Origin of the sequence: Kitasatospora sp. NPDC049258 (assembly GCF_040678895.1) — a bacterium.
Lineage (GTDB): Bacteria > Actinomycetota > Actinomycetes > Streptomycetales > Streptomycetaceae > Kitasatospora.
The window spans coordinates 1-112,249 of record NZ_JBFAQT010000014.1 but is presented as its reverse complement, the minus strand read 5'-3'; the positions used below and the strand labels follow the sequence as shown (position 1 = coordinate 112,249).

The following is a 112,249-nucleotide window of genomic DNA, read 5'->3' as shown; positions in this document are numbered from 1 at the left end:
CGGCCAGGAAGTCCGCCTCCTCACCGCTGTGCGGGCGGGCCCGGAAGTCCACGTCGTTGGTGCCCAGCACCACCCGGGCGAACTTGGCGTAGCCGTAGGCGTCCTCGACCGTCACCCGGCCGCCGGTGAGCACCCCGGCACGGGCGCCGCGCAGTCCCTCGGCGGCGGCGGCGAGCGCCTCGGACCAGGAGGCGGGGACGAGTTCACCGCTCGGGTCGCGGACCAGCGGGGTGGCCAGCCGGTCGCGCTGCTGCGCGTAGCGGAAGGCGAACCGGCCCTTGTCGCAGTTCCACTCCTCGTTGATCTCCGGCTCGTTGCCCGCCAGCCGGCGCAGCACCTTGCCGCGCCGGTGGTCGGTGCGCTGGCCGCAGCCGGCCGAGCAGTGCTCGCACACGCTGGGCGAGGAGACCAGGTCGAACGGCCGGGAGCGGAACCGGTAGGCGGCCGAGGTGAGCGCGCCGACCGGGCAGATCTGGATGGTGTTGCCGGAGAAGTACGACCGGAACTCGTCGCCCTCACCGGTGCCGACCTGCTGCAGCGCGCCGCGCTCGACCAGGTCGATGAACGGGTCGCCGGCGATCTCCTGGGAGAACCGGGTGCAGCGGGCGCACAGCACGCAGCGCTCGCGGTCCAGCAGCACCTGGGTGGAGATCGGCACCGGCTTCTCGTAGGTCCGCTTCATCCCCTCGAAGCGGGAGTCCGCGCCGCCGGTGGACATCGCCTGGTTCTGCAGCGGGCACTCGCCGCCCTTGTCGCAGACCGGGCAGTCCAGCGGGTGGTTGATCAGCAGCAGCTCCATCACGCCGCGCTGCGCCTTCTCGGCGACCGGCGAGCTGACCTGGGTGCGGACCACCATGCCCTCGGCCACCGGGATGGTGCACGAGGCGACCGGCTTGCGCTGGCCCTCGACCTCCACGATGCACTGCCGGCAGGCCCCGGCCGGGGCGAGCAGCGGGTGGTCGCAGAAGCGCGGGATCTGGGTGCCGATCTGTTCGGCGGCGCGGATCACCAGGGTGCCCTTGGGCACCTGGACCTCGACGCCGTCGATGGTGAGCGTGACCAGCTCCACCTGGGTGGAGGGCTCAGTGATCGTCACGCGTGCACCTCCCTCTCGGTGGCGGAATCGTGGGCGGGCGACCGGTCGGCCCACACCGTGGCGGCGGCCGGGTCGAAGGGGCAGCGGCGCTCGGCGATGTGCTGCTCGTACTCGGCGCGGAAGTGCTGGAGCGAGGAGACGATCGGGCTGGCGGCGCCGTCGCCGAGCGCGCAGAAGGACTTGCCGTTGATGTTGTCGGCGATGTCCAGCAGCTTCTCCAGGTCACCGTCGACGCCCTGGCCGGCCTCGATCCGCTTCAGCAGTTGGACCAGCCAGTAGGTGCCCTCCCGGCAGGGGGTGCACTTGCCGCAGGACTCGTGGGCGTAGAACTCCGTCCACCGGGTGACCGCCCGCACCACGCAGGTGGTCTCGTCGAAGACCTGCAGCGCCTTGGTGCCGAGCATCGAGCCGGCCGCGCCGACCCCCTCGTAGTCGAGCGGGACGTCGAGGTGCTGGTCGGTGAACATCGGGGTGGAGGAGCCGCCCGGGGTCCAGAACTTCAGCCGGTGGCCGGCCCGGACGCCGCCGCTGATGTCCAGCAGCTGGCGCAGCGTCACACCGAGCGGCGCCTCGTACTGGCCCGGGTTGGTGACGTGGCCGGACAGCGAGTACAGCGTGAAGCCCGGGGACTTCTCGGTGCCCAGCGACTTGAACCAGTCCTTGCCGCGGGCCAGGATCGGCGGCACCGAGGCGATCGACTCGACGTTGTTGACCACGGTCGGGCAGGCGTACAGACCGGCGATGGCCGGGAACGGGGGCCGCAGCCGCGGTTGGCCGCGGCGGCCCTCCAGCGAGTCCAGCAGCGCGGTCTCCTCGCCGCAGATGTACGCCCCGGCGCCCGCGTGCACGGTGATGTCGAGGTCGACCCCGGAGCCGAGGATGTCCTTGCCGAGGAAGCCGGCCTGGTAGGCCTCGGCGACCGCGGCGTGCAGCCGGCGCAGCACCGGGACCACCTCGCCGCGCAGGTAGATGAAGGCGTGGTCGCAGCGGATCGCGTAGGACGCGATGATCATGCCCTCGATCAGGCTGTGCGGGTTGGCGAAGAGCAGCGGGATGTCCTTGCAGGTGCCCGGCTCGGACTCGTCCGCGTTGACCACCAGGTAGTGCGGCTTGCCGTCGTTCTGCGGGATGAACTGCCACTTCATGCCGGTCGGGAAGCCGGCCCCGCCGCGGCCGCGCAGGCCGGAGTCCTTGACCAGCGCGATCACGTCGTCCGGCGGCATGGCGAGGGCGGCCCGCAGCCCCTCGTACCCCTCGTGCCGGCGGTAGGTTTCCAAGGTCCAGGGGCGGACGTCGTCCCAGGAGGCGGAGAGGACCGGTGAGAGGAGCTTCTCGGCCGGCTCGGCGGAGGTCATCACGCTTCCGTCCCTTCGTGCCGGGGGGCGACCACCTTGGTGCCCGGGGTGCCGGGCAGGGCCTCGCCCTTGGCCAGCCGGAGCCCGGCCAGCGAGGGCGCGCCACCGGCGCCGGAGTCGTCGACCGCGCCGGCGCGCTCGTCGGGGAAACCGGCCAGGATCCGGGAGGTCTCCCGGAAGGAGCAGAGCCGGGCGCCCCGGGTGGGCATCGGCTGCTGGCCGGCCCGCAGGTCGTCGACCAGCTGCCGGGCGCTCTCGGGCGTCTGGTTGTCGAAGAACTCCCAGTTGACCATCACCACGGGGGCGTAGTCGCAGGCCGCGTTGCACTCGATGTGCTCGATCGAGATCTCGCCGTCGGCGGTGGTCTCGTTGTTGCCGACGCCCAGGTGCTCCTGGAGCTCGGCGAAGATCTGGTCGCCGCCGAGCACCGCGCAGAGCGTGTTGGTGCAGACCCCGACGTGGTACTTCCCGGCGGGGCGCCGCCGGTACATCGTGTAGAAGGTCGCGACCGCGGTCACCTCGGCGGTGGTCAGGTCGAGCTGCTCGGCGCAGAAGCGGATGCCGGTCGGGCTGACGAAGCCCTCCTCGGCCTGCACCAGGTGCAGCAGCGGGAGCAGCGCGGAGCGGGCGACCGGGTAGCGGTCGATCAGCTCGCGGGCGTCCGAGGCGAGGCGCTCGCGCACCTCGGCCGGGTACGGCACGGCCGGCATCGCCGGCAGACCGAGTTCTACGTTGGTCACCGGTCCACGCCTCCCATCACCGGGTCGATCCCGGCCACCGCGACGATCACGTCGGCGACCTGGCCGCCCTCGCACATCGCCGCCATCGTCTGCAGGTTGGTGAACGACGGGTCGCGGAAGTGGACCCGGTAGGGCCGGGTGCCACCGTCGCTCACCACGTGCACCCCGAGCTCCCCCTTGGGCGACTCGACCGCCGTGTACGCCTGGCCGACCGGGACCCGGAAGCCCTCGGTGACCAGCTTGAAGTGGTGGATCAGGGCCTCCATCGAGGTGCCCATGATGGTGCGGATGTGGTCGAGCGAGTTGCCCATGCCGTCCGGGCCGACGGCCAGTTGGGCCGGCCAGGCGATCTTCTTGTCGGCCACCATCACCGGGCCGGGCTTCAGCCGGTCCAGGCACTGCTCGGCGATCCGCAGCGACTGCCGCATCTCCTCCAGGCGGATCAGGAACCGCCCGTAGGAGTCCGCGGTATCGGCGACCGCCACCTCGAAGTCGTAGTTCTCGTAGCCGCAGTACGGGTCGGACTTGCGCAGGTCGTGCGGCAGGCCGGTGGCCCGCAGGATCGGGCCGGTGGCGCCGAGCGCCAGACAGCCGGCCAGGTCCAGGTGGCCGACGTCGACCAGCCGGGCCTTGAACACCGGGTTGTCGGTGGCCAGTTTGTCGTACTCGTGCATCCGCGAGCGGAGCAGTTTGATGCCCTCGCGGACCTGGTCGACGGCGCCGGGCGGGAGGTCCTGGGCCAGGCCGCCGGGGCGGACGTAGGCGTGGTTCATCCGCAGGCCGGTGACCAGTTCGAAGATGTCGAGGATGACCTCGCGGTCCCGGAAGCCGTAGATCATCAGGGTGGTGGAGCCGATCTCCATGCCGCCGGTGGCCAGCGCCACCAGGTGCGAGGAGATCCGGTTGAGCTCCATCATCAGCACCCGGATCACGGTCGCCCGGTCCGGGACCTGGTCGGTGATCCCGAGCAGCTTCTCCACCGCGAGGCAGTACGCGGTCTCGTTGAACAGCGGGGTCAGGTAATCCATCCGGGTGACGAAGGTGGTGCCCTGGACCCAGTTGCGGAACTCCATGTTCTTCTCGATGCCGGTGTGCAGGTAGCCGATGCCGCAGCGGGCCTCGGTCACCGTCTCACCGTCGATCTCCAGGATCAGCCGCAGCACGCCGTGGGTGGACGGGTGCTGGGGGCCCATGTTGACGATGATCCGCTCGTCGTCGGCACGGCCGACGGCCTCGACCACCTCGCCCCAGTCGCCGCCGGTGACGGTGAACACCCGCCCCTCGGTGGTCTCGCGCGCACCTGCTTCATAGTGAGTGGTCATCAGCTGTACGACCTCCGCTGGTCGGGCGCCGGGATCTGGGCGCCCTTGTACTCGACGGGGATGCCGCCGAGCGGGTAGTCCTTGCGCTGCGGGTGGCCCAGCCAGTCGTCCGGCATCATGATCCGGGTCAGCGCGGGGTGGCCCTCGAAGACCAGGCCGAAGAAGTCGTAGGTCTCCCGCTCGTGCCAGTCGTTGGTCGGGTAGACGCTGACCACGGACGGGATCCGCGGGTCGGCGTCGGGCGCGGTGACCTCCAGCCGCAGCAGCCGGCCGTGGGTGATCGAGCGCAGGTGGTACACCGCGTGCAGCTCGCGGCCCTGGTCGCTCGGGTAGTGCACGCCGCTCACCCCGAGGCACAGCTCGTAGCGCAGCGCCGGGTCGTCGCGCAGGGTGCGGACGGCGCGCAGCAGGTGCTCGCGGCTGATGTGGAAGGTGAGTTCACCCCGGTCCACCACGGTCTTCTCGATCACCTCGGCCGGGTCGAGCCCCTGCTCCTCCAGGGCCCCCTCCAGCTCGTCGGCCACCTCGTCGAAGCCGTGCCCGTACGGGCGCACGCTCGCCGGGGGCAGCGCGATCGGGGCGGAAAGGCCGCCGAAGCCGGAGGTGTCGCCGGTGCCGTGGGCACCGAACATGCCCTGCCGGCGGCCGACCACCTCGACCGGCAGCTCGGTGCGCTGCGGCTCCTTGCGGGAGGCCGGGACGGTGCTGTCGTCGCTCATCGCAGCAGCCCGCCCATCTCGCTGGTCGGGGTGGCGTGCAGGGCGACCTGCTCCGCCTCCTCCTGCGCCCGGACCTTGTTGACCCCGAGCTTCTCGTGCTGGATCTTGTCGTGCAGCTTGATGATCGCGTCCAGCAGCATCTCCGGGCGGGGCGGGCAGCCCGGGAGGTAGATGTCGACCGGCACGATGTGGTCGACGCCCTGCACGATGGCGTAGTTGTTGAACATGCCGCCGGAGGAGGCGCAGACGCCCATCGAGATGACCCACTTGGGGTTCGGCATCTGGTCGTACACCTGGCGCAGCACCGGGGCCATCTTCTGGCTCACCCGGCCCGCCACGATCATCAGATCGGCCTGCCGCGGCGAGCCGCGGAACACCTCCATGCCGAACCGGGCCAGGTCGTAGCGGCCCGCGCCGGTGGTCATCATCTCGATCGCGCAGCAGGCGAGCCCGAAGGTGGCGGGGAAGACAGACGCCTTCCGCACCCACCCGGCGGCGGCCTCGACGCTGGTGAGCAGAAAGCCGCTCGGCAGCTTCTCCTCGATTCCCATCAGTTCCCTCTCAATGCGATCCAAGTCCGGTGGCGATGACGCCCGTTCACCTTGCGCGCCGGTTCACAAGGCCGGCCCGGTCAGTCCCACTCCAGACCGCCGCGGCGCCACACGTAGGCGTACGCGACGAAGACGGTGGCGATGAAGAGCAACATCTCGACCAGCCCGAAGATCCCCAGGGCGTCGAAGCTGACCGCCCACGGGTAGAGGAAGACGATCTCGATGTCGAAGACGATGAAGAGCATCGCCGTCAGGTAGTACTTGATCGGGAACCGACCGCCGCCCACGGGCTGCGGGGTCGGCTCGATGCCGCACTCGTACGCCTCCAACTTGGCCCGGTTGTACCGCTTGGGGCCGGTCAGTGAGGCCATCGTGACGGAGCCGACCGCGAACGCCGCCGCGATGGCACCGAGTACGAGGATCGGCGCGTAGGCATTCATAAGCCCCCGCTCCCTCCGTCCAGTCGTCCTTGACTGCAGATCGGAACCGCAGGATCACCGCAGGTGAGCCCGTGATCCACTTCCTGAGATCCAACTCATGTGAGGCAGTTCACAAAGCCTGGATCGAGCGCATCCTATGCCCGTCCGCTTGTGATCTGCGACACGCAGTCCCAGACGATCTTTGTGATCTACGCCACCTCGCAAAGGATCACGTAGGCGATCAAGTCGCAATCAATCAACACAGTGGAGGCAAATGGGCACAATCAGTCGCATTCAACAGTGAAGCGACAGGTCAGCGGCTCGCGCCTATATCAATCACGCGACGCCCGAAGCAAATTTCGGCCACCTCAGGTTGACGTGTTATAGGCCCTCACCCGCGAGAGTGGCCGGCCCGGTGCAGCCGCTTGACCCTTTGTTCACAAGCGCACGAACGCGGCGGTCCGCCGGATGCCGCCGCGGGACGCCACGACCACACTGGAAGCAGCACCCGTTCGCTCGCTTCCGCGCGCAGAGGAGCCGGCCATGTCGTTACCGCGCTACGGCGTCGCCATCGGCACGTTCCGGGAGTTCACCCGCGATCCGACCCACGACTTCGGCGAGTGGTACCACGGCCACCTGGTCCTGGACACTCCGCAGGGGCCCTACCAGGCGGCGCTGGACGTCGACTCCCCGAGCGGGGTCGGCGTCGCCTACCGGGTGGTCGACCGGCTGGAGGCCGCCGGCACCGCCGCCGTCCGGGCCCTGCCCGACGGCTTCCACCTGCTCGCCCGGCGCCCCGACTCGGGCGCGCTCGACTACCAGCGCAGCCCGATGCTCCGGGATCCGGCCTGGCTGCCGACCCTGCACACGCTGGTCGAGCGGCTGGTCGAGGCGCTGCTGCACCCGGCGGTCGGCGCCCCGGTGTACGGCCCCAACCTCGCCGACCGGCTGGCCGCACTGCTCGCCCGGCTCCGGGCGCCGCTCTCGCCGTGGGTGGCCAGCGACGGCGACAACGCCCTGGACGTGCTGGAGTCCAGGCTGCGCCGGGCGCACCGGATCTACGTGTTCGGCCAGGGCTTCACCGACGGCCCCGGCGTGCACGACGTCCACCTCAACCAGGGCGACCCGCCCGGCAGTCAGTGGTACGACACCGACGGCATCTGGCAGGACGGGGCGGTGCTCTGCGAGCGCCCTTCGGGCGAACTGACGGCCTGGCAGATCGAGTTCAACACCCAGCGGCTGCCGACCGACTCCGAGGGACACCCGATCTGACGGCCGGCTCCGCTGCCGGCTGCGACTCGGGAGTGGCGCAGGAGTAGCCACGGGCACAGTGGGCATGGATGACACGTTCGCGAGTGACACGTCCATGCCACCAGGCCCGTTCCCTCCGGAGGTTCCGCACGTGAAGCGCAAGCACTGGGCCCTGCTCCTGGCCGCCGCCACCGTCCCGCTCACCCTGGCGACCACCGCCGGATCCGCCGCCGCGGCCCCCGCGCTCCAGGTCGGCTGCACCTACACACCGGCCGTACCCGCCGACAACTTCAAGGGCATCCCGGTCTTCGACGCGGTCAAGGCCGCCAAGCCCTACAAGGCCACGCTGAAGACCCGGCAGGGCGACATCACCTTCAAGGCGCTGACCGACCAGGCTCCGTGCACCACCTTCTCGTTCCGCTTCCTCGCCGAGCACGACTTCTTCGACAAGAGCCACTGCCACCGGCTCACCACCCAGCGGATCTTCGTCCTCCAGTGCGGCGACCCGACCGGCACCGGCAGCGGCGGCCCGGGCTACTCGTTCCCGGACGAGAACCTGACCGGGGCGACCTACCCGGCCGGCACCGTGGCGATGGCCAACGCCGGCCCAAACACCAACGGCAGCCAGTTCTTCTTCGTCTGGAAGGACACCAAGCTCTCCCCCGCCTACACCCCGTTCGGCCAGGTCACCGGCGGCCTCGACGTGCTGCAGAAGATCGCCGCGGCGGGCGAGGACGACCAGAACGGGCCCGGCGACGGCTACCCGGCTCTGAAGACCGACATCCGCAACGTCAAGATCGCCAAGGGCTGACGCCGGCCCCGCTCCCGTACGGTGGGGGCCCACCCCCTCGCCGTACGGGAGCCGCGCACATGGACCGGACCACCTGGCAGACCGTCGACGCGCTGGTCGCCTGGCTGGACCGGGAGAGCCGGCTGCCGGCGGGTGACGAGAAGCTGCTGCGGATCCTCAAGCTCTCCGAGGAGGTCGGCGAGGTCGGCCGGGCCGTCATCGGCGCCACCGGCCAGAACCCGCGCAAGGGGGTCACGCACAGCTGGCAGGACGTCCAGCACGAGATCTGCGACGTGGTCCTCGCCGCCCTGGTCGCCCTGCGCACCCTCACCCCGGATGCCTGGGAGGTCTTCGAACAGCGGATGGCGTACGTCGAGCGGCGCTCCCTCGGCATCACCCCGACCGAGCGGCTCGACCTCATCCCGCTGCGGGAGGAGCACGCCGAGGAGATGGCCGCCGTGCTCGCCGACCCGGCCCTGTACACCTTCACCGGCGGCGCCCCCGACACCCCCGCGGAACTGCGCGCCCGCTACCGCCGGCTGGCCGCCGGCTCCCCCGAGCCCGGCACCAGCTGGCACAACTGGGTGGTCCGGCTGCGCACGGAGGGCTGCCTGACCGGGTACGTGCAGGCCACCGTCACCGGCCGCACCGCCGAGCTCGCCTGGGTGGTCGGCACCCCCTGGCAGGGCCGGGGCATCGCCACCGAGGCGGCCCGCGCCGCCGCCGTCGAGCTGACGGCCGGCCAGGTCGACACCCTGGTCGCCCACATCCACCCCGACCACCACGCCTCGGCCGCCGTCGCCACCGCCCTCGGCCTCACCCCCACCGACCGGTGGTACGACGGCGAACGCCGCTGGCAGTCCTGACCGGGCGCACCGCCGGCCCGCCCTACTGCTCGCCGAGCGCCATCCACTTCTCCGGCTTGGCCAGCGGCTCGAAGCCGACCTTGGCGTAGACCTCGTGGGCGTCGGCGGTGGCCAGCAGGACGCGCCGCAGGCCGTACTCGTCGAGGTGACCGCGCACGGCGGCGGCCAGCGCGGTGCCCAGACCGCGGCCGCGCGCCGCGGGAGCGATGTAGACGTCGCAGAGCCAGCCGAAGGTGGCCCGGTCGGTGACCAGCCGGGCGTAGCCGACCTGCGCACCCGAGGCACCGTCGTAGACACCGAAGTTGAGGGAGTGCGCGATCGCCCGGTCCTGCTTCTCCCGGGGGCGGCCGAGCGCCCAGTAGGCGTCCTCGGAGAGCCAGCGGTGGATCAGTGCGGCGTCGAGCCGGGCCGGGTCGGTGGAGATCTCGTAGCCGTCCGGCAGTTCGGTGTCCATGCCCGGATCCAAGCATTCCGACCCCGGAACGGGCCAGCGAAATCCTGCGGCCGCCCTGCCCGGGCCCGGGCGGATCCGGGCGGGGGCGGGGCGGCCGTCAGGCGTCAGGCGTCAGGCGTCAGGCGTTCGGGGTCAGGCGTTCGGGGTCAGGCGTTCGGAGCGACCTTGGTGAGGCCGTTGATCAGCCGGTCCATCGCGTCGCCGCCCTGGGGGTCGGTCAGGTTGGCGAGGAGCTTCAGGGTGAACTTCATCAGCAGCGGATGGGTGAGGCCGCGCTCGGTGGCAATCTTCATCACCTTGGGGCTGCCCAGCAGCTTCACGAAGGCGCGGCCGAGCGTGTAGTAGCCGCCGTAGGTCTCCTTGAGGACCTTCGGGTAGCTGTGCAGCACCCGCTCGCGCCCGGTGTCGGTGATCCGGGCCGCGGCCTGGACGATGACGCCCGCCGCGATCTGGCCGGATTCCATCGCATAGGCGATGCCCTCGCCGTTGAACGGGTTGACCATGCCGCCGGCGTCGCCGACCAGCAGCAGGCCCCGGGTGTAGTGCGGCTGCCGGTTGAAGGCCATCGGCAGGGCCGCGCCGCGGATCTTCTCGGTCATGTTCTCCGGGGTGTAGCCCCACTCCTCGGGCATCCCGGAGCACCAGGTGGTGAGCACCTCGGGCCAGTTGAGGTTGCCGAAGGCCGGCGAGGAGTTGAGGATGCCGAGGCCCACGTTGGAGGTGCCGTCGCCCATCCCGAAGATCCACCCGTAGCCGGGCAGCAGTTCGTCCTTCTTCCGCGGATCCCGCAGCTCCAGCCAGGACTCCAGGTAGTCGTCGTCGTGCCGGGGCGAGGTGAAGTACGTCCGGTAGGCGACGCCCATCGGACGGTCCTCCTTGCGGTGCAGCCCCATCGCGACCGAGAGCCGGGTGGAGTTGCCGTCGGCGGCGACCACCAGCGGGGCCTTGAAGACCACCGCCCGCTTCTCCTCGCCGACCTTGGCGGTGACGCCGGTGATCCGGCCGGTCCGCTCGTCCAGCACCGGGCCGGTGACGTTGCACCGCTCGTACAGCCGGGCGCCGGCCTTCTGGGCCTGACGGGCCAGCAGCTCGTCGAAGTCGGCCCGCTTGCGGACCAGGCCGTAGTCGGGGAAGGCGGCCAGCTCGGGCCAGTCCAGCTCCAGCCGGACGCCGCCGCCGATGATCCGCAGGCCCTTGTTGTGCAGCCAGCCGTTGTCGGTGGAGACGTCGATGCCCATGTCGACCAGCTGCTTGGTGGCCCGCGGGGTGAGGCCGTCACCGCAGACCTTCTCGCGCGGGAACTCGGTCTTCTCCAGCAGCAGCACGTCCAACCCGGCCTGGGCCAGGTAGTACGCGGTGGTGGAGCCCGCCGGGCCGGCGCCGACCACGATGACGTCCGCGGTGCTCTCCACGGGGCTGTCCGGCTTCGTCAGATCGGCTGCGGTGTCGGTGGTCACGGCTGGCACTCTCCTGCGAACGGCGGTGTGGGGGCTCGGTCCGGCTGGGCTGCGGACGCCCGCAGCAGTCTAGTTGTCAGACCTTGAAGCCCCGGTGCAGGGCGACGATGCCACCGGTGAGGTTGCGCCACGCGACCTTGGACCAGCCGGCCTGCTGGAGCTTGGTGGCCAGGGCGGGCTGGTCGGGCCAGGAGCGGATCGACTCGGCGAGGTAGACGTAGGCGTCCGGGTTGCTGCTGACCGCGGTGGCGACCGGCGGCAGCGCCCGCATCAGGTACTCGGTGTAGACCGTGCGCAGCGGCGTCCAGGTCGGCGTGGAGAACTCGCAGATCACCAGCTTGCCGCCGGGCTTGGTGACCCGGTACAGCTCGCTCAGCGCCGCGTCGGTGTCCTGCACGTTGCGCAGCGCGAAGGAGATGGTGACGGCGTCGAAGACCCCGTCGGCGAAGGGCAGCCTGGTGGCGTCGCCGGCCGTCAGCGCCAGCTCGGGGTGGCGGCGCTTGCCCTCGGTGAGCATGCCGAGCGAGAAGTCGCAGGGGACCACCTCGGCGCCGGACTCGGCGAAGGGCAGCGAGGAGGTGCCGGTACCGGCACCCAGGTCGAGGATCCGCTGCCCGGGGCCGGCACCGATCGCCTCGGCCACGGCGCGGCGCCACAGGCGGGTCTGGCCGAGGGAGAGGACGTCGTTGGTCCGGTCGTACTTGGCCGCGACGTCGTCGAACATCGCGGCGACTTCGTGCGGCTGCTTGTCCAGGGAGGCTCGGGTCACACCACCCATTGTTCACCTTGGCACCGGCGGGGCGGCAGACGGGGTGTCCCCGGGTGCGGCGCGCGGTGGCCCGGGCAGGCGCTCCGCACACCCACGCACGCCCCGGCGCGGCGGCGCGCGGTCGGCGCGGCCGACGGCGGACATCGGCGCGCGGCGTCAGCGCGCGGCGCGGCGGCCGCCCTTGCGCCGCCGGCGGGAGCGCTTGCCGTGCGTGATGGCGGGCATCCCGTTGCCGAGCGCCTCGGTGGCCAGCGCGACCGTGGTGCGCACCCGCGAGCCGCCCTGCCGCACCGGGTTGGCCCGCCGGTGGCGCCAGATCCGGAACACGCAGCCGGCGCACAGCAGCAGCGCGATCGGCACGCTGGTCTGCGCCAGCCCGACGCCGACCGGCTGCGGGTAGCGCTCGCCGCAGACCCGGACCGCGCCCGGGTCGTCGGCGGCGTGCTCCAGGCAGATGGTCCCGCCGAGCCGGGCGTCCTCGGGCAGCCAGAGGTCGGCGGCGAGCAGCTGGCGGCCGCCGGCCTGGTAGCGGACCTGGCTGTAGGTGCCGCTGCCGCCGGGCAGCTGGGTGATGGTGCCGTCGACCCGGACGGGGTTGGCGGCGATCCGGTCGGCCTGGTCGGCCTGGCGCCAGCCGAGCACGCAGAGTCCGAGCGCGAGCACCGCGCTGAGGACGGCGACGAGGTACCAGCCCCGGCCGAGCCGTGGCCGAGCCGAGGGCCCGAAGGACCCGTTCGGTCGGGGGGCGGTCGCGGATTGCATGGTTCCCTGTCCTGGCTGCCGTCACCTGAGTGGCTGACCGGGATCGTAGCCGCTGGCGGGCCCTCAGGTCACGGTGGTGCCTGATCATTCGATATGAGGATCGCCACGCTCGGTATGGTTTCCGGCCACACCCTGGCGGGAAACTCACGGCTCGTCACCGGCGGCGGTACAGCAGCCGTCCGCCCAGCACGGTCGCCAGGCAGCAGCCCGCCCCGCGCTCCGCCAGCGCCGCCACGGAGGGCGCGTCGAAGACCGCGAAGTCCGCTGCCGCACCGACCGTCAGTGCACGGTGCGCCAGTTCGCCCGGGCTGCCCGCCGCCAGCGGGTCGAGGCCGCCCGGCCCGCCGTCCCCGGGCAGCGCGGTCAGCCCGGAGCGGGCCACCGCGGTCCGGACCGCCGGCAGCTCGAACGGGCCGGCCACCGCCGTGGTCCCGAAGGCCAGCATCCGCTGCAGGCCACGCCGGGCGCTGCCGCTGCGGCGGTCCGGGTCGACCTCGATCAGCAGCGGCGCCTCGCCCAGCTCCTCGCGCGGGTCCGGGTGGTAGGCGCGCTCGAGCAGCCACCGGCCGGCCGGGTTGCGCAGACCGGGCAGCAGCAGGCCGCCCCACTCCCGGACCCGGGCCCCCGGGTGGGCCAGCTGCTCGTACGGCCCGAGCGCCGCCACCAGGGCGCCGTCCACCAGCACCGCCCCGTCGGGGATCGACGGGGCGGTGGGATCGGCCGGGTCGGGCACCAGCAGGGCGGCCCGATGGAGGGTCAGCATCAGCTCGCGGAGAGGATCTTCAGCTCGGGGTGCGCGGTGCCGCCGTCGAGCGCGGTGGAGGCGATGTGCGAGGCCACCCGGGGGTCGACCGGGTCGTTGGCCGGGTCGTCCAGCACCCGCAGGTGCTCGTAGGTGGTCGCCCGCTGGGCCGGCACCCGGTCGGCCGCCCGGATCAGGTGGATCAGCTCGGTCAGGTTCGACCGGTGCTTGGCGCCGGCCATCGAGACCACGTTCTCCTCCAGCATCACCGAGCCCAGGTCGTCGGCGCCGTAGTGCAGCGACAGCTGGCCGGCCTCCTTGCCGGTGGTCAGCCAGGAGCCCTGGATGTGGGCCACGTTGTCGAGGAACAGCCGGGCGATGGCGATCATCCGCAGGTACTCGAAGACGGTCGCCTGGGTGGAGCCCTTGAGGTGGTTGTTCTGCGGCTGGTAGGTGTACGGGATGAAGGCGCGGAAGCCGCCGGTGCGGTCCTGCACGTCGCGGATCATCCGCAGGTGCTCGATCCGCTCGGCGTTGGTCTCGCCGGTGCCCATCAGCATGGTCGAGGTCGACTCGACCCCCAGCCCGTGCGCCGTCTCCATGATCTCCAGCCAGCGCTCGCCGGACTCCTTGAGCGGGGCGATCGCCTTCCGCGGCCGCGCCGGCAGCAGCTCGGCGCCGGCACCGGCGAAGGAGTCGAGACCGGCCCGGTTGATCCGGGTGATCGCCTCCTCGATGGAGACCTTGGAGATCCGGGCCATGTGCTCGACCTCGGAGGCGCCCAGCGAGTGGATCACCAGCTGCGGGAAGTCGGCCTTGATCGCGGCGAAGGCCCGCTCGTAGTACTCGACGCCGTAGTCCGGGTGGTGGCCGCCCTGGAACATGATCTGGGTGCCGCCGAGCTCGACCGTCTCGGCGCAGCGGCGCAGGATCTCGTCGAGGTCGCGGGACCAGCCCTTGTCGCTCTTCGGCGCCACGTAGAAGGCGCAGAACTTGCAGGCCGTCACGCAGACGTTGGTGTAGTTGATGTTGCGCTCGATGATGTACGTCGCGATGTGCTCGACGCCCGCGTAGCGGCGGCGGCGCACCGCGTCGGCGGCCGAGCCGAGCGCGTGCAGCGGAGCGGAGCGGTAGAGCTCGAGCGCCTGGGCCGGGGTGATCCGGCCGCCGCCCGCCGCGTGGTCCAGAACGGCCTGCAGGTCGGTCGCGGGAAGGGTCTGCTCGGACACCTGGCGGGCCTTCTTTCTGTCCATCCATCGGGTCGCCTCCGCCGGTGCGGGGGCCCCGGCCGACATGACCGAACCAGCCTACGCCAGGCCCCTGCGGCCCCGGCCGAGCCCTCGCCCGAGCCCTCGCCCGGGCCGCCGCCCGACCCTGCTCCGGGCCGCCCCGGCCACCCTCAGCCCTGCGTGACCAGGTCGCCGAACGGGTCGGAACCCAGCGGCGCCTCGCTCACCTGAAGGTGCAGGGTGCGCGGGTCCTTGAGGGTGTAGGTCTGCTTCTCCGGCGTGCCGGTGCACCCCGCGCCGTCCCCGGGCACCGGGCGCTCCTGCACCACGATCCGGTCGGCCGCGACCGACAGCAGGGTCAGCTCACCGTGGCAGACGGTGCTGCTCAGCCGGGAGGCGTTGCTGGTGCGGCCGACCTTCTCACCGACCCGGCCGGCAGTCAGCCGGACCTCGAAGTCACTGGCGAGCGGGACGATCTGGGTGGTGATCGCGCCCTTCCAGGTGCCGACGTAGCCGGCCGGCAGCGCGCCGCCGGTACTCGCGGCCGCGGAGGCCGGGGAAGCGGGCGGCGAGGCGGCCGGGGTCGAGCCGGCGGGGGTCGAGGCGGCCGAGGCCGCGCCGCCGTCCTGGCTCGGGTGGTCGCCGTCCGCGGGCAGGCCCTGGATCCACAGGGCTGCGCCGACCGCCGCCACCACCAGCCCGGCGGCGGCCGCCCAGCCCCACCGCCGCCGGCCCGCGCGCCCGGTGGCCGTGCCACTCGCGGGCGGACGCCCGGGCGCCCCGGGGGCGTCCAGCTCGGTGGGGTGGCGGTCCTCGGGAGCCGCGGCGAGTGCGGCGGCGGCGGAAGCGGAGGCGGGCGCCGCCTGCCGGGCGGCCTCGCCCTCCAGGTCGAGCAGTTCGACCGCGCTGCGGCCCACCGCCGCCGAGAGCGCCGGCGGCAGCCAGCCGCCCTCGCCCGGCTCGGGCGCCCCGGCGGCCAGCAGCTCCCGCAACGCTTCGGGGGTCGGCCGGTCTTCGGGCCGCTTGGCCAGGCAGCGCCCGACCACCTCGCGCAGCCCGCCCGCCAGCCCGTCCAGGTCGGGCTCCTCGTGCAGCACCCGGTAGAGCAGGACGGCCGCGCTGACCCCCTCGCCGAACGGCGCTGCCCCGGTGGCCGCGTAGGCCAGCACCGCACCGAGCGAGAAGACGTCCGAGGCCGCGCCGCCGCGGCCGCCCGCCGCCTGCTCCGGCGACATGAAACCGGGCGAGCCGACCACGAAGCCGGACCCGGTGAGCTCGGCGGCGCCGTCCAGGGCCCGGGAGATGCCGAAGTCGATCAGGCGCGGCCCGTCCAGGGCGAGCAGCACGTTGGAGGGCTTGACGTCCCGGTGCACCAGGCCGAGTGCGTGCACATGGGCGAGCGCGCCGGCCAGGTCCGCGCCGAGGGCGTGCACGGCGGGCCCGGGCAGCGGCCCGAAGCGGCGGACGGCGACGCCCAGCGCCGGCCCGGCCACGTAGCCGGTGGCGACCCAGGGCCGCGGCCCCTCGGTGTCGGCGTCCAGCACCGGCGCCGTCCGGTCACCGCCCACCAGCCGGGCGGCCGCCACCTCCTGACGGAAGCGGGCCCGGAACTCGGGGTCGTCGGCGAGCTCGCCGCGCACCACCTTGACCGCGACGGTCCGGCCGCCCGCGGTGCGGCCGAGGTAGACCCGGCCCATGCCGCCGGCCCCGAGCCGGCGCAGCAGCCGGTACTCGCCGATCTGTCGCGGATCGCCCGCCGCCAGCGGCTCCATGGCCCGTCCCCTCGTGTCGGTCCGCGCGGGTGTCCGGCGGCCCGTCAGGCCGCTGCCGCAGCAGCCCAGACCCTACCGCCGGCGGCGGCCCGGGCCGGGGTCAACCGACCGGCGCCGGCTCCAGCAGGCCGATCGCCACGTCCGGCGCGAAGCCGCTGTCGGCGGCCACCCGGCGGGCGAACTCGGCGATCCCGGCCAACTGGCGCCGGCCCAGCGAGAAGTCGAGGGCCTCGCTGAAGTACCGCTCCAGCAGCGGGGCCTCGAAGGACTCCCAGCGGGCGGCCTGCGCGGCCACCTGGGCGGCCTCGGTCAGCGAGAGGTCACGGGACTCCAGGAAGGCCCGGTGGACGGCGGCCACCGTCTCCGGGTGCCGGTCGGCGTAGTCGCGGCGGGCGGCCCAGACGGCGAAGACGAACGGCAGCCCGGTCCACTCCTTCCACATCGCGCCGAGGTCGTGCACGGCCAGCCCCTGGGTGGGCGCCTGCTGAAGCGAGGCCCGCAGGGCCGGGTCGCCGATCAGCACGGCCGCGTCGGCCCGGGCCAGCATCGCGTCCAGATCGGGCGGGCAGCCGAAGTACTCGGGGCGGACCCCTTCGCGCTCCTCCAGCAGCAGCCGGGCCAGGCGCACCGAGGTCCGGCTGGTGGAGCCGAGGGCGACCGGCCGGCCGTCCAGCTCGGCCAGCGGCACCTTGCTGACGATGACGCAGGACATCACCGGGCCGTCGCTGCCGACCGCGATGTCCGGCAGCACCACCAGCCGGTCGGCGTTGCGCAGGTACTCCACACAGGTGATCGGGCCGATGTCGAGCGAGCCGCTCACCAGCTGGTCGCTGAGCTTCTCGGGGGTGTCCTTGGTCAGGTCGAGATCGAGCAGGTTTCCGGTCCGGGCCAGGCCCCAGTAGAGGGGGAGGCAGTTGAGGAACTGAATGTGTCCGACCCGCGGCCTTACCGCCGCCGGGCCGCCTGCGTCCGTACCGGTCACCGCGCACTCCCTCTGCTGTTCGTACTCTGCTGGCAGGGTATGCCCGCCTTACGGAAGGCCTCGCACCCGGTGGCCGACACACCGCGTACGGCTTTCGGAGACCCCTGGTCGGGGCAGCCCTCGCGTGCTACGGTTCCACACAGTTGCAGTTTGATTCCCCTTGCAGTACTTGGAGCCTGCGGAGCATGTAACCGCAGGCTTTTTGTAATTTTTCACCAGCATCAATTGAGCACTGATTGAGCACTGTGCGAAAAACTCCGGACCCACTCCGGAGGCGGGGCGATCAGCGCAGCGGACCGGGTGCCACAAGGTGTGGTGCCCGCTACGTCGCTCGCAAGGAGAACGGTATGGCGACCGGAACCGTCAAGTGGTTCAACGCCGAGAAGGGCTTCGGCTTCATCGCCCAGGAGGGCGGCGGCCCCGACGTCTTCGTCCACTACTCCGCCATCAATGCGAGCGGCTTCCGCTCGCTGGAGGAGAACCAGGCGGTCAGCTTCGACGTCACCCAGGGCCCGAAGGGCCCGCAGGCGGAGAACGTCACCCCTGTCTGATCCATCCTCTGATGATCTGATCGCTCTGGACCCCGTGTGGGTCTGTCGGCAGCCCTGATCGGCCGCCAGCAAGAGCATGACGAGCAGTACCAAGGGGGCCCGCCCCGGTCCGGTTCTTCCGGACTCGGCGGGCCCCCTGCCTTTGTCCGGGGGGCGGATTCCGGCCATCGTGGTGGTACGACGCCCGCTGACGGTCCGTACCGCGGCGGCGGGTCGACGGGCGGCCCGGCCGGATTGCGCGGACCATGGCGCCATGGGCAGTGGTGCGGGGACTTCGGGGAAGGCGGCGGCCGGGCGGGTCGTCCTGCTGGCGCTCGCGGCCGGGCAGTTCCTGATGGCGCTGGACAGCTCGGTCATGAACGTCTCGATCGCGACCGTCGCCGACGACGTGGGCACCACCGTGACCGGGATCCAGGGCGCCATCACGGCGTACACCCTGGTGATGGCGATGTTCATGATCCCGGGCGGCAAGGTCGGCGCGATCATCGGCCGCAAGCGCGCCTTCATGATCGGCTCGGTGATCTACGGCTGCGGCTCGGCGACCACGGCGCTCGCCCCGAACCTCCCGGTGCTGCTGGCCGGCTGGTCGTTCCTGGAGGGCATCGGCGCGGCGCTGATCCTGCCGGCGATCGTGGCGCTGGTGGCCGGCAACTTCCCCCCGGAGCGCCGTCCCGCGGCCTACGGACTGGTCGCCGCGGCCGGGGCCGTGGCGATCGCGCTGGGGCCGCTCATCGGCGGGGTGGCGACCACCTACTTCTCCTGGCGCTGGGTGTTCGCCGGCGAGGTGGTGGTGGTGCTCGGCATCCTCGTGCTGGCCCGCCGGATCGTCGACGCGCCGGCCGCCGAGCGGCCGCGGATCGACCTGGTCGGCGCCCTGCTCTCCGCACTGGGGCTCGGGGTCTTCGTGCTCGGCGTGCTCCGCTCGGGCGAGTGGGGCTGGTTCCGGCCGAAGCCCGACGCCCCCGCCTGGCTGGGGATCTCCCTGGTCGTCTGGCTGATGCTGGCGGGCCTGCTGCTGCTGTGGCTGTTCCTGCGCTGGGAGGCCCGGCTGGTGGCGCGGCACGCGGAGCCGCTGGTGGATCCGGCGCTGCTGGCGAACCGGCAGCTCACCGGCGGCCTGACGATGTTCTTCTTCCAGTACCTGGTGCAGATGGGCGTGTTCTTCGTCGTCCCGCTGTACCTGTCGGTCGCGCTCGGCCTGTCCGCGCTGGCGACCGGCGCGCGCATCCTGCCGCTCTCGCTGACCCTGCTGGCCGCGGCGGTGCTGATCCCGCGTCTGCTGCCGGACGCCTCTCCGCGCCGGGTGGTCCGGCTCGGGGTGCTGGCGCTGCTGGCCGGCGCGGTGCTGCTGCTGGCCCTGCTCGACGCGGACGCGGGCGCGGAGGTGGTCACCGTGCCGCTGCTGCTGATCGGGTTGGGCATGGGCGCGCTGGCCTCCCAGCTCGGCGCGGTCACCGTGTCCGCGGTGCCGGACGAGCAGAGCGCGGAGGTCGGCGGGGTGCAGAACGCCGTCACCAACCTCGGCGCCTCGATCGGCACCGCCCTCGCCGGCTCGATCATGATCGCCGCGCTGACCAGCTCCTTCCTGACCGGCATCGCGCAGAACCCGGCCGTCCCGCCCGAGGTGACCGACCGGGCGACCGTGCAACTGGAGGGCGGCGTGCCCTTCCTGTCGGACGCCCAGCTCACGGCCGCCCTCGACGAGGCCGGGGTCGGCCCGGAGGTGGCCGGGGCCGCACTGGACGCCAACGCCGCCGCCCGGCTGGACGGCCTGCGCGCCGCGCTCGCCGTGCTCGCCCTCGCCTCGGTGCTCGCCCTGTTCTTCACCCGGCGGATCCCGAGCACCCCGCCGCGCTCCCCGGCGCCCTGACGGGAGCCCCGGAACCGGGTCGAGCCCTCCCCCGCCGGGCGGGGAAGGGCTCGACGCACGTCCGAGGGGTCAGGCCGCGACGGCGACCTCGGCCGGGGCGACGGGCTTGTCCAGCAGATCACCCGTCGGGTTGTTGTACGCGGTCAGGTCGAGGGTCTTCTCGCGGGCCGCGACCAGGATCGGCACGACCGACTGGCCGGCCACGTTGGTGGCGGTCCTGATCATGTCGAGGATCGGGTCGATCGCCAGCAGCAGACCGACGCCCTCCAGCGGCAGGCCCAGGGTGGAGAGGGTGAGGGTGAGCATCACGATCGCGCCGGTGAGGCCGGCCGTGGCCGCCGAGCCGACCACCGAGACGAAGGCGATCAGCAGGTAGTCGCCGACCCCGAGGTCGATGCCGTACACCTGGGCGACGAAGATCGCGGCCAGCGAGGGGTAGATCGCGGCGCAGCCGTCCATCTTGGTGGTGGCGCCGAACGGGACGGCGAAGGACACGTACTCGGTCGGCACCCCGAGGCGCTCGGTGACCCGGCGGGTGACCGGCAGGGTGCCCACCGAGGAGCGGGAGACGAAGGCCAGCTGGATCGCGGGCCAGGCGCCCTTGAAGAAGTTCAGCGGGTTGAGGCCGCCGACGAAGCGCAGCAGCAGCGAGTAGACCACGAAGAGCACCAGCGCGCAGCCGACGTAGACGTCGATGGTCAGCGTCGCGAACGGCTTGAGCAGGTCCCAGCCGTACTTGGCGACGGACTTGCCGATCAGGCCGAGGGTGCCGAGCGGCGCCAGCCGGATGACCCACCACAGGGCGGTCTGCACGAGGTCGAGGACCGACTCGCTGAGCTTGAGGACGGGGGCGGCCTTCTCGCCGGTCTTCAGGATCGCGATGCCGACCACGACGGCCAGGAAGACGATCTGAAGGACGTTCACCTTGAGGAAGGCGTCGGCGATGTTGGTCGGGATGATGCCGGTCAGGAAGTCCACCCAGGTGCCGGCGTCCTCGACGCCCTTGACGCCCTCGGTGGACAGGCCGGCGCCCTTGCCCGGGTCGGTGAGCAGGCCGAGGGTGAGGCCGATGGCGACCGCGATCAGCGAGGTGATCAGGAACCAGAGCAGGGTGCGGACGGCCAGCCGGGCGGCGTTGGTGACGTTGCGCAGGTTGGCGACGCTCACCACGATCGCGGTGAAGACCAGCGGCGGCACGGCCAGCTTGAGCAGCTGGACGAAGGTCTTGCCGATCGTCTCCAGGGTGGTGGTCAGCCAGGAGATGTCCTGCGAGCGGGCGAGCCAGCCGAGCAGGCCGCCGAGGACGAGGCCACCGACGATCTGGACCCAGAACGGGGTGGCGCGGACCTTCGTCAGGAACGAGGGTGCGGTGGGTGTGGACATGGGCGTGCGGCTCCGGGGAGACGGGAGGTCAGACGGGGGATGGGGCACTGCTCCGGCGGCACGGCGGGAGGGGCGGACGGGGGTCCGGGGCCTCAGGAAGGGCGTGCCGCCTCGGTACAGCAGCGGGAGCGGCAGCGGCCGGAGCCGTCCACGGCACCGGGCAGGCACGCACAGCGGGCGGCGAGCGGAGCGCTCGTCCCGGGCTGGGGTGCGGTGCCTGCGGTGGTCATGGCCGGTAGATTAGCAATAAATCTTTGAGATCTTCAAAGTACTAGTTTGAACTGCGTTGACGAACCACCGGGCGGGCCACCGCACCCGCCGGATTGACCCTGGGCAGTTATACGTATAACTTGACTGGTGCCCCCTTGCCCCCGCCTGCCCAGGAGACCGAACGCCATGGGCTATCTCGCCCTGCTCCGCGCCCCGCACGTCACCCGACTGCTGCTGGGCACCCTGCTGGGCCGACTGCCCGCAGGCATGACCGCGCTGGTCATCGCCCTGGCCCTGCGCGAGGCCGGCGCCCCGTACAGCAGGATCGGGCTGGCCACCGCCGCGTACGCGATCGCCGCCGCCGTCGGCGGGCCGGTGCTCGGGCGGATCGTGGACCGCACCGGGCAGCCCCGGGTGCTGATCGCCTCCGCCGTGGTCGCCGGGTTCGGCTACGCGCTGCTCGCCCTCGCCCCCGGCTCGCCGCTCGCCGCGCCGGTCGGGGCCGCGATCGCCGGGCTGGCGATGCCGCCGCTCGAACCCTGCCTGCGCTCGCTGTGGCCGGCCGTGGTCGAGGAGGAGCAGCTGGACACCGCCTACGCCTTCGACTCCGCCTCCCAGCAGGTGCTGTACGTGGCCGGACCGCTCGCCGTGGCCGCACTGGCCGCCGCCTTCGGCCCGTCCACCGCGCTGTGGACGGCGGCCGCGCTCGGGCTGCTCGGCGCGCTGGTGGTCGCCACCACCGCCCCGGCGCGCGCCTGGCAGGCACCGCCGAGGGCCGCCTCCGCCGGGCTGCTCGGCCCGCTGCGCTCCCCCGGCCTGGTGCTGCTGCTGCTCGGACTGGCCGGGGCCGGCTGGACGGTGGGCGCGCAGAACGTGCTGTTCATCGCGTACGCCGAGGACCACCCCGGCGGCCTGCCCGGTGGCGCCGGCAGCCTGCTGGCGCTCGCCGCGCTCGGCGGTCTGGTGGGCGCGCTGGTCTACGGCGCGCTGCCGTGGCGGATCAGCACCGCCACCCGGACCTGGACGATCGCGCTGGCGATGGCCGCCAGCTACCTGCCGCTGCTGCTGCTCCCCGGTCCGGCCGCGATGGCCGGCCTGGCCCTGCTCTCCGGGATCGCCCTGGCCCCGCTGCTGGCCGCCGCCTTCGTCCTGGTGGCCGAGCTGGCGCCGGCCGGCACGGTGACCGAGGCCTTCGCCTGGCTGGTCACCCTGTTCGCCACCGGCAACGCGGCCGGCTACGCGGTCTCCGGGCTGCTGGCCACCGACTCGCTGCCCTCGGTGGCGCTCTGCGCGACGGCCGGGATCGGCCTGGGCGGCGTGCTGCTGTTCGGCTGCCGCGGCCGCCTGCGGGCCGTCCCCGCACCGGCCGCCGCCGCGCCGGAGCACGTGCGCGCCGCCTGATCCCCCGGCCCTCGGCCGGCCCCGGCCCGGTGCCCGACCGGGCGCCCGGTCAGCCGGCCGGAGCGGTCGAGCTGCGCAGCACCAGCGAGGTGGCCAGCGGCGCTACGGCGGTGGCCCCCTCGCCGCGCAGCAGGGCGGCGAGCGCGGTGACCCCGGCCCGGCCGAGCTCCTCGCCGGGCAGGTCGACGGTGGTGAGCGGCGGGGCCAGCAGCTCGGCCACCGGGATGTTGTCGAGGCCGACCACCGACACGTCGGCCGGGATCCGCAGCCCGAGCTCGGCGGCGGCCTGGTAGAGCCCGGACGCCACCACGTCGTCGTCACAGACCACGGCGCGCGGCCGGTCCGGGCCGCCGAGCAGCCGGTGCGCGGCCTCGAAGGCGGCCTGCCGGCCCTCGTTCAGGCTGACCCCCGCCTCCACCACCGCGAGCCCCGCGGTGGCCTGCTCGAAGGCGGCCTGCCGGACCCGGAAGGTGTACGCGCTGTGGGTCGAGCGCAGATGGCCGATCCGCCGGTGTCCGAGCGCCACCAGGTGCTCGACCGCGCCGCGCATCCCGCCGGCGACGTCGAGTTCGACGGTCGGGCGGCCGCGGTTGACCGCCGGGTCGGCGTCCAGGAAGACCGCGGGGGTGTCGGGGGGCAGCTCGCCGAGCTGGCTGTCGTCCGGGGAGCAGACCAGCAGGCCGTCGAAGCGGCTGGTGGCGGCGGCGTCCGCGAGGGTGGCGCTGCCCCAGCCACTGCTGACCACCACGGCCAGGCCGTGCCGGCCGGCCTCCTCGTGGACCCCGGTCAGCACCCGGCCGAAGAAGGGGCCGAGCAGGTTGGGCACCGCGAGCAGGATCATCCCGCTGCGGCCCAGCCGGAGCTGCCGGCCGGCCGCCTGCGGACGGTAGCCGAGACTGCGGGCGGCCTCCCGGATCCGCTCCCGGGTCGCCTCGGAGACCCGGTGGCCGGCGTCCGAGCCGGAGAACACCAGCGACACGGTGGCCTGCGAGACACCGGCCAGGCGCGCCACGTCACGGCCGGTGGGCCGTTTCGGCGGGGTCGGGGCGGCGGCCGGGCCGGCCTCGGACGGTGGCACCAGGGTCAGTTCCGGACAGCGGCGCGGGCGGCCTCGTCGGCCTCGTCCTCCTGCGCGTTCTGAGCGGCGGTACGGGCCCGGATGGTGTCGACCTTCGCGCTGATCTGCGCGGACATCTCGTCCCGCTGCTTGCTCAGCAGCACGTAGCTGATCGGCGCGGAGACCAGGCCGGCGAGCAGCACCAGGAACACCACACCGGTGCTGCCGGTCACCGGGATGACGCCGAAGTGGCCCAGCAGCAGCGCGATCAGCAGGCAGCCGAGGAAGATGCTGACCCGCAGGGAGGTGTAGCGGAGCGTGGCGTGCGTCTTGCTGCTCACGGGTGGAGGTCCTAACTGCCAGGGGTAAGGCGGGCAACGCGGGCGCCCACGGGCGCGCCCTCCAGTGAAGCATGCCGAACGGCGGAGCCGGCCGACAGCCTGGACCCCACCCGCCCGAGCGGCCTCAGCGCAGCGCCAGCCACATCGTCACGTCGTCCCGGTCGTCCCCCTCGGCGACCCGTATCGCGCCCGGCACCCGGCCGACCTCGCGGTAGCCGCACCGGGCGTAGAAGTCCTCCAGCCCCAGCCCGCCGCGCAGGGTCAGCTTCAAGCCGGACAGGCCCCAGCCGCGGGCGACCCGCTCCGCCTCGGCGAGCAGCGCGGCGCCGTAGCCGCGGCCCTGGAGGTCGGGGTGCACCATGACCCGCTTGAGCAGCCGCCAGTGATCCATCAGTTCGAACCGCATGGACTCGAAGAACAGCAGCCCGGCCAGCCGCCCGCTCTGCGCCTCGTACGCGACCAGCAGCCGGTCCGGCTGCCCCGGGCCGAGGCCGGCGAACTGCCGCTCGGCCACCGGGCGGACCCGCTGCGGGCTCACCGGCGGGACGAAGCCGACGGCGCCGCCCGCGTTGCTGGCCTGCGCCCACAGCGTGACGACGGCGGACCGCAGTTCGGGGGTGAGGTCCGGATCGAGGCGGAAGCGGAGGGTCATGATCCGCAGGCTACCCGGCGGCTGCGGCGGCCGGGACGGCCGGCCCGCGGCGGGCCAGGGCCAGGCAGAGCAGGACGGCCAGCCCGCACAGCCCGCCCGCGACGTACCAGGCCAGGTCGTAGTCGCCGAAGCGGTCGCGGGCCAGGCCCGCCAGCGAGGCGACCACCGCGGCACCGACCTGGTGCGCGGCCAGCACCCAGCCGAAGACCACCGGGGCATCGGCGCCGAAGTGCCGGCGGCAGAGCGCGATGGTGGGCGGGACGGTGGCCACCCAGTCCAGCCCGTAGAAGATCACGAAGGCCAGGATCGGCGGGTGCAGCGAGTCGGCGAACAGCTGCGGCAGGAAGAGCAGCGAGACGCCGCGCAGCGCGTAGTAGGTGACCAGCAGGGCCCGGGAGTCGAAGCGGTCGGTGAACCAGCCGCTGGCCACGGTGCCTGCCACGTCGAAGACACCGACCAGGGCGAGCAGGCCGGCCGCGGTGGTGACGGGCATGCCGTGGTCGTGCGCGGCCGGGATGAAGTGGGTGCCGACCAGGCCGTTGGTGGTGGCGCCGCAGATCGCGAACGAGCCGGCCAGCAGCCAGAACGCCCGTGTCCTGGCCGCCTCCTTCAGCACCCGCAGCGAGCGGGCCAGCGCACTGCCGGTGACCGCGGGCGGGGCGGGCTGCTCCTGCGCGCCGAGCGGCAGCAGACCGAGGTCGGCGGGCCGCTCGCGCATCAGCAGCAGCACCGGGACGGCGACCGCGGTGGCCGCCAGCGAGACCACCACCACGGCGGTGCGCCAGCCGTGTTCGGTGACCAGGGCGGCCAGCACCGGCATGAAGACCAGGTTGCCGGCCGCGCCGGCGGCCGTGAGCACGCCGGTGACCAGGCCCTGGTGGGCCTGGAACCAGCGGCCGGTGATGGTGGTGGCGAAGGCCCCCGCCATCGAGCCGCTGCCGAGGCCGACCAGCACGCCCCAGCAGAGCACCAGTTGCCAGGGCTCGGTCATCAGCACCGTCAGCCCGGAGCCGGTGGCGATCAGCAGCAGCGCGCAGACCGTCACCAGCCGGACCCCGAAGCGGTCCATCAGCGCGGCCGCGAACGGCGCGGTCAGCCCGTACAGCGTGAGGTTGACCGAGACCGCGCTGGAGACGGTGGCGTGCGACCAGCCGAACTCGCTGTTGAGCGCGTCCATCATCAGGCCGGGGGTGGAGCGGAAGCCGGCCGAGCCGACCAGCACGACCAGCGCGACGCCGGCCACCACCCAGGCGTAGTGCAGGCGGGGAGGGCTCGCGGGGGCCGGGGCGGCGTCGGTCTGCGGTGGGGTGCTCAGATCGGTCACGCACCGAGTGTCCGGGCTCGGGGCCGGGGCGAACGAGGGGCCTGACTGCCAGGTTTCGTCAGGATCGGGCCACCGGGGCCGCGGCCGCCCGGCGCAGACCCCGGATCGGCGGGGTGAGCAGCAGGGCGGCGACCACCAGCAGGGCGACCGCGCCGCCGGCAGCGAGCACCGCGCGCGTGCCGAAGGCATCGGCGGCCGGGCCCGCCAGGGCGGCGCCGAGCGGGAACATGCAGACCGAGCCGGCCACCTCGTAGGCGTGGATCCGGTTGAGCACCTCGCCGGGCACCTGGGTCTGCACGCTGGTCGCCCACATCACGCCCCAGAAGGTCACCCCGGCGCCGGAGAGCAGTTGGGCGGGCACCAGCAGCGGCACCGGGAGGGCCAGCGCGAGCGCGAACTGGTAGGCGGGGAAGGCGATCAGGGCGAGCGCACCGCCGGCCAGCGGACGGGCGGGCTTGACCCGGATCGCCAGCACCCCGCCGAGGACGGTGCCCGCGCCGAAGGCGCAGTTCAGCAACCCGTAGACGGTGGAGCCGTACTGCGGCACCACCACGCCGGCCGCCAGCGGCAGCATCGGGCCCCAGGAGAGCACGGTGAAGAACATCCAGATCACGATCACGCCCCACATCCAGCCGCGGGACCTGAACTCGTGCCAGCCGACCACCAGGTTGCGCAGCAGGCTGTCGCCGGCCGGCGGGGCGGGCACCCGGCCGAGCCGCAGCGAGAGCAGGCACAGCGCGCTGACCCCGTAGGTGGCGGCGGCGATCACCATCACCCAGCCGGTGGCGGCGGCGCCGGCGAGCACGCCGGCGAGCGCCGGGCCGAGCAGGGTGGTGACGGCCTCGGAGATCCGCAGGACGCCGTTGGCGCCCTGGACGTCGCGGGCGACCAGCGGGACGGTGGAGGCGGCCCCGGGCTGGAACATCGCGGCGGCGGTGCCGGCCACCGCGAGCAGGGCGTAGAGCTGCCAGAGCTGGTCGACGCCGCGGAAGAAGACCAGCGCGAGCAGGGCCCGGGCGACCAGGTTGAGCAGGTCGGCGGCGATCATCAGCCGGCGGGCGGTGAACCGGTCCGCCAGCACCCCGCCGACCAGCACCAGACCGGCGAACGGGGCCATCAGGAAGGCCATCGCGTAGCCGACCGTGCCGAGCGGGTACCCGGCGGCGAGCAGGCCGGCCGAGACGGCGACCGGGAGCATGGCGTCGCCGAGCAGGCCGGCGCTGCGGGCGGTGAAGTAGAGCCGGAAGCCGGCGGACCAGATGGCGGGGCCCGGTGCGGCGGGGGCGGCCGTGCGGGGGTGGGCGTCCTGCAGTTCGGGAGCGGTCACAGGAGAAGTTTTGGTGTAGACCACTGCGAATATCCAGTGGTTTCCGGATCACTTCGCCATCACGATGCGGGCGGCGGCGAGCGGGGTGGCGAGCGGGCCGGCCGCGCACTCGCGCCGGCCCGGACGGCGGCCGCCGTGCGCGCCCCGAGCACGGCGCGGCGGACCGCCATCCGACCTGGCGCCCGAGCCCTGAAGCCGCGCGCCGGCGCTCCGCACTCGTCGAGGTGGCAGGACCCGGGCGGCAGGCAGCGACTGTCCCCCTGTGCCCGCACCGGCCGGATGTCGCCTCGACGTCCCCTCGCAACGGAGAGCTGCACCCAAGAGTGATCAGTCGGATACGTCACGTCAATGGGTTGTCCGAAATTCGGAATGGTTGCGGCGCACTTGTCCCGGGGTGGCGCACGGCGGCGGTCTGCGGCGCGCCGGATGCGCCCCAGGAGCGGGACGGGGCGTCAGGGGTGCCCGCGGCGGGTGCGGCGGCGGTGGCGGACGGGACGTCAGAGGGCGAACACGGCGCTCGGCTCGACCGCGTGGTCCGGCGGACAGCTCTGCGCCTGCGGGTCGATCTCGCACCAGACCCGCTTGCCGGAGCCGTCCGGGTACCAGCCCCACCGGACGCAGAGCAGCTCGACCAGTTCCAGCCCCCGCCCGTTGGTGGCCTCCCCGCCGGCGTGCCGGGGCGCGGGGGCGACCAGGCTGGCGTCCGCCACCTCGACCCGGACCGGCACGCAGGTGGCCGGGTCGGCGGGCCCGCCCCCGGCCGGACGGGCCCCGGGCACCGGCATGGACAGCCGCAGCACGGCCGGACAGCCGGTGTGCACCACCGCGTTGGTGACCAGCTCCGACACCACCAGCACCAGCGTCTCGGCGACCGGCGCGTCCGGGTCCAGGCCGTGGCCCTTCAGCCGGGCCCGCACCCACCGCCGGGCCCGGCCGACCTCGGACGGGTCCGCCTGGACCGCCAGCTGAACCTGAAGTACCTGCACCGCTTCACCACCCGCACTCGGTATTCGGCCCGGTAGTCGGCCGCTCTCCCTGCTGCCCGGACCGGACGGGCCGGGGCCCTGGCCACACCGGTACGGCCGGCCGCGCACCGTGGGATCGCCTGCCGGGCTGCCCATGGCTTCGGCACGAATACGCCTCAGGATGATTCCGCAGCTCGGCCGCAGCAAGCGCTTCAGGCATATTCCAGCGATCGGGGGACAGCTCGGTGCATACTGTCCCGCTCACCCTGGCGAGCGTCGCACCGGTGAACGCCCGCCCGGGTCATGCCCTCCTGCGCCCTTCGGCGCGAGCGATACGAAGGTACCGCCGCGCCGTGGGTACCTCCCGGTAGCCACGAGCGAACCACCCTTCCTCCATATGTCCGGGCCGTCTCGAACACCCCCCCTGCGGGCCGGGATCCGCCCGGCGGCCGCGCCGCAGCGGCCTCCCCCCTCTTCCGGGGAATGCGACCCCGGCCCGCACCGGAAGGGCTACCGTTGAGTAGGGCCGCCCGGGGACACGGAGGGGGCAGGGCCATGTCCGATCGCGCCCCGAGCCGCGGCGAGCAGGTGCGGCAGCGGCTGCTGGACGGCGAGGAGAGCGCCCTCGGCGAGCTCTACGACCGGTACGCCCCGCTGGTGCACGGCCTGGCCTGGCGGATCACCGACGATCAGGACGCGGCCGAGCAGCTCACCCGCGAGGTCTTCGGCACCCTCTGGCAGCACCCCCACGCGCTCGGCGCGGCCGCCGGCCCGCTGCGCCCCCGGCTGGCCGAGCTCACCCGGCGGCTGGCCGCCGGCCCGCTCGACCCGCGGGACCTGCTGCGCCCGCAGCACCCGCTCGGCCCGCAGGACCCGACGGACCGGGAGGAGTCGGCAGGCCGGGAGGACTCGCTGGGCCCGGACGAGGGCCTGCGCCGGCAGGTGCTGGAGTGCTGCCTGGCCAGGCGGGCCGCCGAGCGCCCGCTGCCGCCGTGGGCCGCGCCGTTCGCGGCCGAGGCCGCCAAACTCGACGCGCTGCTGCGCGACCTCGGCCCCGGCGAGTGGCAGGAGGTCGCCGAACTGCCCTGGCACGGTGGCACCCAGCGCTGGCGGCCGGCCCAGGTGCTCTGCCACCTGGCGGCCGTCGACGGCTACCTGGCCCCCGCGCTCGGCCTGCCGGACCCGGTGCCGGGCGCCGGGCAGGGGGCCGGCCCGCGGGTGCCCGAGCAGCACCGGCCCGACGACGTGCTCGGCCGCACCCGCAGCCTGATCGAGGACCGTCGGCACAGCGCCCCCACCGAGGTGCGGGAGTTGTGGCGCCGGCAGGGCCTCGACCTGCTCCGGGCGGCCGGGTCGGGCGCCGACGGCGGCGCCCCGGTGGACTACGGCTTCGCCCTGCTGCCGCTCGCGGACGCCTTCCTGGACCGGGCGTTCGAGTGCTGGATCCACGGCGACGACCTCGCCCGGGCGGTCCACTACCCGTACGCCCCGCCGGCGCCGCAGCACCTGCGGCTGCTGGTCGACCTGGCCGCCCGGATGCTGCCGCACCTGCTGGCCGCGCTGCCCGGGAGCTCCCCCGGCACCGGCCGGCTGCTCCGGCTGGTGATCGACGGACCGGCGTCCGGCGAGTGGCGGATCCCGCTCGACGGGGCGGACGACGGCAGGCCGCCGACCGCCGAGATGGTGCTGGACGGCCTGGAGTTCTGCTACCTGGCGGCCGCCCACCGCGACCCGGACCAGCTGCCGGTGGGGCGCCAGGGTGACCGCGCGGCGATCCGCGAGGTGCTGCACGCCGTGCCGCTGCTCTCCCGGCCCTGAGCCGCCGGCCCCCGGCGGGCTACAGCCCGCTCTCCAGCGCCAGCAGGTCGGCCACCGACTGCCGACGGCGGATCAGCCTGGTCCGCTCCCCGTCCACCAGCACCTCCGGTATCAGCGGGCGGGAGTTGTAGAGCGAGGACATGCTCGCCCCGTACGCCCCGGTGTCGTGGAACACCACCAGGTCGCCGATCTCCGCACGCGGCAGCGGCACCGGCTCCACGTCGCCGCCGGCCGCCTGGGTGAAGACGTCGCCCGACTCGCACAGCGGCCCGGCCAGCACGGTGTCCCGCAGCTCGGTGCGGCGGAGCTCGCCACCCGGCGCCAGCACCGAGGCGCGGTGGCTGCTGCCGTACATGGCGGGCCGCATCAGGTCGTTGAAGCCCGCGTCGACCAGCACGAACTGGTTGCTGCCGACCGGCTTGTGGGCCCGCACCTCGGCCGCCAGCAGCCCGGCGCCGGCCACCAGGAACCGGCCCGGCTCGATCTCCAGGCGCACCGGGTGGCCGAGTTCGGCGGCGATCTCGGCCCGGGCCGAGTCCCACAGTCGGAAGTAGCGGTCGGTGTCGACCTCGGGCTGCCCGGCCGCGTACGGCACCGACAGCCCGCCGCCGGCCGAGATCGCCCGGATGTCCCGGCCGGCCATCCTGACCTGCTTGACCATGGTCTCGCAGACCGCCTCCAGGTGGCCGTAGTCCACCCCGGAGCCGATGTGCATGTGGAAGCCGACCAGATCCAGCCGGTGACGCTCGGCCAGGTCGAGGGCTTCGGCCAGGTGCTCGTGCCAGATGCCGTGCTTGCTCTGCTCGCCGCCGGTGTTGGTCTTGCGGCTGTGGCCGTGGCCGAAGCCCGGGTTGATCCGCAGCCACACCGGGTGGCCCGGGGCGGCGCGCCCGAGCTGCTCCAGCATCTGCGGGGAGCCGGCGTTGACCGGGATGCCCAGCTCGACCACCCGGCGCAGGGTGGGGCGGTCCAGCAGGTCGGCGGTGAAGACGATCGGGTCGTCCGCCCCACCGGGCCGGTAGCCGGCGGCCAGGGCGCGCTCGACCTCGCCGGCCGACACCGAGTCCACCAGCACGCCCTGCTCGCGCATCAGCCGCAGGATGTGGATGTTGGAACAGGCCTTCTGGGCGAAGCGGATCACGTCGAACCGCCGCAGCCGGGCGATCTGGTCGCGGATCAGGCCGGCCTCGTAGAGCCAGACCGGGGTGCCGAACTCCTCGGCGATCCGGGCGATCCGGGGGCCGTCGACGGCCCCGGGGAATTCCTCGGCACCGGTGGCGGTCGTCATGGGCATTCCTTCGCGCGGGTCGTCAGCGGGACCGGGCGCACCGCCACCGGAATCGGGGACGCGGAATCACCGAATTCCGATCACGGTACGGGTCGGGGGCCACCCGGCGGTCTCCCCCGTTCGGCGGCGCCACGTTACCTCTGCGGACGGGCCCCGAAGAAACCGGAGTTGACGCCCGGAGCCGCGCCGGAAAGGGGATTCTGCGGCCTTTCCGGCATTCCGGCGGAGTACTTCCGGAACACCGCGCGACAGCACGCACGAACCGGCCGGAGCGCGCCCGGGAAAAAGAAATCCTGCGGCCGCCCGGGCGTTCTCGGGCCGGGAGTTCTCGGGCCGGGAGTTCTCAGGCCGGGCGCTCTCAGGCCGGGAGTTCTCAGGCCGGGCGCTCTCAGGCGAAGACCACCGTGCGGGTGCCGTTCAGCAGCACGCGGTGCTCGCTGTGCCACTTGACCGCCCGGGCCAGCGCCTGGCACTCGACGTCCCGGCCGAGTGCGACCAGCTGGTCCGGGGTCACGTCGTGGGTGACCCGGGCCACCTCCTGCTCGATGATCGGGCCCTCGTCCAGGTCGGCGGTGACGTAGTGCGCGGTGGCACCGATCAGCTTCACGCCCCGGGTGTGCGCCTGGTGGTACGGCTTGGCGCCCTTGAAGCTCGGCAGGAAGGAGTGGTGGATGTTGATCACCCGGCCGGAGAGCTCCTTGCACAGCCGGTCGGAGAGCACCTGCATGTACCGGGCCAGCACCACCAGGTCGACCTTCTCGTCGGCCACCAGGTCCAGCAGCTGCTGCTCGGCCTCGGGCTTGTTGTCCCGGGTGACCGGCAGGTGGTGGAACGGGATGCCGTAGGACTCGGTCAGCTCGCGGAAGTCGGTGTGGTTGGAGACCACGCCGGCGATCTCCACCGGCAGCGCGCCGATCCGGGTGCGGAACAGCAGGTCGTTCAGGCAGTGGCCGAACTTGGAGACCATCAGCAGCACCCGCATCCGCTCGCTGCTCGGGTGGATCTGCCAGTCCATCCGGAACGAGGCGCCGATCGCCGCGAAGCTGGCCCGCAGCTTGTCCGCGTTGACCGGCTGCTCGGCCGCGAAGTGCACCCGCATGAAGAACAGCCCGCTGTCGCCGTCACCGAACTGCTGGCTGTCGATGATGTTGCAGCCGGTCATGAAGAGGTAGCTGGACACCGCGTGGACGATCCCCTGCTTGTCCGGGCAGGACAGGGTGAGGACGTACTGGACGGGGGCGGACTGCTCTTCCACGGTTGCGGTTCCCCTGGTTCTCGGTTCTGGAGCTGGACGCGGACGGCCGACGGACGGACAAGCCTGTCACAGATCGGCCGCCCGCCGCCGACACCGACCGCACCGCGAGACCTGGCACCACCCGCCACCCGCCACCCGCGCCGCCGCGCCGGCCCGGGCGCTACGCGCTCCGGGTGAGGATCCGCAGCACCTCCAGGGAGCGCGGCGGGGCGTCCGGGTCCTCGCCGTCGGCGATCGCCAGGTGGGCGTGCGCCGCGCGGGCCGCGCCGACCGCCTCCGGCCAGCCGGGGTGGCCGAGGTACGCGGCGGCGGGCGCGTCCGCGCCGACCTCGTGCAGGATCCGCAGCACCCGCAGCACGGCGGCATCCACCAGGGCCGCCTCGGTGGTGTCACGCACCACGGTGCCGAGGTACTTCTCGGCCGGCCAGCGGTCCAGCCAGCTGTCCTCGACCAGCCGGTAGACGGCGTCGGTGACGTCGCCGTACCCGGCGCGGCCGGCCAGCCAGGTCTCCTGCTGGAAGGCGGGGTCGGACAGCATGTGCAGCGCCGACCGCAACCGGGCTCGCCAACGCCACCAGGGCAGGTCGTTCAAGGGCATGCCGCCCATCGTGCTCGACCGGTGCCCCGTTCGAGAAGGGGGTCGGGCGGACCGATACCGAGAATCCATGCTGTCGGACATAAGAATCGATCGTACGTTCCCACCTCGCACCTGATCTACACGCGTCACCTCTCGCTGTTCCACCGGCGTTGACCTGGTGTTCTTTTCCCCGCCCTCTCCGCTTGCCCGTCCGGGTCAAGGCTGGTCCGCGCCGGACCGGCGCGCGGCGCACGGAAGGCAGCAACCCGGGAGGGCACACCGACATGACACGGACCGGATCAGTCGACCGCACCGCACCGACCGACCGACCGGAGTCCGCACCGGCGACCGCACCGGGGACCGGCACCCGCCACCCCCGCCGCACCGCCGGCGCCCTGGCCGCGGCCGCCGCGCTGCTGCCCGCCCTGCTGGCCACCTCGGCCTGCGGCGGGCCGGCCGACGCCGCCGCGGCGGGCCGCACCGAGCTGACCGTGATGACCTGGGCCCCGTCCGGCACCGGCGCCACCGACCGGCCCGGCATGACCGCGCTGGCCGAGGCGATCGGCCGCGAGCTCAACAGCACCGGCGGCCTCGGCGGCCACAAGCTGCGGGTGCTCACCTGCAACGAGCAGAACACCGCCGACGGGGTCGCCGCCTGCGCCCAGCAGGCGATCGACGCCCACGTGGTCGCGGTGATCGGCTCGTACAGCCAGTACGGCAGCGACTTCATGCCGGCGCTGGAGCGCGCGGGCATCCCGTACCTCGGCGGCTACGGGCTCTCCTCGCCCGAGTTCAGCAGCCCGCTGTCCTACCCGGTGGCCGGCGGCAGCCCCGCCCTGATCGCGGGCAGCGGCCGGCAGCTGGTCGACGCCGGCTGCAAGAGCGTGGCCCTGATCCGCCCCGACACCCGCGCCGGCGACACCCTGGTGAACTACCTCAGCGGCGCGCTCAAGCCCGCCGGGGTCAAGCTGACCGACGTCCCGGCGCCGGAGAAGTCCAACAACTACACCGACTACGCCCGCCGGGCGATCGGCGACGACCGGGCCGGCAACTGCGTGATCAGCGCGCTCGGCTCCGAGCCGACCTCCAACCTGCTCGACCCGTACCGGCGGCTCGCCCCCAAGCACACCCAGCTGGCCTCGGTGATCGGCAGCTTCCAGCAGTCGGTGGTGGACGCCACCGGCGGCGACGCCGGTCCGCTGCGCGGCGCCTACGCGACCGGCTGGTACCCGGCCGAGTCCTCGCCGGTCTGGGACGCGCTGCGCAAGACCGCTCGCGGCTTCGGCACCGGCCAGGCCATGATCGACCCCTCCGACCCCGGGGTGCAGACCACCTGGGTCGCCTACGAGGTGTTCCGGCAGGCCGCCGGGCGGGCCGACAAGAGCAAGCCGCTGACCGCCCGGGCACTGACCAACGTGCTCGACAGCGGCGAACCGATCGAGACCGGCGGCGCCACCCCGCCGCTCAGCTGGGGCCTGACCAACATGCTGCCGAGCGCCGACTCACCGCGGCTGGTGAACACCTCGGTGACCTTCCAGCAGGTCCAGGGCGGCCGGCTGGTCGAGCAGCGCCAGGGCTTCGTGGACGTGCGCTGGGTGCTGGCGGGCGGCAAGCCCCCGGCCTGACCGGCCACCGGGGCGCGGACCCCCCGGGGGGAGGCCCGGGCGTAGCCCGCGGGAGCGACGGCGCCGTACCTTCCGGGTTCGCGCAGTTCCCCGCGCCCCTGGGGAGCGACCGCACCCCAGGGGCCCGGGGGGACGCTAGAGGTCGCTCTTGGCCTTGGTCGGCAGGCCGGTCTGGGCCGCGATCGCGTTCCAGAGGTCCGCGGCCGAGGTCTTGGCGGTGGTCGCCGTGCCGCTGGCCGCGTTGCCGTTCTTGGCGTGCGGGTTGTCGGACTGCTTGGCCGGGTCGCAGGCGGCGATCGAGTCACCCGCCCAGGCCGCGTACTCCTTGTCCGCGGTGGCCGACGCCTGCCAGGCGCTCTTCAGCTGGTCGACCAGCTGGGGGCCGGTCGGCAGCTTGTCGACCTTGAGCGCGGCCAGCTCGGTGACCAGCTGGTCGCGCTGGGCCGCGGCCGCGGTCAGGCCGGCCTGGGACTCCGGCAGCTTGTCGCACTTCTGCACCGAGGCCACCGCGCCGATCACGGCCTGGCGGCTGGCGCTGGCCTTGCCGAGCAGGTCCGACATGGCCTTCGCCTGGGCCTGCAGCTCCGGGCTGACCGCACCGGACCCGCCGGCGACGGGGGCGCTGCTGGCCGGCTTGGCGACCGGCGGCTGGCTGCCCTTGTCGTCCTTGCCGCCGCTCATCAGCACCACGACCAGGATGCCCGCCGCCACGCAGCCGGCCACCACCCCGCCGATGATCAGCTTCTGCGAGGGCCGGCCCCCGGCCGCGGAGCCGTGGCCCGGCTCGCCGGCCGGGTACCCCGGCCCCTGCTGCGGAACGCCGAACTGCTGCCCGCCGAAGGTCTGGGCGCCCTGCTCCACCCCGCCGAAGGTCTGCTGCCCGCCGTAGGAGGGCTGGGCGGCGCCGTACGGGGCCTGGGCCTGGCCGCCGTACGAGGGCTGGCCGCCGTACCCGGGCTGCGGCGGGGCGGCGGGGAAGGGCTGCGCCGCCCCGTAGCCCTGCTGCCCGCCCATCGACTGCTGGCCGCCCATCGGCTGCTGCGGCAGGCCGCCGCCGATGCCGGGCTCGCTGCGCGGGTAGGGCGGCAGGTGCTGCGTCTCGGGCGCCGGCTCCGGCTGGACGCCGTGCGGGGCCCCCTGGGGCGCGGGCTGCGGCGGGGCGCCCCAGTATTCGGGGCCACCGCCGGGAGCCTGCTGCTGGGGCGCCTGGGGCTGCTGCTGGGGCATCCCCGGCTGGGGCTGGCCGCCCTGCTGGTCACCCGGTGTTCCGGCCGGTTCGGGCCGGAACAGGTCGTCCATGTTGAAATCGTTCGAGTTGGAGTACGAGCGGCGTTGGCTCAACGCGGTTCCTCACCTGTGCACGGCCCCGGTCTCGCCCGGGCCTCTCGGTTCCTCCGCGCGCTCGCTGACGGCGGACCACAACTGCTGAGCCACGCTACCGGTTCACCCTGAGCGGTGACTACGCGGGCAGGCGCCTGCCCGCCTGCCCGCCGTCGGTCTCAGGCCGCCTCGCCCTCCGTCCGCGCGTGGAACTCGCGCACCGCCCGGTGCGCGCGGTACGGCTCCAGCCGGCTGCGGAAGTCGTCCAGGTACTCCACCCCCCGGTTGGAGCGCAGCCCGCTCAGCAGCCGGACCGCCTCCGCGCCGGTCTGGCAGGCGCGTTCCAGATCGCGCTGCTGGAGCTGGGCGGTGGCCAGCAGCACCAGGTCCACCGCCCGGCGGCGCACCCGGTGGGCGGGGTGCAGTTCGAGCGCGGTGCGGGCGTACTGCTCGGCCTTCTCGCCCTGCTGGAGGTCGCGGTGACAGTGCGCCAACTCGTCCGCCAGGTAGGCCTCGTCGAAGTGCGCGATCCAGTCCGGGTCGTCCTCCGGCCGGCGGCGCTCCATCGCGGCGAGCGCCTTGGCGGCCACCGCCTCGCAGGCGGCGGTGTCGCCCAGCAGCGCGTGGCCGCGCGCCTCGGCGGCGTAGAACATCGCCATCGCGGTGGGGGTGGCCACCGAGCGGGCGCCCTCCTGGGCGGCGCGGGCGAGTTGGGCGATCTCACGCGGGTTGCCGAGGGTGGCGGCGAGGTGGCTCATCGAGGCGGCCAGCACGTAGCCGCCGTAGCCCCGGTCGTCGGCGGCCTGGGCGAGCCGCAGCGCCTGGATGTAGTACCGCTGGGCCAGGCCCGGCTGGGCGGTGTCCACCGCCATGTAGCCGGCCAGCTCGGTCAGCCGGGCGACGGCGCCGAAGAGCTGACGGCCGGTCTCCTCCCGGTAGGCGCCGCCGAGGAAGCCGGAGACCACGCTGTTCAGGTAGTGCACCACCACCGGGCGGACGTGCCCGCTGCCGAACCGGTGGTCCAGGTCGACCAGCATCTGGGTGGTGGCCCGGATCGCGGCCACGTCGGCCAGCCCGACCCGGGTGCCGCCGGTGCGGGCGACCACCGGGTCCGGCGGGGTGATCAGCCAGTCCCGGCTCGGCTCGACCAGCGCCGAGGCGGCGACGGCGGCCCCGGCCAGGAAGTCCCGCCGGCCGACGTCGCTGCGCCACAGCTCGCAGACCTGCTCCAGGGCGGCCGGCAGGTTGGCGGCGAACTGCAGGCCCACCGCCGAGCTGAGGTTCTTGCCGTCGGCCATGCCGATCTCCTCGACCGTGACACCACGGCCGAGTTTGCGCCCCAGTGCCTCGGCGATCACGGCCGGCGCCTGGCCGCGCGGCTGCTGGCCGCGCAGCCAGCGGGCGACCGAGGTCTTGTCGTAGCGCAGGTCCAGCCCGTGCTCGGCGCCGCACAGGTTCACCCGGCGGGCGAGGCCCGCGTTGGAGCAGCCCGCCTCCTGGATGAGCTGCTGCAGCCGCTCGTTGGGCTCTCGTGCGACGAGTGGTCTCGCGGCCATTGGGCTTCGCCTCCCCTACGCCACCCCGGCCACGGCCGGAGGGCGTACGACTCTGGTGCTCGCTTGCCGATGCGCCGACCGGCAGGCGGCATGGGCCGCCACCGGGGTACGGCGACACCAGCGCAATACCCACGGTGACGGGTCCACTCCCCTTGCGCCCTGCTGAATGCCCCAGTGCGCCCCTCCTGCGCCCGTTACGAGGGCCGGTCGAGGCGGCCGGAAATCACCCGTCTCACCGGTACGGGTGACATCTCCCGTTCGGCGCTGACCACCCTCCGCCCGCCCGTAACCCCGCCCACCGACGGTAGTTGAGCAGCACGTGGAAGACACCCCAGGAGCCCCCGAGCAGGGTCTGCCCCCGCTCCTCATCGAAGCCGTCAGTTACGCGGAGGACCGCCACTGGGAGGTCGTCCCGGGAGCGTGGCTGATCGACGGCGACGGGCCGGCCCGCTGCTCGTGCGGCGAACGGTGCGAGCTGCCCGGCGCGCACCCGGTCGGCGAGGACTGGCACCGCCGGGCCAGCGCCGGCCCCGGGGTGGTGCGCCGCTGGTGGACCGAGCACCCGCAGGCCTCGATCCTGCTGCCGACCGGCCGTTCCTTCGACGTGCTGGACGTGCCGGAGGTGGCGGGCTGCCTGGCGCTGGCCCGGATGGAGCGGATGGGGCTGCAGCTCGGCCCGGTGGTGGCCGTGCCGGCCTCGGCCGGGCAGCTCGGGCGGCGGCTGCACTTCCTGGTGCTGCCCGGGGTGCAGGCCAAGCTGGCGGAGATGCTGCGCACGCTCGGCTGGGGTTCGGGCCGGCTCGATCTGGCCGCCCGCGGCGAGGGGGACTGGATCGTGGCCCCGCCGTCCCGGATCGGCCCGTACAGCTTCGCCCAGTGGGCCCGGCCGCCGTCCGCGCTCAACCGCTGGCTGCCGGACGCCGCCGAGCTGATCAACCCGCTGGCCTACGCCTGCGGCCGGGAGGCCCCGGCCGCCCGGCCGGCCCACCAGCCCGCGGCGGTGCGCTGACCGGCCGCCGCCCCTGCACGGCCGCCCTGCGCCTATCGGGTGAGGGCGTGCTCCGCGCGACACCCCGCGCGCATCTGACGGGCCTTGCCTCCCACCGGAGGCGGGGCCCGTCAGACGCATGTCGGGGATAAGAGACCGATGTACCCGGTGATCGACCGCACAAGCCGCTCGGACGAGTGACAGCGCTCAAGGATTGCGGCGATCTGCCGAGTGGGAGGAATTGCAGCGAGAGGGGAGCGGGCGAGCCGGAGAGGAGAACACCGCGAGGGGGTGCTGGACCAGGGGTGCAGGGCCGGGCAGGCAGGGCCACGGGCGGGGTGCGAGGCAGGAGGGACGCAGCGCCGGGAGGACGCGGGGCCGGAGGGGTGCGAGGCCGGAGGGGTGCAGGGCCGGGGGTTGCAGGACCCGGGGGGTGGTGCCGAGGGGCGTTCGGACGGGGAAGCCGGATGCGGCACCGGGGGTCGGGGAGGTCGTGGTGCCCACCGCGCTCGGGGTGGTGGGGCGCCGCGGGATCAGGGAGGGACGGGGCGGGGAGCCCCAGGCCCGGCGCACGGGGATGCGCCGGGCCTGCGGGCTGCCCGGCGCATCGATCGGGCCGCGGCTGCGGCCGCCCGTACGCTCCTCGGTGGCGGCCCGGCTCAGATCTCGGCCACGAACACGTGCCCGGCGATCTCCTTGGGCAGCTCCACCGCGTTGTCGCCGTTGCCGACCAGCACCCCGCCGATCCCGGCCGTCACCTGGACCGTCGCCCCCGGGCGCACCCCGGCCCGGCGCAGCGTGAGCATCAGCTCGCCGTCGGTCTGGATCGGCTCGCCGATCCGGCGCACCACCACGGGGGTGCCCTGCTCGCCGACCCTCAGCGCCTCCAGGGTGGTCAGCGCGGCGTCGAAGCCCTCGCCCTCGGCCTTGGTGTCGCCCAGCTCGTCCAGGCCCGGGATCGGGTTGCCGTACGGGGACTGGGTCGGGTGGCCGAGCATCGCGAGCACCTTGCGCTCGACCGTCTCGCTCATCACGTGCTCCCAGCGACAGGCCTCCTCGTGCACCTGCTCCCACTCCAGGCCGATCACGTCGACCAGCAGACACTCGGCGATCCGGTGCTTGCGCATGACCCGGACGGCCAGTCTGCGGCCCTCGTCGGTCAGCTCCAGATGGCGGTCGCCCGCGACCTGGAGCAGGCCGTCACGCTCCATCCGGCCCACGGTCTGGCTCACCGTGGGGCCGCTCTGCTCCAGCCGCTCGGCGATCCGGGCGCGCATCGGGGTGATGCCCTCTTCCTCCAGCTCCAGAATGGTGCGGAGGTACATCTCAGTGGTGTCGATCAGACCAGACATCGCCCCTGGCTCCCAATCCTCGGTGTCCTCACCGCCAATTCTGACGTACCGAAGTGACAACCGATGTCGCCGGGCTGCTATGCCCCCCGCTTTTGGTGGCTGTTGACAGCGGACCACCCCAGGCAGCACGGTGCTCGCCAGATCTTTCTCCATACGCGGTCTGGACCACCGGGCCGCCCCCGCCCCTTGCTGGAGTTGCGATGACCGACCTGGTCGGGCAGTACTTCGACGCCGCCGTGGCCCACCTCGCGCGGGTGCGCACCGAGGAGGCGGAGCAGATCGAGGCCGCCGCGGAGTTGCTGGCCGGGGCGGTGGCGGACGGGCGCCGAATCTTCACCTTCGGCGCCGGCCACTCCTCGCTGGCCGCCCAGGACGTGGTCTACCGGGCCGGCGGCCTGGTGGTGATCAATCTGCTGAACGTGCCGGGGATGACCGGCGTCAACGTGATGCCCGCGCCGCTGGGCAGCGCGCTGGAGCGGGTCTCCGGGCTGGCCACCACCACCCTGGACCTGACCCCGGCGAGCAGCGGGGACCTGCTCTTCCTGATCTCGCTCTCCGGCCGCCAGGTGATGCCGGTCGAGCTGGCCCGGCACGCCCGGGGCCTGGGCATGCGGGTGGTCGGGGTCACCTCGCTGGCCTATCCGGCCGAGGTCTCCTCCAACCACCCGTCGGGCACCTTCCTCAAGGACAACTGCGACGTGGTGCTGGACAGCAAGATCGCGGTCGGCGACGGCGAGCTCTCGCACCCGGCGGCGGGGGTGCCGTTCGGCTCGGTCTCCACCATCGTCACCAGCGCGTTGATGCAGGCGGTGGTCGCCTCGGCGGTGGGCCGGCTGGCCGAGCGCGGGATCACCCCGCCGCTGTTCCGCTCGGGCAACGTGGACGGCGGGACGGAGTGGAACGCCAAGGTCATGGCCGACAACGCCGACCGCATCCTGTACGCCTACTGACCTCAACATCCTTCGTGGTCAACACCGTTGGTCGCAAGGGCGGGCCGGGCGAGGCGTATCAGGGCCCGGCCCCGGGAAGGATCCAGTCGTTCGGGTGCAGGGGCGACGGGGCGGCCGGGGGGCAGCATGGTGGCGGGGGCAGCGCGATCGATCGGCTGGGTGCGCGAGGACGAGCTGCTGCCCGAGCTGTTCTGGGCCTCGGATTCCGCCTCGCTCCAGGGGCAGCGCCGCTCGGTCGCGCTGTCGCGCTGGGAGCTGGTGCTGCTGGTGGTGGCCGCCGCCACGGGCTCGGCCGACGGCCGGCTGTGGGCCTGGACGGCCGCCTTCGCCTACCTGCTGACCCTGGCGATGGCCACGGTGGCCGCCCGGCAGAATCCGCAGCGGCTCTGGTACGACGGCCGGGCGATCGCCGAGTCGGTCAAGACGCTCTGCTGGAAGTACGCGGTGCAGGCGGACGCCTACCAGCCGCCGCCCAAGAAGCTGCCGGACGCCGAGCGGCTGTACGACGTCCAGCTCAAGGGCATCCTCGGCGAGTTCGAGACCGACCAGGTGATCCCCGAGATGTCCCGGATGGAGGCCGATCTGCTCTCCTGGCGGGAGCCGGCCCACCACCCGCAGATCACCGAGATGATGACCAGGCTGCGTGACCAGCCGCTGGAGGTGCGCCGCGAGGTGTACCTGCGGGAGCGGGTGCACGCCCAGCGGGAGTGGTACCGCGGCAAGGCGCAGCGCTGCCGCAACGCCGCCCGCCGGGCCGGGCGGCTGGCGATCGTGCTGCCGCTGCTGGGGCTGGCCCTGGCGGTGCTGCGGGCGCTGGGGTGGTTCACCTACGACGCGCTGGGCACCGTCTCCGCGGTCGCGGCCTCGGTGTCGGCCTGGGCGCAGCTGCGGCAGTACCGGCCGCAGGCGGCGGCGTACGGGCTGGCGGCGGACGAGCTGGCCAAGGTGGAGGCCCAGCTCACCCAGTTGAAGCTGGACTCCGAGCAGGCCGAGGACTACTGGGCGCGCCTGGCCCGGGACGCCGAGGACGCCATCTCGCGGGAGCACACCACCTGGCAGGCGCGGCGCGAGGTGCGCGGTCTGGACGTCCCCGGCTGATCGGCCCGGGACGTGACCTGTTCGGCGAGCGATCTGGAGGGCAACCGGTGGTGGCACGGACGGTCGAGGCACCGGGCGGGCGTGCGCTGGCGGTGGAGGTCTCCGGCGACCAGCAGGGCAGCCCGGTCTTCCTGCTGCACGGCACCCCGGGCAGCCGGGTGGGGCCGGCGCCGCGCAGCAGCGTGCTGTCCCGGATGGGGGTGCGGCTGATCTCGTTCGACCGGCCCGGGTACGGCGACTCCGACCGGCTGCCGGGGCGCCGGGTGGCCGAGGCGGCGGCGGACGTGCTGGCGATCGCCGACGGGCTGGGGCTGGCGGAGTTCGCGGTGGCGGGGCGCTCCGGCGGCGGGCCGCACGCACTGGCCTGCGCGGCGCTGCTGCCGGAGCGGGTGTCCCGGGTGGCGGCGCTGGTCAGCCTGGCGCCGCGGAACGCCGAGGGGCTGGACTGGTACGGCGGGATGACCCCGTCGAACGTCCGGGAGTACCACCACGCCGAGCGCGGGCTGCTGCGGATCGAGGACGCCTTCCAGCTCCGGTCCCGGGTGATCAAGCGCGATCCGGTCCGGCTGATCAAGGACCTGGTGCCCGAGCTCCCGCCCACGGACCGGACGGTGGTGACCGACCCGGGGATCCGCCGGATGCTGCTGAGCACCTACCGGCAGGCCTTCCGGTACGGCGCCTTCGGCTGGATCGACGATGTGCTGGCCTTCACCACGGACTGGGGCTTCCGGGTGGAGGACATCCGGGTGCCGGTGCGGCTGTGGCACGGCGCGGACGACCAGTTCTCGCCGGTGGACCACTCGCGCTGGCTGGCCGACAACATCCCGGGCGCCGAGCTCTACCTGGAGCCCGGGGCGGCGCACTTCGGGGCGTTCGAGGAGATCACCTCGACGCTCAAGTGGCTGGCCGGCTGAGCGTGCCGGCCGGGCGACCGGCCCTCAGCCCACCGGGGTGAGCGGGGCGGCGCCCGCCAGCACCGCGAGCACGTTGTCGACGGCGAGGCCGCCCATGGCCTGCCTGGTCCGCACGGTGGCGCTGCCGAGGTGCGGGACCAGCACGGCGCGTTCCTGGGCGAGCAGCGCGGGGTGGACGGCCGGCTCGTGCTCGAAGTTGTCCACGGCGGCGGCGAACAGGTGACCGGACTCCAGTGCGGCGGCCAGCGCCGCCTCGTCCACCACGCCGGCGGTCATGCTCACCACCACGGCGCCCTCGGGCAGCAGGGCGAGCCGCTCGGCGTTCACCAGGTGCCGGGTGGCGGCGGTGAGCGGGCAGGTGACCACCAGCACCGGGGAGCGGGCGAACAGCTCGTCCAGCGGCAGCCAGTGCGCCCCGGCGGCGGTGTCGGCCGGCAGCTGGGTGCGGTTGTGGTAGCCGACCGGCATCGCGAAGCCGGCCGCGCGGCGGGCCACCGCCTGCCCGATCCGGCCCATGCCGAGGATGCCGAGCGGGGTGCCGGACAGCTCCAGCCCGAGCATGAAGGTCGGGGCCCAGGCCCAGGGGCGCCCCGAGCGCAGCAGCCGTTCGCCCTCGCCGAGCCGGCGGCCGGCGGCCAGCAGCAGCGCCCAGGCCAGGTCGGCGGTGGCGTCGGTGAGCACCCCGGGGGTGTTGCTGACCAGGACGCCGCGGTCGGCGCAGGCGGCCAGGTCGATGTTGTGGGTGCCGACGGCGTGGTTGGCGACGATCCGCAGGCCGGGGCCGGCGGCGGCCAGGAACTCGGCGTCCACCCGGTCGTCCAGGGTGGTGATCACGGCCGCCCGCCCGGGCAGCGCGGCCAGCAGCTCGGTCCGGGGCATCGGCTGCTCGCTGTCGTGCACGGTGGCGGCGGCCGGGGTGAGCCGGTCGAGCACGCCGTCCGCGAGGCGGCGGGTGACGAGGACGGGTGGCGGCGGGGTCTCGGTCACAGGGCGCAGGCTACACCGCGGTCCGCCCCGGCCAGGGCTCGGCCGGGGTGGACCGGGCCCTGGCCGGGGCGGGCCCGGTCACAGCGGCTGCGGCTCCAGATCGCGGTTGATCCGGTGCCAGTTGTGTGCGGACACCACGCTGGGGTGGCCCTCGTCGAAGAGCTCCAGCAGCACCACCAGGGACTGCTTGCGCAGCGCCTCGGCCTCCCGCGCCCGGCCCGCCGAGCGCAGCGTGACCGCCAGGTTGAGCTGGCAGACCACGGCGTCCGGGTGGGTCTGCCCGTAGCGGTTGTCCAGGCCGGCGAGCGCCACCCGGCCGCGCTCCTCGGCGCGCGCCAGCTGCCCGCTGTCGGCGTAGGCGTTGGCCAGGTTGATCATCGCGTTGAGGGTGTACGGGTGGTCCGGGTCGAGCACCCGGGAGAGGCCTTCGACGGCCTGCTCGCCGTGCCGGATCGCACCGGCCACGTCGCCGCTGCCGCGCAGGTAGATGGCGAGGTTGTTCTCGCAGGCCAGGGTGAACGGGTGGTCGTCGCCGAGCAGCCTGCGGTGCCCCTCGTAGGCGGCGGCGGCGATGTCGCGGGCGGTCTCCTTGTCGCCCGCGGCACTGTGGTCAGCGGCCAGGTTGAGCTGGCAGGCCAGCGTCTCGGGGTTGTCGGTGCCGTACCGGTCGACGTAGCGCTGGTAGGTCTGCTCGGTGAGCTCGCGGGCCGGCCCCAGCTCGCCGGCCCGGCGCAGTGAGACCGCCAGTGACTTGGCGTTGCGCAGGGTCTCCGGCAGGTCCGGTCCGAGGATGCCGGACAGCGCCTCGGTGACCTCGCGCAGCAGCTCGACGGAGCCCTTGTAGTCGCCCATCTCGCGCAGGTCGCGGGCCAGGTTGGCCTTGCTGCTGAGGGTGTACGGGTGGGCCTGGCCGAGCACCGCGGAGCGGCGCTCGAAGGTGTCCTGGTCGAGGTCGCGGGCGGCCACGCTGTTGCCGACCAGCCGGTGGTCGATGGCCAGGTTGTTGGCGACCGACAGGGTGCGCGCGTCGTCCTCGCCGAACAGCTCCACGAACTGGTTGTAGGTCTCCAGGTCCATGCTCAGGGCTTCCTGGAAGCGGTTGAGGTACCGCAGGTCGGCGCCCATCGAGTTGGCCGTCATCAGGGTGAACGCATTGTGCTCGCCGAGCAGTTCGCGCTGGCCGGCCAGGGTGGCCTGGTCCAGCTCCAGCGATTCGTTATACGAGCCCTGCGAGCGCAGCACGTTGGCCAGGTTGAACCGCAGGCTGAGGATCTGCCGGAGCAGGAAGCGCCGCTCGGCCGCGTCGGGCTCGCTCTCGTAGCGCTGCGCCCAGGCCGCGTCCAGCTGCCGGGCCAGCTGCAGGGCCTGGTCGAGGTCGACGGTCTTCCACAGGTAGCGGACCCGGTCGATCAGGAGCTCGCGGACCTCGCGCTCGTCGCAGTCCTGGGCCCGGGAGGGGCCCAGGTGCGGCCAGATCTTCTCCAGGGTGGGCCAGTTGTCCGGGTTGTCGGTGTCGCCGAGCGGCGGGCGGGCGCTGGCCAGGATGCGGTGCACCTCGTGCATCGCGCTGTTCTGGTCGGCCTGGCTCATCCCGCTGCGGACCACCGCCTGGACCAGCCGGTGCACCTGGAAGCTGGACGCGTCGGTCTTGGCCAGGGCGTACCGGCTGACCGAGCGGATCACCTTGCCCAGCATGAAGCTGTCGGTGAGCTCGGAGTCGTACGGCTCCAGGGCGCGGCGCATCTGCTCGCTGTAGAAGAAGTGCTTGAGCGAGATCGGCTCGGGGGCGAAGAACGCGGACAGCTCCAGCAGCCGGACGGCGGCCGGGGACTGCTCGCGCAGCCGGGCGATCGAGACGTTCCAGGTGAGGCCGACCGGGGTCGGGTAGTCGACCGGGGTCTCACCGGCGGCCAGCACCTTGGTGGCCTCGGCCTGGAGCTGGGAGACGTAGGTGTCGACCGGGGTGCGGGTGGTCTCCAGCCAGGCGGCGGCGACCTCGACGGCGAGCGGCAGGTCGCCGAGCGCCTCGGCCACCCGGTCGGCCTCCTGCCTGGTCAGGCCGCGGACCCGGCGGGTGATGTGGTCCACGCTCTCGGCCCGGGTGAAGACGTCCACGCCCAGCACGCCGGCCTGCCCGGACCAGCCCTGGTTGCGGGAGGTGACCAGGATGTGGCCCGGGCCGTCGGGGAAGTACGGGCGGATCCGCGCGGGCTCGTCCGCGTTGTCGAAGACCAGCAGCCAGCGGGAGGTCGGGGAGCCCCGGCGGAGTGCGTCGCGGGCGGCCTCGGCGGCCTCGGTGACGCTGTCGCTGGTACGCAGGCCGAGCCGGCCGGCCAGCTCGGCGAAGGACTGCGCGGCGGACTCGGTCTGCTCGGCGTTGATCCACCAGACCAGGTCGTAGTGCGACATGTAGCGGTGGGCGTACTCCAGCGCGACCTGGGTCTTGCCGATGCCGCCGAGGCCGTACAGCGTCTGCGGGGTGGGCAGCACCGCGGTCGGCCCGCCGACCAGCTGTTCGCGCAGGTCGTCCAGCACCTTGGTGCGGCCGGTGAAGGAGTGGTTGCGCTGCGGCACCGACCAGTGCGCGGGCTTGGCCCCCGGGAAGCGCGGGGTGTCGGAGCCGCGCTCGGCGAGGTCGGCCTCGCCCCGGCCGAGCGCGCGCAGCAGGGCCTGGACGGCCTCGGCCTCGTCACGGCCGACCAGGTCGACCGGGTTGCGGTTGTTGTACGGCGCGGTGATCCGGACGTCGCCGACCCGGACCGGGATCATCTGCCGTCGGGCGCCGGCCGGGTCGGCGTTGACGGTGCGGCCCCACAGCGCCTGGGCCTGCGGCGAGGAGAGGTAGGCCGAGGACAGCACGGCGACCGTCCGGTAGGCCGAGTCGATGCCGCGCTCGGTGGAGGTGCGCGGGTTGGTGCCCACGCCGAGGTCCATCGAGACCACCCGGAAGCCGGCCTGGGTGAGCACCGCGGAGATCCAGTCCGCCCAGGCCCGGTCCTGCGGCACGTAGCTGAGGTAGAGGTCGGCGGGCGCGGTCGGGCGGCGGCGGACGAAGGCGGCGAGGTTGCGCAGCCGCAGGTCCTCGTCCATCGGCGGCAGGCCGGTGACCTGCCCGGCGGTGAGCTCGGCGGTCAGCCGCTCGCAGGCGGCCAGGATCGAGGCCGGCTGCTGCGGCAGGTCGCCGAACGGGGCAAGGATCTCCTCGTAGGCGTAGAAGGGCCGGTACGGGATCTCCACCGAGGCCCAGTAGCGCAGCAGTTCGGCCTCGGAGAGGCCGGCGGGCAGGCCGCCGAACTTGATCCGGGCGAGCGCCCGGCCGGCGTCCGCCTTCTCCTTCTCGCCCTCGTCGATCCGCATCGGCACCGGGAGGATCCGGATCCCGCGCGACTCGTAGAGGCTGTCGATGGTGTGCGCGACCCGGGAGGCGCCGTCGATGGACTGGTCGCTGAGGGTGAAGCAGACCACCAGGTCGTCGGGCATCTCGACGGTGCAGATGTCGGCGGTGTCGGTCAGGCCGGTCCGGCTGTCGATCAGGACGTAGTCGTAGCGCCGCTTCATGTCCCGGCGCAGCGCCTCGATGAAGGCGGAGCCGTTGTGGGCCTCGTAGAGCAGGTCCCAGTCGATCCGGTTGCCGGTGCCGGAGTAGTCCCGGTTGAGCTGGCCGGCCGGGACGAAGTCCAGCCCGCCGTCGCCGGGGAAGTGCGGCCAGGCCAGCGAGACGGCGTGCGGGTGGATCCGGGCGAAGTCCTCGTGCCAGTTGGGGTCACGGTCCAGCGGGCGGCGGGCCTCCTCCAGGTAGTCCGCGAAGAGGTCCATGATGCCGGTGGTGCCGGCCACCGCGTCCGGATCGAGGAACGGCCGGAAGAACTGGTCCAGGCCCGGGGCCTCCAGGTCCCAGTCCACGGTCAGCACCCGGGCGCCGTTGGAGGCCAGGATCCAGGCGGTGTTGGCCAGCGCCATGGTGCGCCCGGTGCCGCCCTTGTACGAGTAGAAGGTGACGATCCGGCCCTCCCGGTCGTCCACTGTCCTGGCGTCGAAATCGCGCTCGGTCCGGTGGCCGGCGGCCCGCGGGCTCTCGCCCGGCCTCCCGGCCGGCCGGTGCCCCCAGGTCGGTGTCTCGGTCATGACTCTCCTCCCCCACGGGCAGCCCGCCCGAGGCCGCCGTCATCGTCGCTGCCGTAACCGTCGGTGGGCGGCCCGGCCGGCGGCTCGGCGCCGCGTAAGCCCTGCCGCAGACTCGGCTTGCGCGGGCCCGTCCCGACGGGTCTCGCCTCGCCGCGCTGCTCGAATCCGTTGGTGGCCTGCATCACGGCCCGTTCCAGCTCGCCGCGGAACTCCTCCAGCGTGCCGGGGGTGCCGGCGGGCTGGCTGCGCAGGGTGGGCCGGTGGGCACCACGGCTGAGCCTGAGGACCTCCTCGCTCAGACCGTTGAGCATCTCCTCGTCTCTTCGGCACTCCGGATCCTCCGGGTTCCACGGCTCCAGGACGCTCACCCAGGGGAGGTTCTTACGGTCCAACTGTCGGATCTTACCGCTTCGTTGACGATCGGTCAGGGCCCAACGGTCGACCAGCAGCACGCTCGGTCCGGTGGGCTCCTCGGCCAGCATCCGGTCCGCGTCCTCCTCGAACTCGGCCACCGTCGGCTCGAAGCCCATCCGCCGGGCCACCTCGGCCGCGTCCTCGGCCAACGGGCGGGCGGAGTGGGGCTGGTAGGGCTGCCAGTCGAGCCGGCGCGCGCCGTAGCAGTCCGACCCGCGCCCGGCCGGCAGCTCCCGGCGGCGCAGCGAGTACACCGAGATCCGCACCCGGTCGGTGGGCAGCGGGGGCTCGAAGGCGCTCGGCTGGGACTCGAAGTCCGCCTGCTGGCCGAGCGGGATCACGGTCTGCTTGGCCACGTAGACGATCCGCTCGGCCAGCCGGTAGACCGCGTTCTGGTACTGGGCCCGGTAGGAGGCGATCTTCATCAGCGCGTACAGGCCCTCGGCCGCGTAGTCGCCGCCGAAGCTCTCGTGGCTGAACTGGAGTTCGCTGGCGACCCGGGGCAGCGGGTAGTGGTTCATCGCCACCCAGAGCACCGGGACGATCCCGGTGTGCCGCTCCCCGCTCTGCCGGCGCTGGTAGACCGGCCGCTGGCTGAACAGGTGCCATTCCTTGCCGCAGGCCTGGCTGGCGAAGTAGCGGGGCGAGTAGAGCGGCACGAACACCCGGCAGTTGGCGAGCTCGGCGGAGAGCCGTTCGGCCCACTTCTGCCCCTGGTGCATGGAGCGGTCCATGAAGCCCACCGGGTGCCCGGAGGGCGCGTCGGTGAGCTGGAAGATGGCCTCGCAGAGGTCGTTGTAGAGCTGCGCCACCCAGATGTTGGGGTCGCCCGAACCTCTGTTCCCCGCGCGTGGAATGTGCGCGTAACTGAGGAAGAAATAGGGCCGCTGATCCCGGCCTCCGTCCCCCTGGCTGTTCAAGACGCGCCTCCCCCGAGACATCCGGCCTGCTGAGTCCCCCGGCCGCGCACCCGCGACCACGCCACCGTACCGGCCGGCAGCCCTCGCCCACCCCCGCTCCCACAATCCCCCGGGCTGCTTCGCCACCCCACAAAGGGACTTCAGTGTAGAAAGGTCAGGTTCCCGAATGGAATAGGGCCGCACCCCGGCATCGCGCGTGCGCGGTCAACTCCAGCGGTTCCGCAGCCATTTGTTGACGTGGTCGACCGCTTCCGGGATGGGCAGCAGAAAGCTCTCCGCGGCGCCGAAGCGGCCCTGCCGCAGGCTCGGCAGTTCGTCGGCCAGCACCTCGCCGAGCGTCTCGAAATGCCGGACCTCCAGCCGCAGCGCCTCGAAGTGCACCCACTGCCGCCGCTGCCGCTCGTCGCGCACCACGCAGCCGTAGCGCTGCGGGACCTGCTCCGGCTGCCAGTACTCGGCCAGGTGGAACGGCGTGCAGCACCACAGCGGTACGCCGACCAGCAGCGCCCGGGCGCCGTCCTGGTACAGCCGGTGGGTCGGCGACTCCTCGCCCAGGTGGCAGGTCAGCCGGTGGCCGGCCATCAGCCGCTCCGCCTTGGGGCCGAGCGCGGTGAACGAGGTCTGCGGGTGCGCGCTGCGCACCGATCCGGGGGTGGTGCGGACCTCCTCGGCGATCCGCCCCATGCTCGGCGAGGCGGGGGTGGCCGCCCGGTCGAAGGCGGGCATGGTGGCCCGGAACGCCCGCAGCCGGGCCGGGTCCAGGCCGGCGGTGCGGGCGGCGTCCAGCGGGGAGGTGTCCGAGTTCTCCGGCGTCGCGGTGTACACCACCAGGGTGCCGTACGGGCCGAGCACCTCGCGGATCGCCGCCACGATCGCGGCCGAGCCGCCGCGCACCGCGCCGATCGCCCGGGTGGAGGACTGCACCAGCAGGGTCTCGCCCGGCCGGACGCCCAGCCGGCGCAGGTCGGCGGCCAGCGCCTCTACGGAGTACAACGGGCCTCCCGGCAGCCGTCCGGTTGGGTCGGGGTGGATCCGCGCTCGCCGGGCGGCTCAGGAGCCGGCCGGGGCCGGGCGCCCGCTGCGGGCCAGCCAGGCCGCCCGGTTCTCCGCCGCCGCGGCCCGCGCCCGCCGCTCCGCGGCCGGCCCCACCGGCAGCTCCAGCCAGGGCTCGGCGCTCGCCCGCATCCCGGCGGCGAACCGCTCCCCGAGCGGGGTCAGCGACCCCGAGTCGACCAGCGCCGCCACCGAGTCCACCGTGTGCCGGCGCCAGGTGGCCAGCTGCACCCGGGCCGCCTCGGCCGCCTCGCTGCGCAGCCCGTCGTACGCCCGGACCCGGCCGACCCAGAACTCGGTCACCGCCAGGTGGGCGTAGGTGCCCTGGAGCAGACCCTCCAGCGGGCGCGGGTCCGGGCGCCAGGGCGCGTGGAAGAGCCGGTCCTCGGCCGGGTCGTAGAGGTCGTGGAAGTCCAGCACGGCGCCCAGCTTGACGTGCTGGAACTCGTGCGCGATCAGCAGGGCGAGGACCGGCGCGGTGGTCGGCCGGGCGATCCCGACCGCGCCGAAGGCCTGCCGACCGGCCGCGCTGACGTCACCCTCGGCCGCGCCCGCCGCGAGCGGGGTGATGGTGCCGAGGGCGGCCTGGATGCCCGGCGCGTAACCGGGCAGGTCGCGCCGGATCAGCTCCCAGGCCTCCTGCAGGGCGCCACCCCAGCCGAGCAGCTCCGGCTCGGCCAGCCGGCCGGTGACCGGCCACTGGTGGCTGTCGCGCTGCGGGTCGGTGTCCTCCAGCGCGACCGTCCAGCCGCCGGCCAGGCCGATCCGGCGGACCGGCTGCCAGGGCCCGCCGTCCGGGGTGTCCCAGCCGATCCGGACCGCGGGGCCGTCCGCCCGTACGGTGAAGCCCTCGGCGTCGCCGACCAGCCGGGCCGTGCCCGCACCCGCCACCCGGACCAGGCCGAGGCCCGGCAGGTGCACCGCACCCCGGCGCACCGGCAGCGCCAGCTCGAAGTCCAGGCCGGCCCGCAGCCCGGCCGCCGCCGCGATCTCCGCGAGCGTGCCGAGGTCGGCGCCGGGGGGCTCCGCGCCGCCCTGCAGGCAGCGGGCGGCCCAGGCCCGGACGTACGGGTGGGCGAGCGCGGCGTCCAGTGCCCGGGGCGCCTTGGTGTCCAGCTCGGTCAGCAGCCGCCAGGCCTCGGCCCCGGCCGGGCGGCCGGCCGCCACTGCCGCCACCAGCCGCCGGGTCAGGCCGAGTTGGGCGGCGGCCAGCGCCCGCACCGTCTCGCCGCTGCCGTGGCCGAGCGCCAACTCGTCGAGCTGGGCCTCGGTCAGGACCGGCTCCACCGGGCCGGACTGCTCCGGGATGCCGGTGGCCGCGGGGGCCTGGTCGCGAATAGTGGTGATCAGCTTCATCAGATCCCCGCAGAAGACAGAAGGATTGGCGAAGCCGCTGCCGTCACTCCGGTAGCGGTGCGCGTACAGACCGCCGCCGCAGGAGCGGACGACGGGGCAGGCCCGGCACTCGGTGCTCAGTCCGGCCAGGCCGGACTGCCGTTCCATCATGCCCGGGTGGCGGGCGACTTCGTCCAGCGAGTGCGCGAAGATGTCGAACCCGGTCGCCGGGGCTCCGTCGTAGGCGGTCTTCAGGCTGTCCGCCTGCTCCAGCTCGCCGTCGGTCTCGATCACCACCAGATCCGCCGGATCGAGCCCCAGCGACTCGGTCAGGCTGGACCTTCCGCGCAGCGTGCGGTGGATCGACTCGAAGATCCGCACCGGCACCGGGCGGCCGGCCGCCGTCCACCGGTCGTAGACGGCCATCAGCCAATCCGCGTAGGGCGTTCGGCCCATACCGGGGGGGCGTTTCGGCGGAGCATCCCAGGTCGCGTGCGGCAGCAGGAAGTCGATCCGGGGCGGTTCGAGCGCGACCAGCGCGTCCAGCACGGCGGCCGGGTCGTTCTCCACGTCGATGGTGCAGAGCAGTCCGGCGTACAGGTGGCGGAACTCGCCCTCGCGCAGCAGGGCCACCGCGGCCAGCACCTTGGCGTGGCTGCTGCGGCCGTCGGCGAACCGCCGGTGCCGGTCGTTGGAGACCTTGTCGCCGTCGAGCGAGATGCCGACCTTGATGCCGGCCCGGTCGAAGACCTGGCAGAACTCCCGGCTCAGCAGCACCCCGTTGGTGTGGATCCGCAGGTCCAGGTCGCAGCCCTCGGGCAGGGCCCCGCGCAGCAGTTCGGCGGCCCGGCGCAGGCGCGCCGGGCCGGCGAGCAGGGGTTCCCCGCCGTGCAGCACGACATGGACGGCCGGCAGCCGGTGCGTACGGGCGTGCTCCCCGATCCGCTCGGCGGCCTTGGCCAGCACCTCGTCACTCGCGTGCCTGGGGCGCCCGCGCCAGCTGGTGTCCGCGTGTTCGTAGACATAGCAGTGGTCGCAGGCGAGGTCACAGCGACTGTGCACCTTCAGCACGAACTGTCTGAAGGGGACCGGAGTGAGGGTCATCGAGGTGGGGGGCCGTCGTCAGGACGTGCACAAGGATCCGGGGAACCGATTCTTCCCTCTCAGATGGAGGACTGGAACGCGGCGACGCCGACCTGGCCCGGGGTGCCGCCCGGCAGTGCCCGGGCCAGCTGGGCCGCGAGCTCCTCGGCCCCGAGCGCGGCGAGATCGGCGAGCGAGAGCCTGGCCGCGTCGAAATGATCGTCCGTCAGACTGTCGGCAGGATTGGCGGCAAGTGTGATGGTCATGGCGATGCCCCTCTTTTAGGCTTGCGCGTTGGGACCAATTGGGTGACTTGCACTCAGATGCCGACGACGGAGCCGTCGACGGTGGCTGGGGCCACTGCGACACGAGTCCAAGAAGGCCATGCTAGGACACCGCCGACCCCCCGAGCGCGCGCAGCCTTCAACGCACACCACAGATCCTGGCCCCCACTTTTGTAGACCACCCTTTCGGCGGACGCCCACCCGGCGGGTGAACGGCCGGCCGGCGCGCCGGGCCCCCCACCGGTCGGCCTCTCCGGGCTTGAGGCACAAGGAAGTTGAGACTTCGTCAGATCGTCCGTGGGCGCACCTCGGGCAGGCCGGGTCCAGCGGTCACCCCAGTTAGCCCGGACGAGTGAACCGAGGCCGTCCGGCGGCCCTCAGGGGCAGAGCCGCTCGACCCGCCAGCCCTCGCCCTCGGCGACGTAGCGGAGCCGGTCGTGCAGCCGGTTCGCGCGGCCCTGCCAGAACTCCACGGTCTGCGGGATCACCCGGTAGCCACCCCAGAACGGCGGCACCGGCACGCCCTCGCCCTCCGGGTAGCGGGCCTCCAGATCGGCGTAGCGCTGCTCCAGCACCCGGCGGTCCGCCACCGGGCTGGACTGCTCGCTGGCCCAGGCACCGAGCTGGGAGCCGTGCGGGCGGGTCCGGAAGTAGGCGGCGGTCTCGTCCCGGCCGACCTTCTCCACCCGGCCGCCGATGATCACCTGGCGGGCCAGCGAGATCCACGGGAAGAGCACCGAGGCCTGCGGGTTGGCGGCCAGGTCGGTGCCCTTGCGGGAGCCGTAGTTGGTGTAGAACACGAAACCGCGGCGGTCGAAGCCCTTCAGCAGCACGGTGCGCGAGCCGGGCCGCCCGTCGGCGTCCGCGGTGGACAGCACCATCGCGTTGGGCTCCTCCACCCCGGCCTCCACCGCCTCGTGGAACCAGTCGGTGAACTGGACCATCGGATCGGCGGCGATCTTGTCCTCGGACAGGCCGTCGTGCTGGTACTGCTTGCGCATGGCAGCCAGGTCCGGACCGGACCGGTCGTCGGTGCGGGTGGTCAGGGCTGTCGGGTGGCGTTCCGCGGTAGGCACGCCAACATCATCCCGTACGACAAGCGTCGGGCACCGCTACGTCTGTGCAAACCGGGGTGGGAGATAAGGTGTCTCGCCACCGCTCCACCGCCCACCGCACGGGAGAATCGTCCGGAAACATCCAGACTCACCCCGGAATGTCCGCCGATGACGCCGGACGCGCGCCACGGGCCGGAGCGGCCCGTGGGGGAAACATCACCGTGGTGGTGTATGGCGCAATGCACTGGGTGCCTGAGAGTCTGACACCGAGTGCCAACCACCATCGGTCACCCGGCGCGCCGCACCACCATGGCGACGCGTCGTATCGGATCACTGAAGGAGCCGTCTGATGTCCGATTTCGTACCCGGGCTCGAAGGGGTAGTCGCCTTCGAGAGCGAGATCGCCGAACCCGACCGTGAAGGCGGCGCACTGCGCTACCGCGGTGTGGACATCGAGGACCTCGTGGGTCACGTCTCCTTCGGGCACGTGTGGGGCCTGCTGGTCGACGGGAAGTTCGCCCCCGGTCTGCCCGCCGCCGAGCCGTTCCCGATCCCGGTCCACTCCGGCGACATCCGGGTCGACGTGCAGTCCGCCCTCGCGATGCTCGCCCCGGTCTGGGGTCTCAAGCCGCTGCTCGACATCTCCGCCGAGCAGGCCCGCGACGACCTCGCCCGGGCTGCCGTGATGGCGCTGTCCTACGTGGCCCAGTCGGCCCGCGGGCAGGGCCGGCCGATGGTCCCGCAGAGCGAGATCGACAAGGCCGAGACCATCGTCGAGCGGTTCATGATCCGCTGGCGGGGCGAGCCCGACCCCAAGCACGTCAAGGCCGTCGACGCCTACTGGACCTCGGCCGCCGAGCACGGCATGAACGCCTCCACCTTCACCGCCCGCGTCATCGCCTCCACCGGCGCCGACGTGGCGGCCGCGCTGTCCGGCGCGGTCGGCGCGATGTCCGGCCCGCTGCACGGCGGCGCCCCGTCCCGGGTGCTCGGCATGATCGAGGAGATCGAGCGCACCGGGGACGCGGCCGGCTACGTCCGCAAGGCGCTCGACAAGGGCGAGCGCCTGATGGGCTTCGGCCACCGCGTCTACCGCGCCGAGGACCCGCGCGCCCGCGTGCTGCGCCGCACCGCCAAGGAGCTCGGCGCCCCGCGCTTCGAGATCGCCGAGGCGCTGGAGAAGGCCGCGCTGGAGGAGCTGCACAACCGCCGCCCGGACCGCGTGCTCGCCACCAACGTGGAGTTCTGGGCCGCGATCATGCTGGACTTCGCCGAGGTCCCGGCGCACATGTTCACCTCGATGTTCACCTGCGCCCGGACGGCCGGCTGGTCCGCCCACATCCTGGAGCAGAAGCGCACCGGCCGGCTGGTCCGCCCGGCCGCCCGTTACATCGGCCCGGCCTCCCGCAGCCCGCAGGAGATCGAGGGCTGGGACGCCCTGTCGAGCTGATTTCTCGTCACTCGATCGAGCGGGCCTGGAATCGCCCTCCAGGCCCGCTCGAACTGCCAGGACGACATCTCAGCGGGCGGACGACGGGCACAATCGCGGCCCCGGGAGCAGTAGGCTGCCGCTGTGGCTCAGATCCAGATCCCCGCTGACATCAAGCCCGCCGACGGCCGTTTCGGCTGTGGCCCCTCCAAGGTGCGTCCCGAAGCGCTGAGCGCGCTCGCGGCCACCGGCACCTCGCTGCTGGGCACCTCGCACCGGCAGGCCCCGGTCAAGAACGTGGTCAAGCGCGTCCGTGAGGGCGTCGCCGACCTGTTCGCACTGCCCGAGGGTTACCAGGTGGTACTGGGCAACGGCGGCTCCACCGCGTTCTGGGACATCGCGGCCTTCGGGCTGGTCCGTGCGAAGTCCCAGCACCTCAACTTCGGCGAGTTCTCCTCCAAGTTCGCCTCCTCGGTGCAGGCCGCCCCCTGGCTGGGCGACCCCTCGGTGATCAAGTCCGAGCCGGGCACCCACCCGCTGCCGGTCGCCGAGGCCGGGGTGGACGTCTACGCGCTCACCCACAACGAGACCTCCACCGGCGTGGCGATGCCGATCCGCCGCCCGGCCGGCGGTGACGAGGGCTCCCTGGTGCTGGTCGACGCCACCTCCGGCGCCGGCGGCCTCCCGGTGGACCTCGCCGAGACCGACGTCTACTACTTCGCGCCGCAGAAGTCCTTCGCCTCCGAGGGCGGGCTGTGGCTGGCGACCTTCTCCCCGGCCGCGCTGGAGCGTGCCGCCGAGATCGCCGCCTCTGGCCGGTACATCCCGCCGTTCTTCGACCTGCCGACGGCGATCGACAACTCCTCGAAGGACCAGACCTACAACACTCCGTCGATCTCCACGCTCTTCCTGCTCGCCGAGCAGCTGGACTGGCTGAACGGCAACGGCGGTCTGGACTGGGCGGTGGCCCGCACCGCGGAGTCCTCCTCGATCCTCTACACCTGGGCCGAGAAGTCCTCCTTCGCGCAGCCGTTCGTGGCCAAGGCCGAGGAGCGCTCGCAGGTGGTCGGCACCATCGACTTCGACGACTCGATCGACGCGGCCGCGATCGCCAAGGCGCTGCGCGCCAACGGCATCGTGGACACCGAGCCGTACCGCAAGCTCGGCCGCAACCAGCTGCGGATCGCGATGTTCCCGGCCGTCGACCCGGCGGACGTCCAGGCGCTCACCGCCTGCATCGACCACGTGGTCGGCCGGCTCTGACCGGCTGAGCACGCGACAGGAGGGCCACCGGGCGGTGGCCCTCCTGTCGCTTTTGCGTCCGCTCGGGATCACGTACCGGGATCACGTACCGGGATCACGTACCGGGATCACGTACCGCGATCACTTCCCGACCAACGAGCTGATCACCACCACAGCCAGCAGCAGCACCAGGGCGCCGGTCACGATCCGCATACGAGTCTTGGGGTCCACGGTCATCGAGGTTACCCGGTGGCCCGCCCCGCCTCCGCCCGGCCCCGCTCCGGCCCGTACAGCCCGGTCAGCTCGGCCGCCAGCTCCTCCCGGCGCACCGTCCGCAGCTGGCCCTCCCCCCGGTACTGCTGGGCCCGGAACACCGTGGGCGCCACCCCCACCCGCCGGGTGAAGATCCGGGTGAAGTAGGCCGGATCCTCGTAGCCGACCCGCCGGGCGACCGCCGCCACCGGCAGCTCGCTCGCCGCCAGCAGCTCCTTGGCCTCGTTCAGCCGGACGACCAGCAGGTACTCCTTCGGGCCGACCGCGCCCACCGAGCGCACCGCCCGCCGCAGCTCCGCCACCGTCATGCCGGCCCGCCGGGCGTGGTCGGCCACCGTGAGCGGCAGGCAGGCGTCCCGGCGCAGCACCTCCAGCACCGGCGCCCCCTCCGGGTCCAGGTCGGCCCGGTGCCGGCGCAGCTCCACCAGCAGCTCGTGCACCCCCGCCGCGGCGTCCACCCCGACCAGCGGCCCGCCCCGGCGGCAGGCCCCGGCGATCCGGGCCACCACCCGCTGGGCCGACTCGGAGCCGGTCAGCGGCACCACCGTGGCCTCCGGCAGCAGCCCCAGCTCCGCGTAGGCGGCGGTGGCCGAGCCGGTGAAGTCCACGAAGTACTCGGCCCAGCCGTGCTCGTCCGGCGCGTAGTGGTGCTCGACGCCGGGCCGCAGCCAGAGCACCGCCGGCCCCAGCACCGCGCGCCGGGTGCCGTCCGGCTCCGCGTACCAGCCCCGGCCGCTGGTGACCAGCACCGCCACCCAGTGGTCCAGGCTGCGGGGCCCGACCGTGGGCAGCCGGCCGCGCTGCATGCCGACGCCCAGGCAGGCCAGCCCCGTCCGCAGCTGGGCCGGCCCCGGGGTGAGGTACTGCCACCAGCGCTCCACAGCCGTCCTCTCCCGCGCCCGCCACCGACCCCCCCGACCTCGAACAATCCAACACGCCGCCGGGCTTTGTCCATGGCTGCGGCCGGGAGGGTGCCCCAGGCTGGAGCCATGCTCACCTACGACTCCACCGGCTTCTCGCTCGACGGGCGCCCGCTGCGGATCCTCTCCGGGGCCGTGCACTACTTCCGGACCCGGCCCGAGCAGTGGCCGCAGCGGCTGGCCGCGCTGCGCGCGATGGGCCTCAACACCGTCGAGACCTACGTTCCGTGGAATCTGCACGAGCCGGCCGAGGGCCGGTTCGAGCGGCTGTCCGAACTCGGCGACTTCCTGGACGAGGCGGCCCGCCAGGGCCTGTGGGCGATCGTCCGCCCCGGCCCGTACATCTGCGCGGAGTGGGACAACGGCGGCCTGCCGGCCTGGCTGACCGCCCGGGTCGGCCGCCGGGCCCGCACCAGCGACCCGGAGTACCTGGCCGCCGTCGACGCCTTCTTCGACGCGCTGCTGCCCGGCCTGGTGGCCCGCCAGCTCGACCGGGGCGGCAACCTGCTGCTGGTCCAGGTGGAGAACGAGTACGGCTCCTTCGGCAGCGACCGGGCCTACCTGCGCCACCTCGCCGACGGGCTGCGCCGGCGCGGGGTGAGCGTGCCGCTGTTCACCTCGGACGGGCCGCTGGGCCACATGCTCGCGGCCGGCACCCTGCCGGGGGTGCTGGCCACCGTCAACTTCGGCTCCGACCCGGAGGCCGGCTTCGAGCTGCTGCGCCGCCACCGGCCCGGGGACCCGCTGTTCTGCATGGAGTTCTGGAACGGCTGGTTCGACCACTGGGACAAGCCGCACCACACCCGGGACGCCGCGGACGCCGCCGACACGCTGCGCCGGATCCTGGCCGCCGGCGGCTCGGTCAACCTCTACATGGCGCACGGCGGCACCAACTTCGGCACCACCGCGGGCGCCAACCACGAGGACGCGCCGTACAACTCCACCGAGTGGACCCGCTCGCCGTACCAGCCGGTCACCACCTCCTACGACTACCACGCGCCGCTGGACGAGCGCGGCGCGCGGACCGAGAAGTACGAGCTGTTCCGCGCGGTGCTGGCCGAGTTCGCGGCCGAGCACCCGGAGCAGGCCCGTTTCCTGGACGACCGGACACCCGCCTTCCCCGAGCTGCCGCCGGTGCTGGCGGCGGGCACGGTGCGGCTGACCGAGTTCGCCGCACCGGTCTTCGGCCCCGCGGTCGACGCCCCGGTGCCGCCCACCCTGGAGGAGCTCGGGCTGGAGCAGGGCCTGGTCCGCTACACCGTCCGGGTCCCGGACGGCAGCCCCGACCTCCCGCTCGCCGTCGAGGGCCTGCGGGACCGCGCGAGCCTGCGGCTGGACGGCAAGCGGGTGGCGGAGCTGTACCGCGGCGCCCCGCAGCCTCCGCTCTCGGCGCCCGGCGGCACCGTGGTCGAGCTGCTGGTGGAGTCGCTGGGCCGGGTCAACTACGGACCCCAGGTGGGCGAGACCAAGGGCATCACCGGCCTGCGGCACGAACGGCAGTACCTGCACGGCTGCCGGGCCGAGCCGCTGGCCCTGGAGCCGCTGCCCGGGCTGGAGTTCACCCCGGGCGAGCCCGCCTCGGAGGTCCTCGCCCGGGGCACGCTGACCCTGGCGGCCACCGGCGACGCCTTCCTCGCCGTCCCCGGCGGGCAGCACGGCTACCTGTGGGTGAACGGCTTCCTGCTCGGCCGCTACGACGCCGGCGGCCCGCAGCTGACGCTGTTCTGCCCGCAGCCGCTGCTGCGCGAGGGCGCCAACGAGCTGGTGGTGCTGGAGCTCGGCGACACCGCGCCGGCCGCCGTGGAGCTGCGCGAAGCGCCCGAGCTGGGCTGACGCCGCCGCGGTCCGGGTCCGGCTCCCTGCCGGGGGCGGGCCCGGGCCGCGCTCGGCGGGCCTATCCCGCGCCGGCCTCCCAGCGAGCCAGCGGCCAGGCCGACAGGCTCCGGTAGCGGGACGGTCCGAAGCCGGTCTCGCTGAGCATCAGGTGCAGCTCACCGGCCTCCCACTCGGCGCCCCGGAACTCCTCCAGCGCCGCGGCCATCGCGTGCAGGTCACCCACCGCCGAGCGGCGCTCGGCCCGCCGCTGCCCGTGCGAGGAGCCGGCCCGGGCCAGTGTCAGGTGCGGGTGGAAGCCGTGCTGGTCCGACTCGATCCCGAGCTCGGGCAGCACCGCGCGGACGCCCTCGGCCAGCCGCCGCAGCGCCCACACCTCCCCCGCCACCCCGGCCCAGAGCACCCGGTCGCCGAAGGTGCCGCCGCCGGCCAGCCGTAGCCGGTGCGCGCCGTGCTCCTCGGCGACCCGCGCCAGCAGGGGCTCCAGCCGGGGCACCTCGGCGGCCGGCACCTCGCCCAGGAAGGCGAGCGTGAGGTGCCAGCCGGCCACCTCGCTCCAGCGCAGCCGGTCGGCGCCCGGCAGGTCGTGCAACGGCGCGGCCGCGTCGACCAGTTCCTGGAGCGCCGCCGTCGGCGGGTTCACCGCCACGAAGAGTCTCATGGCGCCATCCTGCCGTCCGGGAGCGGCGGGCTCCCGCCAATTACCCGGCGCGCAGCGGGCCGCAGCAACTAGAACTGTCCTATGAACATCAGAACCGGAGGACCGGCCGACGCCCCCGCCACCCTCGCGCTGCTCGACGCCGCCGTCGCCTGGCTGGTCTCCCTCGGCCGCACGGGCCAGTGGGGAGACCGGCCCTGGACCAGCAATCCGAAGGCGGTCGAGCGCACCGAGCGGTACGCCCGCGACTACCTGCTGCGGGTGGCCGAGGACGCGGACGGCCGCCCCGTCGGGGTCTGCGTGCTGGCCGAGGAGAAGCCGGAGTACGCCACCGCGGTCGACGAACCCGAGCTGTACGTCAGGCTGTTGGTCACCGACCGCGAGCGCAAGGGCTCAGGGGTCGGCGCCGCGCTGATCGCCGACGCGGTCGAGGAGACCAGGCGCCGCGGCTTCGGGCTGCTGCGGGTGGACTGCTACGCCGGGGACGACCGGCGGCTGGTGGGCCAGTACGAGCGGCTCGGCTTCACCCCGACGGACGCCTTCGAGGTCGACCAGCCCAGCGGCCCCTGGCCCGGCCGGATCCTGGAGATCAGGGTCTGACCCGCCACCGGGCCGGCCGGGCCGCCGCCGACCGCATCGACGGCGGCCCGGCCGGACCTCAACTGGCGGTGGCCAGCTGCTCCTTGGAGACCGAGCGCGGCACGAAGGCGACCACCCGGCTGCCGCGGTGCAGGTCGACCCGCACCTTCAGGTCCGCGGCCCGGGCCAGCACCAGGCCGACCACGCCGGCGGCCAGCGCGGACACCGCGCCGCAGGCCAGCAGGCCGAGCCGGGGCCCGTACTCGGCGGTGACCCAGCCGACCAGCGGAGCGCCGATCGGCGTACCACCGGTGAACACCAGCACCAGCAACCCCATCACCCGTCCCCGCATCGCGGGGTCGGTGGCCAGCTGGAGCGCCGAGTTCACCGAGGTGTTGAAGGTCAGCCCGAACACCCCGACCAAGGTCAGCAGGATCGCGAAGGTCCAGTACCCGGGGGCGAAGGCGGCTAGCACCTCCAGCGCCCCGAAGGCCAGCGCCGCGCCCACCAGCCGGCGCAGCCTCGGCACCCCGCGCCGGGCCGCGAGCAGGGCGCCGACCAGCGAACCGACCGCCATCGCGGTGTTCAGCAGGCCGTACTCGCCCGGGCCGACCTTGAAGGTGCCGTAGGCGAAACCGGACAGCAGGGTCGGGAAGTTGAACCCGAAGGTCCCGATGAACCCGGCCAGCACCATCGGCCAGAGCAGCTCGGGCCGCTCGCGCACGTAGCGCAGGCCCTCGCGCAACTGGCCGCGCTCGCGGGCGATCGGCGCGGTGGGCCGCAGCTCACCCGTGCGCATCGCCAGCAGCCCACCGATCACCGCCACGAAGGACAGCGCGTTGACCGCGAAGGCCCAGCCGCTGCCGACCGCGGCGATCAGCAGACCGGCGACCGCCGGGCCGACCAGCCGCGCGCACTGGAAGTTGGCGGCGTTCAGGCTCACCGCGTTGGCCAGGTCCTTCGGGCCGACCATCTCGCTCACGAAGGCCTGCCGGGTGGGGTTGTCCACCACCGTCACCAGGCCCAGCAGCAGGGCGAACAGGTAGACCCAGTACTCGGTGACGGCGCCGGTCACGGTCAGCACCGCGAGCGCGGCGGCCAGCAGGCCCATCACGCCCTGGGTCAGCACCAGCAGGCGCCGCTTGGGCAGCCGGTCGGCGAGCACGCCGCCCCACAGGCCGAGCAGCAGCATCGGGAGGAACTGCATCGCCGTCGTCACACCGACCGCGAACGGGCTGCCGGTCAGGCTCAGCACCAGCCAGTCCTGGGCGATCCGCTGCATCCAGGTCCCCGAGTTGGAGACGATCTGGCCGGCGAAGAAGTAGCGGTAGTTACGGATCCGCAGGGAGGAGAACATCCCTCCGGGGCGGGTGAAGCGGGCCCCGGTGGGGCCGGCGGCGGAACTGCGGGTGGAGCTGTCCCCGACGGGGGCGGACGCGGCGGTGGAGGCCGCCGCGGTGCGTTCGCAGGGGTCGTCGTCGCCGGTGCCCGGCAGGCCCACGGGGGCGGGTGCCTGGCTCTCGGCGGTGGCGGCGGTGGCCGCCGTGAGGTCGGTGCTGGAGTGGTCGGTACGGATGGCGGCGCTGGCTGCGGCCGGCGGTGTCACGTGGTGCTCCCCTCGGTGCGCGGCGGCGGGCAGGGTTGCCGCCGCGCGACTGGTTTCTCCGATCGGTCCTGCGGTGATGCGGTACTCCTTCGTGTTGCCGTGCCTGATGTCGTCGAGGCGCCGTGCCTCAGCCGGTCGAGGCCCGCGGCCTCACAGGTGCGCCAGCTTGTAGAGCACGGGCGCCGCCGCACGCAGCTGCGCCCACTCCTCCTCGGTCAGCCCCGCGGCGAGCTCCGCCAGCCAGGCGTTGCGCCGCCGGCGGCTCTCGGCGAGGATCGCCTCGGCCTCCTCGGTGCTGCTGACGACCACCTGCCGGCGGTCCTCCGGGTGCGGCTCGCGCCGCACCAACCCCTTCTCCTCCAGCATCGCGATGATCCTGGTCATCGACGGCGGCTGGACGTGCTCACGCCTGGCCAGCTCGCCGGGGGTGGCACTGCCGCACCGGCCGAGGGTGCCGAGCACCCCGATCTCGGTGGGACTCAACGACTCCTCGACCCGCTGGTTGCGCAACCGGCGGGCAAGGCGCATCGCGGACGAACGCAGCTGGCTGATCGCCGCCAGGTCGTCCTCGGACATCTCGGGCATGTCCTTAGGCTACGTCATTACTCTGCCTAAATAAAATCCATATTCACGAGCCCCGGACACCCCACCGGCCACCAGCACTCCCACCGCGTGTCCCCACCCGTCCGGTGCGCTCGTACGGCATGCTGGTCGCGCACCACTTCGAACACCTGATCGATTCAACAGGGAGAGCACCGCCATGCCCGGATTCGCCGACCTCGCCATGGTCAACATCGACTGCGCCGACCCGGTCGCACTCGCCGAGTTCTACAGCGCCCTGCTCGGCTGGGAGATCGCCCACAGCCAGGCCGAGTACGCGATGCTGGCCGCCCCCGTCGAGGGCGCCGCCCCGATCGGCTTCGGCCAGGCCGACGGGTACCGGCCCGCGCCGTGGCCGAACCCGAACGGCAGCAAGCAGTTCCACCTGGACTTCCACGTGGACGACGTGGAGGTGGCCGTCGCCCGGGCCCAGGAGCTCGGCGCCACCAGGCCCGAGCACCAGCCCGGCGGCGAGGCCTGGACGGTCATGCTGGACCCGGCGGGGCATCCCTTCTGCCTCTGCCCGCGCTGATCCCCGGCAGGCCGGGCCCGGAGTGCCCCGCTACCCGCGCAGGTGCTCCGGCGTCGCGGTCGGCCGCACCCGGTGCACGAACGCCCGGCGCAGCCCGTGATACGGCTCGCCGGGCTCGAAGTTCCGCCGCATCCGGGCCAGTTCGTCCGCCCGGTAGGCCGCCAGCGGGCGGTCCTGCTCGGCCCGGGCGCGCTGCCGCTTCTTGACCAGCAGCCGCTCGGCCAGCGCCGGCGAGGCGGCGAGCGCCGCCGCCTCCTTCTCCACCCAGGCCCGGAAGGCGGCCGCGCCGCCACCGCTCAGCCGGTCCGCCAGCCCCAGCCGGACCGCCTCGCGCGCCCCGACCGGCAGCGCGGCCGCGGTCAACCGCCGGGCCTGCTCCTCACCCACCCGGCGCGGCAGGGTGTACGTCCAGTACTCGGAGCCGCACAGCCCCATCAACCGGTAGTGCGGGTTGAGCACCGCCGAGGCCCTGCACCACACCTCGTCCGCCGCCAGGGCCAGCATCAGCCCGCCGGCCGCCGCGTTGCCCGCCAGCGCCGAGACGGTCAGCTTCTCGGTGGTCAGCACGGCGGCCACCAGGTCGTCCATCGCGTTGATGTTCCGCCAGGACTCCTCGCCCGGGTCCTGGGCCGCCTCGATCACGTTCAGGTGGATGCCGTTGGAGAAGAAGTCCCGGGCCGGGCCGAGCACCAGCACCGCGGTCGGCCGCGCGCACGCCTCCCGGTACGCGGCCAGCAGCCGCTCGCACTGCCCGGTGCTCATCGCCCCCGAGGGGAAGGCGAACTCCAGGTAGCCGACGTCGCCCTTCTCCCGGTAGCGCAGCTCGGACCAGGTGTCCCGGCGGGCCGCCGTACCCGGGTCCACCGGCACCTCGGGCACCCCGGCGAGCAGCCCGGCCAGCACCTGCGCCGCCGGCAGCTTGTACGTCGCCGGGCCGCCCGGCTCCCGGCGCGGGCGCAGCTGCGGGATCCACACCGCGCCGTCCGCCGTGGCCCGGCAGATCGCGCCGTCCCTGGTCGCCAGCAGCGTGCCCGCCGCCCCGCGCAGCCGGTCCTCCCGGTGGCCGCCGTGCAGGTAGTACTCGCGGCCGAACAGGCTGTCCAGCACGCCGGGTTGGGAGTCGGCCGCGCGCAGCTTGCGGAGCACCGCGGCGGTGGTGTCCACCGCCCAGTCGATCCGCCGGAACTCCTGGGCGTGGTACGCGCGCAGCGGCCCGCCGGCGCCGTCCTCGGGACGGTAGGCGCCGCCCGCGAAGCGCTCGACCGCCAGCGCCACCGCCTCGGCCGCCGCGTCCGCGACCTCGGTGCGGTACAACTCGCTCTTCCCGCAGGTCCGGACGGCGAACGGCACGCAGGCCCAGACCGGCCCGGCGTCCATCTCGGCGACGGCCTGGAGCACCGTCACGCCCCACTCGGCCGCGCCGTCGGCGATCGCCCAGTCCAGCGCGGACGGCCCGCGGTCACCCTTCGGGCCGGGGTGCACGATCAGCACCGGGTGGCGGCGCCAGACGTCCTCGGGCACCGCGCAGGTCAGCATCGGCGCCACGATCAGATCGGGCCCGAAGCGCTCCGCCGCCGCCCGCAGCGCGCCCTCGCCGAGCGCCAGCTCGACGGCCACGGTGTGCCCGAGCTCCCGCAGGTCGACGTGGATGCGCTGGGTGAGGCTGTTGAACGCGCTGGCCAGCAACAGGATGCGCACGGTGCCCTCCAACGGCACACCGGGCAGGCCGGCGCAGCCGACGCCGGAGCGGAACGGACCGTACCGACGGTACCCGGCAGATGACAGAACGTCAGCGAGTCCGGCCGGGATCGACCGGATTCGGAACCTAGCGCATCACTGTGCGATCAGGTGGAAGGCCAGCCGCCCGAACCGCACCTGGTCGCCCGGCCGGACCAGCACCGCGCCGACCACCCGCAGGCCGTTCACGAACGTCCCGTTGCTGGAGCCCAGGTCCTGCAGCACCCAGCCCTCCGGCTCCACCCGCAGCTCGGCGTGCAGCCGCGACACCGAGGCGTCGCCGAGCCGCAGGTCCGAACCGGTCTGCCGGCCGATCACCAGCCGGGTGGATCCGGGCCCGGGCAGCCGCAGCCCCGGCAGCTGCTCGGTCTCCCAGGTCCGCCGCACCCGGACCTTGAACGCCGACACCTTGGCCACCCCGCGCAGCACCGCCCGGGCGAGCGGGCCGTGCGTCTGGAGGTCGGCCACCACGGTGGCCAGCTCGGCCCGGCTCTTGGCGGTGAGCACGAGTTCCATCCGCCGGATGAAGGTGTCGTGGGACAGCTGCCCGCTGCCCACCCCCTCCCGCAGCACATCCAGCGCCCGGTCGCGCTCGGCCTGGGACGGCCGGGCCACCTGGGTGCGGAACTCAAGAGAGGTCATGCCCCGATTCTCGGCGCCCCGACCAAGCCCTGTCCAGAATCCGTACCCGCGGCTACCCCTGGTACGGCTCCCGCCCGAGCCGGTCCGGCGTGAGCACCCCGAGCAGGTACCCGTCGTCGTCGACCACCGGCCAGGCCTGCAGCGACCTCGCGTCCATCGCCACGGCCGCCACCTCCAGCCCCAACTCCGGCCAGGCGTAGGGCCCGGCGTCGTGGACGACGTCCCGGACCGGGACGGCCTCCGCCGCGCGGGTGACCGCGAGGAAGGGCGCCAGCTGAGCCCTGGTCACCACCCCCGAGCAGCGCCCGTCGTGGTCGCGCAGCACCAGGTACGGGACGTGCGCCCCGCGCATGATCTCGTCGGCCCGGTCGACGGCGGTGTCGTCGGCGATCTGGTAGTCGGGCACGGTCATCGCGTCGCCGACGATGGCAGCACGGCTGCCGAGCGCCGGCGGAGTCAGCACAGTGGTCACGGCGGCACCGAACCTGCCCCCGGGCCGGCTGGGCGCCTGCCCGGCATCGTCACTCACCCAGAACGAACCGGAGGTGGGCGACCGGATTGCGAAGTGCCCTGGATACCGCCAACCGTACTCCGCCGCCCCACGCCGGGCCGGGCCCGCGCGGAGTACCTTGGACTTACCAAGGACGCACCCCCTACCGGCAACCGCGCCGGTGTCACCCTGGTCGGACAGTCGGCCCTCGCACGGGCCGGGACGGGCGGCACCCAGTGTTGCCGAAGCAGCCCCCCACGCCCCGCATGCTCCTCCCCCGCCTCGCCCTGGAGACCACGCTCTCCCGGGACGGCATGTTCGACGGCGCCTGGTGGCCCCGCACCCACCGCATCGAGGACGAACTGCCGGACCTGATCACGGCCCTGTCCGCCCACTTCGGCCCCATCCTCCGGGTCGGCCTGGACACCTCGACCTGGGACACCGTCCCCCGCTCGATCCAGGTCCACGGCCTGGAGGTGCGGATCGCCCCCTTCTCCGCCAGCGGCGACACCATGACCCTCACCCGCGGCCTGCAGGACCAGTTCGTCCTCCTGGTCATCCCCCCGGACACCGCCCCCCACCTCGCCGCCGCCGCCATGACCCACGCCGCCGGCACCGGCAACCACGCCACGGCCGCCGACCTCCTCACCCCGCACCACCCGGCCTGACCGGCCACGGCACGCCCGTCCCACGCCGAGCGCACCGAACAGCGGTGCGCTGAGCGAGCCTTGCCCGCCGGGTCGGCCACGACTCACCGATGATGCACCTACGGCGCAGTCAGGCCGACGGCATGTTCGACCGCTTCGCCGACCGTGTGGAAGAGTCCTGCTCCCGAGGGCGAAACATCCGGGAGGAGGCGCGGCATGGGCAGGCGTGACTACGAGGACGACCCGAACGCCCCGAAGGCCAACAGTCTGGTGCCCGCGGCCTCGGTGGTCGTCGTGGACGAGGTCGGCCGGATCCTGCTCCAACGGCGCACGGACAACGGCCTGTGGGCCCTGCCCGGCGGGAAGATGGAGCTCGGCGAATCACTCGCCGGCTGCGGCATCCGGGAGACCTTCGAGGAGACCGGCATCCACGTGGAGATCACCGGCATCGTGGGCACCTACACCAACCCGGGCCACGTCTTCGCCTACGACGACGGCGAGGTCCGCCAGGAGTTCTCCGTCTGCCTGCTCGCCCGCCCCACCGGCGGCACCCTCCAGGTGTCCGACGAATCGCACGAGGTCGCCTGGTTCCGGCCCGCAGCGGTCGACGACCTCCCCATGGTGCCCAGTATCCGCAAGCGGATCGACGACTGGCGCTCGGGATCAGGCCCGGCCGTCCGGTAGTCCGCCCCGCAAACCAACCGAGAGGTGCGGCAGTTGCGCTGGAACAGCCACGGCCGACGGCTCGTCTACGGTAGCGACTACGTGAACGTCTGGCTCGACGACGTCGACATCCCCGGCATTGGTCGGGTCGACCACCACGTCCTGACCATGCCCCGAGCCTCCACCACCGCGGTGGTCACCGACGACAACGACCGCATGCTTCTGCTCTGGCGGCACCGGTTCATCACCGACTCCTGGGGCTGGGAGGTCCCGGCCGGCTGGACCGACCCCGGAGAGGAGCCTGCGGACGCGATCCGGCGCGAGGTAGAGGAGGAGACCGGCTGGCGGCCGGGCAAGGTCGAGCCACTGACCGGCTACAACGCGCTGAGCGGCCTGTCGACCATGCGGTTCAGCAGCTTCCACGCCACCGAGTGCCGGTACCTCGGCCCGCCCACCGACCGCAGCGAGGCAAGCCGCGTCGAGTGGATCTCCACCGAGGACGTGATCGAGCTCGCCGCCGCCGGGGAGATCACCGACGGCCCTTCGCTCACCGCCATCTCGTACTACCTGGGGATCCACCGCCGAGCGCGGAAGTGACGCTCCAAAAGCCGGCTGACCAGCAAAACCGGCCGGAGAACTGGCCTTCCAGGTGCCACCACATGCACAACCGCAGCCACCGGGCCCGAAGCCTCCCGCTCACCGCCTCGCCCCCGACTTCCCGGCCGTGATCGTGAGGACGTGCTCCACCAACTCGGCCGCGCCGGCGTCCCTGTGCACCACGCGGAAGGTCAGCTCGAACCGGCCTGCTCGCTGCAGCCGGTGGGTGATGAGCTCAAGCGCCCCGCGACCGACCAGACGCCCTTCGAGGTAGTAACGGTGCTCAGCAGACAGGGGCAGTGGACGCAGGGCTCCCACCAGCGCCTGCACCGCCCCCGGCACGCCCCCGAAGGGCTTGGGCCGCATCACACCCACGATCCCCGCCGTCACCAGGAACTCACCGAGCACGGGAACGGCCGGCAGAGGTTCGCCCGGCCGCGCAGCAGCCGCGGAAGCGCCCGTCACACCGACACCTCACCCTGCCGCCGCGGGTGCCGCCGATGAACAGCCACCACCACACCGCCGACCACGATCAGCCGCCCCACACCCCGCCGCACCCCAGCACCGCAGTGGTGACACCGATCCAACGCCGCCCCAACCCGGGCAGGCCGCTTCACCCAACGCATGACTCCCCTTCCACCGGACCGACCACGGCCCACACGAACTTCCCGACACCACCCGGCCGCGGACTGCACCCCCACACCACCGCCAACGCATCGACCAGAAGGAGCCCGCGCCCCGATTCGGAGTCGATCCCCGCGCCGAGCGGTAGCTCCGCCGGTCGATCGCTCGCGTCATGCACTTCGATGCGCAACCGCCCCGCCGAAATCGCCAGCACCACCGCGATCAATCGACCGGGCGTGCGCGCGTGCGTCACCGCGTTGGCAACCAGCTCGGACACGATCAACTCAGCCGCCTCGAAAAGCTCCTGAGACGTATCGGCCTCGGACAGCAGGTCACGGAGCAAGGCCCTGGCCCGGCCGGCCGACCTCACGGTGGACGGCAACCAGCAGCTCCGCGTGGCGGAGACAACCTGCCGATCAGGCGCCACCGCGCCGCCGGGGATATCCGTCAGCTCGATCATTGCTGCACCGCCCTCCGAGGCCAGCCCACGGAGCACCCGGAGATCCGGGCACCTGATGTCAGAATTGCGGTGCAGAAGTCACGCCACACACCCAGCGTGATTACCCAACGTGGGTAAACTCACAGGCAATCAACTTGCGCTCAGGCCAAGGAAGATCACGCAGACAGTGGGGGCCGCACATGGTTGAGGCGAGATCCTCGCAGCGGCTACCCCGTGCGCTGCTCGCCGATCCCGAGATGATCGAAGCCTGCCGAATCCGGGACTTCTCAGCTGTCTTCCGCCTGCTCAAGCGCGCCGGGATCTACCCCTCACTCATCGCTCGCTCCTGCGACCTCACCCCGAGCCGAGTGGGCGAGGTGGTCGCCGGCAGGCGGAGGATCGAGAAGATCGACCTGGTGGAGCGGATCGCCGACGGGCTCCACATCCCGGGACGCCTGCTCGGCCTGGCCGATCGCCACTGGGAGGAGCCGTACCGGGCAAGCTCGCCCGTCCCTGCGCGCAGGAGTTCCGCTCCGGAGGAAGAGACCACCGCGCCGGAGAAGCCACTGATCGAGCCTGAGTTCTTCGCCGCCCAGCTGCGAACCATCATGCCCAGCCACTACCGAGCGGCCAACCTGTTCGGTCCGAAGCACGCGCTCGATCCGGTCGAGCGGCACCTCCGCTCGATCGACAGGCTGCAACTCCATGCCGGCGGCGCGGTCAGAGACGATCTGCTGACCCTGGGAGCACGCATGGCGGAGTTCCTGGGCTGGCTCTACCAAGACCTGGGCGACTTCTCCCAGGCCTCGCAGTGGTCCGACCAAGCGATGGAGTGGTCCCAGGAGACCGGCGACGACCTCATGGCCGCCTACGTGCTCTTCCGCAAGAGCAACCAGGCAACCGCCCGACGACGCCCTCAGCAGGCCGTCAGCCTCGCCAGGGCGGCGCAGCGCGCGCCCGGGGTGACACCGCGGATCCGTGCGCTGGCCGCCCAGCAGGAAGCCCAAGGGCACGCCCTCATGGGCAACACCAGCTTCGCCCAGGCAAAGTTCGGCGAGGCCGCCGAGCTGGCCGCAGCCCCCGACGAGCCGGCGGAGGACGCCGCACTGGACACCGCGTACTGCACGCCGACATACGTGGAGATGCAGCGGGCGAACTGCTGGATCGAGCTCGGCGATCCGGAACGCGCTGCCCGCGTCTTCGAGGCGGAGTTGGCAGCCCTTCCGCAGGTCTACCGGACCGACCAGGGCGTCTACCTCTCGCGGCTCGCACGGGCCTACGCGACCGCGGGCGAGCCGGAGCAGAGCGCCCAGGCCGCAGACCGCGCGTTGTCCATCGCGCTGGAGACCGAATCCGTGCGAGCGCTCGGTGAGTTGGCAACAGCCGGGAAGGCACTGATGACCTGGCACGACGTTCCGGTGGTAGCCGAGTTCTCCGCCCGGCTGGCCCTCGCCCGCAGGGTGATCGCCCCTCGCCCGAGCCTGAGTTGATGGGAGAAGCTGAGATCATGGACACCGCACTGATCACACAGGCCACTTCCGCCGACGAGCTCCGCCGAGGTTCCCGGATCGCTGTCCTGCCAGTCGGCAGCTTCGAACAGCACGGCGCGCACCTGCCGCTCACCACGGACACCGTGATCGCCAGCCTGATCGCTCAGCGCATCGCCACCGACCACGACTTGTTCCTGCTCCCGCCGATCACCGTGTCCTGCTCCCACGAGCACGCGGCCATGCCGGGCACCGTGAGCATCAGCGCTGCCACCCTCTACGCGATGGTCAACGACATCTGGAAGTCGCTCCAGGCATCCGGTGTCCCCGGCCTGATCATCGTCAACGGCCACGGCGGCAACTACGTGCTCTCCAACGTGGTCCAGGAGGCCAACACCACCGGGCCCAACCTCGCACTCTTCCCGGTCCGGGACGACTGGCACCGGGCCCGCGACGAGGCCGGCTTGGAGAGCACCGGAGCCGAGGACATGCACGGTGGCGAGCTGGAGGTCTCGCTCCTGCTCCATGGCGCCCCACACCTCGTACTGGACGGGATCGAGGGGGACGACCACTCGGCCCCCACCCGCCCGCACCTGCTCACCCTGGGCATGGCCGGCTACACCGAGAACGGCATCATCGGCAGCCCGTCCCTGGGCACCGCCGTCAAGGGCAAGGCCATCCTCGACAGCCTCACCCGGTCAGCAGCAGCCCACCTCGACGTGCTCGGCCCGCGCTGATCGAACCACACCCGGTCAACGCATCGAGCCCGCCCCCGGTGGTCGGGAGCGGGCTCGTGCCGAGCGGCTGGGGGGGCCGAGCGGTCAGTCCAGGCCCAGGGCCGGGAGCATGTAGTAGAAGGCGAACACCGCCGCGACGACGTACATCGCGACCGGGACGCTGCGCCAGCGGCCGGCGGCCACCCGCAGGATGCAGAAGGTGATGAAGCCGATGCCGATGCCGTTGGTGATGGAGTACGAGAACGGCATCATCACCATGGTCAGGAAGGCCGGTACGGCGATGGTGTAGTCGGTCCAGTCGATCTCCGTGATGGAGTTCGCCAGGATCAGGAAGCCGACCGTGACCAGTGCCGGGGTGGCCGCCTGGGCCGGGACCATGGTGGCGAGCGGGGTGAGGAAGAGCGCCACCAGGAAGAGCGCGCCGGTGACGATCGAGGCGAAGCCGGTGCGGGCGCCCTCGCCGACGCCGGCCGTGGACTCGACGAAGCAGGTGTTGGCGGAGGAGGAGGTGGCCCCGCCGGCCGCGGTCGCGATGCCGTCCACCATCAGGATCCGGTTGATGCCGGGCAGGTCGCCCTTCGCGTCCAGCAGGTGGGCCTCGTCGGCGACGCCGAGGATGGTCCCCATCGCGTCGAAGAAGCACGACATCAGCACCGTGAAGACGAACAGCACCCCGGTCAGCGCCCCCACCTGGGAGAAGCCGCCGAACAGGTCGACCTGGCCGACCAGCCCGAAGTCGGGGGCGGCCACCGGGTTGCCGGGCCAGGCCGGGACGGTCAGGCCCCAGGCCGTGCCGGGGAGGTCCGCGAGCTGCTGGATGAGCACCGCGATCCCGGTCATCACGACGATGCTGATCAGGATCGCGCCGGGCACCTTGCGGATCAGCAGGACCAGGGTGAGCAGCAGGCCGAGCACGAAGACCAGGACCGGCCAGCCCAGCAGGTGGCCGTTGGTGCCGAGCTGGAGCGGGACGGTGGTGTGGGCGGCGTCCGGGATGCGGCTGACGAAGCCGGCGTCGACGAGGCCGACCAGGCAGATGAACAGGCCGATGCCGATCGCGATCGCCTTGCGCAGGCCGAGCGGTACCGCGTTCATCACCCGTTCGCGCAGGCCGGTGGCGACCAGGATCATGATCGCGAAACCGGCCAGCACCACCATGCCCATGGCGTCCGGCCAGGTCATCCGGGGCGCCAGCTGGAGCGCCACGATGGTGTTGACGCCGAGCCCGGCGGCCAGCCCGATCGGGACGTTGCCGATGACGCCCATCAGCAGGGTGGTGAGCCCGGCGGTGAGGGCGGTGGCGGTGACCAGCTGGGCGCTGTCGAGGTGGGTCCCGTTCATGTCCACGGCGTTGGCCAGGATGATCGGGTTCAGCACCAGGATGTAGGCCATGGTGAAGAAGGTGGCGATGCCACCGCGGATCTCGCGCGACAGGGTGGAGTCGCGCTCGGAGATCCGGAAGAACCGGTCGAGGGCGCCGGTCGCGGGGTGCGGTGCCTTCGGGGTGGGCATGGCGTCCGACGCGTCGGTCGAGTTGGCCAGCGGAGACATTCGGGTGTCCTCGTCGGGTGGGGGCGGAGGAGGAGAAGGGCACCCGAGCGACGCTGGCCGGGTCCGCCGGCGGCGTGGCGCTCGGGCTCCGGGGGGAGAGCCGACATGCCGGAGCCGATCCGGAATCCCAAGTATGAGTTCCTGGGTCGTGCACGCGCCATCTTCGCGCGTAGAAGCAACCCCTTACGGTCACTCCCGATCACCCCGGCACCCCCACCACTGCCGAGCCCCCCCGCCTCCCCCGTACGCTAGGGCGCATGCCGAAGACCCCGCCGCACCCCTCTCCGCCGCCCCTGGAGGCCAACGACGTCGCGATCGTCGGCGGTGGCACGGTGCTGTGGTTCCTCGCCTTCGTGGCGCTGGTGCCGTTCCAGAGCTCGCTGTCCGAGCACGGCCACGGCACCTGGCCGTGGATCTGCCTGTCCGGCGGCCTGCTCGGGCTGATCGGGCTCTGGTACTGCGTCTCCCGCCGGTCCGCGATCCGGCGCGGCCGGGAGGCGGCCGAGCAGGCCGCCACCGACGGCGGGGCGACCGACGGCGGGGCGGCGAACGGCGGGGCGACGACCTCGACGAACGACGCGGAGCCCGAGAACAACCACGGCTGAGGCCTCGGGCCCACCCGGTTGGCCCGAATCGGTGCACAGTGGGGCGCACCGGACAAATCACCCCCATAGAGTCGTGCCATGACGCACCCCGCGGAAGAGCCCTCCGAGGTCGGGAGCGCACACCCCCACGCCTCGTCGGCGGCGATGGCCGCACCCGGCGCCCACGCCACCGGCCCGCGCCCGGCCCGCGCCGTCGGGCTGAGCTCGGCGGAGGTGGCCGAGCGGGTCGCCCGCGGCCAGGTGAACGACGTGCCGGTGCGTTCCAGCCGGTCCGCCCGGGAGATCGTCCGGGCCAACGTCTTCACCCGGTTCAACGCGATCATCGGCGTCATGTTCGGCATCATCCTGGTCGTCGGGCCGATCCAGGACGGGCTCTTCGGGCTGGTCATCGTGGCCAACACGGCGATCGGGATCGTCCAGGAGCTGCGCGCCAAGAAGACCCTGGACAGTCTGGCGCTGATCGGCGAGGCCAAGCCGCAGGTACGCCGCGACGGCTCCGCGCAGACGGTGCCCACCGGGCAGATCGTGCTGGACGACACCGTGCTGCTGGGGATCGGCGACAAGGTGGTGGTCGACGGCCTGGTGACCGAGGCGGACGGGCTGGAGATCGACGAGTCGCTGCTCACCGGCGAGCCGGATCCGGTGCTCAAGCACCCCGGCGCCGAGGTGATGTCCGGCAGTTTCGTGGTGGCCGGCGCCGGCGCCTTCACCGCCACCAGGGTCGGCCGCCAGGCGTACGCGGCGCAGCTGGCCGAGGAGGCGAGCCGGTTCACCCTGGTCCGCTCGGAGCTGCGCACCGGCATCGACCAGATCCTGCGCTTCATCACCTACCTGCTGATCCCGACCGCGATCGGTCTGATCATCAGCCAGCTGGCGGTCGAGGGCAGCGACTGGCGGGAGGCGGTGCGCCGGATGGTGGCGGGGATCGTGCCGATGGTGCCGGAGGGGCTGGTGCTGCTGACCTCGGTGGCGTTCGCGATCGGGGTGATCCGGCTCGGCCGCAAGCAGTGCCTGGTGCAGGAGCTGCCGGCGATCGAGGGGCTGGCCCGGGTGGACACGGTGTGCCTGGACAAGACCGGCACGCTGACCGAGGGCGGGATGGACCTGATCGAGCTGCGGCCGCTGCGCCGGGGCGGCGCCGGGCCGGCCAGCGCGGACCGCACTCGTCCGGACCGCGCCCACCCGGACCGCGCCCACCCGGACGGGACCCACCCGGACCCCCCGGATCCGGACGGCAGCCACCCGGACCGGGCCGCGCTGGAGCAGGCGCTGGCGGCGATGGGCGGCGCCGACTCCCGGCCCAATCCGAGCATGCAGGCGGTGATCGACGCCTTCGGCGCACCCGAGGACGGCCGCTGGCGGGTGCTGGAGGCGATGCCGTTCTCCTCCGCCCGCAAGTGGAGCGGGGTGCAGTTGCTGGAGCCGCAGGGCAGCGAGGCGGGCTGGCTGCTGGGCGCGCCGGACGTGCTGCTGCCGGCGGGCGACCCGGCGCTGGCCGAGGTGGACGAGCTGGGGGCCAAGGGCCTGCGGGTGCTGCTGCTGGGCCGCACCCCGGTGGCGCTGGACTCCCCGGAGGCGACCGCCCGGCTGGAGCCGCTGGCGCTGCTGGTGCTGCAGCAGCGGTTGCGCGCGGACGCCGCGGACACCCTGCGCTACTTCGAGGGCCAGCAGGTCCGGGCGAAGGTGATCTCGGGCGACAGCGCGATCTCGGTCGGCGCGGTGGCCTCGCACCTGGGGCTGCCCGGGGGTGAGCAGCCGGTGGACGCCCGGACGCTGCCCGAGGGCGGCGAGGAGCTGGCCGAGGTGGCCGACCGGACCTCGGTGTTCGGGCGGGTCACGCCGCAGCAGAAGCGGGAGCTGGTGGCCGCGCTCCAGGCCCGCGGGCACACCGTGGCGATGACGGGGGACGGCGTCAACGACGTGCTGGCGCTGAAGGACGCCGACATCGGGGTGGCGATGGGCACCGGCAGCGACGCGACCCGGGCGGTGGCGCAGATCGTGCTGCTGGACGACCGCTTCGCCACGCTGCCCTCGGTGGTGGCCGAGGGCCGCCGGGTGATCGGCAACATCGAGCGGGTGGCCAATCTCTTCCTGGTGAAGACGGTCTACTCGGTGCTGCTGGCGCTGCTGGTGGTCATCACCCAGGTGCCGTACCCGTTCCTGCCGCGGCACTCGACCGTGCTGTCCACGCTGACCATCGGGGTGCCGGCCTTCTTCCTGGCGCTGGCGCCGAACAGCGAGCGGGCCAGGACCGGCTTCGTGCGCCGGGTGCTGCGGCTGGCGGTGCCGGGCGGGGTGATCGCGGGGACGGCGACCTTCACCTCGTACATGCTGGCCCGGGCCGACGACGTGACCGACCTGGAGGCCGACACCAGCGTGGCGACGCTGACGCTGTTCCTGGTCGCGATGTGGGTGCTGGCGATCGTGGCCCGGCCGTACACCTGGTGGCGGCTGCTGCTGATCGCGACGATGGGCGGGGCGTTCGCGCTGGTGCTGGTGGTGCCGTGGCTCTCGGACTTCTTCCAGCTGTCGCTGGCCGGGACACGTGATCCCTGGGTGGGAGTGGGTATCGCACTGGTGGCGGGTCTGGCGCTGGAGGTGGTCTGGCGGGTGATCGTCCGCCGCGGGGACGCGTGACGGGGGGCCGTGATGGCGCGCAGGGGTGGGGAGTTGGAGGCGTTCATCGCCTACGCGGCCGGCGGGGCGATGGCCCTGCTGGGCCGGCTGGCGGTCCGCGCCCTGGTCCGGCTGACCGGGTACGGCGCACCGCGCGGCGGGGTGCTGCTGGCGCTGGCGGCCGCCGGGGCCGGATGCGCGGTACTGGTGTACCGCGCGCTCCGGGCCCCGGAGGCGGCTCGGCAGGCTCAGGAGCTGGCCGTGCTGCGTGACCTCAAGGACCGTCAGGACTCGAAGTCGCGGGCGGCCAGCAGCTCGTAGGCCCGGTCGGGCTCGGCGAGCGCGGCCAGGATCTCGAACCGGCGGTGCCACTGGCCGACCGACCAGGCGAGCCCGGCCGCGAGGCCCTCGGGGGTGGCGGCGTGCAGCAGGCCGGCCACCGGGGTCACCTCGAACTCGTCGTCCTCGTCGGCCGTTTCGGCCTCCTCGGGGTCGTACGGCAGCTCGGGGGCGGGCGCCGCGGTGTCCCAGCGCCAGTGCACGGCGGCCTCCTCGCCGTCCGGGCCGACCACCAGCAGCTCCTCGTGCTCCTCGTACGCGGCGGGGCAGCCGGGCAGCAGCTCGCGGACGACGGCGGGCACCCGGTGCAGGGCGCCCTCGGAGAGCACCCGGCCGCCGGCCACCTCGCTGGCGAGCGAGACGTGCAGGCGCTCGGCCAGGTCGACCGCGAACGCGGGCGCGACCGGCAGCACGGGGTGGCCGTGCAGCAGCTCGACCAGGTCGGGGGCGTCGGCGACGACCGCCTGCGCCGCGTCCACGATCACCGTGCGCTCGCCGCGGCGGCCGGTGGCCTCGTCCAGCGCGGTGAGCGAGCGGACCACGTCGAGGGCCTCCACCCGCTCGGCCGGCAGCTGGGCCAGGGCGGTGTAGATGCCGTGCAGCTGGCGGTGGGTCACCTCGCTGTCGGGGTCGGTGAGCCGGTCCAGCAGCTCCTCGGGGCCGTGCGGCTCGGCGAGCAGCGCCGCCAGCGTGGTGCGCACCCCGAGGGCGTGCAGGAACTGCTCGTCCAGGGTGGTGCGGGCCTCGTCGTAGAGGCCGCGCAGCAGCGGGTCGGCGCCGGCGGCGCGCAGGCCGGCCGGCTCGCGGCCGTCCAGCACCGGGTGGTCGCGCAGCCACCAGGCGGTGTACGGGGGGAGGTCGGTGTAGCTGCCGTCGGGCAGCAGGGTGCGCACCGGGGCGACCACGGCGTCGCGGTACGGCGGGCGGGCGAGCAGCGCGAGTGCCTCGGGCCAGGCCGCGTCGTCGACCAGGTCGAGGTCGCGGACGGCGAGCAGTTCGGCGGCGACCGGCGGGACGCCGAGGTCCGCGTCGTCGGCGTGCAGGGCCTCCAGCACGTCCTCGCACCAGTCGGCCAGGCCGTCGGGGGCCTCGTCCAGCAGGCCGGTGGGGCGGCCGCCGGCCGCGCGGTCCGCCGGAGCGGTCGGGTCCAGCCGCTCCAGGTCGTCCGGGTCGAGCACCACGTCCTCGGCGCGGACCAGCGCGAAGGTGGCCAGTACCCCGCTGGCGGAGAGGACCTCGGGGCCCCAGCGCTCCAGCAGGTCCTCGTCCACGTAGCCGGCGTCGTCCTCGCGGGCGAGGGCGGCCAGCGGGCTGTCCGGCAGGATCAGCTCGCCGGCCCGGGCCAGCTCGCCCTCGTCGTCGGGCAGCGCCAGGCGGGCCAGCCAGGGGTGCGCCCCGGCGGTCGCGCCGGCCGCCTTGACCAGGGCGAGCACCGCGTCGGCCAGGTCCACGGCGGCGTCGAAGTCGTCCTCGCCGACCTCCAGCGAGCGGGCCACCGCGGCCCGCACCTCGGGCGTGTCGAGCACCCCCGCCGGGGTGGCGGTGGCGGCGCCGAGCTTGGCCAGCAGCGGGTGGGCGGCCTCCGGGTGGGCCAGGCGCAGGTCGAGCAGTTCGAGCGCCTCGGCGAGCGCCTCGGGGTAGCCCTCGTAGCCCGCCCACTCGGCGGCGTCGGAGGGCAGCAGCACCCGGCGCGGGCCGGTGACGGTACGGCCGTCGGCCAGCGGCACCGGGAGCGCGCCGAGCGACTCCGGGTCGGCGCCGCCGAGCGCGGCGTAGAGGTTGCGCCACCAGGCCGGCTCGCGGTCCAGGCCGCCGAGCTGGTCGACCACCTCGGCCAGCGGCACCCGGCGCACCGCGAGTGCGCGCAGCTCGCTGCGGCGCTCCAGGCCGGCCGGCAGCAGGCCGGGGAAGATCGGGGCGAGCGCCTCGACGACCAGCTGGTCGGCGCCCTCCAGCAGGGTGGCGTCGCGCGGGCGCAGCGCCGGGGTGCCCTCCTCGACCGTGCCGGGGTGCGGCAGGAAGGGGGTGGCGGGCAGCCGGTCCAGGATGGCCGAGCGCAGCGCGTTGTCCAGGGCGCCGGAGCCGAGCGGGGCCGGCACCAGGCCGAGCGAGCCGAGGTCGGCGCCGCGGCTGCGGAGCAGGTCGGTGTAGGCCTCGGCGGCCTGCTCGGTGAGGAAGTCGGTGAGCGGGCCGGGTGCGACGTGCCGGCGGGTGGAGTCCAGCGGGTATCCGGCGATCAGCAGCGCGGGCACGCCGAGCGGCTCGTCGCTGGGGGTCGGGGCGTGCACCACGGGGGTGGTGCGGGGCGGCTGCGGGGTGCCGTCGGCGGTGACCGGGACGGCCCAGGTCACCGACCAGTACGGGCGGGCGCGCTCCTCGGTGGTGCGGTCGGCGAGCAGCTCGGGGGCCACCGCGCCGGAGCGGCTGACGGTCTGCCAGCTGGCCTGCCGGTCGCCGTCGCCGATGGTGACCTGGGTCAGCCCGTCGGGCTGCCGGAGCTCGGCGGAGCGGGTCAGGGTGCGCACGCCGTCCGGGGTCTCCACGGTGACCTCGGCGAGGCCGGGCAGGGTGAGCAGCAGGGCGTCGTCGATCTCGGCGAGCAGCCGCCGGGTGAGGTCCTCGGCCGCCGAGTCGCGCAGGGGCAGCACCACGACGGTGTCGTAGCCCTCGGGGGCGGCGCCCTCGGCGGGCAGCGGCAGCCGCAGCAGCGGGACGTGGCCCTCCCGGCGGCGCAGTTCCTCGCCCAGTTCGGGGCGGTCCGCCACCAGCGCGTGCGCCTCGGCGAGCGACCAGCGGACGCCGCCGTGGGCGCCGAGCACGGCCGGCTCGTCGCTGACGGCGAGCACCGCGGAGAAGCCCACGCCGAACCGGCCGACGGCGCCGTCGCCGTCGGCGCGCTTGGCGGAGGCGCGCAGGGTGGAGAGCGATTCGACGGCGGTGGCGTCCAGCGGGGCGCCGGTATTGGCGGCGGCGAGCACGCCGTCGCGCAGGGTGAGCCGGAACCGGCCGGGGCCGGCGCCGGCCCGGGCGGCGGCGTCGGCGGCGTTCTGGGCGAGTTCGACCACCAGCCGGTCCCGGTAGCCGCCGAGGGCCAGCTCCTCCTCCGCGTTGGCGTCCTCGCGGAACCGTGCGGGGGCGGCCGTCCAGGCGTCCAGCACCCGCCGCCGCAGGCCGGCCGTGTCGAAGACGTCCGCGGCCTCTCCGTCCGTGCCACTGCCGATGATCCGAGGCTCCACCGCGACCTGCCGCCTTCCGCCGAGCTGTCGTGCGTACGGGGGCATTCTTCCCTGCCGGACCGTCATCGCCGACCACGGGTGCGGCGCGGCCCCGGTCGGGGCGCGCCGAGGGAGGGCACGGGCGGTCGGGGCCGGGCGTCGGCGGTCGGCGGCGGTCGGGGCGGGAACCACCCGCCCGCACCGGGGGTTGGCTCCGGTGTGGGGCCCGCCGAGGGCGCGGGCGCCGGGAGGAGGGGCCGTGACGGATCCGGTGGGGCACGGCGAGGAGCCGCTCTGGCACCTGCTGATCGAGCGCGAGCTCGCCGAGGGCTGGGAGCTGGCCGAGGCCCGCCCGGCGGGCCGCACCCGCGAGGAGGCGCTGGCGGCGGTCGAGGAGGTCACCCGGACCTGGGGCAGGTGGCGGGGCGAGCGCTCGGTGTACCGGATGGCCGGCGACAGTTGGCTGGTCGCGGTCGGGCGCTACCACTTCCAGGTGCGCCTGGGCGAGCTGGTGTACCGGCAGGCCCGCCGCGGCCTGTTCGGCGGCTGACCCCGCCGGGCGGCGGGGCCTGCCGACGGGCCGTCAGGAGTGGCCGAGCTCCTCGGCCGGGGCGTCCGGCTCGACCGAGCCGCCGGTGCGGTCGGGGCGCAGCTGGAGCGGCTCGACCACGGTCTCGTCCAGGATCAGCTCGGACGGGACGGGCGGGGCGGGCAGCACGGCGGCCTCGGAGTGCGCGCCGCAGCCGTAGCCGAGCGAGACGACCTGGCCGTCGGCCGGGCCGAACTCGTTGCCGCAGACGCCGAACGCCTGGCCGAGCGAGCCGCCGATCGGCACCAGGAAGCCGCAGGTGGTGCAGGAGGCCGGGGCCGCCTGGGCCATCGGCGTCTGCGGTCCGAACGTGGACTCCCAGCGGTCGGCGGCCAGGTGCAGGCCGAGCCGGGACAGCACCCGGGGACGGCCGAGGCCGAGCTCCTCGGCGATGGCACCGATCCGGGCGCGGGCCGGGGCGGGCTGGACGTCGTCGCTGACCACGACCTCCTCCGCGGCGGCCAGCGCCAGGGCGGAGTTGGGGGCCGGCTCGTCCTCGCCCGTCCAGCCGGGCTCCAGGCGCAGGTCGTCGGCGCCGGTCGGCAGCAGGTCACCGGGGCCGAGGTCACCGGGCCGCAGCCGCTCGCTCCACGGCACCCACTGGGGGGCGAGCACCGCGTCCTGTCCGGGCAGCAGCACGACCTCGTCGAGGGTGACGTTCTTCGCCCGCGGCGCCCGCGCCACGGTGACCGCCCAGTGCCAGCCGCGGTAGGCGGCGTCCAGGCACTCGAAGGTGTGGGTGACGACACGGTCGCCGTCCGCCTCCACCCCGAGGTGGGCGCCGACGCTCTCGGGGCCGACCGCCTCCTCGGCTGCCTGGCGGGCGATTTCGACGGCCTCGGCACAGAGCCGGTCCGGGGTACGGCTTCGCATCGCAGCGCTCACGGCGTCGATTCTCTCCCAGTCCTGTCGTTCCTGCGGTCGATATCCGGCCCACCGCCCGCCGGAGCGGGTCCGCAGTGCTGCCGACGGGCGTAGGCCCGCCGGGTACGGTTCCATTCTGCTCGAACCGGGGAGACCTCCGGGACGGGCCGCGCCGCCCTGGCCCCTCCCCTGTACGTCCCGGCACACGCCGTAGTGCAGGCTACCCGCCAGTCGGCCGGGGAGCACAGCCCGGGGCCCACGCCGGGTGCTCGCGACACCGCCGCGACCGCGACTCGCCATCCGTACGCAAGCCCCAATCAGTCGTAGGCCGCGCCATTCTCGGGCAGGATGACGGTGTGACGGACGAGACCCCGTCGCCGCACGGACCGCACTCCCCGCAGGGCGAGGACCACGCGGAGGCGGACGCTGTGCCGCGGCAGCCGACGGTCCCCCCGGACGGCGCTGGGCAGCCGCCGGAGGACGGTTGGGCGCAGCCCGCGAAGTCCCGCAACGTCCTGACCCGCGGCGCGTCCGCCGCGGGGGCCCGGACCGGCAAGGTGGTGCACGGCACCGGCCGGCGGATCCGCCGCGCGACGGCGGCCGAGGGCGCCGGCGAGTCCGGTCTGGCGAAGCTGATCGAGTTGCACGCGCTGAACTCCTTCGGCGACATGCTGATCACCATCGCGCTGGCCTCCACCATCTTCTTCTCGGTGCCGACCGGTGAGGCCCGCGGCCGGGTCGCGCTCTACCTGCTGATCACGATGGCGCCGTTCGCGCTGCTCGCCCCCGTGATCGGCCCGCTGCTGGACCGGCTGCCGCACGGCCGCCGCTCGGCGATGGCGATGTCGATGCTGGCCCGGGCGGTGCTGGCGTGGACGATGGCCGGCACGATCAGCACCGGCGGGCTGGCGCTCTATCCGGAGGCGCTCGGGGTGCTGGTCGCCTCCAAGGCGTACGGCGTGGTGCGCAGCGTGGTGGTGCCGCGGCTGCTGCCGCCGCAGCTGTCGCTGGTGAAGGCCAACTCCCGGGTCACCCTGGCGGGTCTGCTGGCCACCATGGTGGCGGCCGGGGTGGGCGGGGTGCTGCACCTGATCGGCGCGGGGTGGCCGCTGCGCGGGGCGTTCCTGGTCTTCGTGATCGGCACCCTGATGGCGTTCCACCTGCCGCACAAGGTGGACTCGGCCAAGGGCGAGCAGCGGGCGGTGCTGCACTCCGAGGAGCACGGGGTGTCGCCCGCCAAGGGGGTGCTGCGGGCGGTCGGGCCGTCGGTGATCCTGGCCCTGCGCGGAGTGGCCTCGCTGCGCTGCCTGGTGGGCTTCCTGGTGATGTTCCTGGCCTTCCTGATCCGCAACGACCCGATCGGCGGGCTGCCCGAGACGGCGGCCCTGGGCGTGCTCGCGGCCTCGGCGGGCGTGGGCAACGCGCTCGGCTCGGTGTTCGGCTCCTGGCTGCGGACCAGGGGCTCGGAGGTGATCGTGACGACGGTGCTGCTGCTGGCCACCCTGGCCGCCACCGCGGCGGCGCTCTGGTACGGGCTGCTGACGGTGGCGCTGGTCGCGGCGACCGCCGGGATGTCGGCCTCGCTGGGCAAGCTGGCGCTGGACGCGCTGATCCAGCGGGACGTCCCGGAGGCGGTCCGGACCTCGGCGTTCGCCCGCTCGGAGACGCTGCTCCAGCTGGCCTGGGTGGCCGGTGGCGTGGTCGGCATCTCGCTGCCGCTCAACGCGGTGCTGGGGCTCTCGCTGGCGGCCGCGATGATGGCGGTGTCGCTGCTGTGGGCCCTGTGGTCGCTGTTCCGGATCGGGCCGCGCCGCTCGGCGGCCCACCCCAGGGTGGCCTGAGCGGCGGCGGGCTGGGCCGCCCGTGCGGATGCCCGGGGCGACTCGGCCACCCCGGCGCACCGTGATCGCGAAAGCCCGGTAGCCTCTTGCCCATGAGCCTCAGCACCCGTGCAATCGCCGCCATCGGCGCCGTCGTCGTGATCGGCGCCGGCACGGTGGGCGGTTCGATCGCCTACGCCAGCAGCCAGGGCAAGCCCGCCGAGCGTCAGGCGACGCTGGTCGTCGGCACCACCTCGGTCCGGACCGCGCCGCTCTGCTACAACGACGGCAAGCCGCTGGACCAGGCGCAGATCGAGAAGTGCCAGCTGGATGCCAAGAAGGCCGGCCAGGAGAACAAGCTGGAGTCCTCCGACGTGGAGTCCAGCGACCGGATCGGCATCGGGGTGGACAAGGACACCGGCGAGCGCGGCTGGTTCGCCTTCACCGACGGCGGCCAGCAGGGCCAGGCGCCGATCGCGCAGGAGGTCAAGGGCTCGACGTACTCCGGCTCGGTGCTCGCCTCCACGCTGCTGAACACCACCGGCACCACCACGGTCACCGTGGTCGAGGCCGACCAGAAGACCAACGACATCTACGGCGTCTGGTACTTCCAGCTGCACACCAAGAGCTGACCGCACCCCCCGCGATGAGCGTGCGGACCACCGACGAGCAGCCCGGCCTCCCGCAGGCCGGGCTGCTCGTCGTGGTCGCGGTCGAGGCGGAGGCCGAGGCGGTGCTGCGGGCCCTGCCCGGGGGCGCCCGCCCGGTGGAGGTGCCCGGCGGCGGCCTGCTGCGGCGCGGCGAGCGGGACGGCGTGCCGGTGGACGTGCTGGCCGGCGGGGTCGGACCGGCCGCGGCGGCGGCCGCCACGGCGGCGGCGCTGGCCGGCCACCGGTACGCGCTGGTGGTGTCGGCCGGGATCGCCGGCGGCTTCGCGCCCCGGGCGCCGATCGGCGCGCTGGTGGTGGCCGGGCGGCTGGTGGCGGCCGATCTGGGCGCCGAGACCCCGGACGGCTTCCAGGACGTCACCGAGCTGGGCTTCGGCACCGTCCGGCACACCCCGCCGCCGGCCGCCGTGCGGCTGGCCGCCGAGGCGCTGGGCGCCGCCACGGGCGAGGTCCTGACGGTCTCCACCGTCACGGGCAGCGCCGAGCGGGCCGCCGCCCTGGCCGCGCGCCACCCGGACGCGCTGGCGGAGGCGATGGAGGGCTTCGGGGTGGCCGAGGCGGCCGCCCGGTTCGGGGTGCCCGCCTTGGAGATCCGGGCCGTGTCCAACGCCGTCGGGCCGCGCGACCGCGCCGCCTGGCGGATCGGCGAGGCGCTGAGGGCACTGGAGCGGGCCTTCCTCGCGCTGCCGTACCGAGCCCTGCTCCAGGAGGTCCCCCGTGGCTGAGCCGCTCAAGGTCGCCTACTCGCCCTGCCCCAACGACACCTTCGTCTTCCACGCCTGGGCCCACGGCCTGGTGCCGGGCGCGGACGCGCCGGAGGTGACCTTCGCCGACATCGACCTCACCAACGGGATGGCCGAGCGCGGCGAGCTGGACCTGCTCAAGATCTCCTACGGCCAGCTGCCCTGGGTGCTGCGGGACTACGCGCTGCTGCCCTGCGGCGGCGCGCTCGGGCGGGGCTGCGGGCCGCTGGTGCTGACCGCCGGGGAGCGCGACCCGGCCGCGCTGGCCGGTCGGACGGTGGCGGTGCCCAGCGAGCGCTCCACCGCGTACCTGCTGTTCCGGCTCTGGGCGGCGAAGGCCGTACCGGGGGGCTTCGGGAAGATCGTGGTGCTGCCGTTCCACGAGATCATGCCGGCCGTGCGGGACGGCCGGGTGGACGCCGGCCTGGTGATCCACGAGGCCCGGTTCACCTACCAGCGGTACGGGCTGCACAGCCTGGCCGACATGGGCGAGGCCTGGGAGCTGGAGACCGGCCTGCCGATCCCGCTCGGCGCGATCGTGGCCCGGCGCTCGCTGGGCACCGAGCGGCTGCGCGAGCTGGCCGCGACCATCCGCAGCTCGGTGGTGCTGGCCTGGGACGATCCGGCCGCCTCCCGCGACTACGTGCTGGCGCACGCCCAGGAGATGGACCCGGAGGTGGCGGACCGGCACATCGGCCTGTACGTCAACGAGTTCACCGCCGCGCTGGGCGAGGAGGGCTACGCCGCGGTCCGCGCGCTGCTCACCCGGGCCGCCGCGGAGGGGTTGGCCCCCGCGGTCGACCCGGGCGCGCTCGCGTTCTGAGCGCGGCCGGCGCGGTGCGCGCCGTCAGACGTCGAACTGCTCGGCGACGGCCCGCAGCACCACGGCCAGCTGCTGGCCGGTCGGCTTCGCCGGGTACCTGCCGCGCTGCAGGCCGGGCAGCACCGCGTCGAGCATGGAGATCAGATCCTGCACGATCGGCGCCATGTCGTCGGCGCTCTTGCGCTGGGCGGCGGCCACCGAGGGCAGCGCGTCCAGCAGCGTGACACTCATCGCCTGCTCACCGCGGTGACCGGCGACGACGCCGAACTCGACCCGCTGCCCCGGCCGCAGCGCGGTGACGCCGGTGGGCAGCGCCTTGGTGTGGACGAAGACCTCACCGCCGTCGTCGCGCGACAGGAAGCCGTAGCCCTTCGTCTCGTTGAACCACTTGACCTGGCCGGTGGGCATCTCGAAAAGTCCTCGGTGTGGGTGTGGGGGCGGCCCGGGTAACGGCCCGGGGCCCGCCGGGTGGACGCCGGACCGGCCACGCGACGGCGGGCCGGCCCGATCAGCGGATCAATGATCTCTCAGCTGCTCACTCATGCGCGGCAGGAGAGGCGTACCGGGGCCTGGCCGGGCCAGGGTGCGGCATGGCGCTGTCCACTGGCTCACACCCCCGCTCGGTCGGGCGGGGCGTCCGCTGGACCCCGCGCGATGGCTGCATACCCCGGCCGGGGCGAGGTCGAAACTCCCCGCTGCCAGGAAACTCCATGCAGTGACCGATGCCAGGTCACACGGGGCGGTGGAGGACGCTGCGTCAGGCGGGGTCGGTGAGGTGGCCGGTGAGCCAGCCCAGCGAGGCCGGGAGCATCCGGTTCCAGGTGTTGAAGTTGTGGCCGCCGGTCTCCAGGGTGATCGAGGAGACCTTGGTCGGTCCGCCCTTGGCGGCGGCGATGAACTGCTCGGTGTTCGCGAAGTAGTCGCCGTCCCCCTCCCGGCTGCCGCCGACCAGCAGGGCGACCTTCGGGTGCGGCAGGTTGGCCAGCCGCCAGGACAGGTCGGCCTCGTTGCGCCGCTGCTGCTGGCCGCCGAACAGGTCACCGGTGGTCGGGTCCTCGGCCGCCCGGTAGTAGCCGGAGAGCGCCACGGCCGCGGAGTACACGTCGGGGTGCTTCATCGCCAGCTTGAGCGCGCAGTAGCCACCGGTGGAGTTGCCCACCAGGCCCCAGCCGCCGGGCGCGTCGGTGACCCGGTAGGAGCCGCGGATCGCGGCCGGCACGTCCTGGGCGAAGTACGTCTCGGCCTGCGGGCCGCCGGGCACGTTCTCGCACTCGGTGTCCCGCGGCATCGCCGGCGAGGGCCGCATCAGCACCAGCACGGTGGGCTTCATCTTCCCCTCGCGCAGCTGCTGCAGCTCGGTGGCGGGGTAGTTGAGCTTGCTGACCAGGTTCTTGGCGTCGCCGGGGAAGCCGGTGATGGCGATCACGGCCGGGAACTTCTTGTCCTGGTAGCCGGGTTGGAAGTACTGCGGGGGCAGGTAGACGTAGCCCTCGGTGGACAGGCCGGTGCTCGCGCCGGGGATCCGGATCCGCTCCAACTTGCCGACCAGCGAAGGGTCCCGGCCGACGCTGTTGGTGCCGCGCACGTTCTCGTGGGCGATCTGCTCGATGCCGGCCGTCCGGCGGCCGTCGGCGAACTGGTTCTCGATGGTCACCGGGCCGTTGTCGGCGGTGCCCAGCAGGTCGTCCCAACTGCTGTAGAAGGCGAAGGAGTTGTTGGCCAGCAGGCCCAGCGTGCACATCACCGCCAGCTGGGTGGCGACGATGGTGCCGATCCGGCCGCAGACCGCCACCCAGCCGCTGCGGGCCAGCCTCGGCCAGAGCCAGACCGTTCCCCCCACCAGCAGCAGCGAGACCAGCGCGGACAGCGCCAGCACCTTGTGACTGGTCAGACCCATGCGTGTGAAGCCCCTGTAATCCCCGACGGGCCGGCCCCCCGGGAATCCCCCCACAGTGGCCGCAGTATGACAATCTCCAGAGTGCCTGAGAGTTCGCTGAGAAACCTGAGCGCGCAGACGGAGTCCGACCCCGCCGATCGGCGGGGGTGGGGAGGTTCTGTCAGACTGGCGGCCGAGCCGTGAAGGAGTCACGAGCCGTGGAGGAGTCAGTTGTGAGCAGGCAGAGCGCAGACCGGGGAGAGCTTCTGGTCCGGGCCGGGGCGATCGTCTTCGGCAGCGGCGCGGTGGCCACCCTGGTGACCTTCGTGCCGCTCTTCTTCGACCTCCCGCGCTTCCCCAGCCTCGCCTACTGGCTGTGCATGCTGATGCCGCTGGGCTTCCTGCTGTCGCTCACCGGGCTGCTGCTCTCGGCCCGGGCCCAGCGCGCCCGCGCCACCGCGGGGCCGGCCGGGGCGTAGCGCCGCGGGCCCCGGCGGGGCCGCGCGGGCCCCGGTTCAGCCGCAGTACGTGGCCAGCCAGGCGGGGAAGGCGGTCAGGTCCGCCAGCACCACGTCCGCCCCGGCCTCGGCCAGCTCCGGCGCGCTGTACGGGCCGGTGGCCACACCGACCGCGACCGCACCGGCGGCCCGGGCGCCCACGATGTCGCCCAGGTGGTCCCCGACGTACACGCTCGCCCCGTGCTCGCGCAGCGCGGCGCCCTTGGTCTCCGCCCACAGGTCGCCCACCAGGACGTCCACCGACAACTCGGCCTCCGCCAGATGCAGCCGGGCGTTGGGCTCGTACTTGCCGGTGATCACCGCCACCCGGCCGCCCTGCGCGCGGACCGCCCGGACGGCCTCCAGGGCGCCCGGCAGGACGACGGCGCGGGGCACCGCGTGCACCGGGTACAGCTCCCGGTAGCGGTCGGCGGCGGCCGCGACCCGCTCGGGCGGGAACCACTCGGCGATCTCCCGGAGCAGCGGCGGACCCAGCCGGCTGACCGCGAGGTCGCTGTCGATCCGCACGCCGGTCTCGGCGGCGAGCACGTCGTAGGTGGCCTTGATGCCGGGGCGGGTGTCGAGCAGGGTCATGTCGAGGTCGAAACCAACGGTGAACGCCATGCCGCCAGCCTAAGCGGTGCCCGACGGGCCGCCCCGGGCCGCCCCAGGCCACCCCAGGCCTCACCGAGCCGCTCCGGGCCGCCGGCAACCACGTCCCCAGCCGGTCATATCAGACATAATCACTGTCAACCGACCGTGCACCGAAAGGCCCGAGCGTGCCGCACCAGCTTCCCCGCCGCGCCGTCCTGGCCGGGCTGGGCGCCGCGCTGCTGACCGGCTGCACCATCCCGGGCACCGGCCGGCCGCACCTGATGCCCCCCGCCACCGGCACCGGCAGTCCGGCCCCGCTGCCCACCCCCAGCGCCACCGTGACGGCGGCCAACGGGCCGGTGGTGGTCCCGGTCCGCCCGGTCCGGGTGGTCGCCCTCGACACCGCCGAGCTGGACTCGGCGATGACCCTGGGCATCACCCCGGTCGGCGCGGCCAAGGCCCCGCTGGACGGCGGGCTGCCGAGCTACTGGCCCGTCTCCCGGCTGGCCCAGGTCGCGCCGGTGGGCGACGTCGGCGCGGCCGACCTCGACCGGATCGCCGCCCTGGACCCGCAGCTGATCCTCGGCAACCAGACCCGGGACGGCGCCCGCTACGACGCGCTGACCCGGATCGCTCCGACCGTCCTCGGCCAGGGCGCCGGCGCCCCCTGGAAGGACGCCTTCCAGCTGCACGCGGCCGCCCTGGACCGCCACGAACAGGCGGCGGCCGTGGTCGGCGCGTACGGCCGGCACGTCGCCCAGGCGGTGCAGGCGATCGGCGCCGCGGGCTCGGGCGGCCGGCGGATCAGCGTCGTGCGCTTCGTCGAGGGCTCCCCCGGCATCCGGCTGTACGGCCGCGGGAGCTTCATCGGCACCGTGCTCGCCGACCTGCAGCTCGGCCGCCCGGACGCGCAGAACGTCGACCGCGCGGAGGTCGAGGTGACGCTCGACCAGCTCGCCCAGGCCGACGGCGACTTCCTCTTCCACTCCACCTACGGCGACCCCGACCGGTCCGGCGCCACCGCGGTCCTGGCCGGCCCCGCGTGGCAGGCGCTCGGCGCGGTCAAGGCCCACCGGGCCTTCCCGGTCGAGGACCAGCTCTGGTTCGAGGGCATCGGCTACACCGGCGCCAACCTGGTCATCGCCGAGATCCAACGCTCCCTCGGCGGCTGAACCGGCCCGCGGCCCGGAGAATGACGGCATGTCGGACGCCCAGCAGCGCAAGGCCGCCCTCGCCCACACCTTCTCGCTCGTCGCCGAGGAGTACGACGCCCGCAACGGCGGGTTCTTCAACCCGGTCGGCGCGCGGCTGGTGACCCTGGCCCGACCGGCCCCCGGGCAGCGGGTGCTCGATCTCGGCTGCGGACGCGGTGCGGTGCTGTTCCCCGCCGCCGAGGCGGTCGGCCCGGGCGGGGCGGCGGTCGGCATCGACCTGGCGCCGGGAATGGTCCGGCGCACCGCGGCGGACGCCGCCGCCCGCGGCCTGCCGCAGATCCGGGTGGCGCTCGGCGACGCCGAGCGGCCGGCGTTCCCGGACGGCTCCTTCGACCTGGTGCTGTCCTCGTTCGCCGTGATCCACACCCCCGACCCGGCCGCCGCGGTCGCCGCCGCGCACCGGCTGCTGGCCCCGGGCGGGCGGTTCGGCTACACCGCCTTCGGCCCCGACCGGGACGAGCGCTGGGCCGAGCCCACGGCCCGGCTCGCCGCCTTCGCGGCCGGGCCCGAGCGGGCCCGCGGGCGCCTGCGGGCGGCCGCCCTCAACCGCCTGGCCGGCGACCCGGCGGCCGCCGCCGATCTGCTCGCCGAGGCCGGCTTCACCGAGGTGCGCAGCACCGAGCACGAGGCCGTCTCGCACTACCGCGACCCGCAGGCCTGGTGGGACGCGCTGTGGGCGAGCGGGCGCCGGTCGGTGCTGGAGGCCATCCCGGCCGAACGGCTGCCGCAGGCCCGCCGGGCCGCGTTCGCCGCACTCGCCCCGCTGGCCGGACCCGACGGCCTGACCCGGCGCACCGCGATCCGCTACACGCTGGCCACCCGCCCGGCCCGAGGGCAGGCCAAGGGCCCGAAGACCGGCCCTACGGCTCCCGGCGCCGCCGCAGCGTCAGGGCCAGCAGGAACAGCGCCGTCAGCACCGCGGCCACCCGCAGCACCCCGGGCGCCGCGGCCCAGGTGACCTCGCCCATCGGCGTCCCCGAGGTGTCCGGGGTGCCCCACCGCCCCTGCGCCCGCCCCCAGAACCAGACCGACGCCCCGGTCATGCAGATCAGCGGGATGCCGAGCACCGCGAACTTCTTGGTGAAGTCCCCGAGCCCCCGGGACAGGTACGCGGCGCCCCAGCCGCCCAGCATCGCCAGCAGCACCCCGGTGTACGCGCCGGCCAGCAGCGCCGCGGAGGCCACCAGCAGCAGCGGGGCGGGCCGCCGCCCGGCCAGCAGCCCGGGGCCGCCCGCGGTCGGCTCCGGGGCGCCCGCGGCCGGCTCCGCCTGGCCCGCCGCCGAGCCGCCCACCGGCTCGGCGGCCTCGCGCGGCTCCGGGACGGCGGCCGGCGCGGGCTCCTCGAACGGGTAGAACCTGACGGTGTCCCAGCCCGGGAACCGCGCGCTGACGTCCTCCCCGCCCGGCTGCGGCCGGGGCGCCGGATGCTCGACCGGGCGCTCGGCCGGCCGCTCCGGCTCCGCCGCGGCAGGGCGCTTCGTCCACTGCGCCGGGGCCGGCACCTCGGCCGTGTACACGCTCTCCTCGGGCTGCGCCGCACCCTCACCCGCGCCGCCGGCACCCGCCGCCCCGCCCGCCCGGCCGGCGCCGAGCACCCGCCCGCCGACCCGCCACCACTCGCCGCCCGTAGGACTGTCCGCCATCGCCCCGCCACCCCATCGCACCCGCCGGCCCACCTGCGCTGACGGTACCCACTGGTGCGGGGCCGAAGCGAGCGGTTCGCCCCCGCCCACCCTTACGCGGGGCGCGGAGCGGCGGCCGCGCGCGGGCGGCCGCCCGGGTGCCCGCCTCCCGGCCCTTACCTTCTCTTGGCCCGGGCCGACTAACCTGGGTCGGATGACCACGACGCAGAGCGGGTCGCGCCCCGGCCGGGCCGCCGCCCCCCGCACGCTCGCCGAGGAGCTCCGCGCCCGGAGCGACCAGGCGCTCACCGGCCTGCTCCGCGCGCGGCCCGATCTGCTCAACCCCGTCCCCGGCGACCTGACCCAGCTGGCGGCCCGGCTCTCCAGCCGTGCCTCCGCGCTGCGGGCGCTCGAGCGGCTGGACCGGTTCACCCTGCAGGTCGCCGAGGCGCTCGCCGCGCTGCCGGACGGCGGCCCGGACACCGCCGTCCGCCAGCTGCTGACCGGCCCGGCCCGGGTCAGACCGCACCCCGGCGCCGACCCGGTGGACCGCGAGGCGGTCGCCGCCGCACTGCCCGGCGCGCTCGCCGAGCTGCGCGAGCAGGCCCTGCTCTGGGGCCCGGACTCCGCCCTGCGCCTGGTGATCGCGGTCCGCGAGGCGCTGGCGCCGAGCGCCGCCAACCCCGGCCGCACCGGCCTGGGCCCGACCCTCGCCGAGGCGACCGTCGGCATGTCCCCCGCCCGGCTCCAGCAGCTGCTGGCCGGCGCCGGACTGCCGCCGACCCCCGACCCGGTGACCGCCGTGGCGGCCCTCGGCGGGCTGCTCGCGGACCGCAAGCGGTGCGCCGCGCTGCTCGCCGAGGCGCCCGAACCCGCGCTGGCCCTGCTGGAGCGGCTGGTCTGGGGCCCGCCCACCGGCACCGTCCCCGACGCGGCCCGCCCGGTCACCGCCGAGGAGGTGCGCAGCCCGGTCGAGTGGCTGCTGGCCCGCGGACTGCTGCTGCCCTCCAGCGCCGGATCGGTGGTGCTGCCGCGCGAGCTGGCCCTGTACCTGCGCGGCGGCCGCAGCCACCGCACGGTCGAACCCGCCCCGCCCGCCCTCGCCGCCACCGCGGTGCGCGATCCACAGGCTGTGGACGGCGCCGCGGCCGGCCAGGCCCACACCGCCGTCCGCACCGTCGAGGAGCTGCTGGACGCCTGGGGCCTGGTGCCGCCCGCCACCCTGCGGGCCGGCGGCCTCGGGGTCCGCGACCTCAAGCGGGCCGCCCTGATCCTGGAGTGCTCCGAGCAGGTGGCCGCGTTCTGGCTGGAACTCGCCTACACCGCGGGCCTGCTGGCCCCCGACGGTGAGGCGGACGAGCGCTGGGCGCCCACCCCCGGCTACGACGGCTGGCTGCAGCGGCCCACCGCGGAGCGCTGGGCCGCGCTCGCCGGGAGCTGGCTCGCCGCCACCCGGGTCGCCGGCCTGGCCGGCAGCCCCGACGGCAAGGGCCGGACCCGGGCCGTGCTCGGCCCCGAGCTGGACCGCACGCTGGCCCCGGTGGTCCGGCGCGCCGCGCTCGGCCTGCTGGCCGAGCTGCCGCCCGGCTCGGTCGCCGGCACCGAGGCGCTGCTGCCCGTGCTGCGCTGGCAGCGGCCGCTGCGCGGCGGCCCCACCGGGCCGGACGGGCGCGACCTGCGCGAGCAGCTCGCCGGGTGGACCTTGGCGGAGGCCGAACTGCTGGGCATCACCGGCCGCGGCGCGCTGGCCGGCCCGGCCCGCGCCCTGCTGGCCGGCGCCGACCCCGTCCCGCTGCTCGACCCGCTGCTGCCGCGGCCGCTCGACCACGTGATCCTGCAGCCGGACCTGACCGCCATCGCGCCGGGCCCGCTGCTCACCCCGCTGGCCCAGGCACTGGCCCTGTGCGCGGACGTCGAGTCCAAGGGCGGCGCCACCGTCTACCGCTTCACCCCCGAGTCGGTGCGCCGGGCCCTGGACGCCGGGCGCAGCGCCTCGGACCTGCACGCCTTCCTGGCCCAGCACTCCCGCACCCCGGTGCCGCAGCCGCTCAGCTACCTGATCGACGACGTGGCCCGCCGGCACGGCGTGCTGCGGGTCGGCGCCGCCTCCTCCTACCTGCGCTGCGACGACCCGGCGCTGCTCGCCGAGGTGCTGGCCGACCGGCGGGCGGCCGAGCTGCGGCTGCGGCTGCTGGCCCCCACCGTGCTGGCCGCCCAGGTGGGCCCGGAGACCCTGCTCGGCGTGGTCCGGCAGATGGGCTACGCACCGGTCGCCGAGTCCGCCGAGGGCGATGTGGTGATCACCCGCCCGGACAGCCACCGCACCCAGCCGCGGACCGCGCCCACCCCCGTACCGGACGGCCCGCCGCGCCCGGACGCGGCGCTGCTGGCCGCCGCGCTCAAGGCGATCCGGGCGGGCGACCGGGCCGCCACCGCGGTGCGCCGGGAGACGGTGACCGGGCCGGCGGCGGCCGTGCCCCGCACCGGACCGGCCCAGGCCGACCCGCACCGGCTGCCCCGGACGGCCGCCGCCGACACCCTGGCCGCGCTGCAGACCGCGGTGCTGCTCGGTGAGCGGATGTGGATCGGGTACATCAACGCCGAGGGGCTGTCCTCGCAGCGGGTGGTCGACCCGGTCAAGGTCGAGGGCGGCTTCGTCACCGCGTACGACCACCTCTCGGACGAGGTGCGCACCTTCGCCCTGCACCGGATCACCGGCGTCGCCGAGGTCGACGAAGGCTGACCGCCGCTCCGGCCGGACCACCCACCCACAAGGGGGAGACCAGATGGAACTCGCAGCCGGCATCCGCTACGCCGTCGCCGACCGCCACGGCGGGGTCAGCGCGGCGCCGTTCGACAGCCGCAACCTGGGCGGGACCACCGCCGACGACCCGGCCGCCGTGCGGCGCAACCGTGAACTGACGGCCCGTGAACTCGGCCTGGACCCGGCCCGGGTGGTGTTCATGCGCCAGGTGCACAGCGCCGAGGTGCGCCACGTCACCGAGCCCTTCGGGGCGGACGCGCCGCCGCTGGACGGCGTGTGGACGGACCGGCCCGGGCTGGCCCTGGCCGCGCTGGCGGCCGACTGCGCGCCGGTGCTGGTGGCCGATCCGGTCGGCCGGCGGGTCGGCGCGGCCCACTCCGGCCGGGTGGGGACCGTCTCGGGAGTGGTGCCCGCCCTGGTCGCGGCCATGGTCGCGGGCGGCAGCGACCCGGCCGACCTGGTCGCCCTGATCGGCCCGCTGGCCTGCGGCCGGTGCTACGAGGTGCCGGCGGCGATGCGCGAGGAGGCCTGCGCCGACCTGCCCGAACTGCACTCCACCACCCGCCGCAACACCCCGGCGCTGGACGTCCGGGCGGGGATCACCGCCCAGCTCACCCGCGCCGGGGTGACCGGAATCCGGCACGACGACCGGTGCACCATGGAGGACCGGGACTTCTTCTCGCACCGCCGCGAGCAGACCACCGGCCGCTTCGCGGCCTACGTCTGGCTCACCGACTGAGCACGCCGCCCGGCCCGGTGCCTCAGTGCTGCTGGCTCTGCTGGGCGTCCTGCTCCTGCTTCTGCTTCTTCGCCTCGTCGACGATCGACTGCGGGTCGGGCATCTTGGGCTCGACCCCGGTCAGCAGGCCGGTCACGGTGAAGGCCGCGGTGCCGAACAGCCCACCGGGCTGCCCGATGTCCGCGACCTGGTCGAGGCCGGGGGTCGGGGCGGCCTGCGCCGGGGTCGCGCCGACGGCGGTGGCCACGGCGGCGCCCGAGAGGGCGAGGCCGGCCAGGAAGCGGTTGCGCTTGTTCATGGGCTGCTCAACGAGCCCGAAGCCGTCCGGTCACCCGGTTCCACCCGAGTGCGGGACACTGGAGGGTCTGCGACACCACCACCGGAGGGCCCCCGCGTGAACGACGGACCGCTCATCGTCCAGAGCGACAAGACGCTGCTGTTGGAGATCGACCACCCCCAGGCCGCCGACTGCCGCCGCGCCATCGCGCCGTTCGCCGAGCTGGAGCGGGCTCCCGAGCACATCCACACCTACCGGGTGACCCCGCTCGGGCTGTGGAACGCCCGCGCGGCCGGCCACGACGCCGAGCAGGTGGTGGACGCGCTGGTGAAGTACTCCCGCTACCCGGTGCCGCACGCGCTGCTGGTCGACGTGGCCGACACCATGGCCCGCTACGGGCGGCTGCAGCTCCAGAAGCACCCGGTGCACGGGCTGGTGCTGTCCAGCACCGACCGGCCGGTGCTGGAGGAGGTGCTGCGCTCCAAGAAGATCACCCCGCTGGTCGGCGCCCGGCTCGACCCCGACACCGTGGTGGTGCACCCCTCCGAGCGCGGCCAGATCAAGCAGGTGCTGCTGAAGCTCGGCTGGCCGGCCGAGGACCACGCCGGGTACGTGGACGGCGAGGCGCACCCGATCGAGCTGGACCAGAACGGCTGGCACCTGCGCCCGTACCAGCAGCAGGCCGTCGAGGGCTTCTGGCACGGCGGCAGCGGCGTGGTGGTGCTGCCCTGCGGCGCGGGCAAGACCCTGGTCGGTGCGGCGGCGATGGCGGAGGCCAAGTCCACCACGCTGATCCTGGTCACCAACACCGTCTCGGCCCGGCAGTGGAAGCACGAGCTGGTCAAGCGCACCTCGCTGACCGAGGACGAGATCGGCGAGTACAGCGGCACCCGCAAGGAGATCCGCCCGGTCACCATCGCCACGTACCAGGTGATGACGACCAAGCGGAAGGGCGTGTACGCGCACCTGGAGCTGTTCGACGCCCGCAACTGGGGCCTGGTGGTCTACGACGAGGTGCACCTGCTGCCCGCGCCGGTCTTCAAGTTCACCGCCGACCTGCAGGCCCGCCGCCGGCTCGGGCTGACCGCCACGCTGGTCCGCGAGGACGGTCGGGAGGGCGACGTCTTCTCGCTGATCGGCCCCAAGCGCTTCGACGCCCCGTGGAAGGAGATCGAGGCGCAGGGCTACATCGCGCCGGCCGACTGCTGCGAGGTGCGGGTGACCCTCTCCGACTCGGAGCGGCTGACCTACGCGACCGCCGAGCCGGAGGAGAAGTACCGCTACTGCTCGACCACGGCGACCAAGCGCCGGGTGGTGGAGGCGCTGGTGCGCAAGCACGCCGGCGACCAGACGCTGGTCATCGGGCAGTACATCGACCAGCTGGACGAGCTGGGCGAGACGCTGAACGCCCCGGTGATCAAGGGCGAGACCAGCAACGCCCAGCGGGAGAAGCTGTTCGAGGCCTTCCGCACCAAGGAGATCAGCGTGCTGGTGGTCTCCAAGGTCGCCAACTTCTCGATCGACCTGCCGGAGGCCACCGTGGCCATCCAGGTGTCCGGGACCTTCGGCTCGCGCCAGGAGGAGGCCCAGCGCCTGGGCCGGGTGCTGCGCCCCAAGGCGGACGGGCACTCGGCGCACTTCTACTCGGTGGTCGCCCGCGACACCGTCGACCAGGACTTCGCGGCGCACCGCCAGCGCTTCCTGGCCGAGCAGGGCTACGCCTACCGGATCATCGACGCCGACGACGTCTAGCGGGCGCCGCTCGGAGCGGGAGGCGGCCGGCTCAGAGCCGGACGCCGTCCCGGCCGAGGAAGACCACCCGGGCGGCGGTGTCGAGCGCGATACCGACGTTGCGGACCGCGGTGACCAGCGGGCCGCGGTGGCGGGGGCCGGTCGCCGAGGTGGCGCCGGCCGCGATGCGGGGCGCGGGGATCGAGGGCTTGGGAGAACGCGCCCGGGGGGGTGAGGCCGCAGCCCGGGGCGCCGTGATGTGTACGGTGCTCATGCCTTCAACAGTAGGTTTCCGGACATCTGAACGGCATCGGTCGAAAGGCCCCACTCCCCCGGCCCGGGGTCGTCCTTCCGGCGTACGGGGATCCCGGGGCCCCTCAGGGGCGCGGCTCAGGGGCGTGACCCCAGGGGTGCGGCTCTGGAGTGCGGCTCAGGGGCCGAGCCTCGGGCGCGCCGAAAAGGATTCGCGCCGCCGGGTGCGCGGGTCTATGATCGCCGGTCTGCCCCCTCCCGAACCGTGGTGCCCGTCGGCAGCCGTGGGAGGTCCCGACCGGTCGGTAACCGGCGGTACCCCTTTCACCGTGAGCTACGACGAGTCCGCTGCCGTGCCCCGTTCCGGCAGCCGGGAAGGTTCGCTGTGCCATCTCCCACCCCCACCGACGATCCGCTGCGCCGCGAGCGGGACCACCTGGCCGCCTCCCGGGCGGCGCTGCGCGCGATGCGCGAGGACGTCGAATCGCTTGACCTGCGGGACGTCACCGGCACCTGGGTGTCCGCCGCAGTCCTGCGCAACCAGGTCGAGCTGCGGATCGCCGCGCTGGCCGACCTGGCGCACACCCCGCTGTTCTTCGGCCGGCTCGACTACCTGCACGCGGTCGGCGTGGGCCCCTCCTCGCCGGCGGCGGGCCAGCAGGCGGCGCAGGCCGAGGGCGCCACCGGTGAGCGGTTCTACATCGGCCGCCGCCATGTGCACGACGCCGACGGCGACCCGATGGTGATCGACTGGCGCGCACCGGTCTCGCAGCCCTTCTACCGGGCCAGCCGCAAGGACCCGCTGGACGTCGAGCGGCGCCGCCGGTTCGGCTACACCGGCGGCGAGCTGACCGCGTACGAGGACGAGCACCTGACCGACCCGGCCGAGACCGACACCCGCTCGGCCCTGCTGGCCGCCGAGATCGAGAAGCCCCGCGTCGGCCCGATGCGCGACATCGTGGCGACCATCCAGCCGGAGCAGGACGAGATCGTCCGCGCCGACGTGACCGGCACGGTCTGCGTCCAGGGCGCCCCCGGCACCGGGAAGACCGCGGTCGGCCTGCACCGGGTGGCCTACCTGCTGTACGCCCACCGGGAGCGCCTGGCCCGCACCGGCACCCTGGTGATCGGCCCGAACCGCTCGTTCCTGCACTACATCGAGCAGGTGCTGCCGGCCCTCGGCGAGGTGGACGTCGCGCAGGCCACCGTGCAGGAGCTGGTCGGCCAGGTCGAGGTGCGCGGCGAGGACTCGGCCGCCGCGGCCACCGTCAAGGGCGACGCCCGGATGGCCGAGGTGCTCCGGCGGGCGGTGCGGGCCGGGATCAGCCTGCCGACCGAGCCCTGCGTGGTGGTCCGCGGCTCCCGCCGCTGGCGCGTCCCGGCCTACGAACTCATCGAGATCATCGAGGAGTTGAAGTCCCGCGAGATCCGCTACGGAGCCGCCGGGGAGGCCCTGCCGCAGCGGATCGCGCACGCCGTGCTGGTGAAGATGGAGCACGGCGGCGAGGCCCCGGACGACCGGGTGCAGGACGCGGTGGCCCGCAACGCCGAGGTGAAGGCGGTGGTCCGGGCCTGCTGGCCGGCCGTCGACCCGGTCAAGCTGGTGCACCGGCTGCTCACCGACGCCGCCTTCCTCGCCGAGTGCGCCGAGGGCGTGCTCACCGCCGAGGAGCAGGAGCTGATCCGCTGGACGAAGCCGCCCCGCTCGGTGAAGTCGACCCGCTGGTCGGCGGCCGACGCGGTGCTGGTGGACGAGGCCTCGGACCTGGTCCGGCGCACCCCCTCGCTCGGCCACGTGGTGCTGGACGAGGCGCAGGACCTCTCCCCCATGCAGTACCGCGCGGTCGGCCGGCGCTGCTCGACCGGCTCGGCCACCGTGCTGGGCGACCTGGCCCAGGGCACCACGCCGTGGGCGACCGGCAGCTGGCCGGAGGCGCTGCACCACCTGGGCAAGGCCGGCGCGCACGTCGAGGAGCTGACCCAGGGCTTCCGGGTGCCGGAGGAGGTGATCGTCTACGCCTCCCGGCTGCTGCCGGCGATCGCCCCGGGGCTGGCCCCGGCGACCTCGGTCCGTGAGCTGCCGGACTCGCTGACCGTACGGCACGTCCCGCAGGCGCTGGCCGACTCCGTGGTGGCGGCCTGCCGGGAGGCACTCACCTTCGAGGGCTCCACCGGCCTGATCGCGGCCGACGCGCGGATCCCGCTGCTGGCCGAGGCGCTGACCTCGGCCGGCCTGCCGTATCTGGAGCCGGGCACCGAGACCTCCGCCGAGGCCCGGCTCACCCTCGTCCCGGCCTCGCTGGCCAAGGGCCTGGAGTACGACTACGTGGTGCTGGACGAGCCCGCCGCCGTGGTCGCCGGGGAGCCGGACGAGCGGACCGGCCTGCGCCGGCTGTACGTGGCGCTGACCCGGGCGGTCTCCGGGCTCACCGTGCTGCACACCGAGCCGCTCCCGGAGCAGCTGCGCGGCTGAGGCCGGCGGCCCGGGCCGGTCCGGCGGGGCGGCACGGCGGGCGAGGCGGTACGGCGGGCGGGGCGGTACGGCGGGCGGGGCTCAGCCGTCGATCAGGGTCCGCCAGTCGGCGACCTTGGCGGGGTCCACCGGGGTGTGCCACCCATCGGCCCGGACCGCTCCGCCGATGTGGAACGCGTCGAACCCGGCCGCCCGCAGGCCGGGCACGTGCTCGGCGCGGATGCCGCCGCCGACCAGGATCCGCTGCCGGTAGCCGGGTTCGCCGGCCTTGGCGAGCTCGCCCTCCAGGGTCTGCCGGCCGGCCCCGACCCCCGCCGGGTCGCCCGCGGTGAGGTAGGTGTCCAGGCCGGGCAGACCGTCCAGGGCCGCCCGCAGTGCGGCGCGGTCGGCGCTGTGGTCGACGGCCCGGTGGAAGGTCCACCGGCAGCCGGCCACCGCCTCGGCCACCGCCAGGGTGGCGGGCAGGTCGAGGCCGCCGTCGGGGTCGAGGAAGCCGAGCACGAACTCCTCGGCCCCCTCGGCGCGCAGCGCGGCGGTGCGGGCGAGCAGCCCGTCCAGGTCGCCGGGGGCGAAGCCGTCCCGGATCCGCAGCATCACCCGCAGCGGGAGGTCCACGGCGGCCCGGATCGCGGCGAAGTCCGCCACCGCGGGGGTGAGCCCGTCGGCGGCCATGTCCGTGACCAGTTCGAGCCGGTCGGCGCCACCGGCTTCGGCGGCCTGGGCATCCTGCGCGGTCAGCGCGATGACTTCGAAGATTGGTCTAGACATATCCGTACCTTGCCACATCCCCTGCCGCCCGGGCGAGCCCCCTGCCCGCCCGGACGCCGGGCGCGGCCCTCCCGGCCCCCGCCGGTCAGCCCGCGGCCGGCGGGCGCTGCCGCCCGGGCAGGGGTGAGCGGTGCCGGAACACCGCGGCCAGCAGCAGCGCCACCGCCAGGAATCCCGTGAAGGCCAGCAGGCGCCACGGGCCGCCCGCGTCGATGAGGATCGGCCAGAAGGCGTCGCCCACCACCAGCGGCAGTACCGCGAGGGCCGGCGCGGCCGCCCGCAGCCGCCCGCGGGCCAGCGCGAGCAGCGGCAGGGCCGCCAGCACGATCCGGTACGGGTACCAGGAGGAGTCCCAGAACAGCGGCGTGCCGAACGTGCTCGGCCCGACCGTCACGAGCGCCGCCACCACGGCGCCCGCGAGCACCGACGCCGCCGCCTGCCGCACCCGCCCGCCCAGCAGGTCGGCGGGCGCCAGCAGCACCAGCAGGAGCCAGGCCCCCGGCGTCACGCCGTACGCCACCAGATCGAGGGCGTGGGCCAGGAGCGGTACGGGCCCGGCGGGGGAATCGGCGACGATCAGGGCGCCGGCCACCGCGACGCCCGCGAGCAGCGCCGCCGCACCGGCCCACCGGGCCGCACCCCAGCGCCCGCACAGCACCGCCGCCAGGGCGACGGCCCACAGCGCCAGGAGCCCGCTCCCCCACCAGCCGTAGCCGTCGGCCCGCACGAACTCGTACGACCAGGCCCGCCAGAGCTGCGCGGCCTGCCGCCCGAAGCCGGCCCCGAGCACGAACGGCAGCGCGGCGGCGAGCAGCCGCCCGGGCGTCCCGGCGGAGGTCAGCCCGGCCCGTAGCCGCAGCCCGTGCCCGGCGAGGCCGAGCAGTTCGCGGGCCCGGCCGAGCCGCCCGGTGTCGCCGGCCAGCGAGGCGTACACCTCGGCGAGCTCCGCTCCCCGGTCGGCCCGGTACGCCTTCGGGTACAGCCGCAGCACGGCGTCCAGCATCGGCTCGCTCACGCGAAGGCTCCGTTCGCTCGGGGGCGGAAGGCCGTCAGGCGCCGCTCGGCCTCGGCCGCGACGGCGCGCAGCCGCTCGGCCTCGACGGCGAGCGCGCCCCGGCCGGTGTCGCTGAGCGCGTAGGTGCGGCGGGCCCGGCCGTCGACCACCTCGTCGCTCTCGACCCGGATCAGCCCCTGGCCGAGCAGCCGGTCGAGCGCGCCGTACAGGGTGCCGGCCCGCATCCGGACCCGGCCGTCGGAGATCGCGGCGATCTCCTGGATGAGGGCGTAGCCGTGCCGCGGGGCATCGGCGAGAGCGGTGAGCAGGAGCAGCGTGGGCTCCTGCATCGAACGTTCTGTCATGCCATCTAGATATACCGGTCATCGGTATATACCGTCAGGCGAATCCGGGAACCCGGGCCCACCCTGACGGTCCGTCGCCGCACCGGGCCACAATGGGCGCCATGACCGCCGACCTGCTCGACCGCTGGATGGACCTGCTGCGCCGCTGCGGCGCGACCGCCGACCCGCAGCCGTACGGCGAGGAGTTGCTCAAGCGCTGGGCCGAGCCGCAGCGCCGCTACCACACCACCGACCACCTGCGGGCGGTGCTCGACCAGGTGGACGCGCTGGCCGGGCCGGCCGACGGCGCCGACGCCGTGCGGCTGGCGGCCTGGTTCCACGACGCGGTCTACCGGCCCGACCGCTCGGAGAACGAGGAGCGCAGCGCGGTGCTGGCGGTCCGCGCGCTGCGCGCGGCCGGGCTGGCCGAGCCGCTGGTCGAGGAGGTCGCCCGGCTGGTCCGGCTGACCGTCTCCCACGACCCGGCACCCGGGGACCGGGGCGGCGAGCTGCTCTGCGACGCCGACCTGGCCGTCCTGGGTGGCTCGCCGGACCAGTACGCGGCGTACGCGGCGGCCGTCCGCGAGGAGTACGGCTTCGTCCCCGAGGACGCCTTCCGGGCGGGGCGCGCGGCGATCCTGCGCCAGCTGCTCGCCCTGCCGGCGCTCTACCGCACCGAGGCCGCCCGCACCCGATTCGACGCCGCCGCCCGGGCCAACCTGGCCGCCGAGCTCAGGACGCTGGAGCCCTAGGGCTCACGCGAGCTTCCCGACCGGCGCGACGACCAGGCCCTCCTTGCCGCACACCCAGTGCGGATCGGGCCCCAGCTCGGGCTCCACGCCCAGCGCGTGCGGGTCGCCGTCCTCGGCGCAGGCGGTGCACAGCGGCCAGCGCCCGTACGCCTCCAGCAGCGCGTCCTGGACGTCCTGGGCGACCAGCCCGAGCACGTACTCGGTGCCGTCCGGCCACTGCTCCAGCCACCACCGCCGGTGCGTCACGGCGTCCTCCACCAGCGAGACCACGGCGGCGTCCGCCACGTCCCGGGCGGTCAGGTCGGCGAGGATCAGCGCCCGGGCGCTGTGCAGTGCGGCTTCGATGTCAGCGGGCATCCCCCCATTGTCCCGCACCCGGCACCCCGGCCGCCCTGCCGGGTGGAACGCCGCGAGGGCGGCCTCCCGGTGGGGAGACCGCCCTCGCGGGACGATCAGAACTCGCCGATCCTCGAAGGAGGATCAGAAGTCCATGTCACCGCCCGGCATGCCGCCGCCGGCCGGCGCGCCGGCCTTCTCGGGCTTGTCGGCGATGACGGCCTCGGTGGTGAGGAAGAGCGCCGCGATGGAGGCGGCGTTCTGCAGCGCGGAGCGGGTGACCTTGGCCGGGTCGATGATGCCCGCGGCGATCAGGTCGACGTACTCGTTGGTGGCGGCGTTCAGGCCGTGGCCGGCGGGGAGGTTGCGCACCTTCTCCACCACGACACCACCCTCGAGGCCGGCGTTGGTCGCGATCTGCTTGATCGGGGCCTCCAGCGCCACGCGGACGATGTTGGCACCGGTGGCCTCGTCGCCCTCCAGCTCCAGCTTGTCGAACGCGACACCGGCCTGCAGCAGCGCGACGCCACCACCGGCGACGATGCCCTCCTCGACGGCGGCCTTCGCGTTGCGGACGGCGTCCTCGATGCGGTGCTTGCGCTCCTTGAGCTCCACCTCGGTGGCCGCGCCGGCCTTGATGACGGCCACGCCGCCGGCCAGCTTGGCGAGGCGCTCCTGGAGCTTCTCGCGGTCGTAGTCCGAGTCGCTGTTCTCGATCTCGGCACGGATCTGGTTGACCCGACCGGCGACCTGGTCGCTGTCGCCGCCACCGTCGACGATGGTGGTCTCGTCCTTGGTGATGACCACCTTGCGGGCGGTGCCCAGCAGGTCGACGCCGGCGTTCTCCAGCTTGAGGCCGACCTCCTCGGAGATGACGGTGCCACCGGTGAGGATGGCGATGTCGCCGAGCATGGCCTTGCGGCGGTCACCGAAGCCGGGGGCCTTGACGGCGACCGACTTGAAGGTGCCACGGATCTTGTTCACGACCAGGGTCGACAGGGCCTCGCCCTCGACGTCCTCGGCGATGATGACGAGCGGCTTGCCGCTCTGCATGACCTTCTCCAGCAGCGGGAGCAGGTCCTTGACCGAGGAGATCTTGGAGTTGGCGATCAGGATGTACGGGTCCTCGAAGGACGCCTCCATCCGCTCCAGGTCGGTGGCGAAGTAGGCCGAGATGTAGCCCTTGTCGAAGCGCATGCCCTCGGTGAGCTCGAGCTCCAGACCGAAGGTGTTGCTCTCCTCGACGGTGATGACGCCTTCCTTGCCGACCTTGTCCATCGCCTCGGCGATGAGCTCGCCGATCTGGGTGTCGGCGGCGGAGATGGAGGCGGTGGAGGCGATCTGCTCCTTGGTCTCCACGTCCTTGGCCTGGGCGAGCAGCTGGTCGGAGACGGCCGCGACGGCCTTCTCGATGCCGCGCTTCAGGGCCATCGGGTTGGCGCCGGCGGCGACGTTGCGCAGGCCTTCCTTGACCAGGGCCTGGGCGAGCACGGTGGCGGTGGTGGTGCCGTCACCCGCGACGTCGTCGGTCTTCTTGGCGACCTCCTTGACGAGCTCCGCGCCGATCTTCTCGTAGGGGTCCTCGAGCTCGATCTCCTTGGCGATGGAGACACCGTCGTTGGTGATCGTGGGGGCGCCCCACTTCTTCTCAAGGACGACGTTGCGGCCCTTGGGGCCAAGCGTCACCTTGACGGCGTCGGCAAGCTGGTTCATCCCGCGCTCAAGGCCGCGGCGAGCTTCCTCGTCAAACGCGATGATCTTTGCCATGTGAAGTGGTCCTCCGGGACGCGATCGACTGCATCGGACCGAAGGGTGCCCGCGACGGACGGCCCTGCGAGCGGGGGTCCTGTCCCCAACCGCTCCCGGGAGGCCTCACCGACCCGATCCGTTTGTCACTCTCGTACCGAGAGTGCTAACGCCAATGATTAGCACTCTCGGGTGGCGAGTGCAAGCCCGATCGCGGGGTGTCCCGAACATGGCGGCAGGCCCGCACGGGGTTCCCGTACGGGCCTGCTGCCGATGATCTGTGGCCGCCAGCTCGTTGACCGAACCGAGGCTCCGCAGGTCGAAGAGGTCACGCAACCAGCGCGCGGACCATGTCCGCCTGCGGACCCTTCTGCCCCTGGGAGATCTCGAACTCGACCCGCTGGCCCTCTTCGAGGGTGCGGTAGCCGTCCATCTGGATCGCGCTGTAGTGGACGAACACGTCCGCACCACCGTCGACCGCGATGAAGCCGTAGCCCTTCTCGGCGTTGAACCACTTGACGGTGCCCTGAGCCATTCCGAACTCCCCTTGTGCTGTGCTGGCCCTTCACGGACCCGCAGGGTGCGGGTCCAGAGGTCTGGAAGGCCGGCCCGGGGAACCCCCCCTGGGCGCAGCCGTGCACGCCGCAGCCACCGCACCGGGGCCCGAAAGGGCCACCGGAACGCGGGTGAATGCGTCGACCGCGGCTGAATGTATCCGGACATGCGCCCTCTGCAACAGGCCCAACTTTTGGGCAATTGCTATGAGCCCCGGGGGATATGACGGGATGAAAGCGGCACTTGTGAGCAATTGACGCCGGACATCGCGGACCAACGTCACATATCGCCGGAATAATTCTGACGGCGGCCTGACAGTTCGGCTCCGTGCCCCGGATCGCCGGTCTCAGCGAGCGGACAGCCGCTGCGTACCCGACCGGTGTGCGGGGCGGGCCACCTCGAATCGGCCTCGAATACCCCTGCGACACGCACTCTATACCCAGCCACGTGGGCAAATGTCCGACCGGAACGCCGAGAGCCGCCGTCGGGAACGGAATTTCGGCATTCCGGTCCTGACGGCGACTCAAGGCTGCTACGAGCGTCGGCCGAGGTCAGCAGCCGCCGGCCACCGCCGGGATGATCGAGACGGCCGCGCCGTCCTTGATCCCGGTCTGCAGGCCCTCGGCGAAACGCACGTCGTCGTCGTCGACGTAGACGTTGACGAAGCGGCGCAGCTGCCCGGCGTCGTCCAGGATCCGGGCCGAGATGCCCGGGTGGTTCTGCTCCAGATCCTTGATCACCTCGGCCAGGGTGGTGCCCTCGGCGGCCACCTCGGCCGAGCCGCCGGTGTAGGTGCGCAGGATGGTGGGGATGCGGACGGTGGCGCTCATGGACGTCTACTCCTTGCTGCGGGGTGGTGAGGGGGTCGGGGGCGGGGCTTCGGCTCAGGCCAGGCCGGCGGCCCGGAAGGACTCCAGGGTCGGCCGGATGGTGGCGGTCAGCCCGGCGTCGGAGACGGCGTCCAGGGTCTTCAGGCCGTCGCCGGTGTTGATCGCCACGGTCTCCTTCGCCGGGTCCAGCTGTCCGGTCTCGACCAGCTTCTTGAGCACGCCGACGGTCACGCCGCCCGCGGTCTCCGCGAAGATGCCCTCGGTGCGGGCCAGCAGCCTGATCGCGTCGACCACCTCGGCGTCGGTGACGTCCTCGACCGCGCCGCCGGTCCGCCGGGCGATGTCCAGCACGTACGGGCCGTCGGCCGGGTTGCCGATCGCCAGCGACTTGGCGATGGTGTCGGGCTTCACCGGGCGGATCACGTCGTGGCCGGCCTTGTACGCGGCCGACACCGGCGAGCAACCGGCCGCCTGGGCACCGAAGATCCGGTACGGGCGGTCCTCCACCAGGCCGAGCTTGATCAGCTCCTGCAGCCCCTTGTCGATCTTCGTGAGCTGCGAGCCCGAGGCGATCGGGATGACGATCTGCTCCGGCAGCCGCCAGCCGAGCTGCTCGCAGATCTCGTACGCCAGCGTCTTGGAGCCCTCGCCGTAGTACGGGCGCAGGTTGACGTTGACGAAGCCCCAGCCCTCGCCGGCCGGGTCGCCGATCAGCTCGGAGCAGAAGCGGTTCACATCGTCGTAGTTGCCCTCGATGCCGACCAGCTCGCCGCCGTAGACCCCGGCCATCACGACCTTGCCCTGCTCCAGGTCGTGCGGGATGAAGACGCAGGACTTGAAGCCGGCCCGGGCCGCCGCCGCACCGACCGCGCCGGCCAGGTTGCCGGTGGAGGAGCAGGACAGGGTGGTGAAGTCGAACGCGCGCGCCGCCTCGATGGCGCAGGCGACCACCCGGTCCTTGAAGGAGTGGGTCGGGTTCCCGGAGTCGTCCTTGACGTGCAGCTGCGCGGTGAAGCCCAGCTCGCGGCCGAGGTTGTCGGCCTTGACCAGCGGGGTCCAGCCGGGGTTCAGGTTCGGCTTGGACGCCACGTCGGCCGGCACCGGCAGCAGCGGGGCGTAGCGCCAGATCGAGGCCGGGCCGGCCTCGATCCGCTTGCGCAGTTCCTCGGTCTCGTACGAGCCGAAGTCGTAGGCGATCTCCAGCGGGCCGAAGCACTCGACGCAGGCGAAGCTCGGGCCGAGCGGGGTGCGGGCGCCGCACTCGCGACAGGACAGCGCGGCGGCGGGGCCGAGGTCGACGGCAGGAGCTGCGACAGGGGTAGCGGTAGCCATGATGGCGGAGGCCTCTCTCCTCATCTTCCCCGTGACGCGGGCGCGCCACAGGACGGAATTGGCACCTGTCCCGCCGGGGCCTCGACCTGACGGTCAGTTAGCCGGACGGGAAGGTTGCCGGGACTTCAACGGGCCGTTCCCTCAGTCCCTCTGGATGAGCAATGTGGCGAGCGGCGTTACAGCCGACAGCGCGTTTGTGGTCGTGCACAGCGACCCACCCCGACGTGCGAAGGTCGGATCGCATTACCAAGACTGTATCCGAAGGCCCCGGTACCACCTCATAGCGTCCGACACCCGAGACGGCGCCGCCCATCCGAGGAGCGAGATCTTGCCCGACCAGCCCCGGCCCGACGTCCTGCCCCAGGTGGCGTCCTGGCTGCGCCGCCGCTCGTGGGCGGCCGCCGACCGCCCGGTGGAGACGCTGCTGGCCGCCAAGCGCGCGGCGGGCCCGGCCGCTTCCGTGAGCGTGGTGCTGCCCGCCCTGGACGAGGAGCCGACCGTCGGCGAGATCGTGACCGCGATCCGCGTGGAACTGATGGAACGGCTGCCGCTGGTGGACGAGCTGGTGGTGGTCGACTCCGGCTCGGTGGACCGCACCGCCGAGCGGGCCGCGGCGGCCGGCGCCCGGGTGGTGCACCGGGACGACATCCTCCCCCGGCTGCCCGCCGAGCCCGGCAAGGGCGAGGTGCTCTGGCGCTCGCTGCTGGTCACCCGCGGCGAGATCGTCTGCTTCATCGACGCCGACCTGCGCGAGTTCGACCCCGCCTTCGTCACCGGGATCATCGGCCCGCTGCTCACCGATCCGGGCATCCAGCTGGTCAAGGCGATGTACGACCGGCCGCTGGAGACCGCGGGCGCGGTCGTCCCGGCCGGCGGCGGCCGGGTCACCGAGCTGGTCGCCCGCCCGCTGCTCAACCTGCACTGGCCGCAGCTGGCCGGCTTCGTCCAGCCGCTCGGCGGCGAGTACGCGGCCCGCCGGACGCTGCTGGAGCGGCTGCCCTTCCCGACCGGCTACGGGGTCGAGCTCGGCCTGCTGGTGGACGCGCTGGACACGGTCGGGCTGGACGCGCTGGCCCAGGTCGACGTCGGCGTGCGGCACCACCGCCACCAGGACGGCCAGGCCCTCGGCCGGATGGCCGCGACCATCTACCGCACCGCGCTGGAGCGCCTGGACCGCACCCACCGGCTGAAGGCCGAGGACGGCCTGCTGCACCCGCTGCTCACCCAGTTCTCCCGCGACCCCGCCACCCGCGGCTTCACCGCCCACACCCACCCGGTGCACGCCGTCGAACGCCCGCCGATGCGGACCGTCCCGGAGTACCGGGACCGGTAGCGGGTTCTCGGGCGCGCCGCGCGCTGAGTGGTTTGCACACCCGATGTCGCGGCAAGCTTGGCAGTATGGCCGATCACGCGTCCGCACGTTCGAATCAGCCCGGCGCCGCCCCGATCCTGGTGGCCTCCAACCGCGGCCCGGTGTCCTTCACCAGCGAGGACGACGGTTCGCTGACCCTGCGCAGAGGAGGTGGCGGCCTGGTCTCCGGCCTCTCCGCGATCGACGACCCGAGCGCCGTCTGGGTGTGCGCCGCCCTCGGCGAGGCCGACCGGACGGCCGCCCGGCAGTCCCCGGACGGGCGGCTGGACCTCGCCGGCTTCGAGGTCGGCGGCCAGGCCGTCCGGATGCTGGACATCGATCCCGGCACCTTCACCCGCGCCTACAACGGCGTGGCCAACTCGACCCTCTGGTTCGTCCACCACCTGCTCTACGACACCCCGGTCTCGCCCAACTTCGACGAGCGCTTCCGCCGCGAGTGGGAGTCCTACACCACCTACAACACCGCCTTCGCCGAGGCGCTGGCCACCGAGGCCGCCCCGGGCGCCGCCGTCCTGATCCAGGACTACCACCTCTCGCTCGCCCCGGCCCTGCTCCGGGCGCTGCGCCCGGACCTGCGGATCGGGCACTTCTCGCACACCCCCTGGGCCCCGCCGGAGTACTACCGGATGCTGCCGGACGACGTCGGCGCGGCCGTGCTCGCCGGGATCCTGGGCTCGGACCGGGCCGGCTTCCTGACCCGCCGCTGGGCGCTGGCCTTCGCCGACTGCTGCGCCGATCTGCTGGGCGCCGCCGTGGACCGCGAGCAGCTCGCGGTCACGTACCAGGGCCGCACCACCCGGCTCGGCGTGCACGGTCTCGGCGCCGACGCCGACTTCCTGCGCGAGCGGGCGCACCGCCCGGACGTGGACGCCCGGCTGGCCGCCCTGCGGGAGGCGGTCGGCGATCGGCGGACCATCGTCCGGGTGGACCGCACCGAGCTCAGCAAGAACATCGTCCGCGGCCTGCTCGCCTACCGGCACCTGCTGCGGTCCAGGCCCGAGTGGCAGGGCCGGGTCGTCCACATCGCCTTCGCCTACCCCTCCCGGCACGACCTGCCGGAGTACCGCGAGTACACGGCGGCGGTGCAGCGCACCGCGCACGAGATCAACGACGAGTTCGGCACCCCCGCCTGGCAGCCGCTGATCCTGCACGTCAACGACGACTTCCCACGCTCGCTGGCCGCCTACCGGCTGGCCGACGTCGCCCTGGTCAACCCGATCCGGGACGGGATGAACCTGGTCGCCAAGGAGATCCCGGTGGTCTCCGACGACGGCTGCGCGCTGGTCCTCTCGCGCGAGGCGGGCGCCTTCGCCGAGCTCGCCGAGGACGCGATCATCGTCAACCCGTACGACGTGATCGCCACCGCCGAGGCACTCCACCAGGCCCTCACCATGGCCCCCGGCGAGCGCGCCGACCGCACCAAGCGGCTGGCCGCCGCGGCCACCGCGCTGCCGCCGCAGCAGTGGTTCCTGGACCAGCTCGACGCCCTCGGCTGAGCAGCGGCGGCCGGTCGGCCCCCGCTCGGCCGCCGGAGTTCGGCTCGGCCCCGGAGCTCAGCGCCCCGGGCCGATCGCCCCCGCGAGCGCCGCCAGCAGCTCGACCACGCCGGCCGGGCCGGGCACCACCAGGTCCGCCCGGTCGGCGAGGGCGCTCACCGGCGCCTCGCCGCCGACGGCCGCGCTGCAGACCAGCAGGCCGGGCAGACCGGCCGCCCGGCGGCGCTCGACCGCCTCGTACGCGGGCAGGTCGCCGAGGTCGTCGCCGACGTAGAGCACCGTGCGCAGCGGCCGCCCGGCCAGGAAGCCGTCCAGGGCGGCGCCCTTGTCCACCCCGGGCGGCCGCAGCTCCAGCACCATCCGGCCGGGCTCGACCATCAGGCCGTGCCCGGCGGCGAGCTCGGCGAGCGGGGCGCGCAGCAGCTCCAGGGCCTCCTGCGGCCGGTCGGCCCGGCGGGTGTGCACGGCCAGCGCCCGCCCCTTGTCCTCGGTCCAGGTGCCCGGCCGGGCACCCGCCCGCGCCAGCACCCCGGGCAGCGCGGCCCGGACGGCGGCCACCCCGGCGGGCGGCTCGGCCGCGGTGACCTCTTTGGTCCGGGCCTCCCAGCGCTCGGCGCCGTAGTGGCCGAGCACGGTGAGGTGCTCCAGCCCCGGCACCCCGGCGAAGCCGCCGTGGGACACCGCGGTGGCGGCCGGCCGCCCGGTGACCACCACCACCGCGCCGACCAGCGGCGCCAGCGCGGAGAGCGCCGGCACCACCCCGGGATGTGCCCGGGCCTGCTCGGGGTCGGCCACGATCGGCGCCAGCGTCCCGTCGAAGTCCAGCCCCACCACGCTCTCCCCGGGGGCGGCCAGCAGCGCCGCCAGGCCCTCCCGGCCCGCGGCCGTCCGGGGCGTCACGAATTCAAGGCTTCCCATGCCCACGACCGTACCCAGGCCGCCCGCACCGATGCCTGCGCGGAGCGCCGAGCGCGCCGGCGGACTACCGCGCGTCGCGCCGGGCCTGCCGGACCCGGCGCAGGCGGTTCACCAGCACCGGCGCGTGCGCCAGCGCCTCCGGCCGGTCCAGCAGTGCGTTGAGCAGCTGGTAGTACCGGGTGCCGGAGATCCCCAGCTCCTCCCGGATCGCCCGCTCCTTGGCACCGGACGTCCGCCAGGCCCGCGCCTCCAGCGCCAGCACGGCGAGATCGCGCTCACTCAGCCCAGCCATCGGTCACCTCCGCTTACGAGGTGTCATTGTGCCCGGCCGCCCCGACACACTCTGCCGTCGCCACCCGCGCACCGGTCCGGCTAGCGTCGGGATCATGACCAACCCTTTCGCCGTGCACATCCCCGACGCCGAGCTCGAACCCGACCCGCTCGACCCGGCCCAGATCGTCTCCGGCACCCCCGAGGTCTCGGGCAAGGTGCTCTGGGAGTCCCCGGACGGCCGCCAGGTCCGCGGGATCTGGCAGATCACCCCCGGCGTGGTGACCGACACCGAGGCGGACGAGCTGTTCGTCGTGGTCAGCGGCCGGGCCACGATCGAGTTCGAGGGCGGCCCGACCCTGGAGGTCGGCCCGGGTGACCTGGCCGTCCTGCGCGAGGGCGACCGCACCACCTGGACGGTGCACGAGACCCTGCGCAAGGCGTACGCGATCAACCTCTGACCCCGGGGCCCGGGCCGCACCCGGCCCGGGCCCGCGCTCCGGTGGCCGGCCGCCGGCAGATCGGAAGAGCGGCGGGGAGGGAAAGAGTGTCTGTACCAGGGTGTAGATCTCGGG

104 protein-coding genes, 1 pseudogene and 1 riboswitch (1 of these 106 cut by a window edge) are annotated in these 112,249 nt (G+C 73.9%); of the genes and pseudogenes, 42 read left to right on the top strand and 63 right to left on the bottom strand.

Annotated elements, in window-relative coordinates:
* The 7 genes from AB0K43_RS14850 to AB0K43_RS14820 all read right to left on the bottom strand — a co-directional run.
* Positions 1-1,096, bottom strand: the 5' portion of a protein-coding gene (locus AB0K43_RS14850; RefSeq protein ID WP_363639560.1) for an NADH-quinone oxidoreductase subunit G. Its footprint begins 1,346 nt before the window's first position; the window shows 1,096 of its 2,442 coding nt (coding positions 1-1,096); it begins with the start codon at positions 1,094-1,096; its stop codon lies off the left edge, out of view.
* Positions 1,093-2,451 (bottom strand): NADH-quinone oxidoreductase subunit NuoF, encoded by a 1,359-nt coding sequence (gene nuoF / locus AB0K43_RS14845; RefSeq protein WP_363639558.1) that lies wholly within the window; start codon positions 2,449-2,451, stop codon positions 1,093-1,095. The genes AB0K43_RS14850 and nuoF overlap by 4 nt, the downstream gene beginning before the upstream one ends.
* The gene (gene nuoE / locus AB0K43_RS14840) at positions 2,451-3,191 is read right to left on the bottom strand and encodes an NADH-quinone oxidoreductase subunit NuoE (RefSeq protein WP_363639556.1); all 741 of its coding nucleotides are present in this window, start codon (positions 3,189-3,191) and stop codon (positions 2,451-2,453) included. Before nuoE ends, nuoF begins: the two co-directional genes overlap by 1 nt.
* Complete coding sequence (locus AB0K43_RS14835; RefSeq protein ID WP_363639555.1) at positions 3,188-4,513, bottom strand: NADH-quinone oxidoreductase subunit D; 1,326 nt, start codon at positions 4,511-4,513, stop codon at positions 3,188-3,190. Before AB0K43_RS14835 ends, nuoE begins: the two co-directional genes overlap by 4 nt.
* The gene (locus tag AB0K43_RS14830; protein ID WP_363639553.1) at positions 4,513-5,232 is read right to left on the bottom strand and encodes an NADH-quinone oxidoreductase subunit C; all 720 of its coding nucleotides are present in this window, start codon (positions 5,230-5,232) and stop codon (positions 4,513-4,515) included. The genes AB0K43_RS14835 and AB0K43_RS14830 overlap by 1 nt, the downstream gene beginning before the upstream one ends.
* Entirely contained in the window at positions 5,229-5,783 is a 555-nt protein-coding gene (locus tag AB0K43_RS14825; protein ID WP_363639551.1) for an NADH-quinone oxidoreductase subunit B family protein, read from the bottom strand. The genes AB0K43_RS14830 and AB0K43_RS14825 overlap by 4 nt, the downstream gene beginning before the upstream one ends.
* A gap of 80 nt (positions 5,784-5,863) precedes the next feature.
* Positions 5,864-6,223 carry an NADH-quinone oxidoreductase subunit A gene (locus AB0K43_RS14820; protein ID WP_033822576.1) on the bottom strand — a complete coding sequence of 120 codons (360 nt, stop codon included), beginning with the start codon at positions 6,221-6,223 and terminating at the stop codon, positions 5,864-5,866.
* A 522-nt stretch (positions 6,224-6,745) separates the two neighbouring features.
* Here AB0K43_RS14820 and AB0K43_RS14815 point away from each other — a divergent pair.
* The 3 genes from AB0K43_RS14815 (at position 6,746) to AB0K43_RS14805 (ending at position 9,109) form a co-directional block, all read left to right on the top strand.
* On the top strand, positions 6,746-7,474 hold the full coding sequence (locus AB0K43_RS14815; protein WP_363639549.1) for a DUF2278 family protein: 729 nt from the start codon (positions 6,746-6,748) through the stop codon (positions 7,472-7,474).
* A 130-nt stretch (positions 7,475-7,604) separates the two neighbouring features.
* Entirely contained in the window at positions 7,605-8,264 is a 660-nt protein-coding gene (locus AB0K43_RS14810) for a peptidylprolyl isomerase (RefSeq protein ID WP_363639547.1), read from the top strand.
* Between the two features lie 341 nt (positions 8,265-8,605).
* Entirely contained in the window at positions 8,606-9,109 is a 504-nt protein-coding gene (locus AB0K43_RS14805; protein WP_363639698.1) for a GNAT family N-acetyltransferase, read from the top strand.
* A 22-nt stretch (positions 9,110-9,131) separates the two neighbouring features.
* Here AB0K43_RS14805 and AB0K43_RS14800 read toward each other — a convergent pair whose 3' ends face one another.
* From AB0K43_RS14800 to AB0K43_RS14765, 8 genes are all read right to left on the bottom strand, one after another.
* Positions 9,132-9,563, bottom strand: coding sequence for a GNAT family N-acetyltransferase (locus AB0K43_RS14800; protein WP_363639545.1), 432 nt, complete (start codon positions 9,561-9,563; stop codon positions 9,132-9,134).
* 146 nt (positions 9,564-9,709) lie between these two features.
* On the bottom strand, positions 9,710-10,996 hold the full coding sequence (locus tag AB0K43_RS14795; RefSeq protein WP_363639696.1) for a geranylgeranyl reductase family protein: 1,287 nt from the start codon (positions 10,994-10,996) through the stop codon (positions 9,710-9,712).
* A 100-nt stretch (positions 10,997-11,096) separates the two neighbouring features.
* On the bottom strand, positions 11,097-11,789 hold the full coding sequence (locus AB0K43_RS14790; RefSeq protein ID WP_363639543.1) for a demethylmenaquinone methyltransferase: 693 nt from the start codon (positions 11,787-11,789) through the stop codon (positions 11,097-11,099).
* Positions 11,790-11,945: 156 nt separating this feature from the next.
* Complete coding sequence (locus tag AB0K43_RS14785) at positions 11,946-12,551, bottom strand: hypothetical protein (RefSeq protein ID WP_363639541.1); 606 nt, start codon at positions 12,549-12,551, stop codon at positions 11,946-11,948.
* A gap of 154 nt (positions 12,552-12,705) precedes the next feature.
* Entirely contained in the window at positions 12,706-13,314 is a 609-nt protein-coding gene (locus tag AB0K43_RS14780) for a hypothetical protein (protein WP_363639539.1), read from the bottom strand.
* Positions 13,314-14,546, bottom strand: coding sequence for a cyclic dehypoxanthinyl futalosine synthase (mqnC, locus tag AB0K43_RS14775; protein WP_363639537.1), 1,233 nt, complete (start codon positions 14,544-14,546; stop codon positions 13,314-13,316). Before mqnC ends, AB0K43_RS14780 begins: the two co-directional genes overlap by 1 nt.
* A 146-nt stretch (positions 14,547-14,692) precedes the next feature.
* The gene (locus tag AB0K43_RS14770) at positions 14,693-16,294 is read right to left on the bottom strand and encodes a serine/threonine-protein kinase (RefSeq protein WP_363639535.1); all 1,602 of its coding nucleotides are present in this window, start codon (positions 16,292-16,294) and stop codon (positions 14,693-14,695) included.
* Positions 16,295-16,394: 100 nt separating this feature from the next.
* Complete coding sequence (locus AB0K43_RS14765) at positions 16,395-17,276, bottom strand: menaquinone biosynthesis protein (protein ID WP_363639533.1); 882 nt, start codon at positions 17,274-17,276, stop codon at positions 16,395-16,397.
* A gap of 347 nt (positions 17,277-17,623) precedes the next feature.
* Between AB0K43_RS14765 and AB0K43_RS14760 the strand changes: the two genes are divergently transcribed.
* Positions 17,624-17,827, top strand: a complete 204-nt coding sequence (locus AB0K43_RS14760; protein WP_003998944.1) for a cold-shock protein — start codon at positions 17,624-17,626, stop codon at positions 17,825-17,827.
* Positions 17,828-18,080: 253 nt separating this feature from the next.
* Positions 18,081-19,697: an MFS transporter gene (locus AB0K43_RS14755; RefSeq protein WP_363639531.1), complete on the top strand. Its 1,617-nt coding sequence runs from the start codon at positions 18,081-18,083 to the stop codon at positions 19,695-19,697.
* Positions 19,698-19,766: 69 nt separating this feature from the next.
* On the opposite strand, the gene AB0K43_RS14750 is transcribed toward AB0K43_RS14755, so the two are convergent.
* Positions 19,767-21,080: a dicarboxylate/amino acid:cation symporter gene (locus tag AB0K43_RS14750; RefSeq protein ID WP_363639529.1), complete on the bottom strand. Its 1,314-nt coding sequence runs from the start codon at positions 21,078-21,080 to the stop codon at positions 19,767-19,769.
* Positions 21,081-21,476: 396 nt separating this feature from the next.
* Between AB0K43_RS14750 and AB0K43_RS14745 the strand changes: the two genes are divergently transcribed.
* Complete coding sequence (locus tag AB0K43_RS14745; protein WP_363639527.1) at positions 21,477-22,691, top strand: MFS transporter; 1,215 nt, start codon at positions 21,477-21,479, stop codon at positions 22,689-22,691.
* 49 nt (positions 22,692-22,740) lie between these two features.
* Here the strand turns inward: AB0K43_RS14745 and AB0K43_RS14740 are convergent, their stop codons facing one another.
* The 6 genes from AB0K43_RS14740 to AB0K43_RS14715 all read right to left on the bottom strand — a co-directional run bounded on the left by AB0K43_RS14740 (position 22,741) and on the right by AB0K43_RS14715 (position 28,378).
* Entirely contained in the window at positions 22,741-23,769 is a 1,029-nt protein-coding gene (locus tag AB0K43_RS14740) for a LacI family DNA-binding transcriptional regulator (RefSeq protein WP_363639525.1), read from the bottom strand.
* A 5-nt stretch (positions 23,770-23,774) separates the two neighbouring features.
* Positions 23,775-24,089, bottom strand: coding sequence for a DUF4229 domain-containing protein (locus AB0K43_RS14735; RefSeq protein WP_363639523.1), 315 nt, complete (start codon positions 24,087-24,089; stop codon positions 23,775-23,777).
* A gap of 124 nt (positions 24,090-24,213) precedes the next feature.
* Positions 24,214-24,741 (bottom strand): GNAT family N-acetyltransferase, encoded by a 528-nt coding sequence (locus AB0K43_RS14730; RefSeq protein ID WP_363639521.1) that lies wholly within the window; start codon positions 24,739-24,741, stop codon positions 24,214-24,216.
* 10 nt (positions 24,742-24,751) lie between these two features.
* Entirely contained in the window at positions 24,752-26,065 is a 1,314-nt protein-coding gene (locus AB0K43_RS14725) for an MFS transporter (protein ID WP_363639519.1), read from the bottom strand.
* Between the two features lie 58 nt (positions 26,066-26,123).
* Positions 26,124-27,392 (bottom strand): MFS transporter, encoded by a 1,269-nt coding sequence (locus AB0K43_RS14720; RefSeq protein ID WP_363639517.1) that lies wholly within the window; start codon positions 27,390-27,392, stop codon positions 26,124-26,126.
* Positions 27,393-27,889: 497 nt separating this feature from the next.
* Positions 27,890-28,378, bottom strand: a complete 489-nt coding sequence (locus AB0K43_RS14715) for an ATP-binding protein (protein WP_363639515.1) — start codon at positions 28,376-28,378, stop codon at positions 27,890-27,892.
* Positions 28,379-28,912: 534 nt separating this feature from the next.
* Here AB0K43_RS14715 and AB0K43_RS14710 point away from each other — a divergent pair.
* Entirely contained in the window at positions 28,913-30,175 is a 1,263-nt protein-coding gene (locus AB0K43_RS14710) for a sigma factor (protein ID WP_363639513.1), read from the top strand.
* A 19-nt stretch (positions 30,176-30,194) separates the two neighbouring features.
* Here AB0K43_RS14710 and lysA read toward each other — a convergent pair whose 3' ends face one another.
* The 3 genes from lysA to AB0K43_RS14695 all read right to left on the bottom strand — a co-directional run bounded on the left by lysA (position 30,195) and on the right by AB0K43_RS14695 (position 33,385).
* Entirely contained in the window at positions 30,195-31,463 is a 1,269-nt protein-coding gene (gene lysA / locus AB0K43_RS14705) for a diaminopimelate decarboxylase (RefSeq protein WP_363639511.1), read from the bottom strand.
* A gap of 388 nt (positions 31,464-31,851) precedes the next feature.
* On the bottom strand, positions 31,852-32,718 hold the full coding sequence (purU, locus tag AB0K43_RS14700) for a formyltetrahydrofolate deformylase (RefSeq protein WP_363639509.1): 867 nt from the start codon (positions 32,716-32,718) through the stop codon (positions 31,852-31,854).
* A gap of 160 nt (positions 32,719-32,878) precedes the next feature.
* Positions 32,879-33,385, bottom strand: a complete 507-nt coding sequence (locus AB0K43_RS14695) for a hypothetical protein (RefSeq protein WP_363639507.1) — start codon at positions 33,383-33,385, stop codon at positions 32,879-32,881.
* A gap of 194 nt (positions 33,386-33,579) precedes the next feature.
* Here AB0K43_RS14695 and AB0K43_RS14690 point away from each other — a divergent pair, with 194 nt between their 5' ends.
* Positions 33,580-34,920 (top strand): ABC transporter substrate-binding protein, encoded by a 1,341-nt coding sequence (locus AB0K43_RS14690; protein ID WP_363639505.1) that lies wholly within the window; start codon positions 33,580-33,582, stop codon positions 34,918-34,920.
* A gap of 135 nt (positions 34,921-35,055) precedes the next feature.
* Here the strand turns inward: AB0K43_RS14690 and AB0K43_RS14685 are convergent, their stop codons facing one another.
* Positions 35,056-36,261: a hypothetical protein gene (locus AB0K43_RS14685; protein ID WP_363639503.1), complete on the bottom strand. Its 1,206-nt coding sequence runs from the start codon at positions 36,259-36,261 to the stop codon at positions 35,056-35,058.
* A gap of 158 nt (positions 36,262-36,419) precedes the next feature.
* Positions 36,420-37,796: a transcriptional regulator gene (locus tag AB0K43_RS14680; protein ID WP_363639501.1), complete on the bottom strand. Its 1,377-nt coding sequence runs from the start codon at positions 37,794-37,796 to the stop codon at positions 36,420-36,422.
* A 319-nt stretch (positions 37,797-38,115) separates the two neighbouring features.
* Here AB0K43_RS14680 and AB0K43_RS14675 point away from each other — a divergent pair, with 319 nt between their 5' ends.
* The gene (locus AB0K43_RS14675; protein ID WP_363639499.1) at positions 38,116-38,805 is read left to right on the top strand and encodes a bifunctional DNA primase/polymerase; all 690 of its coding nucleotides are present in this window, start codon (positions 38,116-38,118) and stop codon (positions 38,803-38,805) included.
* Between the two features lie 638 nt (positions 38,806-39,443).
* Here AB0K43_RS14675 and AB0K43_RS14670 read toward each other — a convergent pair.
* A complete protein-coding gene (locus AB0K43_RS14670) occupies positions 39,444-40,136 on the bottom strand; it encodes a metal-dependent transcriptional regulator (protein WP_363639497.1) in 693 nt (230 codons plus the stop codon).
* A 200-nt stretch (positions 40,137-40,336) separates the two neighbouring features.
* On the opposite strand from AB0K43_RS14670, the gene AB0K43_RS14665 reads away from it, so the two are divergent.
* From AB0K43_RS14665 to AB0K43_RS14655, 3 genes are all read left to right on the top strand, one after another.
* Positions 40,337-41,086: an SIS domain-containing protein gene (locus AB0K43_RS14665; RefSeq protein WP_363639495.1), complete on the top strand. Its 750-nt coding sequence runs from the start codon at positions 40,337-40,339 to the stop codon at positions 41,084-41,086.
* Between the two features lie 159 nt (positions 41,087-41,245).
* Positions 41,246-42,184, top strand: a complete 939-nt coding sequence (locus tag AB0K43_RS14660; protein WP_363639493.1) for a DUF4231 domain-containing protein — start codon at positions 41,246-41,248, stop codon at positions 42,182-42,184.
* A 47-nt stretch (positions 42,185-42,231) separates the two neighbouring features.
* Entirely contained in the window at positions 42,232-43,098 is an 867-nt protein-coding gene (locus tag AB0K43_RS14655; RefSeq protein ID WP_363639491.1) for an alpha/beta hydrolase, read from the top strand.
* A gap of 24 nt (positions 43,099-43,122) precedes the next feature.
* Here the strand turns inward: AB0K43_RS14655 and AB0K43_RS14650 are convergent, their stop codons facing one another.
* From AB0K43_RS14650 to pdxH, 7 genes are all read right to left on the bottom strand, one after another.
* Positions 43,123-44,085 (bottom strand): D-glycerate dehydrogenase, encoded by a 963-nt coding sequence (locus AB0K43_RS14650; RefSeq protein ID WP_363639489.1) that lies wholly within the window; start codon positions 44,083-44,085, stop codon positions 43,123-43,125.
* 78 nt (positions 44,086-44,163) lie between these two features.
* On the bottom strand, positions 44,164-48,210 hold the full coding sequence (fxsT, locus tag AB0K43_RS14645) for an FxSxx-COOH system tetratricopeptide repeat protein (protein ID WP_363639487.1): 4,047 nt from the start codon (positions 48,208-48,210) through the stop codon (positions 44,164-44,166).
* Positions 48,207-49,565 (bottom strand): TIR-like protein FxsC, encoded by a 1,359-nt coding sequence (locus AB0K43_RS14640; RefSeq protein ID WP_363639485.1) that lies wholly within the window; start codon positions 49,563-49,565, stop codon positions 48,207-48,209. Before AB0K43_RS14640 ends, fxsT begins: the two co-directional genes overlap by 4 nt.
* Before the next feature lie 183 nt (positions 49,566-49,748).
* Positions 49,749-50,537 carry an AAC(3) family N-acetyltransferase gene (locus AB0K43_RS14635; protein ID WP_363639483.1) on the bottom strand — a complete coding sequence of 263 codons (789 nt, stop codon included), beginning with the start codon at positions 50,535-50,537 and terminating at the stop codon, positions 49,749-49,751.
* 57 nt (positions 50,538-50,594) lie between these two features.
* Positions 50,595-53,036: an FxsB family cyclophane-forming radical SAM/SPASM peptide maturase gene (locus AB0K43_RS14630; protein ID WP_363639481.1), complete on the bottom strand. Its 2,442-nt coding sequence runs from the start codon at positions 53,034-53,036 to the stop codon at positions 50,595-50,597.
* A 59-nt stretch (positions 53,037-53,095) separates the two neighbouring features.
* Positions 53,096-53,281 carry an FxSxx-COOH cyclophane-containing RiPP peptide gene (gene fxsA, locus AB0K43_RS14625; protein ID WP_363639479.1) on the bottom strand — a complete coding sequence of 62 codons (186 nt, stop codon included), beginning with the start codon at positions 53,279-53,281 and terminating at the stop codon, positions 53,096-53,098.
* A 395-nt stretch (positions 53,282-53,676) separates the two neighbouring features.
* Positions 53,677-54,300, bottom strand: coding sequence for a pyridoxamine 5'-phosphate oxidase (gene pdxH, locus AB0K43_RS14620; protein ID WP_363639694.1), 624 nt, complete (start codon positions 54,298-54,300; stop codon positions 53,677-53,679).
* 403 nt (positions 54,301-54,703) lie between these two features.
* On the opposite strand from pdxH, the gene AB0K43_RS14615 reads away from it, so the two are divergent.
* Together AB0K43_RS14615 and serC are read left to right on the top strand one after the other, a co-directional pair.
* A complete protein-coding gene (locus tag AB0K43_RS14615; protein WP_363639477.1) occupies positions 54,704-55,804 on the top strand; it encodes a citrate synthase 2 in 1,101 nt (366 codons plus the stop codon).
* A gap of 123 nt (positions 55,805-55,927) precedes the next feature.
* Entirely contained in the window at positions 55,928-57,046 is a 1,119-nt protein-coding gene (gene serC / locus AB0K43_RS14610) for a phosphoserine transaminase (RefSeq protein ID WP_363639475.1), read from the top strand.
* 221 nt (positions 57,047-57,267) lie between these two features.
* Here serC and AB0K43_RS14605 read toward each other — a convergent pair whose 3' ends face one another.
* Entirely contained in the window at positions 57,268-58,179 is a 912-nt protein-coding gene (locus tag AB0K43_RS14605; protein ID WP_363639473.1) for an AraC family transcriptional regulator, read from the bottom strand.
* Positions 58,180-58,287: 108 nt separating this feature from the next.
* Between AB0K43_RS14605 and AB0K43_RS14600 the strand changes: the two genes are divergently transcribed.
* The gene (locus tag AB0K43_RS14600) at positions 58,288-60,051 is read left to right on the top strand and encodes a beta-galactosidase family protein (RefSeq protein ID WP_363639471.1); all 1,764 of its coding nucleotides are present in this window, start codon (positions 58,288-58,290) and stop codon (positions 60,049-60,051) included.
* 61 nt (positions 60,052-60,112) lie between these two features.
* Here the strand turns inward: AB0K43_RS14600 and thpR are convergent, their stop codons facing one another.
* Positions 60,113-60,712: an RNA 2',3'-cyclic phosphodiesterase gene (gene thpR / locus AB0K43_RS14595; RefSeq protein ID WP_363639469.1), complete on the bottom strand. Its 600-nt coding sequence runs from the start codon at positions 60,710-60,712 to the stop codon at positions 60,113-60,115.
* An 81-nt stretch (positions 60,713-60,793) separates the two neighbouring features.
* Here thpR and AB0K43_RS14590 point away from each other — a divergent pair, with 81 nt between their 5' ends.
* On the top strand, positions 60,794-61,309 hold the full coding sequence (locus AB0K43_RS14590; protein ID WP_363639467.1) for a GNAT family N-acetyltransferase: 516 nt from the start codon (positions 60,794-60,796) through the stop codon (positions 61,307-61,309).
* A 58-nt stretch (positions 61,310-61,367) separates the two neighbouring features.
* On the opposite strand, the gene AB0K43_RS14585 is transcribed toward AB0K43_RS14590, so the two are convergent.
* Both AB0K43_RS14585 and AB0K43_RS14580 read right to left on the bottom strand, forming a co-directional pair.
* Positions 61,368-62,894 carry an MFS transporter gene (locus AB0K43_RS14585; RefSeq protein WP_363639465.1) on the bottom strand — a complete coding sequence of 509 codons (1,527 nt, stop codon included), beginning with the start codon at positions 62,892-62,894 and terminating at the stop codon, positions 61,368-61,370.
* Positions 62,895-63,044: 150 nt separating this feature from the next.
* Positions 63,045-63,479: a MarR family transcriptional regulator gene (locus tag AB0K43_RS14580; protein ID WP_363639463.1), complete on the bottom strand. Its 435-nt coding sequence runs from the start codon at positions 63,477-63,479 to the stop codon at positions 63,045-63,047.
* Positions 63,480-63,654: 175 nt separating this feature from the next.
* On the opposite strand from AB0K43_RS14580, the gene AB0K43_RS14575 reads away from it, so the two are divergent.
* On the top strand, positions 63,655-64,026 hold the full coding sequence (locus AB0K43_RS14575; RefSeq protein WP_363639461.1) for a VOC family protein: 372 nt from the start codon (positions 63,655-63,657) through the stop codon (positions 64,024-64,026).
* A gap of 30 nt (positions 64,027-64,056) precedes the next feature.
* Here AB0K43_RS14575 and AB0K43_RS14570 read toward each other — a convergent pair whose 3' ends face one another.
* The 3 genes from AB0K43_RS14570 to AB0K43_RS14560 form a co-directional block, all read right to left on the bottom strand.
* Entirely contained in the window at positions 64,057-65,724 is a 1,668-nt protein-coding gene (locus tag AB0K43_RS14570) for a hydrogenase maturation protein (RefSeq protein ID WP_363639459.1), read from the bottom strand.
* A gap of 135 nt (positions 65,725-65,859) precedes the next feature.
* On the bottom strand, positions 65,860-66,405 hold the full coding sequence (locus tag AB0K43_RS14565) for a DUF1707 and FHA domain-containing protein (protein ID WP_363639457.1): 546 nt from the start codon (positions 66,403-66,405) through the stop codon (positions 65,860-65,862).
* Between the two features lie 52 nt (positions 66,406-66,457).
* Entirely contained in the window at positions 66,458-66,877 is a 420-nt protein-coding gene (locus AB0K43_RS14560; RefSeq protein WP_363639455.1) for a CBS domain-containing protein, read from the bottom strand.
* Between the two features lie 284 nt (positions 66,878-67,161).
* Here AB0K43_RS14560 and AB0K43_RS14555 point away from each other — a divergent pair, with 284 nt between their 5' ends.
* The 4 genes and pseudogenes from AB0K43_RS14555 to AB0K43_RS14540 all read left to right on the top strand — a co-directional run bounded on the left by AB0K43_RS14555 (position 67,162) and on the right by AB0K43_RS14540 (position 68,802).
* Complete coding sequence (locus AB0K43_RS14555; protein WP_363639453.1) at positions 67,162-67,563, top strand: DUF5994 family protein; 402 nt, start codon at positions 67,162-67,164, stop codon at positions 67,561-67,563.
* 59 nt (positions 67,564-67,622) lie between these two features.
* Positions 67,623-67,772, top strand: a pseudogene (locus AB0K43_RS14550) (XRE family transcriptional regulator); the annotation flags it as partial.
* On the top strand, positions 67,759-68,226 hold the full coding sequence (locus AB0K43_RS14545; protein WP_363639451.1) for an NUDIX domain-containing protein: 468 nt from the start codon (positions 67,759-67,761) through the stop codon (positions 68,224-68,226). The pseudogene AB0K43_RS14550 and the gene AB0K43_RS14545, both read left to right, overlap by 14 nt.
* Before the next feature lie 33 nt (positions 68,227-68,259).
* Positions 68,260-68,802 carry an NUDIX hydrolase gene (locus tag AB0K43_RS14540; protein ID WP_363639449.1) on the top strand — a complete coding sequence of 181 codons (543 nt, stop codon included), beginning with the start codon at positions 68,260-68,262 and terminating at the stop codon, positions 68,800-68,802.
* Positions 68,803-68,901: 99 nt separating this feature from the next.
* Here AB0K43_RS14540 and AB0K43_RS14535 read toward each other — a convergent pair whose 3' ends face one another.
* Positions 68,902-69,267 (bottom strand): hypothetical protein, encoded by a 366-nt coding sequence (locus AB0K43_RS14535; RefSeq protein ID WP_363639447.1) that lies wholly within the window; start codon positions 69,265-69,267, stop codon positions 68,902-68,904.
* 148 nt (positions 69,268-69,415) lie between these two features.
* Positions 69,416-69,886, bottom strand: coding sequence for an ATP-binding protein (locus AB0K43_RS14530; protein WP_363639445.1), 471 nt, complete (start codon positions 69,884-69,886; stop codon positions 69,416-69,418).
* Between the two features lie 179 nt (positions 69,887-70,065).
* Here AB0K43_RS14530 and AB0K43_RS14525 point away from each other — a divergent pair, with 179 nt between their 5' ends.
* A complete protein-coding gene (locus AB0K43_RS14525; RefSeq protein WP_363639443.1) occupies positions 70,066-71,355 on the top strand; it encodes a hypothetical protein in 1,290 nt (429 codons plus the stop codon).
* A 17-nt stretch (positions 71,356-71,372) separates the two neighbouring features.
* Positions 71,373-72,089 (top strand): creatininase family protein, encoded by a 717-nt coding sequence (locus AB0K43_RS14520; protein ID WP_363639441.1) that lies wholly within the window; start codon positions 71,373-71,375, stop codon positions 72,087-72,089.
* An 84-nt stretch (positions 72,090-72,173) separates the two neighbouring features.
* Here the strand turns inward: AB0K43_RS14520 and AB0K43_RS14515 are convergent, their stop codons facing one another.
* Positions 72,174-73,601 (bottom strand): NCS2 family permease, encoded by a 1,428-nt coding sequence (locus tag AB0K43_RS14515; protein ID WP_363639692.1) that lies wholly within the window; start codon positions 73,599-73,601, stop codon positions 72,174-72,176.
* Positions 73,602-73,897: 296 nt separating this feature from the next.
* Here AB0K43_RS14515 and AB0K43_RS14510 point away from each other — a divergent pair, with 296 nt between their 5' ends.
* From AB0K43_RS14510 to AB0K43_RS14500, 3 genes are all read left to right on the top strand, one after another.
* Positions 73,898-74,245 (top strand): DUF2530 domain-containing protein, encoded by a 348-nt coding sequence (locus tag AB0K43_RS14510; protein WP_363639439.1) that lies wholly within the window; start codon positions 73,898-73,900, stop codon positions 74,243-74,245.
* 144 nt (positions 74,246-74,389) lie between these two features.
* Positions 74,390-76,882: an HAD-IC family P-type ATPase gene (locus tag AB0K43_RS14505; RefSeq protein WP_363639690.1), complete on the top strand. Its 2,493-nt coding sequence runs from the start codon at positions 74,390-74,392 to the stop codon at positions 76,880-76,882.
* A gap of 12 nt (positions 76,883-76,894) precedes the next feature.
* Positions 76,895-77,182, top strand: a complete 288-nt coding sequence (locus AB0K43_RS14500) for a hypothetical protein (RefSeq protein WP_363639437.1) — start codon at positions 76,895-76,897, stop codon at positions 77,180-77,182.
* On the opposite strand, the gene AB0K43_RS14495 is transcribed toward AB0K43_RS14500, so the two are convergent.
* Positions 77,146-80,436: a molecular chaperone Hsp90 gene (locus tag AB0K43_RS14495; protein WP_363639435.1), complete on the bottom strand. Its 3,291-nt coding sequence runs from the start codon at positions 80,434-80,436 to the stop codon at positions 77,146-77,148. The genes AB0K43_RS14500 and AB0K43_RS14495 overlap by 37 nt on opposite strands.
* A gap of 238 nt (positions 80,437-80,674) precedes the next feature.
* On the opposite strand from AB0K43_RS14495, the gene AB0K43_RS14490 reads away from it, so the two are divergent.
* Entirely contained in the window at positions 80,675-80,965 is a 291-nt protein-coding gene (locus AB0K43_RS14490) for a hypothetical protein (protein ID WP_363639433.1), read from the top strand.
* A 33-nt stretch (positions 80,966-80,998) separates the two neighbouring features.
* Here AB0K43_RS14490 and AB0K43_RS14485 read toward each other — a convergent pair whose 3' ends face one another.
* Positions 80,999-81,877, bottom strand: coding sequence for a DUF3027 domain-containing protein (locus tag AB0K43_RS14485; protein WP_363639688.1), 879 nt, complete (start codon positions 81,875-81,877; stop codon positions 80,999-81,001).
* A 548-nt stretch (positions 81,878-82,425) separates the two neighbouring features.
* Between AB0K43_RS14485 and AB0K43_RS14480 the strand changes: the two genes are divergently transcribed.
* From AB0K43_RS14480 to AB0K43_RS14465, 4 genes are all read left to right on the top strand, one after another.
* Entirely contained in the window at positions 82,426-83,709 is a 1,284-nt protein-coding gene (locus AB0K43_RS14480) for an MFS transporter (protein ID WP_363639686.1), read from the top strand.
* 92 nt (positions 83,710-83,801) lie between these two features.
* A complete protein-coding gene (locus AB0K43_RS14475; protein WP_363639431.1) occupies positions 83,802-84,320 on the top strand; it encodes a hypothetical protein in 519 nt (172 codons plus the stop codon).
* Between the two features lie 14 nt (positions 84,321-84,334).
* Positions 84,335-85,081 (top strand): futalosine hydrolase, encoded by a 747-nt coding sequence (locus tag AB0K43_RS14470; protein WP_363639429.1) that lies wholly within the window; start codon positions 84,335-84,337, stop codon positions 85,079-85,081.
* A complete protein-coding gene (locus AB0K43_RS14465; RefSeq protein WP_363639427.1) occupies positions 85,074-85,922 on the top strand; it encodes a 1,4-dihydroxy-6-naphthoate synthase in 849 nt (282 codons plus the stop codon). Before AB0K43_RS14470 ends, AB0K43_RS14465 begins: the two co-directional genes overlap by 8 nt.
* A gap of 24 nt (positions 85,923-85,946) precedes the next feature.
* Here AB0K43_RS14465 and AB0K43_RS14460 read toward each other — a convergent pair whose 3' ends face one another.
* On the bottom strand, positions 85,947-86,330 hold the full coding sequence (locus tag AB0K43_RS14460) for a cold shock domain-containing protein (protein ID WP_363639425.1): 384 nt from the start codon (positions 86,328-86,330) through the stop codon (positions 85,947-85,949).
* A gap of 349 nt (positions 86,331-86,679) precedes the next feature.
* Positions 86,680-87,819, bottom strand: a complete 1,140-nt coding sequence (locus AB0K43_RS14455; RefSeq protein ID WP_363639423.1) for an alpha/beta hydrolase-fold protein — start codon at positions 87,817-87,819, stop codon at positions 86,680-86,682.
* 212 nt (positions 87,820-88,031) lie between these two features.
* Between AB0K43_RS14455 and AB0K43_RS14450 the strand changes: the two genes are divergently transcribed.
* A complete protein-coding gene (locus AB0K43_RS14450) occupies positions 88,032-88,277 on the top strand; it encodes a hypothetical protein (protein ID WP_363639421.1) in 246 nt (81 codons plus the stop codon).
* A gap of 36 nt (positions 88,278-88,313) precedes the next feature.
* On the opposite strand, the gene AB0K43_RS14445 is transcribed toward AB0K43_RS14450, so the two are convergent.
* Entirely contained in the window at positions 88,314-88,919 is a 606-nt protein-coding gene (locus AB0K43_RS14445) for a haloacid dehalogenase-like hydrolase (RefSeq protein ID WP_363639419.1), read from the bottom strand.
* A gap of 155 nt (positions 88,920-89,074) precedes the next feature.
* Between AB0K43_RS14445 and AB0K43_RS14440 the strand changes: the two genes are divergently transcribed.
* Both AB0K43_RS14440 and AB0K43_RS14435 read left to right on the top strand, forming a co-directional pair.
* Positions 89,075-90,061 carry an iron-siderophore ABC transporter substrate-binding protein gene (locus tag AB0K43_RS14440; RefSeq protein WP_363639417.1) on the top strand — a complete coding sequence of 329 codons (987 nt, stop codon included), beginning with the start codon at positions 89,075-89,077 and terminating at the stop codon, positions 90,059-90,061.
* Between the two features lie 28 nt (positions 90,062-90,089).
* A complete protein-coding gene (locus AB0K43_RS14435; protein WP_363639415.1) occupies positions 90,090-91,061 on the top strand; it encodes a class I SAM-dependent methyltransferase in 972 nt (323 codons plus the stop codon).
* Here AB0K43_RS14435 and AB0K43_RS14430 read toward each other — a convergent pair.
* Complete coding sequence (locus AB0K43_RS14430) at positions 90,964-91,746, bottom strand: hypothetical protein (RefSeq protein WP_363639413.1); 783 nt, start codon at positions 91,744-91,746, stop codon at positions 90,964-90,966. The genes AB0K43_RS14435 and AB0K43_RS14430 overlap by 98 nt on opposite strands.
* 193 nt (positions 91,747-91,939) lie before the next feature.
* Here AB0K43_RS14430 and AB0K43_RS14425 point away from each other — a divergent pair, with 193 nt between their 5' ends.
* A complete protein-coding gene (locus AB0K43_RS14425; RefSeq protein WP_363639411.1) occupies positions 91,940-94,468 on the top strand; it encodes a helicase C-terminal domain-containing protein in 2,529 nt (842 codons plus the stop codon).
* 43 nt (positions 94,469-94,511) lie between these two features.
* Positions 94,512-95,228, top strand: coding sequence for a peptidoglycan editing factor PgeF (gene pgeF, locus AB0K43_RS14420; protein WP_363639409.1), 717 nt, complete (start codon positions 94,512-94,514; stop codon positions 95,226-95,228).
* 22 nt (positions 95,229-95,250) lie between these two features.
* Here the strand turns inward: pgeF and AB0K43_RS14415 are convergent, their stop codons facing one another.
* Positions 95,251-95,526, bottom strand: coding sequence for a hypothetical protein (locus tag AB0K43_RS14415; RefSeq protein ID WP_363639407.1), 276 nt, complete (start codon positions 95,524-95,526; stop codon positions 95,251-95,253).
* A gap of 96 nt (positions 95,527-95,622) precedes the next feature.
* Here AB0K43_RS14415 and AB0K43_RS14410 point away from each other — a divergent pair, with 96 nt between their 5' ends.
* A complete protein-coding gene (locus AB0K43_RS14410; RefSeq protein ID WP_363639405.1) occupies positions 95,623-97,257 on the top strand; it encodes a DNA repair helicase XPB in 1,635 nt (544 codons plus the stop codon).
* Positions 97,258-97,288: 31 nt separating this feature from the next.
* Here the strand turns inward: AB0K43_RS14410 and AB0K43_RS14405 are convergent, their stop codons facing one another.
* Positions 97,289-97,510: a hypothetical protein gene (locus AB0K43_RS14405; protein WP_363639403.1), complete on the bottom strand. Its 222-nt coding sequence runs from the start codon at positions 97,508-97,510 to the stop codon at positions 97,289-97,291.
* A 363-nt stretch (positions 97,511-97,873) separates the two neighbouring features.
* On the opposite strand from AB0K43_RS14405, the gene AB0K43_RS14400 reads away from it, so the two are divergent.
* Entirely contained in the window at positions 97,874-99,961 is a 2,088-nt protein-coding gene (locus tag AB0K43_RS14400) for an ATP-binding domain-containing protein (protein ID WP_363639401.1), read from the top strand.
* A gap of 81 nt (positions 99,962-100,042) precedes the next feature.
* Here AB0K43_RS14400 and AB0K43_RS14395 read toward each other — a convergent pair whose 3' ends face one another.
* The 3 genes from AB0K43_RS14395 to AB0K43_RS14385 all read right to left on the bottom strand — a co-directional run bounded on the left by AB0K43_RS14395 (position 100,043) and on the right by AB0K43_RS14385 (position 102,088).
* Positions 100,043-100,729 carry a copper homeostasis protein CutC gene (locus AB0K43_RS14395; protein ID WP_363639399.1) on the bottom strand — a complete coding sequence of 229 codons (687 nt, stop codon included), beginning with the start codon at positions 100,727-100,729 and terminating at the stop codon, positions 100,043-100,045.
* Positions 100,730-100,814: 85 nt separating this feature from the next.
* Entirely contained in the window at positions 100,815-101,744 is a 930-nt protein-coding gene (locus AB0K43_RS14390; protein ID WP_363639397.1) for a hypothetical protein, read from the bottom strand.
* Positions 101,741-102,088: a PadR family transcriptional regulator gene (locus AB0K43_RS14385; RefSeq protein ID WP_363639396.1), complete on the bottom strand. Its 348-nt coding sequence runs from the start codon at positions 102,086-102,088 to the stop codon at positions 101,741-101,743. The genes AB0K43_RS14390 and AB0K43_RS14385 overlap by 4 nt, the downstream gene beginning before the upstream one ends.
* A gap of 101 nt (positions 102,089-102,189) precedes the next feature.
* Between AB0K43_RS14385 and AB0K43_RS14380 the strand changes: the two genes are divergently transcribed.
* The gene (locus tag AB0K43_RS14380; RefSeq protein ID WP_363639394.1) at positions 102,190-102,819 is read left to right on the top strand and encodes a hypothetical protein; all 630 of its coding nucleotides are present in this window, start codon (positions 102,190-102,192) and stop codon (positions 102,817-102,819) included.
* A 3-nt stretch (positions 102,820-102,822) separates the two neighbouring features.
* Here AB0K43_RS14380 and AB0K43_RS14375 read toward each other — a convergent pair whose 3' ends face one another.
* The 5 genes from AB0K43_RS14375 to thrC all read right to left on the bottom strand — a co-directional run bounded on the left by AB0K43_RS14375 (position 102,823) and on the right by thrC (position 107,618).
* Positions 102,823-103,176 carry a hypothetical protein gene (locus AB0K43_RS14375; RefSeq protein WP_363639392.1) on the bottom strand — a complete coding sequence of 118 codons (354 nt, stop codon included), beginning with the start codon at positions 103,174-103,176 and terminating at the stop codon, positions 102,823-102,825.
* A 123-nt stretch (positions 103,177-103,299) separates the two neighbouring features.
* Positions 103,300-104,922, bottom strand: a complete 1,623-nt coding sequence (groL, locus tag AB0K43_RS14370) for a chaperonin GroEL (RefSeq protein WP_363639390.1) — start codon at positions 104,920-104,922, stop codon at positions 103,300-103,302.
* 307 nt (positions 104,923-105,229) lie between these two features.
* Positions 105,230-105,436 (bottom strand): cold-shock protein, encoded by a 207-nt coding sequence (locus AB0K43_RS14365; RefSeq protein WP_033819590.1) that lies wholly within the window; start codon positions 105,434-105,436, stop codon positions 105,230-105,232.
* A 571-nt stretch (positions 105,437-106,007) separates the two neighbouring features.
* Positions 106,008-106,286: a MoaD/ThiS family protein gene (locus AB0K43_RS14360; RefSeq protein WP_363639388.1), complete on the bottom strand. Its 279-nt coding sequence runs from the start codon at positions 106,284-106,286 to the stop codon at positions 106,008-106,010.
* Between the two features lie 54 nt (positions 106,287-106,340).
* Positions 106,341-107,618, bottom strand: coding sequence for a threonine synthase (thrC, locus tag AB0K43_RS14355; protein WP_363639386.1), 1,278 nt, complete (start codon positions 107,616-107,618; stop codon positions 106,341-106,343).
* 17 nt (positions 107,619-107,635) lie between these two features.
* A riboswitch (SAM riboswitch) is annotated at positions 107,636-107,779 on the bottom strand.
* Positions 107,780-107,946: 167 nt separating this feature from the next.
* Here thrC and AB0K43_RS14350 point away from each other — a divergent pair.
* Positions 107,947-108,951 (top strand): glucosyl-3-phosphoglycerate synthase, encoded by a 1,005-nt coding sequence (locus AB0K43_RS14350; protein WP_363639384.1) that lies wholly within the window; start codon positions 107,947-107,949, stop codon positions 108,949-108,951.
* Between the two features lie 65 nt (positions 108,952-109,016).
* A complete protein-coding gene (locus tag AB0K43_RS14345) occupies positions 109,017-110,486 on the top strand; it encodes a trehalose-6-phosphate synthase (RefSeq protein ID WP_363639382.1) in 1,470 nt (489 codons plus the stop codon).
* A gap of 57 nt (positions 110,487-110,543) precedes the next feature.
* On the opposite strand, the gene otsB is transcribed toward AB0K43_RS14345, so the two are convergent.
* Complete coding sequence (gene otsB, locus AB0K43_RS14340; RefSeq protein WP_363639380.1) at positions 110,544-111,404, bottom strand: trehalose-phosphatase; 861 nt, start codon at positions 111,402-111,404, stop codon at positions 110,544-110,546.
* Positions 111,405-111,468: 64 nt separating this feature from the next.
* Entirely contained in the window at positions 111,469-111,696 is a 228-nt protein-coding gene (locus tag AB0K43_RS14335; RefSeq protein ID WP_350637400.1) for a DUF3263 domain-containing protein, read from the bottom strand.
* A gap of 94 nt (positions 111,697-111,790) precedes the next feature.
* Here AB0K43_RS14335 and AB0K43_RS14330 point away from each other — a divergent pair, with 94 nt between their 5' ends.
* A complete protein-coding gene (locus AB0K43_RS14330; protein ID WP_363639378.1) occupies positions 111,791-112,135 on the top strand; it encodes a cupin domain-containing protein in 345 nt (114 codons plus the stop codon).
* Positions 112,136-112,249 lie beyond the last annotated feature (114 nt).

Excerpts from the sequence above, each read along its gene's own strand:
- AB0K43_RS14335 (WP_350637400.1), bottom strand. The coding sequence starts at position 111,696 with ATGGCTGGGCTGAGTGAGCGCGATCTCGCCGTGCTGGCGCTGGAGGCG.
- pdxH (WP_363639694.1), bottom strand. The coding sequence starts at position 54,300 with ATGCGCAAGCAGTACCAGCACGACGGCCTGTCCGAGGACAAGATCGCC.
- AB0K43_RS14565 (WP_363639457.1), bottom strand. The coding sequence starts at position 66,405 with ATGACCTCTCTTGAGTTCCGCACCCAGGTGGCCCGGCCGTCCCAGGCC.
- AB0K43_RS14680 (WP_363639501.1), bottom strand. The coding sequence starts at position 37,796 with ATGGCCGCGAGACCACTCGTCGCACGAGAGCCCAACGAGCGGCTGCAG.
- AB0K43_RS14750 (WP_363639529.1), bottom strand. The coding sequence starts at position 21,080 with ATGTCCACACCCACCGCACCCTCGTTCCTGACGAAGGTCCGCGCCACC.
- AB0K43_RS14640 (WP_363639485.1), bottom strand. The coding sequence starts at position 49,565 with ATGTCTCGGGGGAGGCGCGTCTTGAACAGCCAGGGGGACGGAGGCCGG.
- AB0K43_RS14330 (WP_363639378.1), top strand. The coding sequence starts at position 111,791 with ATGACCAACCCTTTCGCCGTGCACATCCCCGACGCCGAGCTCGAACCC.
- AB0K43_RS14425 (WP_363639411.1), top strand. The coding sequence starts at position 91,940 with ATGACCACGACGCAGAGCGGGTCGCGCCCCGGCCGGGCCGCCGCCCCC.
- thpR (WP_363639469.1), bottom strand. The coding sequence starts at position 60,712 with ATGAGACTCTTCGTGGCGGTGAACCCGCCGACGGCGGCGCTCCAGGAA.
- groL (WP_363639390.1), bottom strand. The coding sequence starts at position 104,922 with ATGGCAAAGATCATCGCGTTTGACGAGGAAGCTCGCCGCGGCCTTGAG.
- lysA (WP_363639511.1), bottom strand. The coding sequence starts at position 31,463 with ATGACGACCGCCACCGGTGCCGAGGAATTCCCCGGGGCCGTCGACGGC.
- AB0K43_RS14460 (WP_363639425.1), bottom strand. The coding sequence starts at position 86,330 with ATGCCCACCGGCCAGGTCAAGTGGTTCAACGAGACGAAGGGCTACGGC.
- AB0K43_RS14360 (WP_363639388.1), bottom strand. The coding sequence starts at position 106,286 with ATGAGCGCCACCGTCCGCATCCCCACCATCCTGCGCACCTACACCGGC.
- AB0K43_RS14380 (WP_363639394.1), top strand. The coding sequence starts at position 102,190 with ATGACCGCCGACCTGCTCGACCGCTGGATGGACCTGCTGCGCCGCTGC.
- AB0K43_RS14525 (WP_363639443.1), top strand. The coding sequence starts at position 70,066 with ATGGTTGAGGCGAGATCCTCGCAGCGGCTACCCCGTGCGCTGCTCGCC.
- AB0K43_RS14670 (WP_363639497.1), bottom strand. The coding sequence starts at position 40,136 with ATGTCTGGTCTGATCGACACCACTGAGATGTACCTCCGCACCATTCTG.
- AB0K43_RS14515 (WP_363639692.1), bottom strand. The coding sequence starts at position 73,601 with ATGCCCACCCCGAAGGCACCGCACCCCGCGACCGGCGCCCTCGACCGG.
- AB0K43_RS14555 (WP_363639453.1), top strand. The coding sequence starts at position 67,162 with ATGCTCCTCCCCCGCCTCGCCCTGGAGACCACGCTCTCCCGGGACGGC.
- fxsA (WP_363639479.1), bottom strand. The coding sequence starts at position 53,281 with ATGACCATCACACTTGCCGCCAATCCTGCCGACAGTCTGACGGACGAT.
- AB0K43_RS14580 (WP_363639463.1), bottom strand. The coding sequence starts at position 63,479 with ATGCCCGAGATGTCCGAGGACGACCTGGCGGCGATCAGCCAGCTGCGT.
- AB0K43_RS14455 (WP_363639423.1), bottom strand. The coding sequence starts at position 87,819 with ATGGGTCTGACCAGTCACAAGGTGCTGGCGCTGTCCGCGCTGGTCTCG.
- fxsT (WP_363639487.1), bottom strand. The coding sequence starts at position 48,210 with ATGACCGAGACACCGACCTGGGGGCACCGGCCGGCCGGGAGGCCGGGC.
- AB0K43_RS14395 (WP_363639399.1), bottom strand. The coding sequence starts at position 100,729 with ATGTCTAGACCAATCTTCGAAGTCATCGCGCTGACCGCGCAGGATGCC.
- AB0K43_RS14470 (WP_363639429.1), top strand. The coding sequence starts at position 84,335 with ATGAGCGTGCGGACCACCGACGAGCAGCCCGGCCTCCCGCAGGCCGGG.
- AB0K43_RS14575 (WP_363639461.1), top strand. The coding sequence starts at position 63,655 with ATGCCCGGATTCGCCGACCTCGCCATGGTCAACATCGACTGCGCCGAC.
- AB0K43_RS14825 (WP_363639551.1), bottom strand. The coding sequence starts at position 5,783 with ATGGGAATCGAGGAGAAGCTGCCGAGCGGCTTTCTGCTCACCAGCGTC.
- AB0K43_RS14805 (WP_363639698.1), top strand. The coding sequence starts at position 8,606 with ATGGCGTACGTCGAGCGGCGCTCCCTCGGCATCACCCCGACCGAGCGG.
- AB0K43_RS14500 (WP_363639437.1), top strand. The coding sequence starts at position 76,895 with ATGGCGCGCAGGGGTGGGGAGTTGGAGGCGTTCATCGCCTACGCGGCC.
- AB0K43_RS14415 (WP_363639407.1), bottom strand. The coding sequence starts at position 95,526 with ATGAACAAGCGCAACCGCTTCCTGGCCGGCCTCGCCCTCTCGGGCGCC.
- AB0K43_RS14375 (WP_363639392.1), bottom strand. The coding sequence starts at position 103,176 with ATGCCCGCTGACATCGAAGCCGCACTGCACAGCGCCCGGGCGCTGATC.
- AB0K43_RS14815 (WP_363639549.1), top strand. The coding sequence starts at position 6,746 with ATGTCGTTACCGCGCTACGGCGTCGCCATCGGCACGTTCCGGGAGTTC.
- AB0K43_RS14435 (WP_363639415.1), top strand. The coding sequence starts at position 90,090 with ATGTCGGACGCCCAGCAGCGCAAGGCCGCCCTCGCCCACACCTTCTCG.
- AB0K43_RS14730 (WP_363639521.1), bottom strand. The coding sequence starts at position 24,741 with ATGACCCTCCGCTTCCGCCTCGATCCGGACCTCACCCCCGAACTGCGG.
- AB0K43_RS14445 (WP_363639419.1), bottom strand. The coding sequence starts at position 88,919 with ATGGCGTTCACCGTTGGTTTCGACCTCGACATGACCCTGCTCGACACC.
- AB0K43_RS14710 (WP_363639513.1), top strand. The coding sequence starts at position 28,913 with ATGTCCGATCGCGCCCCGAGCCGCGGCGAGCAGGTGCGGCAGCGGCTG.
- mqnC (WP_363639537.1), bottom strand. The coding sequence starts at position 14,546 with ATGGACAGAAAGAAGGCCCGCCAGGTGTCCGAGCAGACCCTTCCCGCG.
- otsB (WP_363639380.1), bottom strand. The coding sequence starts at position 111,404 with ATGGGAAGCCTTGAATTCGTGACGCCCCGGACGGCCGCGGGCCGGGAG.
- AB0K43_RS14365 (WP_033819590.1), bottom strand. The coding sequence starts at position 105,436 with ATGGCTCAGGGCACCGTCAAGTGGTTCAACGCCGAGAAGGGCTACGGC.
- AB0K43_RS14430 (WP_363639413.1), bottom strand. The coding sequence starts at position 91,746 with ATGGCGGACAGTCCTACGGGCGGCGAGTGGTGGCGGGTCGGCGGGCGG.
- AB0K43_RS14835 (WP_363639555.1), bottom strand. The coding sequence starts at position 4,513 with ATGACCACTCACTATGAAGCAGGTGCGCGCGAGACCACCGAGGGGCGG.
- AB0K43_RS14745 (WP_363639527.1), top strand. The coding sequence starts at position 21,477 with ATGGGCTATCTCGCCCTGCTCCGCGCCCCGCACGTCACCCGACTGCTG.
- AB0K43_RS14665 (WP_363639495.1), top strand. The coding sequence starts at position 40,337 with ATGACCGACCTGGTCGGGCAGTACTTCGACGCCGCCGTGGCCCACCTC.
- AB0K43_RS14630 (WP_363639481.1), bottom strand. The coding sequence starts at position 53,036 with ATGACCCTCACTCCGGTCCCCTTCAGACAGTTCGTGCTGAAGGTGCAC.
- AB0K43_RS14760 (WP_003998944.1), top strand. The coding sequence starts at position 17,624 with ATGGCGACCGGAACCGTCAAGTGGTTCAACGCCGAGAAGGGCTTCGGC.
- AB0K43_RS14385 (WP_363639396.1), bottom strand. The coding sequence starts at position 102,088 with ATGACAGAACGTTCGATGCAGGAGCCCACGCTGCTCCTGCTCACCGCT.
- AB0K43_RS14820 (WP_033822576.1), bottom strand. The coding sequence starts at position 6,223 with ATGAATGCCTACGCGCCGATCCTCGTACTCGGTGCCATCGCGGCGGCG.
- AB0K43_RS14800 (WP_363639545.1), bottom strand. The coding sequence starts at position 9,563 with ATGGACACCGAACTGCCGGACGGCTACGAGATCTCCACCGACCCGGCC.
- AB0K43_RS14695 (WP_363639507.1), bottom strand. The coding sequence starts at position 33,385 with ATGGATTCTCGGTATCGGTCCGCCCGACCCCCTTCTCGAACGGGGCAC.
- AB0K43_RS14510 (WP_363639439.1), top strand. The coding sequence starts at position 73,898 with ATGCCGAAGACCCCGCCGCACCCCTCTCCGCCGCCCCTGGAGGCCAAC.
- AB0K43_RS14405 (WP_363639403.1), bottom strand. The coding sequence starts at position 97,510 with ATGAGCACCGTACACATCACGGCGCCCCGGGCTGCGGCCTCACCCCCC.
- AB0K43_RS14545 (WP_363639451.1), top strand. The coding sequence starts at position 67,759 with ATGGGCAGGCGTGACTACGAGGACGACCCGAACGCCCCGAAGGCCAAC.
- AB0K43_RS14780 (WP_363639539.1), bottom strand. The coding sequence starts at position 13,314 with ATGCTGACCCTCCATCGGGCCGCCCTGCTGGTGCCCGACCCGGCCGAT.
- AB0K43_RS14600 (WP_363639471.1), top strand. The coding sequence starts at position 58,288 with ATGCTCACCTACGACTCCACCGGCTTCTCGCTCGACGGGCGCCCGCTG.
- AB0K43_RS14755 (WP_363639531.1), top strand. The coding sequence starts at position 18,081 with ATGGGCAGTGGTGCGGGGACTTCGGGGAAGGCGGCGGCCGGGCGGGTC.
- nuoF (WP_363639558.1), bottom strand. The coding sequence starts at position 2,451 with ATGACCTCCGCCGAGCCGGCCGAGAAGCTCCTCTCACCGGTCCTCTCC.
- AB0K43_RS14520 (WP_363639441.1), top strand. The coding sequence starts at position 71,373 with ATGGACACCGCACTGATCACACAGGCCACTTCCGCCGACGAGCTCCGC.
- AB0K43_RS14475 (WP_363639431.1), top strand. The coding sequence starts at position 83,802 with ATGAGCCTCAGCACCCGTGCAATCGCCGCCATCGGCGCCGTCGTCGTG.
- AB0K43_RS14770 (WP_363639535.1), bottom strand. The coding sequence starts at position 16,294 with ATGGAGCCGCTGGCGGCGGGCGATCCGCGACAGATCGGCGAGTACCGG.
- thrC (WP_363639386.1), bottom strand. The coding sequence starts at position 107,618 with ATGGCTACCGCTACCCCTGTCGCAGCTCCTGCCGTCGACCTCGGCCCC.
- AB0K43_RS14690 (WP_363639505.1), top strand. The coding sequence starts at position 33,580 with ATGACACGGACCGGATCAGTCGACCGCACCGCACCGACCGACCGACCG.
- AB0K43_RS14785 (WP_363639541.1), bottom strand. The coding sequence starts at position 12,551 with ATGCAATCCGCGACCGCCCCCCGACCGAACGGGTCCTTCGGGCCCTCG.
- AB0K43_RS14615 (WP_363639477.1), top strand. The coding sequence starts at position 54,704 with ATGTCCGATTTCGTACCCGGGCTCGAAGGGGTAGTCGCCTTCGAGAGC.
- AB0K43_RS14590 (WP_363639467.1), top strand. The coding sequence starts at position 60,794 with ATGAACATCAGAACCGGAGGACCGGCCGACGCCCCCGCCACCCTCGCG.
- AB0K43_RS14530 (WP_363639445.1), bottom strand. The coding sequence starts at position 69,886 with ATGATCGAGCTGACGGATATCCCCGGCGGCGCGGTGGCGCCTGATCGG.
- AB0K43_RS14485 (WP_363639688.1), bottom strand. The coding sequence starts at position 81,877 with ATGCGAAGCCGTACCCCGGACCGGCTCTGTGCCGAGGCCGTCGAAATC.
- pgeF (WP_363639409.1), top strand. The coding sequence starts at position 94,512 with ATGGAACTCGCAGCCGGCATCCGCTACGCCGTCGCCGACCGCCACGGC.
- AB0K43_RS14345 (WP_363639382.1), top strand. The coding sequence starts at position 109,017 with ATGGCCGATCACGCGTCCGCACGTTCGAATCAGCCCGGCGCCGCCCCG.
- AB0K43_RS14505 (WP_363639690.1), top strand. The coding sequence starts at position 74,390 with ATGGCCGCACCCGGCGCCCACGCCACCGGCCCGCGCCCGGCCCGCGCC.
- AB0K43_RS14830 (WP_363639553.1), bottom strand. The coding sequence starts at position 5,232 with ATGAGCGACGACAGCACCGTCCCGGCCTCCCGCAAGGAGCCGCAGCGC.